This window comes from Burkholderia sp. LMU1-1-1.1 (assembly GCF_040675865.1).
GTDB lineage: Bacteria > Pseudomonadota > Gammaproteobacteria > Burkholderiales > Burkholderiaceae_D > Rugamonas.
This window is the reverse complement of record NZ_JBEGHG010000006.1, coordinates 57672-169147: the sequence shown is the minus strand read 5'-3', so window position 1 is coordinate 169147 and position 111476 is coordinate 57672. Positions and strand designations below refer to the sequence as shown.

Annotated in this window: 105 protein-coding genes and 2 tRNA genes (2 of these 107 cut by a window edge); 45 read left to right on the top strand and 62 right to left on the bottom strand. The window is 64.2% G+C overall.

All coding sequences use genetic code 11. The annotated features are described in order from the left end of the window. The 5 genes from MRBLMU1_RS07605 to MRBLMU1_RS07585 form a co-directional block, all read left to right on the top strand. On the top strand, window positions 1–1179 hold the 3' portion of the coding sequence (locus MRBLMU1_RS07605; RefSeq protein WP_363499345.1) for a cytochrome b. 234 nt of this gene lie to the left of the window's left edge; 1179 of the gene's 1413 nt are visible here — the last part of the coding sequence; the start codon falls outside the window, past its left edge; its stop codon occupies window positions 1177–1179. Window positions 1180–1213: 34 nt separating this feature from the next. Beyond that, the gene (locus tag MRBLMU1_RS07600) at window positions 1214–1978 is read left to right on the top strand and encodes a cytochrome c1 (RefSeq protein ID WP_363499343.1); all 765 of its coding nucleotides are present in this window, start codon (window positions 1214–1216) and stop codon (window positions 1976–1978) included. A 115-nt stretch (window positions 1979–2093) separates the two neighbouring features. After that, window positions 2094–2705: a glutathione S-transferase N-terminal domain-containing protein gene (locus tag MRBLMU1_RS07595; RefSeq protein WP_017877976.1), complete on the top strand. Its 612-nt coding sequence runs from the start codon at window positions 2094–2096 to the stop codon at window positions 2703–2705. A 100-nt stretch (window positions 2706–2805) separates the two neighbouring features. Next, the gene (locus tag MRBLMU1_RS07590; protein WP_363499340.1) at window positions 2806–3288 is read left to right on the top strand and encodes a ClpXP protease specificity-enhancing factor; all 483 of its coding nucleotides are present in this window, start codon (window positions 2806–2808) and stop codon (window positions 3286–3288) included. A 26-nt stretch (window positions 3289–3314) separates the two neighbouring features. Beyond that, a tRNA-Thr gene (locus MRBLMU1_RS07585) sits at window positions 3315–3390 on the top strand. A 159-nt stretch (window positions 3391–3549) separates the two neighbouring features. On the opposite strand, the gene MRBLMU1_RS07580 is transcribed toward MRBLMU1_RS07585, so the two are convergent. The 3 genes from MRBLMU1_RS07580 to MRBLMU1_RS07570 form a co-directional block, all read right to left on the bottom strand. Further along, the gene (locus MRBLMU1_RS07580; RefSeq protein WP_363499430.1) at window positions 3550–3861 is read right to left on the bottom strand and encodes a HigA family addiction module antitoxin; all 312 of its coding nucleotides are present in this window, start codon (window positions 3859–3861) and stop codon (window positions 3550–3552) included. A 77-nt stretch (window positions 3862–3938) separates the two neighbouring features. Next, entirely contained in the window at window positions 3939–5405 is a 1467-nt protein-coding gene (locus tag MRBLMU1_RS07575) for a PLP-dependent aminotransferase family protein (protein ID WP_363499338.1), read from the bottom strand. 9 nt (window positions 5406–5414) lie between these two features. Continuing rightward, window positions 5415–5999 (bottom strand): LysE family translocator, encoded by a 585-nt coding sequence (locus MRBLMU1_RS07570; RefSeq protein ID WP_363499336.1) that lies wholly within the window; start codon window positions 5997–5999, stop codon window positions 5415–5417. A gap of 85 nt (window positions 6000–6084) precedes the next feature. Here MRBLMU1_RS07570 and MRBLMU1_RS07565 point away from each other — a divergent pair, with 85 nt between their 5' ends. After that, the gene (locus MRBLMU1_RS07565; protein ID WP_363499334.1) at window positions 6085–6519 is read left to right on the top strand and encodes a hypothetical protein; all 435 of its coding nucleotides are present in this window, start codon (window positions 6085–6087) and stop codon (window positions 6517–6519) included. 54 nt (window positions 6520–6573) lie between these two features. Continuing rightward, a complete protein-coding gene (locus tag MRBLMU1_RS07560; RefSeq protein WP_363499331.1) occupies window positions 6574–6708 on the top strand; it encodes a hypothetical protein in 135 nt (44 codons plus the stop codon). Between the two features lie 74 nt (window positions 6709–6782). Here the strand turns inward: MRBLMU1_RS07560 and MRBLMU1_RS07555 are convergent, their stop codons facing one another. The 4 genes from MRBLMU1_RS07555 to MRBLMU1_RS07540 are packed head-to-tail and all read right to left on the bottom strand — an operon-like array spanning window position 6783 to window position 10759. Continuing rightward, a complete protein-coding gene (locus MRBLMU1_RS07555) occupies window positions 6783–7313 on the bottom strand; it encodes a hypothetical protein (protein ID WP_363499329.1) in 531 nt (176 codons plus the stop codon). 38 nt (window positions 7314–7351) lie between these two features. Beyond that, a complete protein-coding gene (locus MRBLMU1_RS07550) occupies window positions 7352–7807 on the bottom strand; it encodes a (2Fe-2S)-binding protein (protein WP_363499327.1) in 456 nt (151 codons plus the stop codon). Next, window positions 7804–9954: a xanthine dehydrogenase family protein molybdopterin-binding subunit gene (locus MRBLMU1_RS07545; RefSeq protein WP_363499325.1), complete on the bottom strand. Its 2151-nt coding sequence runs from the start codon at window positions 9952–9954 to the stop codon at window positions 7804–7806. The genes MRBLMU1_RS07550 and MRBLMU1_RS07545 overlap by 4 nt, the downstream gene beginning before the upstream one ends. A 40-nt stretch (window positions 9955–9994) precedes the next feature. Then, a complete protein-coding gene (locus tag MRBLMU1_RS07540) occupies window positions 9995–10759 on the bottom strand; it encodes an SDR family oxidoreductase (RefSeq protein ID WP_363499323.1) in 765 nt (254 codons plus the stop codon). Between the two features lie 185 nt (window positions 10760–10944). Here MRBLMU1_RS07540 and MRBLMU1_RS07535 point away from each other — a divergent pair, with 185 nt between their 5' ends. The 4 genes from MRBLMU1_RS07535 (at window position 10945) to MRBLMU1_RS07520 (ending at window position 14314) form a co-directional block, all read left to right on the top strand. Then, window positions 10945–11661: a hypothetical protein gene (locus MRBLMU1_RS07535; RefSeq protein ID WP_363499321.1), complete on the top strand. Its 717-nt coding sequence runs from the start codon at window positions 10945–10947 to the stop codon at window positions 11659–11661. Continuing rightward, window positions 11636–12292 (top strand): response regulator transcription factor, encoded by a 657-nt coding sequence (locus tag MRBLMU1_RS07530; RefSeq protein WP_363499319.1) that lies wholly within the window; start codon window positions 11636–11638, stop codon window positions 12290–12292. The genes MRBLMU1_RS07535 and MRBLMU1_RS07530 overlap by 26 nt, the downstream gene beginning before the upstream one ends. Window positions 12293–12348: 56 nt before the next feature. Further along, the gene (locus tag MRBLMU1_RS07525) at window positions 12349–13302 is read left to right on the top strand and encodes a GlxA family transcriptional regulator (RefSeq protein WP_363499317.1); all 954 of its coding nucleotides are present in this window, start codon (window positions 12349–12351) and stop codon (window positions 13300–13302) included. Between the two features lie 262 nt (window positions 13303–13564). After that, window positions 13565–14314: an MlaA family lipoprotein gene (locus MRBLMU1_RS07520; protein WP_363499315.1), complete on the top strand. Its 750-nt coding sequence runs from the start codon at window positions 13565–13567 to the stop codon at window positions 14312–14314. Here MRBLMU1_RS07520 and MRBLMU1_RS07515 read toward each other — a convergent pair. The 4 genes from MRBLMU1_RS07515 to MRBLMU1_RS07500 all read right to left on the bottom strand — a co-directional run bounded on the left by MRBLMU1_RS07515 (window position 14302) and on the right by MRBLMU1_RS07500 (window position 19797). Then, a complete protein-coding gene (locus MRBLMU1_RS07515; protein ID WP_363499313.1) occupies window positions 14302–16626 on the bottom strand; it encodes an ATP-binding protein in 2325 nt (774 codons plus the stop codon). The genes MRBLMU1_RS07520 and MRBLMU1_RS07515 overlap by 13 nt on opposite strands. Window positions 16627–16743: 117 nt before the next feature. Continuing rightward, window positions 16744–17529, bottom strand: a complete 786-nt coding sequence (locus MRBLMU1_RS07510; protein WP_363499311.1) for a hypothetical protein — start codon at window positions 17527–17529, stop codon at window positions 16744–16746. Window positions 17530–17617: 88 nt separating this feature from the next. Beyond that, window positions 17618–18610 carry an alpha/beta fold hydrolase gene (locus tag MRBLMU1_RS07505; RefSeq protein WP_363499309.1) on the bottom strand — a complete coding sequence of 331 codons (993 nt, stop codon included), beginning with the start codon at window positions 18608–18610 and terminating at the stop codon, window positions 17618–17620. Between the two features lie 185 nt (window positions 18611–18795). Next, window positions 18796–19797 carry an alpha/beta fold hydrolase gene (locus MRBLMU1_RS07500; RefSeq protein WP_363499307.1) on the bottom strand — a complete coding sequence of 334 codons (1002 nt, stop codon included), beginning with the start codon at window positions 19795–19797 and terminating at the stop codon, window positions 18796–18798. 178 nt (window positions 19798–19975) lie between these two features. Between MRBLMU1_RS07500 and MRBLMU1_RS07495 the strand changes: the two genes are divergently transcribed. The 3 genes from MRBLMU1_RS07495 to MRBLMU1_RS07485 all read left to right on the top strand — a co-directional run bounded on the left by MRBLMU1_RS07495 (window position 19976) and on the right by MRBLMU1_RS07485 (window position 22047). Next, entirely contained in the window at window positions 19976–20878 is a 903-nt protein-coding gene (locus MRBLMU1_RS07495) for a LysR family transcriptional regulator (RefSeq protein WP_363499305.1), read from the top strand. 147 nt (window positions 20879–21025) lie between these two features. Further along, window positions 21026–21241, top strand: a complete 216-nt coding sequence (locus tag MRBLMU1_RS07490) for a hypothetical protein (protein ID WP_363499303.1) — start codon at window positions 21026–21028, stop codon at window positions 21239–21241. Window positions 21242–21279: 38 nt separating this feature from the next. Then, window positions 21280–22047 (top strand): GIN domain-containing protein, encoded by a 768-nt coding sequence (locus MRBLMU1_RS07485; protein WP_363499301.1) that lies wholly within the window; start codon window positions 21280–21282, stop codon window positions 22045–22047. Between the two features lie 100 nt (window positions 22048–22147). On the opposite strand, the gene MRBLMU1_RS07480 is transcribed toward MRBLMU1_RS07485, so the two are convergent. The 11 genes from MRBLMU1_RS07480 to MRBLMU1_RS07430 all read right to left on the bottom strand — a co-directional run bounded on the left by MRBLMU1_RS07480 (window position 22148) and on the right by MRBLMU1_RS07430 (window position 32344). Beyond that, window positions 22148–22924 carry a LytR C-terminal domain-containing protein gene (locus tag MRBLMU1_RS07480; RefSeq protein WP_363499299.1) on the bottom strand — a complete coding sequence of 259 codons (777 nt, stop codon included), beginning with the start codon at window positions 22922–22924 and terminating at the stop codon, window positions 22148–22150. 13 nt (window positions 22925–22937) lie between these two features. Next, window positions 22938–23873, bottom strand: a complete 936-nt coding sequence (locus tag MRBLMU1_RS07475; protein WP_363499297.1) for a type II secretion system F family protein — start codon at window positions 23871–23873, stop codon at window positions 22938–22940. Window positions 23874–23885: 12 nt separating this feature from the next. After that, window positions 23886–24863, bottom strand: coding sequence for a type II secretion system F family protein (locus MRBLMU1_RS07470; RefSeq protein ID WP_363499295.1), 978 nt, complete (start codon window positions 24861–24863; stop codon window positions 23886–23888). Between the two features lie 4 nt (window positions 24864–24867). Next, window positions 24868–26214 (bottom strand): CpaF family protein, encoded by a 1347-nt coding sequence (locus MRBLMU1_RS07465; protein WP_315222002.1) that lies wholly within the window; start codon window positions 26212–26214, stop codon window positions 24868–24870. Between the two features lie 15 nt (window positions 26215–26229). Continuing rightward, a complete protein-coding gene (locus MRBLMU1_RS07460) occupies window positions 26230–27402 on the bottom strand; it encodes an AAA family ATPase (RefSeq protein WP_363499292.1) in 1173 nt (390 codons plus the stop codon). 9 nt (window positions 27403–27411) lie between these two features. Next, window positions 27412–27690: a hypothetical protein gene (locus tag MRBLMU1_RS07455; protein ID WP_363499290.1), complete on the bottom strand. Its 279-nt coding sequence runs from the start codon at window positions 27688–27690 to the stop codon at window positions 27412–27414. Between the two features lie 19 nt (window positions 27691–27709). After that, window positions 27710–29245, bottom strand: coding sequence for a type II and III secretion system protein family protein (locus MRBLMU1_RS07450; RefSeq protein ID WP_363499288.1), 1536 nt, complete (start codon window positions 29243–29245; stop codon window positions 27710–27712). A gap of 7 nt (window positions 29246–29252) precedes the next feature. Then, window positions 29253–30089, bottom strand: coding sequence for a Flp pilus assembly protein CpaB (gene cpaB / locus MRBLMU1_RS07445; RefSeq protein WP_363499285.1), 837 nt, complete (start codon window positions 30087–30089; stop codon window positions 29253–29255). Further along, entirely contained in the window at window positions 30086–31468 is a 1383-nt protein-coding gene (locus tag MRBLMU1_RS07440) for an ATP-binding protein (RefSeq protein ID WP_363499282.1), read from the bottom strand. The genes cpaB and MRBLMU1_RS07440 overlap by 4 nt, the downstream gene beginning before the upstream one ends. A gap of 100 nt (window positions 31469–31568) precedes the next feature. Continuing rightward, window positions 31569–32099 (bottom strand): A24 family peptidase, encoded by a 531-nt coding sequence (locus MRBLMU1_RS07435; RefSeq protein ID WP_363499279.1) that lies wholly within the window; start codon window positions 32097–32099, stop codon window positions 31569–31571. Window positions 32100–32158: 59 nt separating this feature from the next. Further along, window positions 32159–32344 (bottom strand): Flp family type IVb pilin, encoded by a 186-nt coding sequence (locus MRBLMU1_RS07430; protein WP_363499276.1) that lies wholly within the window; start codon window positions 32342–32344, stop codon window positions 32159–32161. A 501-nt stretch (window positions 32345–32845) separates the two neighbouring features. On the opposite strand from MRBLMU1_RS07430, the gene MRBLMU1_RS07425 reads away from it, so the two are divergent. After that, the gene (locus tag MRBLMU1_RS07425; protein WP_363499428.1) at window positions 32846–33868 is read left to right on the top strand and encodes a GGDEF domain-containing protein; all 1023 of its coding nucleotides are present in this window, start codon (window positions 32846–32848) and stop codon (window positions 33866–33868) included. A 17-nt stretch (window positions 33869–33885) separates the two neighbouring features. On the opposite strand, the gene MRBLMU1_RS07420 is transcribed toward MRBLMU1_RS07425, so the two are convergent. Beyond that, a complete protein-coding gene (locus MRBLMU1_RS07420) occupies window positions 33886–35106 on the bottom strand; it encodes an HD-GYP domain-containing protein (protein WP_363499273.1) in 1221 nt (406 codons plus the stop codon). Window positions 35107–35243: 137 nt separating this feature from the next. Between MRBLMU1_RS07420 and MRBLMU1_RS07415 the strand changes: the two genes are divergently transcribed. The 3 genes from MRBLMU1_RS07415 to icmF all read left to right on the top strand — a co-directional run bounded on the left by MRBLMU1_RS07415 (window position 35244) and on the right by icmF (window position 43294). Beyond that, a complete protein-coding gene (locus MRBLMU1_RS07415) occupies window positions 35244–36176 on the top strand; it encodes a LysR substrate-binding domain-containing protein (RefSeq protein ID WP_363499270.1) in 933 nt (310 codons plus the stop codon). Between the two features lie 188 nt (window positions 36177–36364). Beyond that, window positions 36365–39928 carry an indolepyruvate ferredoxin oxidoreductase family protein gene (locus MRBLMU1_RS07410; protein WP_363499267.1) on the top strand — a complete coding sequence of 1188 codons (3564 nt, stop codon included), beginning with the start codon at window positions 36365–36367 and terminating at the stop codon, window positions 39926–39928. 78 nt (window positions 39929–40006) lie between these two features. Then, entirely contained in the window at window positions 40007–43294 is a 3288-nt protein-coding gene (gene icmF, locus MRBLMU1_RS07405; protein WP_363499264.1) for a fused isobutyryl-CoA mutase/GTPase IcmF, read from the top strand. Between the two features lie 80 nt (window positions 43295–43374). Here the strand turns inward: icmF and soxR are convergent, their stop codons facing one another. Further along, the gene (gene soxR, locus MRBLMU1_RS07400; RefSeq protein WP_363499261.1) at window positions 43375–43821 is read right to left on the bottom strand and encodes a redox-sensitive transcriptional activator SoxR; all 447 of its coding nucleotides are present in this window, start codon (window positions 43819–43821) and stop codon (window positions 43375–43377) included. Between the two features lie 70 nt (window positions 43822–43891). Between soxR and MRBLMU1_RS07395 the strand changes: the two genes are divergently transcribed. Next, the gene (locus tag MRBLMU1_RS07395) at window positions 43892–44293 is read left to right on the top strand and encodes a RidA family protein (RefSeq protein WP_363499258.1); all 402 of its coding nucleotides are present in this window, start codon (window positions 43892–43894) and stop codon (window positions 44291–44293) included. A gap of 205 nt (window positions 44294–44498) precedes the next feature. Here the strand turns inward: MRBLMU1_RS07395 and MRBLMU1_RS07390 are convergent, their stop codons facing one another. Beyond that, entirely contained in the window at window positions 44499–45512 is a 1014-nt protein-coding gene (locus MRBLMU1_RS07390) for a substrate-binding domain-containing protein (RefSeq protein WP_363499255.1), read from the bottom strand. Between the two features lie 13 nt (window positions 45513–45525). Here MRBLMU1_RS07390 and MRBLMU1_RS07385 point away from each other — a divergent pair, with 13 nt between their 5' ends. Both MRBLMU1_RS07385 and MRBLMU1_RS07380 read left to right on the top strand, forming a co-directional pair. Beyond that, a complete protein-coding gene (locus MRBLMU1_RS07385) occupies window positions 45526–45648 on the top strand; it encodes a hypothetical protein (protein ID WP_363499252.1) in 123 nt (40 codons plus the stop codon). Between the two features lie 62 nt (window positions 45649–45710). Further along, window positions 45711–46064, top strand: coding sequence for a hypothetical protein (locus MRBLMU1_RS07380; RefSeq protein ID WP_363499249.1), 354 nt, complete (start codon window positions 45711–45713; stop codon window positions 46062–46064). Between the two features lie 9 nt (window positions 46065–46073). Here MRBLMU1_RS07380 and MRBLMU1_RS07375 read toward each other — a convergent pair whose 3' ends face one another. Then, window positions 46074–47168: an MBL fold metallo-hydrolase gene (locus MRBLMU1_RS07375; protein WP_363499246.1), complete on the bottom strand. Its 1095-nt coding sequence runs from the start codon at window positions 47166–47168 to the stop codon at window positions 46074–46076. Between the two features lie 85 nt (window positions 47169–47253). Between MRBLMU1_RS07375 and MRBLMU1_RS07370 the strand changes: the two genes are divergently transcribed. Further along, on the top strand, window positions 47254–47871 hold the full coding sequence (locus MRBLMU1_RS07370; protein WP_363499243.1) for a TetR/AcrR family transcriptional regulator: 618 nt from the start codon (window positions 47254–47256) through the stop codon (window positions 47869–47871). Between the two features lie 3 nt (window positions 47872–47874). Here the strand turns inward: MRBLMU1_RS07370 and MRBLMU1_RS07365 are convergent, their stop codons facing one another. Both MRBLMU1_RS07365 and MRBLMU1_RS07360 read right to left on the bottom strand, forming a co-directional pair. Continuing rightward, the gene (locus MRBLMU1_RS07365; RefSeq protein WP_363499240.1) at window positions 47875–48963 is read right to left on the bottom strand and encodes a WD40/YVTN/BNR-like repeat-containing protein; all 1089 of its coding nucleotides are present in this window, start codon (window positions 48961–48963) and stop codon (window positions 47875–47877) included. 1 nt (window position 48964) lies between these two features. Further along, window positions 48965–49234: a MoaD/ThiS family protein gene (locus tag MRBLMU1_RS07360; RefSeq protein ID WP_363499237.1), complete on the bottom strand. Its 270-nt coding sequence runs from the start codon at window positions 49232–49234 to the stop codon at window positions 48965–48967. A 99-nt stretch (window positions 49235–49333) separates the two neighbouring features. Between MRBLMU1_RS07360 and MRBLMU1_RS07355 the strand changes: the two genes are divergently transcribed. Then, window positions 49334–49645: a hypothetical protein gene (locus MRBLMU1_RS07355; RefSeq protein WP_363499234.1), complete on the top strand. Its 312-nt coding sequence runs from the start codon at window positions 49334–49336 to the stop codon at window positions 49643–49645. 3 nt (window positions 49646–49648) lie between these two features. Here the strand turns inward: MRBLMU1_RS07355 and MRBLMU1_RS07350 are convergent, their stop codons facing one another. The 5 genes from MRBLMU1_RS07350 to MRBLMU1_RS07330 all read right to left on the bottom strand — a co-directional run bounded on the left by MRBLMU1_RS07350 (window position 49649) and on the right by MRBLMU1_RS07330 (window position 55399). After that, window positions 49649–49936, bottom strand: coding sequence for a 2Fe-2S iron-sulfur cluster-binding protein (locus MRBLMU1_RS07350; RefSeq protein WP_363499231.1), 288 nt, complete (start codon window positions 49934–49936; stop codon window positions 49649–49651). Between the two features lie 49 nt (window positions 49937–49985). Beyond that, entirely contained in the window at window positions 49986–51647 is a 1662-nt protein-coding gene (locus tag MRBLMU1_RS07345; RefSeq protein ID WP_363499228.1) for a methyl-accepting chemotaxis protein, read from the bottom strand. Between the two features lie 200 nt (window positions 51648–51847). Further along, a complete protein-coding gene (locus MRBLMU1_RS07340) occupies window positions 51848–52774 on the bottom strand; it encodes an ABC transporter permease (RefSeq protein WP_363499225.1) in 927 nt (308 codons plus the stop codon). Continuing rightward, complete coding sequence (locus MRBLMU1_RS07335; RefSeq protein ID WP_363499222.1) at window positions 52771–53868, bottom strand: ABC transporter permease; 1098 nt, start codon at window positions 53866–53868, stop codon at window positions 52771–52773. The genes MRBLMU1_RS07340 and MRBLMU1_RS07335 overlap by 4 nt, the downstream gene beginning before the upstream one ends. Further along, window positions 53855–55399: an ABC transporter ATP-binding protein gene (locus MRBLMU1_RS07330; protein ID WP_363499219.1), complete on the bottom strand. Its 1545-nt coding sequence runs from the start codon at window positions 55397–55399 to the stop codon at window positions 53855–53857. Before MRBLMU1_RS07330 ends, MRBLMU1_RS07335 begins: the two co-directional genes overlap by 14 nt. 223 nt (window positions 55400–55622) lie before the next feature. Here MRBLMU1_RS07330 and MRBLMU1_RS07325 point away from each other — a divergent pair, with 223 nt between their 5' ends. From MRBLMU1_RS07325 to MRBLMU1_RS07295, 7 genes are all read left to right on the top strand, one after another. Further along, window positions 55623–56396: a GntR family transcriptional regulator gene (locus MRBLMU1_RS07325; protein WP_363499216.1), complete on the top strand. Its 774-nt coding sequence runs from the start codon at window positions 55623–55625 to the stop codon at window positions 56394–56396. A 179-nt stretch (window positions 56397–56575) separates the two neighbouring features. Further along, window positions 56576–57433: an outer envelope protein gene (locus tag MRBLMU1_RS07320; RefSeq protein WP_363499213.1), complete on the top strand. Its 858-nt coding sequence runs from the start codon at window positions 56576–56578 to the stop codon at window positions 57431–57433. A gap of 30 nt (window positions 57434–57463) precedes the next feature. After that, entirely contained in the window at window positions 57464–58546 is a 1083-nt protein-coding gene (locus tag MRBLMU1_RS07315; RefSeq protein ID WP_363499210.1) for a BMP family ABC transporter substrate-binding protein, read from the top strand. Between the two features lie 49 nt (window positions 58547–58595). Beyond that, window positions 58596–59600 carry an aromatic ring-hydroxylating dioxygenase subunit alpha gene (locus tag MRBLMU1_RS07310; RefSeq protein ID WP_363499207.1) on the top strand — a complete coding sequence of 335 codons (1005 nt, stop codon included), beginning with the start codon at window positions 58596–58598 and terminating at the stop codon, window positions 59598–59600. A gap of 13 nt (window positions 59601–59613) precedes the next feature. Then, complete coding sequence (locus MRBLMU1_RS07305; RefSeq protein WP_363499204.1) at window positions 59614–60093, top strand: nucleoside deaminase; 480 nt, start codon at window positions 59614–59616, stop codon at window positions 60091–60093. A gap of 157 nt (window positions 60094–60250) precedes the next feature. Next, window positions 60251–60835, top strand: coding sequence for a hypothetical protein (locus tag MRBLMU1_RS07300; RefSeq protein ID WP_363499201.1), 585 nt, complete (start codon window positions 60251–60253; stop codon window positions 60833–60835). A 259-nt stretch (window positions 60836–61094) separates the two neighbouring features. Then, a complete protein-coding gene (locus MRBLMU1_RS07295) occupies window positions 61095–61508 on the top strand; it encodes an EF-hand domain-containing protein (protein WP_363499198.1) in 414 nt (137 codons plus the stop codon). A gap of 23 nt (window positions 61509–61531) precedes the next feature. Here the strand turns inward: MRBLMU1_RS07295 and MRBLMU1_RS07290 are convergent, their stop codons facing one another. The 5 genes from MRBLMU1_RS07290 to MRBLMU1_RS07270 form a co-directional block, all read right to left on the bottom strand. Beyond that, window positions 61532–62731, bottom strand: coding sequence for a hybrid sensor histidine kinase/response regulator (locus MRBLMU1_RS07290; RefSeq protein ID WP_363499196.1), 1200 nt, complete (start codon window positions 62729–62731; stop codon window positions 61532–61534). Next, window positions 62731–63354 (bottom strand): chemotaxis protein CheB, encoded by a 624-nt coding sequence (locus MRBLMU1_RS07285; protein ID WP_363499193.1) that lies wholly within the window; start codon window positions 63352–63354, stop codon window positions 62731–62733. The genes MRBLMU1_RS07290 and MRBLMU1_RS07285 overlap by 1 nt, the downstream gene beginning before the upstream one ends. A gap of 2 nt (window positions 63355–63356) precedes the next feature. After that, window positions 63357–64175, bottom strand: coding sequence for a CheR family methyltransferase (locus MRBLMU1_RS07280; protein WP_363499190.1), 819 nt, complete (start codon window positions 64173–64175; stop codon window positions 63357–63359). Between the two features lie 15 nt (window positions 64176–64190). Next, window positions 64191–67736 carry a response regulator gene (locus tag MRBLMU1_RS07275; protein ID WP_363499187.1) on the bottom strand — a complete coding sequence of 1182 codons (3546 nt, stop codon included), beginning with the start codon at window positions 67734–67736 and terminating at the stop codon, window positions 64191–64193. A 112-nt stretch (window positions 67737–67848) separates the two neighbouring features. Further along, the gene (locus MRBLMU1_RS07270) at window positions 67849–68655 is read right to left on the bottom strand and encodes a TauD/TfdA dioxygenase family protein (protein ID WP_363499184.1); all 807 of its coding nucleotides are present in this window, start codon (window positions 68653–68655) and stop codon (window positions 67849–67851) included. 105 nt (window positions 68656–68760) lie between these two features. Between MRBLMU1_RS07270 and MRBLMU1_RS07265 the strand changes: the two genes are divergently transcribed. Then, a complete protein-coding gene (locus MRBLMU1_RS07265) occupies window positions 68761–69666 on the top strand; it encodes a LysR family transcriptional regulator (protein ID WP_363499181.1) in 906 nt (301 codons plus the stop codon). Here the strand turns inward: MRBLMU1_RS07265 and MRBLMU1_RS07260 are convergent. From MRBLMU1_RS07260 to MRBLMU1_RS07250, 3 genes are read right to left on the bottom strand one after another with little or no spacing between them, the layout of a single operon-like run. Beyond that, window positions 69663–70664, bottom strand: coding sequence for a hypothetical protein (locus MRBLMU1_RS07260; protein ID WP_363499178.1), 1002 nt, complete (start codon window positions 70662–70664; stop codon window positions 69663–69665). The two genes, MRBLMU1_RS07265 and MRBLMU1_RS07260, sit on opposite strands and share 4 nt — an antisense overlap. Further along, window positions 70661–71188 (bottom strand): (2Fe-2S)-binding protein, encoded by a 528-nt coding sequence (locus tag MRBLMU1_RS07255; protein ID WP_363499175.1) that lies wholly within the window; start codon window positions 71186–71188, stop codon window positions 70661–70663. The genes MRBLMU1_RS07260 and MRBLMU1_RS07255 overlap by 4 nt, the downstream gene beginning before the upstream one ends. Further along, window positions 71185–73830 (bottom strand): xanthine dehydrogenase family protein molybdopterin-binding subunit, encoded by a 2646-nt coding sequence (locus tag MRBLMU1_RS07250; protein WP_363499172.1) that lies wholly within the window; start codon window positions 73828–73830, stop codon window positions 71185–71187. Before MRBLMU1_RS07250 ends, MRBLMU1_RS07255 begins: the two co-directional genes overlap by 4 nt. Before the next feature lie 149 nt (window positions 73831–73979). Here MRBLMU1_RS07250 and MRBLMU1_RS07245 point away from each other — a divergent pair, with 149 nt between their 5' ends. Beyond that, window positions 73980–74750: a substrate-binding periplasmic protein gene (locus MRBLMU1_RS07245; RefSeq protein WP_363499169.1), complete on the top strand. Its 771-nt coding sequence runs from the start codon at window positions 73980–73982 to the stop codon at window positions 74748–74750. Between the two features lie 25 nt (window positions 74751–74775). Here the strand turns inward: MRBLMU1_RS07245 and MRBLMU1_RS07240 are convergent, their stop codons facing one another. Continuing rightward, on the bottom strand, window positions 74776–75147 hold the full coding sequence (locus MRBLMU1_RS07240) for a DUF4148 domain-containing protein (protein WP_363499166.1): 372 nt from the start codon (window positions 75145–75147) through the stop codon (window positions 74776–74778). A gap of 613 nt (window positions 75148–75760) precedes the next feature. Between MRBLMU1_RS07240 and MRBLMU1_RS07235 the strand changes: the two genes are divergently transcribed. The 4 genes from MRBLMU1_RS07235 (at window position 75761) to MRBLMU1_RS07220 (ending at window position 78757) form a co-directional block, all read left to right on the top strand. Next, window positions 75761–77530 (top strand): DUF262 domain-containing protein, encoded by a 1770-nt coding sequence (locus MRBLMU1_RS07235; RefSeq protein ID WP_363499163.1) that lies wholly within the window; start codon window positions 75761–75763, stop codon window positions 77528–77530. Window positions 77531–77619: 89 nt separating this feature from the next. Next, on the top strand, window positions 77620–77934 hold the full coding sequence (locus MRBLMU1_RS07230; protein ID WP_363499160.1) for a DUF1153 domain-containing protein: 315 nt from the start codon (window positions 77620–77622) through the stop codon (window positions 77932–77934). A gap of 35 nt (window positions 77935–77969) precedes the next feature. Continuing rightward, window positions 77970–78146, top strand: coding sequence for a hypothetical protein (locus MRBLMU1_RS07225; RefSeq protein ID WP_363499157.1), 177 nt, complete (start codon window positions 77970–77972; stop codon window positions 78144–78146). Between the two features lie 2 nt (window positions 78147–78148). Further along, a complete protein-coding gene (locus tag MRBLMU1_RS07220; RefSeq protein WP_363499154.1) occupies window positions 78149–78757 on the top strand; it encodes an IS3 family transposase in 609 nt (202 codons plus the stop codon). 57 nt (window positions 78758–78814) lie between these two features. On the opposite strand, the gene MRBLMU1_RS07215 is transcribed toward MRBLMU1_RS07220, so the two are convergent. Next, window positions 78815–80344: an FAD-dependent monooxygenase gene (locus tag MRBLMU1_RS07215; RefSeq protein ID WP_363499151.1), complete on the bottom strand. Its 1530-nt coding sequence runs from the start codon at window positions 80342–80344 to the stop codon at window positions 78815–78817. A gap of 330 nt (window positions 80345–80674) precedes the next feature. Further along, a tRNA-Arg gene (locus tag MRBLMU1_RS07210) sits at window positions 80675–80750 on the bottom strand. 203 nt (window positions 80751–80953) lie between these two features. Here MRBLMU1_RS07210 and MRBLMU1_RS07205 point away from each other — a divergent pair. Then, a complete protein-coding gene (locus MRBLMU1_RS07205; RefSeq protein WP_363499148.1) occupies window positions 80954–81520 on the top strand; it encodes a c-type cytochrome in 567 nt (188 codons plus the stop codon). A 58-nt stretch (window positions 81521–81578) separates the two neighbouring features. On the opposite strand, the gene MRBLMU1_RS07200 is transcribed toward MRBLMU1_RS07205, so the two are convergent. The 6 genes from MRBLMU1_RS07200 to MRBLMU1_RS07175 all read right to left on the bottom strand — a co-directional run bounded on the left by MRBLMU1_RS07200 (window position 81579) and on the right by MRBLMU1_RS07175 (window position 88459). Further along, a complete protein-coding gene (locus MRBLMU1_RS07200) occupies window positions 81579–82901 on the bottom strand; it encodes a sigma-54-dependent transcriptional regulator (RefSeq protein ID WP_363499145.1) in 1323 nt (440 codons plus the stop codon). Between the two features lie 100 nt (window positions 82902–83001). Then, on the bottom strand, window positions 83002–84792 hold the full coding sequence (locus MRBLMU1_RS07195) for a sensor histidine kinase (protein WP_363499142.1): 1791 nt from the start codon (window positions 84790–84792) through the stop codon (window positions 83002–83004). A gap of 146 nt (window positions 84793–84938) precedes the next feature. Beyond that, window positions 84939–85736: an ABC transporter ATP-binding protein gene (locus MRBLMU1_RS07190; protein ID WP_363499426.1), complete on the bottom strand. Its 798-nt coding sequence runs from the start codon at window positions 85734–85736 to the stop codon at window positions 84939–84941. A 16-nt stretch (window positions 85737–85752) separates the two neighbouring features. Beyond that, entirely contained in the window at window positions 85753–86574 is an 822-nt protein-coding gene (locus MRBLMU1_RS07185; RefSeq protein ID WP_363499139.1) for an ABC transporter permease, read from the bottom strand. Window positions 86575–86598: 24 nt separating this feature from the next. Continuing rightward, entirely contained in the window at window positions 86599–87567 is a 969-nt protein-coding gene (locus MRBLMU1_RS07180) for an ABC transporter substrate-binding protein (RefSeq protein ID WP_363499136.1), read from the bottom strand. 334 nt (window positions 87568–87901) lie between these two features. After that, complete coding sequence (locus tag MRBLMU1_RS07175) at window positions 87902–88459, bottom strand: hypothetical protein (protein WP_363499133.1); 558 nt, start codon at window positions 88457–88459, stop codon at window positions 87902–87904. 200 nt (window positions 88460–88659) lie between these two features. Between MRBLMU1_RS07175 and MRBLMU1_RS07170 the strand changes: the two genes are divergently transcribed. Continuing rightward, a complete protein-coding gene (locus MRBLMU1_RS07170; RefSeq protein ID WP_363499130.1) occupies window positions 88660–89805 on the top strand; it encodes an ABC transporter substrate-binding protein in 1146 nt (381 codons plus the stop codon). A gap of 52 nt (window positions 89806–89857) precedes the next feature. Here the strand turns inward: MRBLMU1_RS07170 and MRBLMU1_RS07165 are convergent, their stop codons facing one another. The 3 genes from MRBLMU1_RS07165 to MRBLMU1_RS07155 form a co-directional block, all read right to left on the bottom strand. Continuing rightward, window positions 89858–91927 (bottom strand): M13 family metallopeptidase, encoded by a 2070-nt coding sequence (locus tag MRBLMU1_RS07165; protein WP_363499424.1) that lies wholly within the window; start codon window positions 91925–91927, stop codon window positions 89858–89860. A gap of 111 nt (window positions 91928–92038) precedes the next feature. Beyond that, window positions 92039–94072, bottom strand: a complete 2034-nt coding sequence (locus MRBLMU1_RS07160) for a M13 family metallopeptidase (protein WP_363499127.1) — start codon at window positions 94070–94072, stop codon at window positions 92039–92041. A gap of 144 nt (window positions 94073–94216) precedes the next feature. Beyond that, window positions 94217–94825, bottom strand: coding sequence for a hypothetical protein (locus MRBLMU1_RS07155; protein ID WP_363499124.1), 609 nt, complete (start codon window positions 94823–94825; stop codon window positions 94217–94219). A gap of 355 nt (window positions 94826–95180) precedes the next feature. Between MRBLMU1_RS07155 and MRBLMU1_RS07150 the strand changes: the two genes are divergently transcribed. Together MRBLMU1_RS07150 and MRBLMU1_RS07145 are read left to right on the top strand one after the other, a co-directional pair. Then, entirely contained in the window at window positions 95181–96605 is a 1425-nt protein-coding gene (locus MRBLMU1_RS07150) for a S41 family peptidase (RefSeq protein ID WP_363499121.1), read from the top strand. Between the two features lie 181 nt (window positions 96606–96786). Next, window positions 96787–97908 carry a beta-ketoacyl-ACP synthase III gene (locus MRBLMU1_RS07145; protein ID WP_363499118.1) on the top strand — a complete coding sequence of 374 codons (1122 nt, stop codon included), beginning with the start codon at window positions 96787–96789 and terminating at the stop codon, window positions 97906–97908. Here MRBLMU1_RS07145 and MRBLMU1_RS07140 read toward each other — a convergent pair. Together MRBLMU1_RS07140 and MRBLMU1_RS07135 are read right to left on the bottom strand one after the other, a co-directional pair. Then, complete coding sequence (locus tag MRBLMU1_RS07140; RefSeq protein ID WP_363499115.1) at window positions 97872–98516, bottom strand: FMN-dependent NADH-azoreductase; 645 nt, start codon at window positions 98514–98516, stop codon at window positions 97872–97874. The two genes, MRBLMU1_RS07145 and MRBLMU1_RS07140, sit on opposite strands and share 37 nt — an antisense overlap. After that, window positions 98513–98956 (bottom strand): GNAT family N-acetyltransferase, encoded by a 444-nt coding sequence (locus MRBLMU1_RS07135; protein ID WP_363499112.1) that lies wholly within the window; start codon window positions 98954–98956, stop codon window positions 98513–98515. Before MRBLMU1_RS07135 ends, MRBLMU1_RS07140 begins: the two co-directional genes overlap by 4 nt. An 88-nt stretch (window positions 98957–99044) precedes the next feature. Here MRBLMU1_RS07135 and MRBLMU1_RS07130 point away from each other — a divergent pair, with 88 nt between their 5' ends. The 3 genes from MRBLMU1_RS07130 to ybaL all read left to right on the top strand — a co-directional run bounded on the left by MRBLMU1_RS07130 (window position 99045) and on the right by ybaL (window position 102817). Continuing rightward, window positions 99045–100466 (top strand): PLP-dependent aminotransferase family protein, encoded by a 1422-nt coding sequence (locus tag MRBLMU1_RS07130; protein WP_363499109.1) that lies wholly within the window; start codon window positions 99045–99047, stop codon window positions 100464–100466. A 73-nt stretch (window positions 100467–100539) separates the two neighbouring features. Beyond that, window positions 100540–100992, top strand: coding sequence for a carboxymuconolactone decarboxylase family protein (locus tag MRBLMU1_RS07125; RefSeq protein WP_363499106.1), 453 nt, complete (start codon window positions 100540–100542; stop codon window positions 100990–100992). A 100-nt stretch (window positions 100993–101092) separates the two neighbouring features. Continuing rightward, on the top strand, window positions 101093–102817 hold the full coding sequence (gene ybaL / locus MRBLMU1_RS07120) for a YbaL family putative K(+) efflux transporter (protein WP_363499103.1): 1725 nt from the start codon (window positions 101093–101095) through the stop codon (window positions 102815–102817). 172 nt (window positions 102818–102989) lie between these two features. On the opposite strand, the gene MRBLMU1_RS07115 is transcribed toward ybaL, so the two are convergent. After that, window positions 102990–105035, bottom strand: coding sequence for an NADPH-dependent 2,4-dienoyl-CoA reductase (locus MRBLMU1_RS07115; protein WP_363499100.1), 2046 nt, complete (start codon window positions 105033–105035; stop codon window positions 102990–102992). 191 nt (window positions 105036–105226) lie between these two features. Here MRBLMU1_RS07115 and MRBLMU1_RS07110 point away from each other — a divergent pair, with 191 nt between their 5' ends. Then, complete coding sequence (locus tag MRBLMU1_RS07110; RefSeq protein ID WP_363499097.1) at window positions 105227–105856, top strand: SRPBCC family protein; 630 nt, start codon at window positions 105227–105229, stop codon at window positions 105854–105856. On the opposite strand, the gene MRBLMU1_RS07105 is transcribed toward MRBLMU1_RS07110, so the two are convergent. The 6 genes from MRBLMU1_RS07105 to MRBLMU1_RS07080 all read right to left on the bottom strand — a co-directional run bounded on the left by MRBLMU1_RS07105 (window position 105844) and on the right by MRBLMU1_RS07080 (window position 111167). After that, window positions 105844–106296, bottom strand: coding sequence for a hypothetical protein (locus tag MRBLMU1_RS07105; protein ID WP_363499094.1), 453 nt, complete (start codon window positions 106294–106296; stop codon window positions 105844–105846). The two genes, MRBLMU1_RS07110 and MRBLMU1_RS07105, sit on opposite strands and share 13 nt — an antisense overlap. Before the next feature lie 23 nt (window positions 106297–106319). Then, window positions 106320–106766 (bottom strand): DUF2721 domain-containing protein, encoded by a 447-nt coding sequence (locus MRBLMU1_RS07100; RefSeq protein ID WP_090323960.1) that lies wholly within the window; start codon window positions 106764–106766, stop codon window positions 106320–106322. 131 nt (window positions 106767–106897) lie between these two features. Beyond that, window positions 106898–107863: a prolyl aminopeptidase gene (gene pip, locus MRBLMU1_RS07095; protein ID WP_363499091.1), complete on the bottom strand. Its 966-nt coding sequence runs from the start codon at window positions 107861–107863 to the stop codon at window positions 106898–106900. A gap of 101 nt (window positions 107864–107964) precedes the next feature. Continuing rightward, a complete protein-coding gene (gene phbB, locus MRBLMU1_RS07090) occupies window positions 107965–108705 on the bottom strand; it encodes an acetoacetyl-CoA reductase (RefSeq protein WP_209721275.1) in 741 nt (246 codons plus the stop codon). A 95-nt stretch (window positions 108706–108800) separates the two neighbouring features. After that, complete coding sequence (locus MRBLMU1_RS07085) at window positions 108801–109979, bottom strand: acetyl-CoA C-acetyltransferase (RefSeq protein ID WP_363499088.1); 1179 nt, start codon at window positions 109977–109979, stop codon at window positions 108801–108803. A gap of 279 nt (window positions 109980–110258) precedes the next feature. Further along, window positions 110259–111167 (bottom strand): LysR family transcriptional regulator, encoded by a 909-nt coding sequence (locus tag MRBLMU1_RS07080; RefSeq protein WP_363499085.1) that lies wholly within the window; start codon window positions 111165–111167, stop codon window positions 110259–110261. 107 nt (window positions 111168–111274) lie between these two features. Here MRBLMU1_RS07080 and metE point away from each other — a divergent pair, with 107 nt between their 5' ends. After that, window positions 111275–111476, top strand: partial view of a 5-methyltetrahydropteroyltriglutamate--homocysteine S-methyltransferase gene (gene metE / locus MRBLMU1_RS07075; protein WP_363499082.1) — the 5' portion only. It continues 2195 nt past the right edge of the window; the window shows 202 of its 2397 coding nt (coding positions 1–202); it begins with the start codon at window positions 111275–111277; the stop codon falls past the right edge of the window.

Here is a 111476-nt window from a genome sequence, read left to right as displayed (position 1 = left end):
AACCTGGCCTTCGGCTCGGTCGAATACATCATGCGCGAAGTACCGTGGGGCTGGCTGGTGCGCTACATGCACTCGACCGGCGCCTCCGCCTTCTTCATCATCATCTACCTGCACATGACGCGCGGCCTGCTGTACGGCTCGTACCGCAAGCCACGTGAACTGATCTGGCTGTTCGGCTTCGCCATCTTCCTGTGCCTGATGGCCGAGGCCTTCTTCGGCTACCTGCTGCCATGGGGCCAGATGTCGTACTGGGGCGCCCAGGTGATCGTCAACCTGTTCGGCGCCATCCCGCTGATCGGACCGGACCTGTCGCTGTGGATCCGCGGCGACTACGTCGTCTCCGACGCCACCCTGAACCGCTTCTTCGCCTTCCACGTGATCGCCATCCCGCTGGTGCTGCTGGGCCTGGTGGCCGCGCACTTGATCGCGCTGCACGAAGTCGGCTCGAGCAACCCGGACGGCATCGAAGTCAAAGAGAACCTGGGCCCGGACGGCCACCCGGTCGACTCGATCCCGTCGCACCCGTACTACACGGTGCACGACCTGTTCGGCGTGTCGGTGTTCCTGCTAATCTTCAGCACCGTCGTGTTCTTCGCGCCGGAAATGGGCGGCTACTTCCTCGAGTACAACAACTTCCTGCCGGGCGACTCGCTCAAGACCCCGCTGCACATCGCCCCGACCTGGTACTTCACCGCGTTCTACTCGGTGCTGCGCGCCACCACCGCCGACTTCATGTGGGTGCTGATGTTCTTCGTGGCCGCCTACGTGGTGTTCGTCTGGCTCAAGTCCAACCTGCCGCGCCTGGTGAAGATCGCCATCGCCGTCATCGCGCTGGTGGCCATCATCGGCATGCTGCCGCAGATCCTCGACGCCAAGTTCTGGGGCGTGGTGTTCTTCGGCGGCTCGGTCGTGATCCTGGCCTTCCTGCCGTGGCTGGACAAGTCGCCGGTCAAGTCGATCCGCTACCGTCCGACCTGGCACAAGTATGTGTACGCCGTGTTCTTCCTGTCGTTCCTGACCTTGGGCTACCTCGGCACCCTGGCGCCGACCGACGGCCGCACCCTGGTGTCGCAAGTGTGCACCCTGCTGTACTTTAGCTTCTTCCTGTTCATGCCATGGTGGAGCGCCATGGGCACGTTCAAAAAAGTGCCCGACCGCGTCGTCTTCCACGCGCACTGATCGTACCTTGGCTAAAGTATATAAAGGACATGACATGAATTTTGCAAAGAAACTGCTCGCCGCGCTGGCCCTGCTGCCGGCACTGGCGTTCGCCAACGAAGGCGGCGTCGCGCTCGACAAGGCACCGGACCGGTCGAACAACATGGCCGCGTTGCAACATGGCGCCAAGCTGTTCGTCAACTATTGCCTGAACTGCCACAACGCCTCGTCGATGCGCTACAACCGCCTCAAGGACCTGGGCCTGAGCGAGGAGCAAATCAAGGGCAACCTGCTGTTCACCGGCGAGAAGGTCGGCGAGATGATGACCACCAACATGCACGCGAAGGATGCCAAGGTCTGGTTCGGCGTGGTGCCGCCGGATCTGTCGGTCATTTCGCGGGCCAAATCGTCGGGCGCCGGCACCGGCGGCGACTATCTGTATACTTACCTGCGTAATTTCTACAAGGACGACACCCGTCCGACCGGCTGGAACAACCGGGTGCTGGAAAACGTGGCCATGCCGCACGTGCTGTGGGAATTGCAGGGTATCCAGAAGATCAAGACGGTCGAGGTGGAAGATCCCCACGAACACGGCAAGATGGTGCAGCAGTTCGCCGGCTTCGAGCAGGTCAAGGCCGGCAGCATGAACAAGTTGGAATTCGACACCGCGGTGGCCGACCTGGTCGGCTACATGGAGTGGATGGCGGAGCCTGCGGCGCAGACCCGCAAAAAATTGGGCGTGGCGGTGGTATTGTTCATGTCCCTGTTCGTCTTGCTGGCATGGCGCCTGAACGCGTCGTTCTGGAAAGAAGTTAAATAATCGAGAGCGCCGGCTGGCCCGGCGCTTGTTTTGCGATGCCCGCCGTTGGCGGGCGATCGATCCGGGGTGATCCGTTCGCGGGCTCACCCCCTTAGTTTTTAAGGAACTACAAAAAATGATGGTTCTCTACTCGGGTACAACCTGCCCATTTTCGCAGCGCTGCCGTCTGGTCCTGTTCGAAAAGGGCATGGACTTTGAAGTGCGCGACGTCGACTTGTTCAACAAGCCGGAAGATATCTCGACCATGAATCCGTATGGTCAGGTGCCGATTCTGGTCGAGCGTGAATTGATTCTGTACGAATCGAATATCATCAACGAATACATCGACGAGCGCTTCCCGCATCCGCAACTGATGCCGGCCGACCCGCTGATGCGCGCGCGCGCGCGCCTGATGCTGTTCAATTTCGAGAAGGAATTGTTCGTCCATGTGCACGTGCTCGAGAGCGAGCGCGCCAAGGGCAACGACAAGAGCCACGACAAGGCGCGCGCGGAAATCCGCGACCGCCTGACGACCCTGGCGCCGCTGTTCCTGAAGAACAAGTACATGCTCGGCGACGAATTCTCGATGCTCGACGTGGCCGTCGCGCCGCTGCTGTGGCGTCTGGACCACTACGGCATCGAACTGTCGAAGACCGCCGCCCCGCTGATGAAGTACGCCGAGCGCATCTTCTCGCGCCCGGCCTACATCGAAGCGCTGACGCCGTCGGAAAAGGTCATGCGCCGCTGATCGGTTCGATCGCGGAAACGCCGATGTTTAGTTGAAATTATCGGCGCGCCCACCGTGTTGAACCGGGGGCGTGCCGTGTTTTACCGTAGTCTGGAATACCATGTCCGAAATCTCTACCAAGCCCTACATGCTGCGCGCCATTTATGAGTGGTGCACCGACAGCGGCTACACGCCCTACCTGGCCGTCAAGGTCGACGCCTCGACCACCGTGCCGATGGAATATGTGAAGAAAGGCGAAATCGTCCTCAACATCAGTTTCGGCGCCACGTCGGGGTTGAAGATGGACAACGACAGCATCCGCTTCCACGCCCGCTTCGGCGGCGTCTCGCGCGAAATCTACGTCCCGGTCAACAACGTCATGGCGATCTACGCCAACGAAAACGGCCAGGGCATGGCGTTCGAGCCGCAGACCGGCGGGACCGAAGCGCCGCCGCAGACCGAGGAAACCAGCGTGCCGGGACCGTCCTTGGCGGCCGTGCCGACGCCGGCGCCGGAGGGCAAAAGCGAGGCAGCAGGCGCACCGCAGGACGACAACGACCCACCCAAAAAGGGCGGGCGCCCCACCCTCACGCGGATCAAATAGCGTATAATTTGCCGCGTACAAGTTTCGCCGACTTAGCTCATTTGGTAGAGCAGTTGATTTGTAATCATCAGGTGGCCAGTTCGAAACCGGCAGTCGGCACCAATAAAATCAGACACTTAGCCCAGCCCTTACCGGCTGGGCTTTTTGTTCTGAAATCCGATGTATGCATCATCCAGCTTTTTTAGCACGCCGGCCTCGATTGCGCTGGATGTGAGCAAACCAGCGTGTTCAGCGCGCGCGTAACAGTAGGATCCGGCAGGCTCAAGCCGCCAAAGGCGCAGGTTGGACTTGCAACGGAGTTTTCGCGAAGCGCTGTTCAGCTTGCCACAAATCATATGCGCTCTGCTCCGCCAGCCACAGCCGCGCTTCGCCGCCCCGCTTTATGCCCAGCCATGCCTCGATACACAAAGCCATCTCCGGCGAAATAGCGGCGTGCCCGTTTAGGACACGAGAAAGCGTGACACGATTGACGTCCAGCTGCTGCGCGGCTTCAGTCACTGACAGACCCAGCGCTGGTAGCACGTCATCACGTAAAGTCAGTCCCGGATGTGGTGGGTTAAACATGCGTGCCATGATATTCCTAATGATAATCTTGATAGTCGACAAGGATGGCATCCGTTCCCTCGAATCTGAAGGTCAACCGCCAGGAATTAGCGCTTGCCACCCGAACTAACCGCGCCGCCGACACGCGCCAAACTTGCGCGCGCTCCGGCCACGGCTTGCAATCGCTCTTGCAGGTAGGTGCTCAGGCGTGGATGCTGGCTAAAAGCGACGTTGAAACGGATGTGCCGGTCCGGTGTGTCATTCACCGAGAAGGCGGCGCCACGCATGAGCAGGATCTTGTTGCGGTAGGCGTCTTGCACCAACAGATCAACGTCCAGACCTTCCGGCATCGTGCCCCACAAGAAAATGCCGGCGTCGCCAGGCTGCTCGAAAAGCACGCCCGCCGCGCTCAATTGGCGCGCGCTAGCGTTGCGTGCCACCATGATCTTGCGTTGTAGACGATCCAGATGTTTGCGCAAGTTGCCGGCTCTGAGCACTTCCAGCAGCACATATTCATTCAGCGCCGGCATCGTCATGATGGAATGGATCTTGGTCCGCATCAGCACTCTGAGCAAGGCGGGGGCGGCGGCGAGATAGCCCATGCGCAAGGCAGGGCTCAGCGCCTTGCAAAAGCTGGAATAATAAATCACACCATCAAGCCCGGAGAGGGATGCCAGCCGCGTACTATGGCCTTGCTGAAAATGGCCGTGCACGTCGTCTTCGGCGATCAAGAAACCGTATTGCTGCGCCAACATCAAGACCTTGTGCAAATTGGCGGCGCTGCTGCTCCAGCCTGTGGGATTATGCAAGGCCGTTTGCATGAAGAGTAGGCGTGGGCGGTGCTCGCGGCAGGCGGCCTCCAATTCGTCCAGATCGAGTCCATCGGGGCACCGCTTGATTGACACCAAACGTATGCCGTCCTGGCGCAGCCTGCCGAACATCAGAAAATAACCCGGGTCTTCCACTAGCACCGTGTCGCCAGGTTGCAAAAAACTACGGCAGATCAAGTCGATCGCATGGGTGCCGCCAAAGGTCGTGAGTATGTGGCCGGCGTCAAAGGCGGCGCCGATGCCGCGCAGCAGCAGCGCGATGTGCTCACGTAATTCCGGCAGCCCCTGGGGCGGACAGCGCGAGGCCATGCCGGCGGCGCTACGCGCCAAGGCCCTCTGCACGGCGGTGGCCGGTACCGCGTCTTGCAGCCAGGTCGGCGGCAATGCGCCACTGCTGGCCAGCAATATACCAGCGCGTTGGTCGTTTCCTTGCTGCGCCAACCAGACCGGCTCTTGCTCCTCGCCCGCTTCCAACGCGACCTCATCGGGAAGCGATTTGCTGGTGTCGTTCCTTGTGGAGACAAAAAATCCCGCCGTGCCATGGGAATCAATGACGCCTGCCGCGACCAACCTATCATAGGCCACCACGACGGTATTCGTGCTGACCGCCAACTGGGCGGCCAGCTGGCGTATCGACAACAGTTTGGCGCCTCCAGCCAGGGCCCGGCTCTCGACCATGTGGCGCAACTTTGCCTCAATCTGCTTGGACAGGGCGATGGGAGAGGAGCGGTCGATGGCGAACATGACGAAAGTCTAGCGTAAAAACATGATGGCCAACACGAGCAAAGTTGCGCCCATCGTTAAATTGAAGACGCGCTGCTTGCGCGGATCTTTTAGCAAGCGACGAATCGAGACGCCAAACAAGGCCCACATGACATTGCAAGGCATTCCCACCAGGGTGCCAATCACCGCCACCAGGAGCGCGCTACCGACCGTGTTGTGCCCCGCGGGCATGAAAACCGATGCCACGGTTATGGCCTTCACCCAGCTCTTGGGGTTAAGCGCTTGAAATGCCGTCGCCTGGGCGAACGACACCGCCTTGGGCGCATGTGCTCCCCCCACCGATGCGCCGCTGAGCTTCCATGCCAAAAACACCAGGTACAACGATCCCGCGATACGCAGCGCTTGTTGCGCCAACGGGTAGGCGATAAAAACACTTCCCAGCCCCACGCACATCAGCATGGTTTGCACGAACATGCCGGCCTGGATGCCCAGAATGGCCGGCAGCGCGCCGCGCGCACCAAAATTGGCGCCAGTGGTGGCGAGCATGACGTTGTTCGGTCCGGGGGAGGCCGACATTACGAGGCAATAGCTCATCAAGGGCAACAGTTCGATCATGGTGTGCAATTCGCGGCATGGAAATGGCACAAGTCTAGGAGTGCGGCGCGGCGGGGACAAGGCACAAGACAGAAGGGACAGACCCATGCTGTATCAATCGATGTACAGCTACAGTTGCCTCCTTGATGGATGCCCCATCACACCAAACATTTCCTTCGCGGCCCGGCCACGGACGATTGGCGACCGCCTGATCAGCATCTGCCAATTAATACTGATCCAGCCTCACCTCCCGCAATCTTGCTACAATCGTCCCATGCGACAATTCCTTGCACTCGTCATCGCGCTGGTCTTCGTGCTGCACAGCTCCCTGCTGGCGGCCGCGCCCGCTCGCATGTGCTGCAAGAGCGCCGATTGCCCCATGACGCAATGCGTGGCGACGGATTGCCTGCCGACCGCCATGCCCGCGATCGCCACCGATATCGCACTGCCCGCGCCGACGCTGACGCGCCTGCCAGGCCACTGCCCCGCCCCGACCATCTCTCCGGCACCGGTGAGAGATGTGTGGTGCCCGCCCGATTAGCACGCCGAGGTGATGTTACGACCAACTCAACTTCTAGCTAATAAAGGAAACACCATGAAATCAATCATCATCAAAGCAAGCGCCGTGACGGCCATCCTGCTGGCTTCGGCTGGCGCCTATGCGGCGACCACCATGGACTGCTGCGGCAGCCTGGAATGCTGCCTGAAGATGCTCGCCTGCTGCTTCTAACAGGTAGCAATTAAAAGGCCCGCCGGCGAGGGATCGCCGGCGGGCCTTTCGCCAATCTGCAAACACCTCGTGGGTTACTTGGCGCCGTCATCCGGGCATGGCATTCCCGCATCCGCCCATTTCTCCAATACCTGCACAAACTCCTCGTGCGACATCGGCGGTTGCGTGCGGTTGGCGCCCGGATTCCAGGCCCACAACACCAACGGATCGGTTTTCATATGTTCGATGACCTGCTCGCCGGTCTTGCGGTTGCCGTTGCGGACCGGATCGCGCATCTGCCGGCAGACTGCTTTCTTGTCCAACCCCTGCCAGCGCATGCTGAGCGGCGCCAGATGCCAGTTCGGCGCGCCAGGCACCTTGCCCTGCGCGGTGTTGGTAGCCTGGTGACAGGCAGCGCATTGCAGCACCGCCGAACCATGGCCGTCTTTTCCCCGCACCACCTGCTGCGCGTGGAGCACCGCGAAATCCTTCTGGCGCGGGGCGTCGGCCTGATGGCAATTCACGCAGCGCGGCGTCATCACCACGCTGGCGACCGGGTCGAACAGCGCGCCGGAAGCCTTCTCCGGCGCGGCATGAGCCACGCCCGCCGACCCAAGCAGACCCATTCCCAAGGCCAGAAACCGCGCCAACCCCGCACGCCGCATCATGCCTGCCCCGCCGCCTTGTGGATCGCCGCGCGGATGCGCGGGTAGGTGCCACAGCGGCAGATGTTGCCCGACATCGCCTGGTCGATATCCTTGTCGCTGGGTTTGGGGATCGCGCGCAACAGCGCGGTCGCCGCCATGATCTGGCCGGACTGGCAATAGCCACATTGCGGCACGTCGATCTCGGCCCAGGCGAGCGCCACGCGCTTGCCCACCGGCGTGGCGCCGATCGCCTCGATGGTCGTCACCTTCTTGCCCGCCGCCGCCGACACCGGCAGCACGCACGCGCGCGTCGGCTGGCCGTCGATGTGGACGGTGCAGGCACCGCACAGCGCCATGCCGCAGCCGAACTTGGTGCCGGACAGGTGCAGCTCGTCGCGCAGCACCCACAACAGCGGCGTGTCGGGTTCGGCGTGCACGGGGACGACCTTGCCGTTGATGTTCAGTGAAATCATATCTGCTCCTGTGGGGTTGCCTGTAACGCCGTGGCGATCGGCAGTTTGCGGATACGTCGGCCGGTGGCGGCGTAGACGGCGTTGGCCAGCGCCGGCATCAGCGCCGAGGTGCCCGGTTCGCCCATGCCGCCGGGCGCTTCGTCGCTGGCGACGATGTGGGTTTCGATGACCGGCGTTTCGTACATGCGCAGCACGCGGTAATCGTGGAAGTTGCTTTGTTCGACGCGGCCGTTCCGGAACGTGATGTCGCCCCACAGCGCGCCGGAGATGCCGAAGACGACGGCGCTTTCGACCTGCGCCCGCACGGTGTCTGGATTGACCACGATGCCGCAGTCGAGCGCGCAGACGACGCGCTGGACGCGCACCTCGCCATCGACGATACGCGCGTCGACAACCATCGCCATGTAGGTGCCAAAGGCGAATTGAACCGACAGGCCACGGCCAATGTCGCCGTCGCGCGGCCCCCGCCAGTTGGCCTTTTCCGCCGCCAGCTTCAACACCCTTTCCGCGCGCGGATTCTTCTCCAGCAACGCCAGCCGGTAGCGCAGCGGATCGGCCTTGGCGGCAGCCGCCAGTTCGTCGATGAAGCTCTCGACCACGAACACGTTGTGGCTCGGCCCGACGCCGCGCCAGAACGCGGTCGGTATCATCGGCGGTTCGTGCCGCGTGTACGCCACCTTGATGGCCTTGAAGGCGTAGGGTGGCGCCTCGGCGCCGTCGACGGTTTCCGTGTCGAAGCCGTTGTTGAAGGCCGGCGGCAGGAAGCGCGCCAGGATCGACGAACCCGTCACGTGATGCGACCACGCCACCGGCATGCCCTGCTCGTCGAGGCCGGCGCGCATGTGGTCGTAGAAGTACGGGCGGTACATATCGTGCTGGATATCCTCCTCGCGGCTCCAGATCACCTTGACCGGATGCCGGACCGCGCGCGCGATGCGCACGGCGCGCTCGACGCCGTCGATTTCCAGCCGACGCCCGAAGCCTCCGCCGAGCAGAAAGTTATGGACGGTGACGTTCGCTTCCGGCAGGCCTGTGACCTTGGCGGCCACGGCCACGGCACGGGTGACGACCTGGGTGCCGGTCCAGACGTCGCAGCGGTCCGCCTGCACGTGCACGGTGCAGTTCATCGGTTCCATCGGCGCGTGCGCCAGGAAGGGCAGCTCGTAGACCGCTTCCACCACGTGCGCCGCTTTGGCAAAGGCCTGTTCCGGTTCGCCGTCGCTGCGCACCTTGGCCGCGCCCTGGCCGGCGGCACGGGCCATGTCGGCAACGATGCCGGCGGTGGACAGATGCGCGTTCGGGCCATCGTCCCAGCGCAACGCCAGCAGCGACAGACCCTTCTGCGCCGCGCCGTAGTTGTCCGCGACCACGGCGGCGCAGTCTTCCAGGCGCACCACCTGGCGTACGCCGGGCACCTTGAGCGCTGCCGCCTCGTCCAGGTCCAGCAAGCGGCCGCCATAGGCCGGCGTGATGGCCAGCGCCGCCACCTTCATGCCCGGCAGCTGTACGTCGATGCCGTACCGTGCCGAGCCATCGAGCTTGCCCGGCGTGTCGAGGCGGCGCGCGGCCTTGCCGATCAGGCGGAAGTCCTTCGGCTGCTTCAATACGATCGCCTCGGGCGCGGGCAACGGTAGTTTGGCCGCCGCCGCCGTCAGCGCACCATAGCGCAGCCTGCGGCCGCTGGCCGCGTGGATCACCGCGCCCTTCTGCGCGCGACAGCTTGCGGGATCGACGCGCCACGCCTCGGCCGCCGCCCGCACCAGCAGCATGCGCGCGGCGGCGCCGGCCTGGCGCATCGGCAGCCAGGCGGCGCGGATCGTGGTCGAACCGCCCGTCACCTGGAAGCCCAGCGCCGGATTGATGTAACGCTTATCGTCGGCGCCGGCGTGTTCGAGTACGACGTCGCGCAAATCGACCTCAAGCTCCTCGGCAATCAACATCGGGATCGAGGTGTACGTGCCCTGTCCCATCTCGACATAGGGCATCGTCATGTGGACCTTGCCGTCGGCGGCGATGCGCACCACCGCGTTGGCTTCCCAGTCCGCAGTGGCGGCGCTGTCGCGCGCGCGGACGGACGGGATGGCGACCTGCAGCAGCAGGCCGCTCCCCGCCGCCACGGCTTTGAGAAATAAACGGCGATCGGTCATGCAAACTCCTTGCGCGGCGCGCTCATACTTTGGTGGGTGCTCAATGGCCAACGGGGATCGGATTGTCTTTGAGCGACTGGTTGAAGGCGTTGACGAACGCGTGTTCACCGGAGCCCGGGTTGTCGCGCAGCGCCCGCACCTGCTCGACGTAGACCTCATCCTTGCCGCTGGCCAGGCCCGCCATAGTGGCGGCGACGAAGTCCGGCAGCGGCATGGCGCGCGCATCGCCGCTCTTGTAGACCAGGTCGGTATCGACCCACGGCGGCGAAATCTCCACCACGCGCACACCGCTGTCGGCCAGCATGAAGCGCTGCGACAGCGCATACGAATGCATCGCGGCCTTGGTGGCGGAGTAAACGGCCGTGCTGGCCAGCGGCACGAAGGCGAGCACCGACGAGTTGTGGATCACCAAGGCGTCCTTCTGCCGCTTGAGGTGCGGCAGCAGCGCCGATGTCATGCGCACCGGACCGAGCAGGTTGGTGGTGACCGTCTGCACGGCGGCGGCGTCGTCGATCTCGCCGGCGGCGTCGTCGAAGGGCATGATGCCGGCGTTATTGAACAACACGTTCAGTGCGGGGAAGTCCTTGACCAATTGGGCGGCCACCGCCTTGATCTGTTGCGGATTCTGGATGTCCAGTTGCACGCCGTGCATGCCAGGGTTGGCCTTGGTCACTTCGTCGAGCAGCGCCGCGCGGCGGCCGCTGATGATGACCTGGTTGCCGAGGCGATGGAATGCTTCGGCGATGCCGCGTCCGATGCCCGACGTGCCGCCGGTGATGAAGATCGTATTGCCGCTCGGTTTCATGATGCCTGCCTTCGTTCGGTTGGTTGGGTGCTTGCAATTCTGAACGCACTTCACCGCCCGCAGCGGACGTACTTCCCGCAATAAAGGACATCTTGGGATCAATGTCCGAAAGCGAGGGTTTCCTGTCCGTTTCGGTGGCGCGGGCGCTCCTATAATCGGTGGCACTATCGATTCGAAAGGAAATCATGCACACGCTGCTCGACAAAGTCATCGAAGCACACGGCGGCACGGCGCGCTGGAACGGATTTAGCACCTTGTCGGCGCATCTGTCGCAGGGGGGTGTCATCTGGCCGCTCAAAGGCAAGCCGGGCATGCTCGACGAAGTGGACGTCCAAATCAAGCTGCATCAACCGTGGACGTCGCACAGCCCGTTCGGCGCTGCGGCGCGCACCGAAGTGACGCCGCAGCGTGTCGCGCTGGTCGGCGCGGACGGCGCGCTTATCGAGGAAGCCCTGGCGCCACGCTCCAGCTTTGCCGGCCACCAGCTCGACACGCCGTGGAGCAATACGCAGTTGGCCTATTTTGTTGGCTATGCGATCTGGAACTATTTCACGATGCCTTTCATGCTCGCTGGTCCCGGTTTTTCACTCTCCGATCTGTCTTCCTGGGAAGAAAACGGCCAAGTGTGGCGCCGGTTGCAGGCCACCTTTCCAACCGACCTGGCGACCCACAGCCCGGTGCAGACCTTCTATTTTTCCGACGACGGCTTGCTGCGCAGGCATGACTACGACGTCGACATCAGCGGCGGCGCGCCGGCGGTGCACTATCTGTCCGAACATGTGGTGGTGCAAGGCATCACGGTGCCGACGCGACACATGATTTACGTGCGCGACGCCGACGGCGGCCATCAACCCGAGCCCCTGGTGGTATCGATCAGTGCCAGCGACATCCGGTTTGCCTGAATCGGCGGCGCGGCTGGTCCACGTCCACATCCGTCATCCGGAGGCCATCGTCAGCGCCGGCCTGGCCGCGCTGCTGGCGGATTGCCAGCATGCCCGGATTGCGGACCAGCCGCCCGGCCGGCGCGGCGGTGTGGACGTGGTCGTCACCGATTACGCCGATGCCATGAACCGCTTGCCCGGCGCGATCGAGCGCGGCGAGCGCATCATGATCATCAGCCAGCGCGAGCGCGAATGGGATGTGCGCGCCGCGATGGCGGCCGGTGTCCATGGCTATGTTCCCCAGCGCTGCGATGTGGCCGAGCTGCATGCCGCCTTGCGCGCGCTCGGCGAGGGACAACGGTATTTCAACAAGGAGCTGCTGGCGCGCGCGACGCAGAATCTCTCCGCCGGCGCGCTGACGTCGCGCGAGGGCGAAGTGTTGGAGCTGCTCGCCCTGGGATCGTCCAACAAGCGCATCGCCATCACGCTCGACATCGGCGTCGGCACGGTCAAGAGCCACATCAAATCACTGTTTTGCAAGCTAGGCGCCACGGCGCGGACCCATGCGGTCGTGCTGGCAACGCAGCGCGGGTTGGTGTCCTACCGGAGCGGTCTTTCCCTGCAAGCGTCGGTGGTCAGACTGCCGGATTGAAGCGCGTAGAATATGGCGTTCATCTTATCAACTTACCGGTTTCCAGCGAGGCATCCGTGGCAGCAAAAGTGGCATTGGTGGTGTTCCCCGATTTTCACATACTCGACTTGTCGATCCTGTCGGTGCTTGGCATCGCCAATCATTTCGTTCCGGACAGCTACGACGTCGAAATTGTGTCGATGACGGGCGGGCTGATCCCCAGCAAGACCGGCCTGAGCATCGATACCAAGGTCTTCGCCGACCAGGTGTACGACACGGTGATCGTGGGCAGCTCGCCCGGCATACCGGCGGCGTACCCGCTCATGGTGGAGCGGCTGAAAGCCGCCGCAGCCACGTCGCGCCGGATCGCCAGCATTTGCACCGGTGCCTTCATTCTGGCCGAGGCCGGCGTGTTTAACGGCCGCTCGGTGACCACCCACTGGTACTTCGCGGACGCCTTGAAGACCCAGTTTCCCCACACCAAGGTCGATCCCGACAAAATATTCATCCGCGATGGGAACGTCTGGAGCTCGGCCGGCATGACCGCCTGCATCGACCTGGTGCTGGGGTTGGTGGAGGCCGACCTCGGACACGATGTCACCAAGCAGATTTGCAAGACGATGGTCCTCTACCATCGCCGCTCCGGCGGGCAGAGCCAGTTCTCCTTGCTTGCCGAGATCGACCCCAAACAGGAGCGCATTCGCCGCATACTGTCCTTCATCAAGGATAATTTGAGCGAACCGCTGAGCATCCAGCAGCTGGCCGACCAGGTCAACTGGAGTCCACGCCATTTCAGCCGCGCCTTCCAGGCCGAAACCGGGATGTCGCCCGCCAAGGCGATCGAGAAGCTGCGTGTGGAGGCGGCGCAGGCGCTGATCGAGAGCGGCCACACGTCGGCGGCGCGCATCGCGGCGCAAACGGGGTTTGGCGACGACGAGCGAATGCGCCGCGCCTTCGCACGCGTGCTGGGCGCGTCGCCCCGCGACCTCGTGCGGGAGTCACGTTCGAGCAAGATCGCGGTCGGCCGCTGACGACGGCCTTTGCACGCGAGCTCCCTTTCTACGATCCGCCATCGATGATCGTCCCGATTCATCCGGCCGCCACAGCGCAGCCAGCATGCGCCCGCCTGCGTCGCGTTGATTAACGAGTTCTTAAAAACTCGAATAATTCATTAATCCCACCTCGGCAATATCCGTCTGGTAGGCGTGTCGTCCCGACCAACGCCTATGGCTTCGACACGCCCGCTAACCTCATTCGCCATGGGTACCCTGCCTATGGCAAAGGATCTTTCAGATGAAAATTATCCAATCCCTCGTGCTTGCGGCGATCGTGCTGGGCACCAGCGCATGCGCCAGCACTGCCACCAAGCAGCAACCGACGGCTTCCCCATCCGTCATGGAATCCGCCGCCGTGACGCCCGCCGCCACCCCGGCCGACGCCACCCAAGCCAACGATCCGTGGGAAGGCTACAACCGCAGCATGTACAGCTTTAACACCAAGGTGGACAAGTACGTCATGCGTCCCATTGGGGTGGCCTACGACAAGGTGATGCCGGACGTGGTGCAGCGCCGGATCACGTCCTTCTTCGCCAACCTGCAGGAACCGCGCACGATGGTCAACCAGGTCCTCCAGGGACGCCCCGTCGGCGCCGCCAAAACGCTGGGCCGCTTCGTGGTCAACACCACCGCCGGCGTCGGCGGCATTTTCGACCCGGCCAGCGGCCTGAAACTCGACCGCGCCAACGAGGATCTCGGCCAGACGCTGGCGGTGTGGGGGTGGGAAGACTCGCGCTACTTTGTCGTGCCGCTCCAGGGGCCCAAGACGGTGCGGGACTTCGTCAGCGGATTCGGCGACAAGCCATTGGATCCGACCGGATACATCGACGATAGCGGCGTGAGCATGGGCGTCACGCTGCTCAAGATCGGCAGCATGCGGGCCGCCGCCCTACCGCTGGACCAGATGCGCGCCGGGGCGCTTGACGAGTACGCGTTCGTCCGCGACATGTGGATGAAAAAGCGCAAATCCCAGATTCAAGCGCACTGACGGTTCGGCGCTACCGCTGCCGCGGCGACGCCGTCCCCGGACGCCATGTCCGCCAACGTTTGCGTCAGCTCCAGAGTGAGCGTCGCCAGCTGCGGCCTCACGGCATCGAGCTCGCCGGCGTCGGCCAGCTGCTCGATCCGCGCGCAACGCGCGTGCAGGGTGTCCGCGCCGAGGAACGCCGCCCCGCCCATCAGGCTGTGCGCGGCCAGCGCGACCGCCAGGGCGTCGCCTTCGTCCAGCCCCTGCCACGCCGCAGTCAGCAAGCGCGGCCCTTCGATCACGAAAGCCGACCGCATGGCGCGGTGCAACTTGGCGTCCACCTCCGGCGAGCGCGCGGCGGCGGGCAGCTGCGCCACGCCGAACATGTCGTCGAGCTCGCTCAACGCCGGCGCGCCCGCCGCCATGGCGCGCTGCTCGCCGATCAATGGCCTGCCGTTCGCCAGCAGCGCTTCCAGCTGGCGCGCGATCTCGGTGTGCAACGCGATTTCATCGATGGGCTTGGCGAGGAAGCCGCTGGCGCCGGCCGCCATGAAGCGTTGCCGCTCCTCGGCCGTGGCATTGGCCGTCAGCGCGATCACCGGCACGGCGGCGTCGCGCACGCCGTCCAGCCCGGCGCGCAGGCGCTGCAGGGCGGCCATGCCATCCATGCGCGGCATGCGGCCGTCCATGATCACCAGGTCGTAGTCGCGCGCCGCCAACTCCTCCAGCGCCGCCAGGCCGTCCTCGACGATGGTCAAGGTGTGGCCCATGTTGCTCAACAGCTCGGTCAAGATAACCTGGTTGGTGCTGCCGTCCTCCGCGCACAGCACGGCCAGGCGGGCGGCGTGCGGACGGCGCGCTTCCTCCACCTGCACGGCAACCGGCGCGCCGTGCTCCAGCGGCAGACGCACACGGAACACGCTGCCGAAGCCGGGTTCGCTAGTCGCCTCGATGCGTCCGCCCATGGCGGTGACGATGTTCTTGCAAATGGCCAGGCCCAATCCGGCGCCGCCGTATTTGCGGGACGTGGCGGCGTCGGCCTGCTCGAACTTCTGGAACAGCCTGCCGAGCGCCTCGGCCTCGATGCCGATGCCAGTGTCGCGCACGGTCAGGACGATGCCGTGCGCGCCGTCTTCCGCCACGCTTACGCGCACTTCGCCGCGCTCGGTGAACTTGACGCCGTTGCCGACCAGGTTCACGACCACCTGCCGAAGCCGCGTCGGATCGCCGCGCCACCAGGCCGGCATCCCGGGGGCGAACTCGGCGATGAGCGACACGCCCTTGGCCTCGGCGCGGTCCGCCAACAGGCCCACCACGTCGTTGAGCAAGCTCGCGAGGTCGAAGTCCAGCACCTCCAGCGGCATCTTGCCGGCCTCCAGGCGGGAGAAGTCGAGGATGTCGTTGATGATTTGCAGTAGCACCTCGGCGTTGCTCAGACTGAGGCGCAGCTTGTCGCGGGTATTGGGCGCCACGCCGGCGTCCTTCATGGCCGAGCGCAGCATGCCGATGACGCCGCCCAGCGGAGTGCGCACTTCGTGGCTGATCATCGCCAGGAAGTCGCTCTTGAGCTGGTTCGACACTTCCGCCGCCCGCTGCGCCGCCAGCGATTCAGCCTGGCGCGCTTGCGAGGCATGCAGATCCGCCTCGCGCGCGCGCAAGGTGGCGATCTGCGCCTCCAGCGTTTGCCGGTAGCGGATTTCATTGTCGTGGCTGCGGGCGTGGATGACGCGCTGACGCGCCAGGGCGCCGTCGAGCCCGTGCAGCAGATAGGTGCACGACACCGTCAACACGGACGAGACCAGCAGGAAATTCACGCTCAGGATGAACCAGTGCGCCAACATGCCGACCTCCACCACGGCCAGGCCGGGCTCTATCCCGCCCAGATAGCCGGCCAGGAACAAGGTGGCGCCACACCACAGCAGCGCCAGGATGGCGGCCCTGCTGCCGATCAGCACCGTGCACAGTACCGGGACCGCCATCAGATAAATCTGCGACAACGGCCCGAGGGAAAACAGCAGCACCACGGCGATCATGTAGGCGATGCCGAGAAGCAGGCCCGCGCGCCACTGATAAGCGATGCCGCGCTGATAGTGCAGCCAGCCTATGCCGGTCAGGGCGATGACATCCGTCGCCACCATGGGCAAGCGGCCTTGTCGCAAGCCGGCCCACATGCTGGGCACGAAGGCCATCAGGCCCAGCCAGAAGGCGACGGCGCACAAGCCGTTCAACAGCCGGTTGCGCCAGCCCTGCAGATCCTGGTCGCCGTGCTCCGGCCGTTCCATGCGCCGGTACAGGGCGGCGCGCAGGGCGCGTACCGGTTGGCTGTCTATCAAGGGGGCTCTCGCGGAAGTGGGAATTGGGGCGATTCTACTACTTTCCGTCACATATTAATATTTCGACATGAAAGCTGTGCCACCCCGATGACCTCCCTTTTACGCCAGCCGGCGTGTTCACTTCGGCGGCGGGTAATTCTTGAGTAGCTCGACCAGCTTGCGGGTCGAGTTTTCACCCCACCAGTTCCACAAAGCCTCCATTTGCTCGCCGTTCCGCTCGAAGTAGGCGTTGCTGGCCGACAGCCACAACGTCGAGGTCCGCACCGGAATCGCCAGCCGGGTCAGGCCACCACCGTAGCGCGCCGCGATGACGGCGTCCATCGCCTCGATGTTGGCGATCGAAAAGGCGAAGCCGTCGGCGCGCCGCAACGCCACCTTGTCCATATTGCTGTAAGTGTCGAGCGAGCCGTCGTCGACTTTGAAGCCTTCATCCCTGAGCTGCTCGCCCAGCGGCGATCCCTGGTTGGTCACCAGCGTGCGGCCCTTGAAATAGTTGCGTGGATCGATGTTGGGCGGCAAGCCGTCGGCCGTGCGCACATACACGACGGCCCTCATCCGCATGCCGCGCCGCGCGTCCAGCTGGCCCGCCTTCATCGGCAGGGCGGAGTATGGCTGCTCGCCGTCGCGCAGGTCGACCGGGGCCAAATCGGCGCTGCCATTGATCAGCGCCAGCTTGATCCTCGCGTTCGGCAAACGGATCATTTCAGGCGTGCAACCAACGCTGCGGACCGCCAAGCGCAGCAGATCGACGCCGGCGCCGGCGGGCTCCGGTACCACGGAGCCGTTGCCGAAATAATACGGCGGCCGCTCGCGGTCGGGATAAGCCACCCGGATCACGCATTCGCGCGCGGAAGCCTGTCCACAGATCAGCAGCAAGCATGCGGCAAACGCCATGACGTTCATGCGAAAACTCCGGTTGACTTGCTGGAGTATAACGTCACACAGGCGGGCCTCGATCATCGTCGGCCCGCCTTGCTCACTTTTGCAACAATCAGGATTTGGCGAACGCCAGGAAGTCGGCGTTGAACTTCTCTTTATGCGTGTCGGTCAGGCCGTGCGGCGCGCCCGGGTAGACGATCAGCTTGGCGTGCTTGACGATGGCGGCCGAGGCTTTGCCGGCGGCGTCGATCGGCACGATCTGGTCGTCGTCGCCGTGGATGATCAGGGTCGGCTTGTCGAACTTTTTCAGGTCGTCACGGAAATCGGTCTCCGAGAACGCCTTGATCGAGTCGTAGGTGTTCTTGTGGCCACCCTGCATGCCCTGGGCGTACCAGGCGTTGATGATGCCTTGCGACGGTTTGGCGCCAGGGCGGTTGTAGCCGTAGAACGGACCCGAGGCGATGTCCAGATACAACTGGGCGCGGTTGGCGACCGAGCCGGCGCGGATGCCGTCGAACACTTCGATCGGCAGGCCGCCGGGGTTGGTGGCGGTCTTGAGCATCAGCGGCGGCACCGCCGAGATCAGGCCCAGCTTGGCGATGCGCTTGGTGCCGTGGCGGCCGACGTAGCGCGCCACCTCGCCGCCGCCGGTCGAGAATCCGGCCAGGATGATGTTTTTCAGGTCCAGCTTTTCGATCAGCTGCGCCAGGTCGTCGGCGTAGTGGTCCATGTCGTTGCCGTCCCAAGGCTGGCTCGAGCGGCCGTGGCCGCGGCGGTCGTGGGTGATGACGCGGAAACCGTTGTTGGCCAGGTGGAAGGCGGCCGATTCCCAGCTGTCGGCGTTCAGCGGCCAGCCGTGGCTGAGCACGACCGGTTGGCCGGTGCGCGGACCCCAATCCTTGTAGTAGATCTCGACGCCGTCGCGGGTGGTGATGGTGCTGACCGAGTGGGCCACCGGGCCGCCTTTGACGACCGGCGCGGCTTCGGCGGCGGTGCTCAGCGCGGCCAATGGCACGGCAACGGCTGCGGCGGCAGCGCCGACGCTGCTGAACAGGGCGGTACGACGGGAGAGGCTGACTGCTTGGTTTTGGGTGTCTTTGCTCATGATTGGCTCCTGGTTTAATTAGATAACTGACGATTTAGTAGCTCGCTATGCGATTCCTGCTTGTTTCGCTGTTGAGCCGCCGATGTGAGAACTATATATCGCTCGCTATTCAATAGCAAGCGATTTCTATAAATATTTTTGCTTGGTCGGAGACCGCCACCGGCGGCCCCTCCGCCCCGCCGCGATCAGGATTTGGCGAACGCCAGGAAGTCGGCGTTGAACTTCTCTTTATGCGTGTCGGTCAGGCCGTGCGGCGCGCCCGGATAGACGATCAGCTTGGCGTGCTTGACGATGGCGGCCGAGGCTTTGCCGGCGGCGTCGATCGGCACGATCTGGTCGTCGTCGCCGTGGATGATCAGGGTCGGCTTGTCGAACTTTTTCAGGTCGTCACGGAAGTCGGTCTCCGAGAACGCCTTGATCGAGTCGTAGGTGTTCTTGTGGCCACCCTGCATGCCCTGGGCGTACCAGGCGTTGATAATGCCTTGCGACGGTTTGGCGCCAGGGCGGTTGTAGCCGTAGAACGGACCCGAGGCGATGTCCAGATACAACTGGGCGCGGTTGGCGACCGAGCCGGCGCGGATGCCGTCGAACACTTCGATCGGCAGGCCGCCGGGGTTGGTGGCGGTCTTGAGCATCAGTGGCGGCACCGCCGAGATCAGGCCCAGCTTGGCGATGCGCTTGGTGCCGTGGCGGCCGACGTAGCGCGCCACCTCGCCGCCGCCGGTCGAGAAGCCGGCCAGGATGATGTTTTTCAGGTCCAGCTTTTCGATCAGCTGCGCCAGGTCGTCGGCGTAGTGGTCCATGTCGTTGCCATCCCAAGGCTGGCTCGAGCGGCCGTGGCCGCGGCGGTCGTGGGTGATGACGCGGAAACCGTTGTTGGCCAGGTGGAAGGCTGCCGATTCCCAGCTGTCGGCGTTCAGCGGCCAGCCGTGGCTGAGCACGACCGGTTGGCCGGTGCGCGGACCCCAGTCCTTGTAGTAAATCTCGACGCCGTCGCGGGTGGTGATGGTGCTGACCGAGTGGGCCACCGGGCCGCCCTTGACGACCGGGGCGGCTTCGGCGGCGCCGCTGATCGTCGCCAATGGCACGGCGACTGCCGCGACGGCTGCTGCGGCGGCGCCGGCGCTGCTGAACAGGGCGGTGCGGCGGGAGAGGTTGACGGTGGTGTCTTGAGCGGCGTTATTCATGATGGTCTTCCTTTTAGTTGATGTTTGGATATAAGGGTCTGTGCTACGATTCTTTGCAAGTTTGGCCTTGCGATGGGTTGAATCTTAGGCCCGTCACCGCGTTTGTGGAACAGACAGCCATGCAAGCCCACTTTGCAGAAATGCACAGCCCCCCACTTCATCCCCTACGCCGACAAAGATGCCAAGCAGTAACGACTTCGACTGGAACGATATTCCGCTGATCCTGGCGCTGGCCCGCAGCGGCAGCATGAGCGCCACCGGGCGCCAGTTGGGCGTGGACGCGTCGACCATCAGCCGCCGCATCGCCGCCGCCGAGAAAGCGCTGAAACTGCGCCTGTTCATCCGCGACAACACCGGCTACCAGCTGACCGACGCCGGCCGGGTCTTCGTCGCGCACGGCGAGACCGTCTACGGCAATGTGGAGAGCATGCTGCAAGCGTCGTCGCAGGAGGCGGACGCCACCGCCGGACCGGTCAACATCACCTCGATCGATTTCCTGTTCGACTACTGGCTGCTGGACCACGTGCCCGAACTGCACGCGCAGCATCCGCACCTGCAACTGACCTTGCAGGCGGAAAACCAGAACCTGTCGTTCACGCGGCGCGAGGCCGACTTCGCCCTGCGCATGGGCAAGCCGGGCGAGGACGCGGCGCTGGTGATGCGCAAGCTGGGCGATCTCGGCTTCGCCGTCTATGGCCACCCCCGCTACGCCGGCACGCCGCGCGCCTGCTGGGGCACCCAGCCGTGGATCGCCTACGACGACACCCTGGCCGGCACCGGTGAAATGCAGTGGCTGGCGGCGATGGAGCCGCAGCCGCGTCGCGTGCTCAAGGTCAACAGCCTGAGCACGATGGTGCGCGCCTGCCGCGCCGGGGTCGGCATGGCGCTGCTGCCGTGCATCATGGGCGAGCCGGAAGGCTTGCGGCGCATCGGCGCCGGCGTGGAGGTGCAGCGCGACATCTGGCTGCTGAGCCATCGCGACGCCGGGTCGATCGCCCGCTTCAAGGCCGTCTCCGCCTGGCTGACGCAGCTCTACGCCAGCCACCAGGACCTGCTGTGCGGCGCAGGGCTCAACCACTGATCCCGCCGCCCGATCGCGGCGTATAAGCCGCCAAATCGCAGTCTGCCCCCTCCTTTTTGCAGTTCGTCACATCCCGGTGGCTGGCCGGATGGCCCTTGTCTATAGTTCACTCAACGCAACGAACTATTCAACCCCAAGGAGCTCAAAATGAACATCGCAAAAAACATGGAAGCCATCTTCGTCGCCGCCATCGTCGTCGCCAGCGCCACCACCTTCGCCACCGCCGCAGTGCCGGCAACGCGCGCCGCCACGCCGGCCGCCGCGCCAACGGCGGCAGTCATCGCCAAGGCCGACACCGGGGCCATGCCAGTGGTGACGGTCACCGCCAAGCGCCTGACCGCCGCCGAAAAAGCCGCACTGTGATTTCACAGTAACCCCCACCGACGAAGATGGAGCGCATCATGAAAAAATATCTGAAGGCCGCGATGCTGGCCACGGTGTTGTGCAGCGGCGCCAGCGCCGCGCTGGCCGCGGACATCATCAGCGAGAGCCGCAGTGTCGATGCGCGCGCCGTCAACGTCGATCTCGATGGCGTCATCAGCCTGAAGATCAAACAGGGCGCCGTGGCTTCGCTGACCTTGTACGGCGAACCGGACGCGCTGAAAAAAGTGACGGTGCAGCAGACCGGCGACACGCTGCGCATCGGCACCGTCAAGACCAACACCATCAACTTCGGCGGCAAAAAGGATTTGCGCGCCGAACTGACCCTGCCGAATCTGCGCGCGCTGGTATCGGGTGGCGTGGGCGCCACCGAAGTCACGGGATTCAGCGGCGACAACCTGCGCCTGGCATTGGAAGGCGCAGGCGCGGTGAAGGTCAACGCGCAATACCGCAATGTCGACGTGAAGCTGGGCGGGGTGGGCGGCATGACCGTCAACACCGGCAGCAGCGACAACGTCGAACTGCATCTTAACGGTGCTGGCCGCATAGAGATGATCGGCCAGACCAAGCAATTGAACGCCAGCCTCGGTGGCGTCGGCAGTCTGGACGCGCAGCAGCTGCGCGCCGAAGCGGTCGACGTCAACATGACGGGCCTGGGCAGCGCGTCGGTCTATGCGAGGAGTACCGCCAACCTCAAACTGACAGGTCTCGGTTCGGCCACCGTGTACGGCAACCCGACCAATCGCAAGTCCGTCGCCAATGGCTTGGGCAGCGTGAGCTGGCAGTAAGGAATGCGCCGGAACGCTCGTTGCGCGCCGGCGGCAACAGGAAACACATGGGTGTGTTTTTTTCCGTCCGGGAGGATGATCTCCACCCGGACGGTTTTTTTTATTTGAAGCGGCCGCCCAGGGCGGCGTCGTGTCCCAGGACGATGCGCATATCAACGTTGGGCGAGTTCCCGCTTTGCGCTTTCAGCGGCAGGCCCAAACGCTCCGACAGCGATTCCGCCATCGCTTGCTGCTCCCGCTGGTATTCGATGCGGCTGATCGGCACATCGAAGTTCTTCATATTCGTCAGCCGCACGGTTTTCAATCCTTCCACGCGCAGCGAGCGCGCCAGCCGCGCGGCTGCGCCGTTGATGCCGTTGCCGTTGCTGATTTCCAGACGCACCGGCGCGGGCAAGGCCGGTGCCGCCGCCGTGGGACCGGCCGGCTTTGCCGGAACCGGCGCCGTTCCCGGCATCGCGGCCGATTTCACCGTGGCCGCCGGCGCGATGCGCAGCACCTCCACCAGCGCCGCGCCGAGCTGCCGCACCTCGGTGCGCGGCATCGACGCCAGCGGGTCCGGCGCGGATGCTTGCGTGCCGGCGGCCTTCTCCCGCAGCAGCGCATAGTCGCGCCGCACATCGTGGGCGCGCAAGGTGGCCGCCTGCTCGTACATCCTGAACGCCCGCTCGCGCTGGCCGTCCGCTTCCAGCGCCGCCGCCAGCGCCTCCCATTTGGCCGCGTCCATCGGATCGGACAGGCAGGCACGCTCCAGTGCCGCGATGACCTGGCCGCCCGGCGCCACGGCGGGTGGCGGCGCGATCGGCGGTGTCTGGTTCCGCATGCCGCCGCATGCGACCAGCAGCAAGCCGGCGGCTGTCGCCAGTAGTGATTTTTTCATCGCGGACCTCCTGTCAACGCACCATGCCTGGCAACACCGAACGATAAATCTGTATCCCGGCAGGGCCGATCAACACCAGCATCAACGTCGGGAAGATGCAGAAGATCAGCGGGAACAGCAGCTTCAACGCGATCTTCGCCGCCGCCTCCTCGGCCTGCACGCTGCGCTTGCCGCGCAGATTATCCGAATGCACGCGCAGCGAATCGCCCATGCTGGTGCCGAACCGCTCCGACTGGATCAGCATCGCCACCAGCGTGTCGACATCTTCGACGCCGCTGCGCAGGGCCAGGTTGCGCAACGCGCGCTCCTTGCTGAAGCCCGCCCGCATCTCCATCAGCACCAGCTGCAACTCCTGCGCCAGCGCCACGCTCTTGATGTGGATCTCGCCGGCCACCTTGGCCAGCGCGCGCTCCAGACTCAGGCCGGCCTCCACGCACACCGTCAGCAGATCCAGCGCATCGGGAAAGGTCTCGAAGATCTCGCGGCAACGGCCGGCCGCCCTGCGCGACAAAACAAAGTTGGGCAGGTAGTAGCCGATGCTGGCCGACAGCAGAAGCAGGAACATGAAGCCCTTCTGCGGCACGGCGCTCAGCATCGTCATCGACAACAACGCGGTTATACCCGGCAGTCCCAGCGCCAGCACGGTTTTGGCGGCGAAGTACAATGACGGCGCCGACGGGCTGCGCCACCCGGCGTTCATGAAGCGGGTGCGCAATGGCGAGCGCTCCCACCCCTCCTCCGGCAACGACAGGCGCGAAAACGGCTGCGCCACGTGCGCCACCTTCTCGACCCAGCCGCCGGTCACCTCCGGCATGGTGAGCTCCGGCTCGACCACCTCGGTCAAGCGCTCGCGCACCTGCACCGGCGAAAAGACTTTCAACGCCAGCATCACGATGCCGACGACGACGATGAACACTATCGCCAGAAAGAGTATGTGCTGTCCGTCCATGCCGTGCTCCTTTTATATCCGGATGCGTATCAGTTTGCGCATCCAGAAAATGCCGCCCACGGCGACCGCGCCCGAGTACCACATCAGCCGAACGCCGATTGGATCGGTCCATAGAACCCGGATGTAGGCCGGATTCGATATCGACATCAACAGCAGCACCGCGAGCGGCAGGATGCCCAATATCCAGGCCGACATCCGGCCCTCGGCGGACATCACGCGCACTTGTCCCAGCAGCTTCAGACGGGCGCGTATCAGGCGGCTGATATTGCCCAGCACCTCTGCCAGGTTGCCGCCGGACTCGCGCTGTATGAGCACCGCGATGACCAGGTAGCGCAGGTCGGTCAGCGGCACGCGCACCGCCAGGTTGTGCAGCGCCTCGTTCATCGGCACGCCGTAATTGATCTCCTCGTAGGCGAACTTGAACTCGCCGGCGATCGGCTCCGGCATCTCCTCGCCCACCATCTGCATGACGTTGGCGAAGGAATGGCCGGCGCGCAAAGCGCGGCCGAGAAAGTCCGCCGCCTCCGGCAATTGCTCCTCCAGCTTGGACAGGCGCTCGCGCCGCGTGCGCATCAACAGTATCCACGGCACCGCCATCGCCATCGCCACCACGCCGCACGCCGCCAGCACCGGCATGTCCAGCGCGCGCGCGGCCACCAGGCCGACCACCAGCATCACCAGCGAGCAGCCAAGAAATTGCGCCACCGACCACTGGACACCGGCCTGTAGCAACAGATTGTCGAGCGCTGCCAGACGGGCGATGCGGCGCAGCTGCTTTTCCAGCGCCGGCGAGCGGCTGTAGGTGCGCCGTTTGAGGATGTCGACCCGTTCGACGCCGCCCTCGCCCCTTTCGGCCATCAACCGCAGGCGTTTGGCGATGCGCCGCGCGCCGCTGCCGTGGGCGCCGGACCACCATAGCCACGCGCCCTCGACCATCAGGATCACGGCCGCGAACAGCAGCACCACGAAGGAGGAGAAGATGGCGTCCATGCGGCTACTCGTAGATCCGGTCGGGATCGAAGACCGAATCGGGCACCGGCACGCCGAACATGCGCAGGCGCTCGGCAAAGCGCGGCCGCACGCCCGTGGCGGAAAAGGCGCCCTGCACCTTGCCGTTGGCGTCAACGCCCTTTTGCTCGTAGCGGAAGATCTCGTGCATGGCGATCACCTCCCCCTCCATGCCGGTCACCTCCTGCAGGCTGACCAGTTTGCGCGTGCCGTCCGTCAGGCGCGAGACCTGCATCACTACCGTCACGGCGGCGCAAATCTGCTGGCGCGTGGCGCGCGACGTCAGGTTGACGCCGGCCATGCTGACCATGTTCTCCAGCCGCGCCAGGGCGTCGCGCGGGGTGTTCGAGTGGACGGTGGCGAGCGAACCCTCGTGGCCGGTGTTCATCGCCTGCAGCATGTCGAGCGCCTCGGCGCCACGCACCTCGCCCAGGATGATGCGGTCCGGCCGCATCCGCAGCGCGTTGCGCACCAGCGAGCGTTGATTGACCTCGCCCTTGCCCTCGATATTGGGCGGGCGCGTCTCCAGCCGCACCACGTGCGGCTGGCGCATCTGCAGCTCGGCCGCGTCCTCGATGGTGACGATGCGCTCGGACGCGGGAATGAAGCCGGACAGCACGTTGAGCATGGTGGTCTTGCCGCTGCCGGTGCCGCCCGAGATCAGGATGTTGATCTTGGCGTGGCCCAGCGCCTTGAGCACCTGCACCATGGGCGGCGTCAGGCTGCGGTTGTCGAGCAGGTTTTCGATCGTCAGCGGATTAACGGAAAAGCGCCGGATCGACAGGATGGGGCCATCGATCGCCAGCGGCGGGATGATGGCGTTCACGCGCGAGCCGTCCGGCAGGCGGGCATCGACCATCGGACTCGATTCGTCCACCCGCCGGCCCACGCGCGAGACGATCTTCTCGATGATCTTCATCAGGTGGGCGTTGTCGTTGAAGGTGACGCTGGTCAGCTCCAGCCGGCCGGAGCGCTCGACATACACCTTGGCGTGGGTGTTGACCAGGATGTCCGACACGCCGGGATCGGCCAGCAGCGGCTCCAGCGGACCGAAGCCGAGCATCTCGTGCTGGATGTCGAGCACCAGGTTGTGCCGCTCGTGCTGGTTCAGCACGATGCGCTCCTCCTCGATGATGCGCTGGACCAGCAGCGCCAGCTCGTGCTTGAACTGCTCCGGCGTGAGCCGCTGCAGCCGTTCCAGATCGATCCGGTCCATGATCGTCTGGTGCATGCTTTTCTTCAGTTCCTGGTAGGCCGCGGCGGCCAGGCCGGGCGGACCGTTGCTGCCCTGCCGGCCGTCCTCGCCGCTGGCCAAACGCTCGCGTAAGCTCATTTTCTACTCCAGAAATCAATCGTTATCGGTGCGCCCGAACAGTCGGTCGAACAGGCCCTTGCTTTCGGAAACGCGGCGCGCCGTCACCAGTTCCACCAGGTCGGCCAGGCTGCGCGCCACCGCGCTGCTGCGCGACAGCTGCAGCACCGGTATGCCCTGGTTGACCGAGTCCGTGGCCGACATGTAATCGTTGGGCACCGTGTGCATCACTTCCGCGCCCAGCGCCTGCTCCAGGTCCATCAGCCGCAGCTTGCCGCCCTTTTCGTAGCGGTTGACGATCAGGCGGGTGCGGTCGCTCGGATAGCCCAGCGAACGGAAGATGTCCAGCAGGCGGCGGCCGTCGCGGATGTCCGGCAGCGCCAGTTGCAGCACCGGATAGATGGCGTCCGCCTGGTCGACCGCGCGCAGCGAGATGGCGTCGATCTGGCGGCCGACATCGAGCACGATGTAGTCGTAGTGCTGGCGCGCCACGCGCAGGATGGTGTCCATGTGCTCGGGCTTCATGTCGACCAGGTGGTTGGGATCGTCGGCGGCCGCCAGCACGCCGAAGTTCGAGGCCACGTGCACCAGGCAGGAATCGAGGAAGGAACCGTCCATCCGGCTGATCTGGCCGCAAATGTCGGACAGCGTCATCGCCGGCTTCTGGTCCGACACGTACAACGTGGCGTCGCCGAACTGGCCGTGCAGGTCGATCAGCAGCACCTTCTTGTCGGCCAGCGCGGCCAGCGCGTAGCCGAAATTGGTCGACAAGAACGTGGCGCCGCTGCCGCCCTTGCAGGAGATGAAGGCCAGTACCTTCCCGTCGCGCATCTGGCTCACGCCGGCCGCCACCTCGATGCGGTCCATCGACTCGTGGAAGGCCTTGTGCACCAGCGGCAGCTGCAGCACTTCGCGCATGCCGGCCCGCATCGCGCGGATCAGCAAATCCTGCTGCGGCTCGCGCGTCAGCAGCATGAACGACGCCGAAGGGTAGGTCTTGCCCAGGCGTTCGACCAGGTCGGCCTCGGCGGGTTCGACATCGCTGGCGTCGAAGATCACCAGCTCCGGCGACTCCGGCAGCAGTCGTTCGACGGCGTCGCGCAGGCCGTTGCGCGACGCCACCAGCTGCACCGCCGGCATGCGCGCCGAACCCTGGGCGGCAATTTCCGCGTGTAGCAGGCTATCCCTGCTGATCATCAGTGCTTTCATGATCGGCCCTTACTTGGCGTCGCCGCTGATCATGAACGTCGGCGCCTGCGGGGCGGTGCCGCTGAAGGTGCGCTGATAACGTTCGTAGGCGCCGTGCGCGGCCTTGCCGTTCATGCCGGCGACCGGATCGGCGTTGCGGCGCGCTTTCGGATCGATGACCTGCTGCGCCAGCGCGGTGCGGGTGCTGCTGCCGAATTGGCCGTCCCATTGCGGCGTGGTCTTGCCCAGGGGCGTGTTGACGCAGGCGGCCAACGCGCATACCGCCAGCATGCTGAATAAAATTCGCATAGTGATTCCCAAGAGATGGTTAACGTTTTTCAGTAGCCGACAAAGGCGCCGGCACCGGCGGCAGTCCTTCCATTTTCCCGCCGAGGAAAAGCCGTGCGCGGCTTGGCGCCGTGGCGCCATCGGTCGGCAGCTTGTAGTCGGCCGGCAGCGGCTTCACCAGATGCGGGGTGACCACAAACAGCAATTCGGTGCGGTCCTGCTGGAAGTCGGTGCTGCGGAACAGCGCACCGAGCACCGGTATCTCGCCCAGTATCGGCAAGCCATGGATATTGGTGGTGCGGTTGTTCTTGATCAGTCCACCGATGGCGAAGCTCTGGCCGTCGAACAGTTCCACCGTGGTGGAGGCGCGCCGCGTCGTGATCAGCGGCAGGACGGCGCCGCCGGAGAACCCGACCGCCGTGATGCCGATGCCCTCGCGCGATATCTCCGACACTTCCGGCGCCACCCTCAGGTTGATGCGGCCGCCGGCCAGCACCGTCGGCGTAAAGCGCAGGCCGACGCCGAACTCCTTCTCCTCCAGGGTCACCTTGTTGTTGTCCTGCGCGACCGGGACGAAGATCTTGCCGCCGGCGAGGAAGCTGCCTTCCTGGCCGCTGATCGCCATCACCGTCGGTTCGGCCAGGATGCGTACCATGCCTTCCTTCCGGTCCGCCTCGACGCCCACGTGGTTGCCGTCCGGGCGCCCCATGCCCAGCATCCCTTTGAGCGTGCCGCTGACGAAGTTCGCCGCCAACGTGGTTTGCCAGCCACCACCGCCGATGCTCAACAGCAGCCCGGCCTCCAGCTTGTCGAGCAGCGTCTTGGAGACTTCGGCGATCTTCACCTCCAGCATGACCTGCTGCGGCGCGCTGACGTTGAGGAAATTGACGATGCGCGCGCCGCCGGCCGCGTTGGCGCCCTTGGCCGAGGTGGACGGCGCGGGCGCGTCCTTCTCGCCGGTCGAGGCGGCGGCCGGCAAAGGATGTATCGGCCGCCGCACGAAAGCCGAGGCCAGATCCAGCACTCGCGCCGCGGTCTGCGCGTCGTCGACCATGCCGCTGATGACCAGCGTGTCGCCGGCGCCGCTGATGTGGATGTTTTTCTCCTCCGGCATCAGCGCGGCGATCGAGGCCTGCAGCGCCGACGGATCGATGCCGACCACCACTTCGACCACGTTGCACATGCCGCTGCGGCCCTGCACGATCATATTGCTGGTGCCGATATCGACGCCGACCACGTACAAGGTATCCGGCGCCACCAGCATCGTCTGCAGCACGGCCGGGTTGCCGACGCTGCGCGCCTGCACCGCCTCGGGCATGCGCATCAACGTCGACTTCCCCAACTGTAGCGCCATGCCGCCCGGCGCGGCGGCCTGGCCGCTGCAACGCAAACCCTTGGCTTCGACCGGGGGCACGGGGGCGGGTTTGGCGGCGCTCGCGGCGGCGGTTTTCGGCGCGGACGCGGGCGCCGAAGCAGGCGCGTTCGCCGGCTCCAGGGCGGCCGGCGTCACCGCCTGCAGCGGGAGCGTTGCCGCCGCCAGTATCAGCAAGGTCGAAGTGCGGAGTGGATTCTTCATGGCGTCCTCACAGACATTCCTGCGTGCGCTGCGTGCCGACGATGACGCCGACGCAAGCGCGCGCGCGCGGGGCGGCCGCCACCTGGGGGCGGAGCTTGGCCACGACCGCCGGTTCGGGCGCCGGCTCGGCAGGCTTGGCGGCGACGCCGAGCAACGAGGACTTGGTGGCGCCGTCCGTGACACCCGGGCGCGGATCGACCTGGTTGCGCAGCACCAGCGACAAGGTGCCGACACTGCGCGCCAGATCCAGGTTCTCCGCCTGTGACGGCGTCACTTCCAGGGTGACGGCGTTGACCACGCGCGGCTTGGTCTCGTCGCGGCCCACGTCCTGGGCGACGGCCAGCACCAATATCCGTTCCAGCACGATTTTCGAGATCGCGTTCTCGTTGCCATTGCCGTTACCCGCCGACTGCGTATTGACCAGGATATCGACGAAATTGCCCGGCAACGCGAAACCGGCGACGCCCACCACGTCGTTGACGCGCACCGTGATGGCGCGCTTGCCTTCGGTGATCAGCGCCGACAGCCCGCCGACCGTGCCGGCCGGCGCCAGCTTCACTTCGCTCAATGGTTCGTCGCGCAGCACGCTGGTTTTCAGCACGCGGCCCACCAGCTTGGACGCGTCGTGCAGCGCGCCGCGCGGCAGGTTGTCGGCAGGCCAGTCCAGCGATTTCATCATCTCCGGCGTCAGCCGCTGACCGAGGCTGACATCGGCGGCGGCCACCACGATGCGGTTGGCCGTCGTCGGCGTCTGCCGCAGCAGCCAGCGCGACGCCATCAGCACGGCCCCCAGTCCGAATATGACGGCCAGCGCCATCATCCACAGTGCGCGTCGGTTTTTCATAGGATGTGTTGGGCCAGTTGGTCAAGGGTGTCGCCGCCGCCAATGGTGGCGATGGCGGCCGGCTGTCCGCCGCCGGCGAACATGCTGCTCCAGGCCTGGTCGATGGTGGCGATGGTCAGGCGCGGCGACTCGCCGTTGAAGCCGGCGAAATCGACGACGCGGCCGATGATCTCCTGCGGGCAGCTGGCCAGCAGCGGCAAGCCGCTGCCCGCGTGCAGTTCGTCGATCAGATAGCGCAGCGAGGGCTCGTCGTACACCACCCCGGCGCTCAGGCAGCGCTGGCGGAACAGCGTGCGGTAGTTGGCCGCGCTGAGCGCGCCGACCGCGATCTTGTAGCCGACGCGGCGCAGCGCCGAGGCGTCGAGCAGCGCGTCCGGCGCCTGGCTGGTGGCGAACAGGAGGCGCATCCGGCACGGTGCGCTGAAATGGTAGCCGCCCGCCAGCGACAACTGGCTGCGCTGCAGCTCCTGCGCCTGCGAGAAACGGTTGAACAAGTCGGTCGACGACATGCGCTGGCGGCCCAGGTCATCGACGATCAGCAGGCCGTTGTTGGCCATCAGCTGGGGGGGCGCCCGGTAGCAGCCGTTGGGCATGTCCGGCTGCGGGTCGAGCATGTCCTCGCTCAAGTCGCCGTCGAGCGCCACCACGGGCCGCTGGCACAGCACCCAGCGCGGATCGCTGCTGCGCCGCTCGGGCGCCTGGCGCACCTGGCGCGGCAGCGGCGCGCGGTGCAGCGCCGGATCGTAGACCTGGATGATGTCCTGCCCCACCATCAGCGCGTGCGGCAAGGCGACCAATCCCTGCTGCAGGGCGCCGAGGCGGCGCGCCAGGGTCGACTTGCCGCCGCCCGACGGTCCATACAGCAGCATGGTGCGGCCCGAGTACATCGCCGCGCCGAGCATCTGCTGCACCGACGGCGGCAGAAAATCGTCGGAGAACTCGGCGGCCAGATCGTCCGCGCACAGCTGCGGCGCCTGGCCGGCCTGGCGTTCGACCATGGCGCGGTAGGCCTCCAGCGTGACGGGCGCGGGGCCGACGTAGCGGCAGCGCTCCATCCAGCCGCTGGCGCGCTGCTTGCCGGCGGCCGTCAACTGGTACTGGACGTCGATGTCGGACTCGCCGCGCCACGCCACCTCGGCCACGTGCTCGGCGACCAGGAAGTCGAGCGCCTCGCGCAGCACGTTGATCGACAGGTGCATCTTGGTGGTGAGCACCGGCAAATGGGTCCTGCCGCCGACGTAGATAGCCTTGGCGATCAGCTCGACAATCAGCTGTTGCGGCAGGCCGGTGTCGCGCAAGGTTTTGGGCTGCGGCGGCAGCGCGTGACCCGGCTCCGTCTCCGCAGTGGATGCATAGGGTGAGGGATCGAGGCTGAGCATGGAGGTCTCCGCGGACTGAATTGTTTCATTGAGGAATTAAGTTTATCGGGCGGTGCCCGGCGGGCATTGATTCGCAGCAAATGCGGACCAAGCGTGCCGCTCAGCGATGCGCCCACGCCACAAAGCCGCCGGTGCCCAGCGCGATGGCCACGCCATACGGAATCCCGCCGACGCTGCGGATCGAGGCCAGCGGCACGGGCGCCAGCGGCAGGCCGAGCAGACGCCACATCAGCGGTTTGCAAATCAGCACGACATTGCGCCAGCTCTCGCGCCAGCGGCCGCTAAAGAACAGCATCAGCAACGCCATGACGCCGCCGATCAGGTAGGCCAGCACGCCGATCTGCAGCGCCGCCTGCGGCCCGACAAAGGCGCCGACCATGGCCATCAGCTTGACGTCGCCGGCGGCCATGCCACGCAGCAAGTACAACGGGAGGAATAAAAAAAAGCCGGCCAACATGCCGGCCAGCCATTGCGATACCGGTGCCCAGTGCTGTCCGCCGAGCAGATGCAGTATCATCGCCAACAGCAGACCGCTTAATATGAGGACGTTGGGAATCTTGCGCATGGCCAAATCGGTCACCGCCGCCTGGGCGACCAGGCAGATCAGAATGACTTCGATGGCGTTCAACATGGGAGGCTTTCGACGAAAAAAGGCTTTCCAGCCGGGGGGCGACTGGAAAGCCAAGCGGTTTAAGTCGTTGCGTCGGTGATCTCGGCGGCAATGCTGTTAAACGCCTGCGTCAGCACCGGCGTCAGGAAGGCGAACGCGGCGACGACCGCGGCGACCATGGTCGCCGCGATCAGGCCATACTCGATGGCCGTGATCCCCTGTTCGTCCGACGCAAACGCCTTTGCTGCTGCGATAAGTGAGTTCATGATGTACTCCCTAGTTGAGTCGATTAAAGAAAAAAACCCCTCTGAGGCGGACGGCCGGCCTGCAGACCGCCGTTTCCGCGCCATTGGGATCACTATACGACTAGCAGCTTTATAGGGATTGACTTGACGCAAGTTTTCCGTATGGAACTATTTTGGTCATTTTGATCATCCAAGCGGCGCGCCGCGCACCGCGCACTGGCCTATGTCAAACCGGCGGCTGTTGCCCGCTAGTAAGATGAAAGCGGCCCGGGAGTCGGCTGAGCTGTCGGAAAATGGTTGCAACAAGCTTCGAGGACATTTTTTTTCGCACACAAGAATTGCCTTGATTGCAAAAAGCTATTATCCTGCTTAGCTGTTCTTTGGAAAGGCCCCGTATTGCTTCTTTACCGTGCGCCTGACTATCAGAGAAATCGTGCTTGATAGGCGTGAACAAAAGCGTGGCTGACCGTAAGGTTGTGTGTTAATTTTCCAGAGAAGAAAATGGATTCCCTACTGAAACACATGGTGGACATGACTGGCCACCGAGATCACACGATGCTCGACATCTCCGTGATTTCGGCGGTGCAGGAACTTGCCCGCGCCAGTCAGGCCCGCGTGCTGACCCTGGCCACCGTGCGGGGCAAGGTATTCGTGCGGCCGCGCGCCATCGTCGTCGCCGGCGAGCCGGCCTGCATGGTCGATACCACCGACCTGCACAACCCCGGCGAGCCGATCGAGAACTTCCCGGCGCTGGCGCACTGCATCGCCCACCACGAGTCGGGCGCCGACGTCGCCAACGAGGCCGGCGAGCATACCTTGTGGCTGCCGATCTGGCTGGGCGACAAGGCCGACACCTGCCTGGAGATCGTCAACCCGACGCCGTACACCAGCGACACCATCCATATCATCGGCGGCATCGTCAGCGTCTACCGCAACTTCCAGAACCTGCTCGACTACAGCGAGCGCGATTCGCTCACCGGCTTACTCAACCGCAAGACCTTCGACGACCAGCTCTCCAAGATGCTGGCCGCCAGCATCGAGCAGGACTCGGTCACCCTGCCCGGCGAGCCGGAGCGCCGCCACCACGGCGACGAGGAAAAGCAATGGCTGGCGGTGGTCGATGTCGACCATTTCAAGCACGTTAACGACCGTTTCGGCCATTTGTACGGCGATGAGGTGCTGATCCTGATCGCCAACCTGCTCACCTCGTCGTTCCGCGCGCAAGACCGCGTGTTCCGCTTCGGCGGCGAGGAATTCGTCGTGCTGCTGCGCTCGACCACGCTCGACAACGCCAAAAAGATCATCGAACGCTTCCGCCTGAACGTGGCGTCGCATGATTTCCCGCAGGTGGGCAAGGTGACGGTGAGCGTGGGCTTTGTCAGCATCAGCGCGCTGGAGGCGCCGGTGATCATCCTGGGACACGCCGATCAGGCGCTGTATTACGCGAAGAGCCACGGCCGCAACCTGGTGTGCCATTACGACGAGCTGCTCAGCGGCGGCCTGCTGCAGACGACCGCTTCGAACGATACCGCCGAATTCTTCTAATTCGGCGCTAAACGGCACTAAGCCAGCGTCAAAAACCGCATCGGATCGACGTTCCACTTGGCCGCCGACTCGTGGCCGACGATCTTGTCGCCGCCGCCGAAGCCCAGACCTCGCGACAAATCGACCGTTTCCGGCTTGATATACCGATTCTGCTTGGTGTTGAAAAAGACGTTGACCTTGGGCGCCAGCAGATTGGTTTCGTGTGGCTCGATCACCACGCCGAGCCGGCCCGATTCCAGCATCACCATCGTCCCCACCGGATAAATGCCGACGCAGCGCATGAACTCCTGCGCGTACTGCGGGTTGAAGTGGAACTTGCTCCACTCATAGATCTTGCGCAGCGCCGCCGCCGCCGACATGCCCTTGTGATAACAACGATCGGCGGTGATGGCGTCATAGACATCGACGATGGCCGCCATTTGCGCCAGTTCGCTGATCTGTTCGTTGGCCTGCTTGCCGGGATAGCCGCTGCCGTCGCGCCGCTCGTGGTGGTGCAAGGTGATGTCGAGCGGAATCGGACCGACCTCCGGGGTTTTGCGCAGGATGTCATAGCCGTCGCGCGGATGGAGCTTGATGATGGCGAACTCCTCGTCGGTCAGCGGTCCCGGCTTGTTGAGGATGGAATCGGGCACCAGCGCCTTGCCGGTATCGTGCAACAAACCGCCCAGGCCGGCCTGATGGGTCACGTCGGCGGCGATGTTACGCGATCGGCAAAACGCAACCAGCAGCGTACAGACGCTAACGGAGTGCAAAAAAGTGTAATCGTCCTTGGTTTTGATGCGCAACAGGCCCACCAGCGCGCCCGGATTGCGCAGGATGGACTCGGTGATGTTCTGCACCACGGGCTCCACCTGGTCGAGTTCGATCGCCTTGCCCAGACGGGCGTCCTGCATCACGGCGCGCACCAGGGTCGAGGCCTGATGGCGGATCTGCACCGCGCGCCGCATCTCGTCGCCCAGCGACACGCGGGTGATGACGGGCGTCTTGGCGGCGATTTCAACGATTTCGCGCTCGGTCGCCGCTTGCGCCTCGGCCAGCGACGGCGCATCCTCCACGTCCAGGCCCTTGCCGCTGTCTATGACAACGTCATGGATGCCCGCGTGGAGGATCTTGCGGATTTCGTCTTCGCTGGTCAGCAAAAACCGGTTGCGGACAAACGGGTGCGTCATCCAGTCGCAACTCAGGTCATGTATATACATGCCCACTTTTAATTGGGATGAGTCGACTTTCTTTAACATACATGCACCCGCGAAAAGTCTGGAGGGAGGAAGTTTTGATTTGAGTATAACAAATAGTTTCCTGTCAGGATCATATTTGCAAGTGTTACCATGTATTTTGTCCATGACTATCCCGGGTCAGTCGCCGCGCCGCCACTATGGAACTACGCCAACTTCGCTATTTTGTCGCCATCGTCGATCATGGGTCGCTATCGCGGGCGGCGCTGGTCTTGCACGTGGCGCAACCGGCGCTGACACAGCAGCTGCGCCAGCTCGAGGAGGAACTGGGCGTGCAACTGCTGCACCGCTCGGCGCAGGGCGTGCTCAGCACCGACGCCGGCAAGATCTTCTACGAACACGCACAAGCCATCCTCAAGCAGGTGGCCGACGCCCGCTCGGCGGTCACGCAATCGGCGGAGCGGCCCAGCGGCGGCGTCACGCTCGGGCTGCCGCACAGCATCTCGGGCGCGCTGGCGCTGCCGCTGCTGACGGCCGCGCGCGCCACCTACCCGGAAATCACGCTGCAATTGACGGAGGAACTGACCGGCAACCTGAGCGAACAGCTCAAATCGGGGCGCGTCAACCTGGCCGTGCTGTTTGATGACGGCCAACTGGCGCAATTCGCCACCACCCCGCTGGTGGAGGAGGAGTTGCGCTTCATCTGCCGCGCCGACGCCGCCTTCGCGCTCGGCCAGGAAACGCTCACGCTGGAGCAGACGCTGGGCACCACCCTGATCCTGCCGGGCCTGCAGCACGGCGTACGTCCGCGCATCGAAAGCATGGTGCGCGCGGCCGGGCTCAAGCTGTCGAACGTCATCGAAATCAATTCCATCGCCATCCTCAAATCGGCGCTGCTGGCAGACATGGGCGCCACCTTGCTGCCGGCGGCGCCGGTGCTGGACGAGCTGCAACGCGGCACGCTGCGCGCCCATCCGATCCGGCAGCCGGCCATCTCGCGCACGGTGGTGCTGTGCGCCTCGAAGAACATCCCCCTGACCAACGCCGCCAGCGCCATCAGCCGGCTCGTGCAGCAAGTCAGCGTCCAACTCTGCCAGTCCGGCACCTGGCCCGGCGCCACCCCGCTCCCCTAAAGTTGCTTGCTTTGGAGGGGTATCACTTTTTCTTATGCCCCGATTGGCAAACACTATTTCCGTATACGTCAACTCGCGCCCATACTAGGCCCAATTCCGCTCACCATGCGGCCCTGGCCCGATCCTGGCGCGCCTACCCGGCGTGACCAAGTTCAGGTGCGATCTGATACCAAAAACGGAGACCTTCCATGCCAGATACCACGGCACCCGGCCCTGCAACGTCCGCCAGAGACGACAGCGCCCGGCTGACCACCGTCAGCCTCGACGACAAATACACAGCAACCCATGGCGACATCTTCCTGTCCGGCATCCAGGCGCTGGTGCGGCTGCCGATGATGCAGCGCGTGCGCGACCAGGCGGCAGGCTTGAACACGGCCGGCTTCATCTCCGGCTACCGCGGTTCGCCGCTGGGCGGCCTCGATGAGAATCTGTGGAAGGCCAAGCCGCACCTGGAGGCGCACCACGTGCAGTTCGTGCCGGGCGTGAACGAGGACCTGGCGGCGACCGCCGTCTGGGGCTCGCAGCAGGTCGACCTGATCGGCGAAGCGAAGTATGACGGCGTGTTCGCCATGTGGTACGGCAAAGGCCCGGGCGTGGACCGCTGCGGCGACGTCTTCAAACACATGAACCACGCCGGCACTTCCAAGCACGGCGGCGTGCTGCTGGTGGCGGGCGACGACCATGGCGCCTATTCGTCGACGTTGCCGCACCAGTCGGACCATCTGTTTTCGGCGTCGATGATCCCGGTGCTGTATCCCTGTAACGTCCAGGAGTATCTGGACCTCGGGATCCACGGCTGGGCGATGTCGCGCTTTTCCGGCTGCACGGTGGCCTTCAAGGCGCTGGCCGACACGGTCGAATCGTCGGCCTCCGTCGATGCCGATCCGTTCCGCGTCGATGTCAAAATCCCGCTCGATTTCGTCATGCCCGAAGGCGGCCTGAATGCCCGCCTGTCGAGCATCCCCCTCGGCCAGCAGGCGCGCAATCAGGAAGCGCTGATGCAGGACTATAAAATCTACGCGGCGCTGGCCTACGCGCGCGAGAACAAACTCAATCACACCACCATCACCAGCCCGGACGCGAAGCTGGGCATCATCGCCTCCGGCAAATCCTACCTGGACGTGCTCGAGGCGCTCGAGGAACTGGGCATCGACGAGAAGATGGCGGCCGACGTCGGCCTGCGCCTGTTCAAGGTGGCGATGCCTTGGCCGCTGGAGCCGGACAGCGTGCGCGAATTCGCCCAGGGCCTCGACGAGATCCTGGTGGTCGAGGAAAAGCGCCAGATCGTCGAGTACCAGCTGAAGGAACAGTTGTACAACTGGCGCGACGACGTGCGCCCGCGCGTGATCGGCAAGTTCGACGAAAAAGGCGAATGGGTGGCGCCGCGCGGCGAATGGCTGCTGACCTCCAAGGCCGACTTCTCGGTCTCGCAGGTGGCGCGCGTGATCGCCTCGCGCGTCAAGCGCCTGATCTCCGACCCGGTCACCTGCGACCATATCAAGGCGCGCCTGGCCTTCCTCGACGCCAAGGATGCGGTGCTGAAGAAGGCCATCAGCACGCCATTCCGTCCCGCCTTCTACTGCTCCGGGTGCCCGCACAACACCTCGACCAAGGTCCCGGAGGGCAGCCTGGCGCTGGCCGGCATCGGCTGCCACGTGATGGCGACGTCGATCTACCCGGAGTTCAACAAGCTGACCACGCACATGGGCGGCGAAGGCGCGCCGTGGATCGGCCAGGCCGCGTTCTCGAAGATCCCTCACGTGTTCCAGAACCTCGGCGACGGCACCTATTTCCACTCCGGTTATCTGGCTATCCGCGCGGCGGTGGCGGCCAGGGTCAACATGACCTACAAGATCCTGTACAACGACGCGGTGGCGATGACGGGCGGCCAGCCGGTCGACGGCATCACGTCGGTGCCGATGATCGCGCAGCAGATGGCCGCCGAGGGGGTGAAACGCATCGCGCTGGTGACCGAGGATCTTGGCCGCTACACCGATCGCGGCGCCCTGCCGTCGCTGGTCAGCCTGCACGACCGCAAGGACATGGACGCCGTCCAGCGCGAGCTGCGCGAAGTCGAGGGCGTGTCGGTGCTGATCTACGACCAGACCTGCGCGGCCGAGAAGCGCCGCCGCCGCAAGAAAGGCGAATACCCCGACCCGGCCAAGCGCATGGTCATCAACGAAGCCGTATGCGAAGGCTGCGGCGATTGCGGCGTGCAGTCGAACTGCACCTCCATTCTGCCGAAGGAGACGGAGTTCGGCCGCAAGCGCACCATCGATCAATCGTCGTGCAACAAGGACTACTCGTGCGTGAAGGGCTTCTGCCCGAGCTTTGTCACCGTCGAAGGCGGAACGCTGAAGAAAACCAAGACCGGCGTCAGCAAGCCGGACACCGACGACGGCTTCGGCGCGCTGCCGGAACCCGAGCTGCCATCGTGCGAACAGCCCTACAACATCCTGATCAACGGCATCGGCGGCACCGGCGTGATCACCGTCGGCGCCCTGATGGGCATGGCCGCGCATCTGGAAGGCAAAGGCGCGTCGGTGCTGGACATGACCGGCATGTCGCAGAAAAACGGCTCCGTCACGTCGCACGTCAAAGTGGCGAAAACGCCGGCGCACCTGCGCGCGCAGCGCATCGCCACCGGCGAGGCCGACGTCATCCTCGGCTGCGACATGCTGACCGCCGGCGCCGCCGACGCGGTATCCAAGATGCGTCCCGGCCGCACGCTGGCCGTCATCAACCTGCACGAGCAGCCGCCCGGCACCTTCGCGCAGAACGCCGACTGGCAGTATCCGGTGGCCGAGGTGCGCGCGCTGATCGAGGAATCGGTCGGCGGCCCAGGCGCCGCCGATTTCATCGACGCGACCAAGCTGGCCACGGCGCTGATGGGCGACTCCATCGCCGCCAACCTGTTCATGCTCGGTTACGCGTGGCAGCGGGGCCGGATTCCGCTGACCGAGGCCTCGCTGCTACGCGCGATCGAGCTCAATGGCGTCGGCATCGCGTCCAATAAAAAGAGCTTCCTGTGGGGCCGCCGCGCCGCCGTGGATCTGAAGCGCGTCGAGCGTGTTGCGACGCCCACGCAGGCGATCGTCGTGCAGATGCCGCAAAGCCTGGAGAACGTCGTCGCCAAGCGCGTGCAATTCCTGACCGAATATCAGAACGCCGCGTACGCCGCCGTCTACGAGCAGCTGGTGTCGCAGGTGCGCGCCAAGGAGACCGCGTTGGGATTGGGGAACAAGCTTTCCACCGCCGTGGCCAAGTACTATTTCAAGCTGATGGCGTACAAGGACGAATACGAGGTGGCGCGCCTGTACACCGACGGACGCTTCGTCGAGCAGCTCAAACAGCAGTTCGAGGGCGACTTCTCGATCAAGTTCAATCTGGCGCCGCCGCTGTTCGCCAAGAAGGACGCCAAGGGCCACCTGGTCAAGGCGGAATTCGGCTCGTGGATGTGGAGCGCCTTCAAGCTGCTGGCCAAGTTCAAAGGCCTGCGCGGCGGCGCGTTCGATATCTTCGGCCGCAGCGCCGAGCGCAAGATGGAGCGCGCGCTGATCGTCGAATATCGCGGGATGGTCACCGCTTTGATCGGGCAGCTTACCGTGGAAAACCATGCGCTGGCCGTCGAACTGGCGGGGCTGCCGGAAAAAGTGCGCGGCTACGGTCACGTGAAGGAGAAGGCAGTGGCGGTCTTCCACGCCGAGAAGGCACGCTTGATGGCGCAATTCGGCCAGCAGCGCGCCGCTTGACTTTACGGACTTACGTTTACGTAAACGTCATATAATAAACGCACGACACAGATCGACGCACAGAATAGAAGGGACACCATGAACGACCTCTCCGCTCCGACCATCGCAGCAGTGCCGGACCAGCCGCGCCTGAACAACAAAATCCGTTTCGTCACCGCCGCCTCGCTGTTCGACGGCCACGACGCCTCGATCAACATCATGCGCCGCATCCTGCAATCGAACGGCGTGGAGGTGGTCCACCTGGGCCACAACCGCTCGGTCGACGAGGTGGTCACCGCCGCCCTGGCCGAGGACGTGCAGGGCATCGCCATCTCCAGCTACCAGGGCGGCCATGTCGAATACTTCAAGTACATGATCGACCTGCTGCGCCAGCGCGGCGGCGCCCACATCAAGGTGTTCGGCGGCGGCGGTGGCGTCATTGTCCCCGACGAAATCGCCGACCTGCACGCCTACGGCGTCACCCGGATTTTCAGTCCGGAGGACGGCCAGCGCATGGGCCTCGTCGGCATGATCCAATGGATGGTGCGGCAGTGCGACATCGACCTGTCGCAGTATTCCCCGACGTCGCTGGCGCCGCTGCGCGAAGGCGATGTGGCCTCGCGCCACCGCCCATTGGCCCAGTTGATCACCGCGCTGGAAAACGACAAGGCCGCGCCGTCGCTGCGCACCGACATCCTGGCCGCCGCCGAGGACCTGCCGGTGCCGACGTTGGGCATCACCGGCACCGGCGGCGCCGGCAAATCGTCATTGACCGACGAACTGATACGCCGTATCCGCCTCGACCAGGCCGACGCGCTCAACATCGCCGTCATCTCGATCGACCCGTCGCGCCGCAAATCGGGCGGCGCGCTGCTGGGCGACCGTATCCGCATGAACGCGATCAATCCGTGGGCAGGCCAGACGCGCGTGTTCATGCGGTCGCTGGCCACGCGCGAGGCAGGCTCCGAGATCTCGGAGGCGCTGCCGGACGTCATCGCAGCCTGCAAGGTGGCCGGCTTCGATCTGGTCATCGTCGAAACCTCCGGCATCGGCCAGGGCGACGCCGCCATCGTGCCGCACGTGGACGTGTCGATGTATGTGATGACACCGGAATTCGGCGCCGCCTCGCAGTTGGAAAAGATCGACATGCTCGATTTCGCCGACTTCATTGCGATTAACAAGTTCGATCGCAAGGGATCGCAGGACGCACTGCGCGACGTCGCCAAGCAGTATCAGCGCAACCGCGAGCTGTGGAGCCAGCGCCCGGAGGAAATGCCGGTCTACGGCACGCAGGCGTCGCGCTTCAACGACGACGGCGTCACCGCGCTGTATCAGGGCCTGTTGCCGAAGCTGGCGCAATTCGGCCTGCCGACGAAACCGGGCAAGCTGCCGGCGGTCGCGCTGCGCCACTCCAGCGGTAAAAACGTGATCGTGCCGCCGGCGCGCGCCCGCTACCTTGCGGAGATCGCCGACACCGTGCGCGGCTACCATCGTTTCACCCGCAAGCAGGTGACGCTGGCGCGCGAACGCCAGCAACTGACGGAATCCAAGCGCATGCTGGCCCTGGCGCATAAAACCGCGGATTTCGACGATGTCATCGCCGACCGCGACGCGGCGATGGACGCCGGCGCGAAGAAGCTGCTGGCCGGATGGCCGGAGATGCAAGCCGCCTACGCCGGCGACGATTACGTCGTCAAAATCCGCGACAAGGAAATCCGTACGCGTCTGGTGCAGCACACGCTGTCCGGCACCAAGATCCGCAAGGTCGCCCTGCCCCGGTATGAGGACCACGGCGAGATCCTGCGCTTCCTGATGCTGGAGAACGTCCCCGGCTCGTTCCCGTTCACGGCCGGTGTGTTCCCGTTCAAGCGCGAGGGCGAAGACCCGACGCGCATGTTCGCCGGCGAAGGCGACGCTTTCCGCACCAACCGCCGTTTCAAGCTGGTCTCCACCGGCATGGACGCCAAGCGCCTGTCGACCGCGTTCGACTCGGTCACCTTGTACGGCGCCGATCCGGCGCCGCGTCCCGACATCTACGGCAAGGTTGGCAACTCCGGCGTCTCGATCGCCACGCTGGACGACATGAAGGTGCTGTACGACGGCTTCAACCTGTGCAGCCCGAGCACCTCGGTATCGATGACCATCAACGGCCCGGCGCCGACCATCCTGGCGATGTTCATGAACACCGCCGTCGACCAGCAAATCGACCGTTTCGTCGAAGAGCACAAGCGCCAGCCCGACGCCGGTGAAGCGGCCAAGCTGCGCGAATGGGTGCTGCAAAACGTGCGCGGCACCGTGCAGGCCGACATCCTGAAGGAAGACCAGGGCCAGAACACCTGCATCTTCTCGACCGAATTCTCGCTGAAGGTGATGGGCGACATCCAGCAGTACTTCGTCGAGCACCAAGTGCGCAATTTCTACTCGGTGTCGATCTCCGGCTACCACATCGCCGAAGCGGGCGCGAACCCGATCTCGCAACTGGCGTTCACCTTGTCGAACGGCTTCACGTTCGTCGAAGCCTACCTGGCGCGCGGCATGCACATCGACGACTTCGCGCCCAACCTGTCGTTCTTCTTCTCCAACGGCATGGACCCGGAATACACGGTGCTGGGCCGCGTCGCCCGCCGCCTGTGGGCGGTGGCGATGCGCGACAAATACGGCGCCAACGACCGCTCGCAAAAGCTCAAATACCACGTGCAAACGTCGGGCCGCTCGCTGCACGCGCAGGAGATCGACTTCAACGACATCCGCACCACCTTGCAGGCGCTGATCGCCATTTACGACAACTGCAACTCGCTGCACACCAACGCCTACGACGAAGCGATCACCACACCCACCGACGAATCGGTGCGCAGGGCATTGGCGATACAGCTGATCATCAACCGTGAATGGGGCCTGGCCAAGAACGAGAATCCGAACCAGGGCTCGTTCATCATGGAGGAGTTGACCGACCTGGTCGAGGAAGCGGTGTTGCAGGAGTTCGAGCGCATCGCCGAGCGTGGCGGCGTGCTGGGCGCGATGGAGACCGGCTACCAGCGCGGCAAGATCCAGGAAGAGTCGATGCTGTACGAGCACCAGAAGCACGACGGCACCCTGCCCATCATCGGCGTCAACACCTTCCGCAACCCGAAGGCGACCGGCGAACCGCAGAAGATCGAACTGGCCCGCTCCACCGACGACGAAAAGCAATCGCAGCTCAAGCGGCTCGAGGAGTTCCACAGCCGTCACGCGGCACACGCGCCGCGGGCGCTGGCGGCCTTGCAGCAAGCCGCGATCGACAACGAGAACGTATTCGAAAAGCTGATGGAAGCGGTACGCGTATGCTCGCTGGGGCAGATCACCACCGCGCTGTTCGAAGTCGGCGGCCAATACCGCCGCAACATGTAAAGATCCAACCCGCACGGCGGCGAATGGAGTCGTACCCGTACGGGTACGACTCCGCATGGCCTCACGGGTTGAATGAACCTCTAATCGGTCGCCGAAAAATGCGGCCCCGCCCCCTCCCGCGCCAAGGCATCCTGCGCATTACGAAGCGGACAAGCCTTCAACGACAAACATCCGCAACCGATGCACCCATCCAGCTGATCGCGCAACTGCGTCAGCGTGCGAATGCGTTCCTCCAACTCCAGTTTCCACGCGGCCGACAACCGGCGCCAATCCGCCACGGTCGGCGTGCGTCCGGACGGCAGCGCATTCAACGCCTCGGCGATGGCCGCCAGCGGCATACCGACCCGCTGCGCCACCTTGATCACGGCCAGCCGGCGCAGCACCGAGCGCGCATAGCGCCGCTGGTTGCCGCCGGAGCGCACGGAATGGATCAAGCCCTTGGCCTCATAAAAGTGCAGTGCCGATACCGCCACGCCGGCCCGCTCGGCGAGTTCGCCGACGCCCAGCTCCTTCGGTGGAGACGCCATATAAAATCCTTGACCTCAAGTTAAGTTGAGATTTTATAGTGTGCGCACATTTATCACACGAAAGGCCGCCATGACCCAGCTTTCCTTCATCAACCCACCCGGCTTGTACGACCCGCGTCCCAACGGCTACAGCCACGTGGTCGTCGCCCAAGCGCCGGCAAGCATCATCTACATCGCCGGCCAGGGCGGCGAAAACGCCGATGGCGTACTGTCGGGAGATTTCGAAACACAGGTGAAGCAGGCGTTGAGCAACCTGCAAACCGCGCTGAACGCGGCCGGCGCAGGGGTGGTCAACGTCGCCAAGCTCACGGTGCTGATCGTGGACCATAGCGAGCAAAAGCTGCAAATCTTCGGCAGCGCGCTGGCCGCCATGTGGGAAGACAATCCCGCCCCCGCCTGCACATTAATTCCGGTCCCGCGCCTGGCGCTGGACGGCATGCTATTCGAGATCGAAGCCACCGCGATCAGATAAACATCAGATGGGGGTCAAGTCTGGCAATCGGACACGAGATCAGCAGTATCGACCTAAGGCAGTTGAGTTCGTGTCCGAATGTCAGACTTGACCCCAATGCGCGAGATCAGCAGTATCGACCTAAGGCAGTTGAGTTCGTGTCCGAATGTCAGACTTGACCCCAATGCGAGATGCGCGATGCGCGATGCGACATCCTGGGCACGCTTTAATTGGGCAGACAAGGTCCGACCGTCGTGCCGGCCAAAAACACAGGCTGCCACAGTTCGTGCAATTCGCCCGCCGGTGTGCCGTCGATCAGCGCCAGCAGCATCTGGATCATGCGCGCGCCGGCCTTGGTCGGCTCCGGCTGGTCGATGGTGGTGACGTTGGCGCCGGCCAAGGTGTCGGCCATGCTGCCCCAGACGATGATGGACATTTCCTTGCCCATTTCCACGCTGGCGTCGCGCAACGCGCGCACCGCGCCGATGCCGGCGATGTTGTTGTCGACGATGACGGCGCTCGGGCGCGGCGAGCACGCCAGCAATTGCTGCATCGCCTGGTATCCGCTGCGCCGGTCCAGCTTGCTATCGACCAGGTAGCGCGGATCGACCGCCAGCCCCGCCGCCGCCATCGAGGAGACAAAACTGTCCCGGCGCTGGCGCGCGAAGTTCATTTCCAGCGGCGCGCTGATCAGCGCCACGCGCTTGTGCCCCCAGGCCAGCAAGCGCTCCATCGCCATGCTGGTGCCGGAGGCGTTGTCATAATCGAACCACGCGTACGGCGCGTCGAGCTCGGTGCGGCCGTAGGCGATGAACGGGAATTTGGACTTGCTGAGAAAGGCGACGCGCTCGTCACGCACCAGGGTGCGGGCCACCACCAACCCGTCGACGCGGCGTCCCAGCACGGTCTGCTGATAGGAGCGTTGCTCGGCGTTCGGTGACACCGGCGCGATGATCAGGTTCTTGCCGACATCCTCGAGCGCGGCCGACATGCCGGACACCACGTCCAGGAACATCGGATCGCCCAGGTCGGACGGCAGCAGCGGATAAATGATGCCGAACACATTGGTGCGGCCCAGTGCGAGGCTGCGCGCGAGCGGATTGGGCTGGTAGCCGGCCTCCTTGGCGGCCTTCAAAACACGCTCGCGCGTGCGGACATTGACCTCAGGGTAACCGTTTAACGCCCGGCTCACAGTAGTCTTCGACATGCCGAGAAACTTTGCGAGGAGCTGAAGATTCATAGAGAAACGCTCAATGTTGATCATTGATTATAGCGGCGCGGATGAGGCTGCCGCCACAGTGATCGCTTACACCATTGAGAAATACAACACTCGCCCGGGCGCGTCGGACCTTGCCTTTTTGCCCTCCATCACCTAATCTTCAGGGATTGATGTCAATTCTGCATCATCGCGTCCAGCTTTTTTAACCAGGGGAATATCGTGGCCACCGTAACGTCCGTCAATGCACTGCAAGCCTCGGTCGCACAAGCTGAACGGCAAGTGCAGCAGGGTCAGTCACGCGTGGATCAGGACGCCAGCCGCCTGGAACAGAGCCGCAGCCAGCTGACGAAAGACCGGCAAACCCTGGCCGACACCCAGCGGCAAAGCACCCAGGCCCAGCAACAGCAGGCCCCGGCGAGGTCGTCGGCCATCCAGCTGGGCGCCGTGCTGAGCGGCGCGATCGAACGCCCCAACCGCGCCGAGCAAATCCTGGCGGCCAATCCCACCACCGCCCGGCCTCAGCTGAACGCGCAGGGGCAAACCATCGGCAAGCTGATCAACATTACCGCCTAAGCACCCGATTTAGGCGCTGGCCACGGCCGCTTCGGCCGCCGCCATTTCCCGCTCCACCAGCGGCACCCACCATTTGCTATCCAGCGCTGGCCGCGTGATATCGAGCGCGAGGCCGATCTCCGGCGTCGCCAGCGGCAAACGGCGCTCGCCCGCCAGTTCCGCGATGCGGTTGAACGGGTCGTGCCACGCGTGCATCGACAAATCGAAGGTGCCGTTATGGATCGGCATCATGACTTTGCCCTGCAAGTCGATATGCGCCTGCAGCGACTCCTCCGGCTGCATATGGACGTCCGGCCATTGCGGATCGTAGGCGCCGGTCTCCACCATGGTCAGATCGAACGGACCGTATTGACGGCCGATCTCCTTAAATCCGTCGAAATAACCGCTATCGCCGCTGAAAAACACACGAACATCGCGGTCCTCGATGACAAACGACGCCCACAGCGTCTTGTTGCGATCGTTCAGGCCGCGACCTGAAAAATGCTGGGCCGGCGTGGCGACCAGCTTCAGGCCGGCGACCTGGGTGCTCTGCCACCAGCTCAACTGCCGCACCTTGGCGCGCGGGATGCCCCAGGCGATCAGGCGGTCGCCCACGCCCAGCGGCGTGATGAAGTGCTCGGTCTTGGCGGCCAGCTTGATCACCGCCGCCTTGTCCAGATGGTCGTAGTGGTCGTGCGACAGGATGATGCCCTTGATCGGCGGCAGTTCGTCGATGCTGATCGGCGGCTTGTGGAAGCGCTTCGGACCGGCCCATTGCACCGGCGAGGCGCGCTCGGCGAACACCGGATCGGTCAGCCAGAAGTTGCCGTTGAGCTTGAGCAGCACCGTCGAGTGGCCGAGGCGGAACAGAGTGCGATCCGGAGCATCCAATAACTGGCGCTGCGTGATCGCGTGAACGGGAATGGCCTGGCGCGGCACGGTGTCGGCCGGCTTGTCGAACAGCACGCGCAACATCAGGCTCAGGCCTTGCATCAGGCCCATCGCGTGCATCTTGACCGGATTGCGGAACTTGCCGGTGCGCGTGCGCGGGGCGGTGGGCACGGACAGGCCGTCAAGGCCGTCGAGACCGTTGGGGGACTTGGCGATAGCGGTTTGATAAGTCATCGGAACGCTCCAGGACAGATAATGTACACTACACAGTGTAGTTCCATTTTTTGAGAAAGTAAACCAGACGGTGTAAAATAAAGTCATGAACCTGCCCCTCAAACTCACCGACCGTAAGCGCCAGGCCGTCGTCGACGCCGCCATTGCCGAGTTCCGCGCCAGCGGTTTCGAGGCGACCAGCATGGACAAGATCGCCGCCACGGCCGGCGTATCGAAGCGCACCGTCTACAACCACTTCCCCAGTAAAGACGAACTGTTCGCGCAAATATTGCATCAATTGTGGGCCAGCACGGCGGCCCTGATGGAAACGCCCTACGTGCCGGAGTTGCCGTTGCGGCAACAGCTGATGGAGATCCTGGGCAAAAAGATGGCGATGCTGCAGGACGCGTACTTCCTGGATCTGGCGCGCGTGGCGATCGCCGAGACGATCCACTCGCCGGCGCGCGCGCACGAGATGGTGGCGCGGCTCAGCGCCAAGGAGGAAGCCGTCACGCAGTGGCTGCGCGCGGCGCAGGCCGACGGCAAGCTGTGCGACGCCGACCCGGTGCTGGCCTCACAGATGCTGCAGGGACAGCTCAAAACCTTCGCCTTCTGGCCGCAGGTCACGCTGAACCAGCCGCCGCTGGACCCGGCCACGCAGCAGAAGGTGCTCGACGCAACCGTCGACATGTTCCTGGCCTACTACGGCCGCGGGGCCGCCTGACCGTCAGGCGAAGCTGACCGCGTAAATCGGCGGCAGGGTGGTGGAGATGGTCTGCCACTGGCCGCCGCCGTCCTCCGACAGCCAGGCGCCGCCGGTAGTCGAACCCATCAGCAACAGCTGGCCGTCGTCGCTGACGGCCAGCCCGTGCCGGTAGACCAGGTCGTAGCAATGCTGCTGCGGCAGGCCGCCGCGCCAGGCGGTGAAACTCTCGCCGCCGTCGACGGTGCGGGTGACGGCCAGCGCCGCGCGCGGCGGCACCCGCTTGCTGTCGGCCTCGGCCGGCACGAACCAGGCGGTCTCGCCGTCGGCCGGGTGGACCGCCACCGCGAAACCGAAATTCGACAGCGGCGCCGCGCGCACCTCGGTCCAGTGGGCGCCGTTGTCGACGCTGCGCCAGATGCCGTTGTGATGCTGGCACCACAGCTTGTCCGGCTCGCCCGCGCAGCGCACGATGCGGTGCGGGTCCTGCACCGCCTCCACCTCGGCCAGCTCGGGCGGCATATAGGTCGCCACCATGCCCTTGGCGCGCGGCGCCCAGCTCTCGCCGCCGTCGCTGGTCAGCCAGGCGCCGCCGCACGACACGCCCACCAGCACCGAGCGGCTGTCGCGCGGATCGACGCAAATGCTGTGGATGCCCGGCACGTCGTAGCCGCCCCCCATCCATTGCGCGCGCTCGGGGAGGTTCCACAGCGGCTCCACCAGATGCCAGCTGTCGCCCCGGTCGTTGGAGCGAAACAAGCCGCCCGGCAGGGTCCCCGCCCACAGCACGCCCGGCTGGTCCGGCCCGCCGGCCGCCAGCGACCAGATTTGCTTGACGGCCCACTCGACCTTGTCGTCGCTGTCTTCCGGCTTGGGCGGAAACGCCGGCGCCGCGATCTCGGTCCACTCGGCCGCGCCCGGGTCGAGCCGGTGCAGCTTGCTGCCGAAATGGCCCAGGCTCAGCGCCGCGTACAGCGTGCCGTCGCGCCGGTCCGGCAGCACCATCGACACCGGATCGCCGAGGAAATGCTGCCGGTCCAGATGCCACGCCTCGTGCGTGCGGTAGATTTCGAACAAGCCCTTGCGGGTCGCGAGATAGGCGCGGTCGGACATATCAGCCTCCTGATAGAGCTTGCAAGATATAGACTTTGGACAGGGGCGCGAGCGCGTCGTTCAAGCGCTCGCGCTCGCGGGTGCGCTGGCCGTCGATGAAGATGACGACGTTTTCGCGCAGGCGGCCCTGCTCGTCGAGCACGTAGCCGCGCAGCCTCGGATGGGCGTCGAAAGCCTGGTCCAGGGCACCGCGTAGATCGGCCGCGTCGGTCTCCACCTGCGGCACGGTCATGAATCGACCCAGTTGCTGGGTAAAAATCAGTTGCGCCATGTTTATTTTCTCATTGGTCGACTGGATTCAACACGGATTCTAACGCGGATTGGCGCCGGTTTCGCTAAAATGAAAACGCGTCAACTACCGGAGCGCCGCATGACGATTACGCCGCAAGAGCTGGAACTGCTGATGCAAGAGGTGGAGAAGGAGGATCCGATCGATTTCGCCGACCTGCCGTTCGACGAGCATGACCTGCGGGGGCTGATTTCGAACCACCTGTGCGAGATGGCCGACGCCATGGAGAATTTCAGCGACGAGGACAAGCATTTGACCTTGCTGGCCGTCGCGGCCAAGCTGGTGCTGGAGAACATGGTGCTCAACATCCAACTGTTGCGGCGCCACGGCGTGCCGCTCAGCGAATCGGCCGACGCGCTGCTGAGCCGCCTGCGCAAAGGGCCCGGGTCGTAGAAATCACGGCACGCGCCTGGCCGCCGGCGCCACGATGACCAGATCTGTTTCCGCCACGGCCACGCACGGCAAGATATACCCTTCGCGCTTCTCGTCCAGGCTCAGTCCCGGCCATTCGATCTTGTAGCGCACCGTGCCGCTCGTGCCCAGGCAGATGCAGGTGCGGCAGGTGCCGTTGCGGCACGAACTGGGCAAACGCACGCCGGCCCGCTCGGCCGCCTCCAGCACCGTCGCCGGCGCCGCCGCGTCGAAACTCCACCCCTGCCCCGCCAATGTCACCGTGCCGCCCATGCCGTCGATTCCAGATCGTCAAAACAGCATGATAAGCGCTATCGGCCCGTCACCCGTGCACGACCAGCTTGAGCTTGGCCTTGGCGGCCGGCTTGACCGGCGGCGGTGCCATCGGCGCGCGCACCGTCCGCTTGGCGTTTTGCAGCTTGAACACCGCGATCGCCTGCGCCACGCAACGGGTCTGCTGCGCCAGGTTGCCCGCCGCGGCGGCGGCCTGCTCCACCAGCGCCGCGTTCTGCTGCGTGATGTCGTCGATCTGGATCACCGCCTCGTTGACCTGGCCGATGCCGGTGCTCTGCTCGCGCGTGGAATTGGAGATCTCCCCCATCACCGCCGACACCTTGCTGACCGACTCGATCACCTCGCCCATGGTCACGCCGGCGCTGTTGGTCAGCAGCGTGCCCGCCTGCACCTTGGAGATCGACATGTCGATCAGCGTCTTGATCTCCTTGGCGGCCGTGGCCGAACGCTGCGCCAGCCCGCGCACCTCGCTGGCGACGACGGCGAAGCCGCGCCCCTGCTCGCCGGCGCGGGCCGCCTCCACCGCTGCGTTCAGCGCCAGGATATTGGTCTGGAAGGCGATGCCATCGATCAGGCCGATGATGTCGAGGATCTTGTTCGACGAGGCGCTGATGTCGCCCATCGTCGACACCACCTGCGAGACGATGCTGCCGCCTTGCGCCGCCACCTGTTTCGCGTGGTCGGCCAGGTCGTTGGCGCTGGCCACGTTGGTGGCGCTCTGCTGCACGGTGGAGGTCAGTTGCTCCATGCTGGCGGCGGTCTGCTGCAGGCTCGACGCCTGCGACTCGGTGCGGCCCGACAGGTCCAGGTTGCCGTTGGCGATTTCGCCGGTCGCCTGCGAGATCTCGTCGAAATTGGCGCGGACGTCGCCGATGATGCTATGCAGGTTGATATTGGTCTGGCGCAGCGCCGCGAGCAGGCGCCCCACCTCGTCGTCGCGGCGCACCTCGATGGTCGCCGTCAGATCGCCGCCGGCCATCATGCGCGCCGCCTTGGTCGCGTGCCCCAGCGGCAGCGCCACATGCAGATACAGGCTGCGGCCGAACACCGCCATGCCCAGCATCGCCAGCGCCGCCAGCCCGCCCAGCCAGCCGCGCGCCTGGTTGATGCCGGCGTCGCCCATGCCCAGCAGGCAGGCCGCCAGCAACGCCAAGGTCGCGCCCATCAGCGCGCAGGCCATGCCGATCTGCGTCCCCAGCGACATGCGCGTCAATCCCGCCACGCGCGCCCACACGCCGGTGGACACGCCACGGCCGTTGACGATGCGCAGGCGGCGCGGATTGCCCGCCTTGAACTGCCGGTACAGGTCGTCCGCCGCGCGCACTTGCTCGCGCGTGGGCTTGGTGCGCACCGACAGGTAGCCGACCGGCTTGCCGTGCTCGATCACCGGCGTGACGTTGGCCAGCACCCAGTAGTAGTCGCCGTTCTTGCAGCGGTTCTTCACCAGGCCGGTCCATGGCATGCCCCCCTTGATGGTCGCCCACAGGTCGGCGAACGCCTCGACCGGCATGTCCGGATGGCGCACGATGTTCTGCGGCGCGCCCATCAGCTCTTCCTCGGTGAAGCCGCTCACTTCGATGAAATAGGGGTTGGCGTAGTTGATATTGCCCTGTAAGTCCGTGCTGGAGACGATGGTCTTGCCATCCTCCATGACGTATTCGTTTTGGGTGATTGGAGTATTGGTGCGCATGGCCCATCCCTCATAGGTTTTATGGATAAAACTTGGAAGTGGACGAACCGGGGGCTGGGGGCCGTCGCGGAACGGCGGCGAAGCCGCCGCCGCTCGATAACGGCAGGATAGATTGAAACCGTTGGTCAAAATCTCTCGAATTGTCGCAATGCTTGTTTATGACAAACAAGAACGGGTATTTGCTGCGTCGAAACAACAGATCAATCCGCTTTGAAGTTCTGCCCCAACGACATTGGTTTGTTGAGCAAGATTGTCTGCGGATTACGGCAGATAATCACCAGCACCACAATGGTGGCCAGATAAGGCAGCATCGACAGGAACTCCGACGGGATCGCCAGTCCCAGCCCTTGGCCGTGGAACTGCAGCACCGTCACGCCACCGAACAGGTAGGCGCCCACCAGCACGCCGCGCGGCTTCCACGTCGCGAACACCACCTGGGCCAGCGCGATCCAGCCGCGTCCCGCCGTCATGCCCTCAACCCACATCGGCGTCAGCGCCAGCGACAAATAGGCGCCACCCAGGCCGGCCATGGCGCCGCCGAACAGCACCGTGCCATAACGCAGCGCGATGACCGGAAAGCCGATCGCGTGGGCGCTGTGCGGCGACTCGCCGACGGCGCGTATCACCAGCCCCAGGCGGGTGCGCGCCAGCATCCAGCCGATCGACACCACCAGCACCACCGACGCGTAGACCATGCCGTCGAAGCGGAACAGCAGCGGGCCGACGAACGGAATCTCCGACAACAGCGGGAAGGTCAGCTGCGGCATGCGCTCCACCGTCTGTCCGACGAAACCGCGCCCCATGAACGCGGAGACGCCGATGCCGAACAAGGTCAGCGCCAGGCCGGTGGCCACCTGGTTGGTTTGCAGGGTCAACACCAGGAAACCGAAGATCAGCGACATCAGCATCCCCGCCGCCATCGCCGCGACAAGCCCGAGCCACATCTGGCCGGTGGCCAGGGTGACGCCGAAGCCTGTCACGGCGCCGACCAGCATCATGCCCTCCATGCCCAGATTGAGCACGCCGGAACGTTCGGTCACCAGCTCGCCCATCGAGGCCACCACCAGCGGCGTGGCGGCGCCCGCCGTGCTGGCGAGGAAAGCGATTAACAGCGCGGTATCGATCATGCGGATTCTCCAACGGCGGCGGTGGTTGCCGGGACGGGGCGCTTGCGCGGTTTGAACCGGTAGTGGATGAACAGGTCGGCCGCCAGCAGGTAAAACAGCAGCAGCCCCTGGAACATGCCGGTGATCGCCGACGGCACCTGCAGCTCGATCTGCGCGGTCTCGCCGCCGATGTACAGCAGCGACATCAGCAACGCCGACAGCACCACGCCCAGCGGATGCAGGCGGCCGACATAGGCGACGATGATCGCCGCGAAGCCGTAGCCGGCCGACACCGATGGCTGCATCTGCCCCAGCGGGCCGGCCACCTCGCCGACGCCGGCCACGCCGGCCAGCGCGCCGCTGACCATGAACGCCAGCCACACGTTGCGCGGTTCGCTGAAGCCAGCGTACAGCGCGGCCGCCGGCGCCATGCCGCTGACCTGCATACGGTAACCGGCGAAGGTGTGCTTGCAGAAGAACCAGGCCGCCGCCGCCGCAAGCAGCGACAGGATGAAGGCGGCGTTGACCCGCAAGCCCTCCACCAGCAGCGGCAGGGTGGCCGACTCGCCGAACATCTTCGACTGCGGAAAATTGAAACCGGCCGGATCGCGCATCGGTCCGTGCACCAGATAACTGAGTAAGTGATAAGCCACGTACACCAGCATCAGGCTGACCAGGATTTCGCTGGTGTTGAAACGGGTGCGCAGCAGCGCCGGTATCGCCGCCCACAGCATGCCGCCCAGCGCGCCGGCGGCCAGCATCAGCGGCAGCACCCACCAGGCCTCGACCTGGTCGAAATACAGCGCCACGGCGCCGGCGGCGATCGCGCCGACGGTCAGCTGGCCGTCGGCGCCGATGTTGGCGACGTTGGCGCGAAAGCCGATCGCCAGGCCCACGCCGCACAGGATCAACGGCGTCGCCTTCAGCAGCAGCTCGCCAACGCCGTACATGGTGGTCCACGGCTTGATGAAATACACGTGGAAGGCGTGCAGCGGTTCCTGTCCGAGGAAAAAGAACAGCACGGAGCCGGTCAGCAGCATGGCCGCCGCCGCGATCAGCGGCGACGCCAGCATCATGCGGCGCGAAGGTTCCGGACGTTTTTCAAGCCTGGACATGGTCCGCTCCCTCGTATGCGAAATCGCCGCTCATCCACACGCCGATCTGGTTGATGCTGGTGCCGGCGGCCGGCACGGCGCGCGACAGGCGGCCGTCGGCCAGCACCGCGATGCGGTCGCTCAGCATGAATAATTCGTCGAGCTCCTCGGACAGAACCAGTACCGCCACGCCCTGGTCGCGCATATCGAGGATGGCCTGGCGTATCAGCATGGCGGCGCCGACGTCCACGCCCCATGTCGGCTGCGCGAACACCATCACCTTCGGCGCCAGCGCGATCTCGCGGCCGACGATGAACTTCTGCAGATTGCCGCCGGAAAGGCTGGAGGCGGCCGACTGCTCGCCGCCGCACTTGACCTTGAAACGGTCGATGACCTTGCGCGCGAAGTCGCGCACCGCGCCGCGCTGTATCAGGCCGTTCCTGACCATGCCGGTGTTGGCCGCCGGCAGATAGCCGGTCAGCAGCGCGTTGTCGGCCAGCGACAGCTCCGGCGCGGCGCCGCGTCCCAGGCGCTCCTCCGGCACGAAGCCCAGCCCCAATTGCCGGCGCCGGGCCGCATCGAGCGCGCCCACATCCAGCGTGCCAAGGCGAATGGCGCCGGCACCTGCCCGGAGCGGACGCTCGCCGGAGATCGCCTTCAACAGCTCCTGCTGGCCGTTGCCGGAGATGCCGGCGATGCCGACGATCTCGCCGCCGCGCAGCTCAAGGTTGATGTCCTTGAGGCGCGTGCCGAAGGGGTCTTCGCTGTCGACGCTCAGGCCGTCGATGGAAAGCATCACCTCCCCCGGCGCGCGCGGCGTGTTGACGCACACCGGCAGCTCGCGCCCGATCATCAACTCGGCCAGCGAGCGCGCGCTTTCCTGTTTCGGGTTGGCGGTGCCGGACACGCGCCCGCCGCGCAGCACCGTCGCCTTGTCGCACAGCGACTGGATTTCGTCGAGTTTGTGGCTGATATACAGGATGCTCACCCCTTCGGAGGCCAGGCGTCGCAGCGATTCGAACAATTTAAGCACGGCGTCGGGCGTCAGCACGGAGGTCGGCTCGTCCATGATCAGCAGCCGTGGCGATTGCAACAGGCAGCGCACGATCTCCACCCGCTGCCGCTCGCCCACCGACATGCTGTGCACCAGCCGCTGCGGATCGAGCGGCAGGCCGTATTGTTCCGAGACGGTTCGGATGCGCGGCGCCAGTTCGGCCGGCGTCACCTTCTCGTCCAGCGCCAGCGCGATGTTCTCGGCCACCGTCAATGTCTCGAACACCGCGAAGTGCTGGAACACCATGCCGATGCCCAGCTTGCGCGCATCGTGCGGCGAATTGATATGGACCTGGCGTCCCTCCCAGATCACCTGGCCGTCATCGGGCTTGGTCACGCCGTAAATGATCTTCATCAGCGTGCTTTTGCCGGCGCCGTTCTCGCCCAGCACCGCATGGATCTCGCCCGGCATCACGGTCAGGTCGACGTCGGCGTTGGCCACCACGGACGGGTAGATCTTCGAGATGCCGAGCATCTGCAGGCGGGGTGCTTCCTTCATCCGCTGTCCTTATCGTATACAAAGTAGTCACGTCGTAAGACGCAAGTAACATGCCACGCGCGGCCCGGGGCGGCGCGCCCTTTTGGACGGAAGGACGCACTAAAGATGACCTGAACATCACCAAAAACGTGCGCCGCATGTTCAGGGTTGTACACAACCCGCATGCCAGTGTGAGCACACTTCCTGCTTATACATGCGTATGTATTCAACGGAGATTCAACAGATGTCATCCACCAGTTCCGCACGCCCACAAGGCAAACGCACCAGCGCAGGCAAGGCCGAACCGGCCGTACCGGCCACGGGCAAAGGCGCGCCGCTCAAGCGCGGCACCACCGGCGTCGACATGCGCATCTACCGCGCCGTCGTCAACGCCGTCATGAGCCACCGCCTGCCGCCCGGCACCCATCTGGGCGAAGCCGATTTCTGCGAGCTGTATCAAGTCAGCCGCACCACCGTGCGCAAGGCGCTGCAAAGGCTGGCGCACGACCACATCATCGAACTGCGTCCCAATCGCGGCGCCGTCATCGCCTCGCCCACGCCGGAGGAGGCGCGCGACATTTTCGCCGCGCGCCGCGCCATCGAACGCGAGATCATGCCGCTGGTGATACGCAACGCCACGCCGGCCTCGCTGCGGCAGATACGCGCCGCGCTCGAAGCGGAGGACCAGGCGCGCCTGACGGGCGACCGCGCCGGCTGGATACGACTGGGCGGCGAATTCCACATCCTGCTGGCCGAACTGGCCGGCAACCACGTACTGCAGCGCTTCATGGGCGAACTGGTATCGCGCTGTTCGCTGATCATCGCGCTCTACGAAAAGCCCGGCGCGCCGATGTGCGGCAACCACGAACACCAGGATCTGGCGACGCTGATCGAACAAGGAAAAGTCAGCGAAGCCACCCACCTGATCGAGCACCACCTGTTGGAGATAGAGGCACGCCTGCGCCTCGACACCACCCACAAAAAGGTCAACCTGGCCGAAGCCCTATCAGGCCTTTAAAAGCAAAGCCAGGCCAGAAAATCAAGCTCCGCCAACGAGCCGCCAACAGCGTATGGGAAAACAACTGGCCCGCAACTTGCTAGAAAAAGAAACCAAGATTGCATCCAATCCCAAAGCGAGATTGGATACAAAAATAGTTCGTTCATACCGCCCTTCACCCACTGACTGGAGTTCGCACGATGTCCCAACTCGCAACCCGCACCGCCGCTGTACTAGTACTTCTCGCCACCTGCGCCTGCGCAGCCCAAGCCGCGGACTGGAGCGACACCTCAATCGGCTACCGTTACGGCACCCGGTTCGCCGAGCCGTTCAACAACACCGACATCACCAAGAACATCGTCAACTTCAGCCACGTATCGGGCTACAAATACGGCAAGAACTTCTTCAACGTCGACTTCCTGATGTCTTCGCACGACGACCCCTCGTCGGCCGGAGCGGCCAGCGGTGCGCACGAAGCCTACGCGGTGTACCGCCACACGCTCGACCTGGGCAAGGTCACGGGAAGCAACTGGGCCTTCGGCCCGGTGCGCGGCGTCGGCGCCACCCTTGGCTTCGACTACAACAGCAAAACCGACGCCGGCTACAACTCCAAGAAACGCATGGTCGTCGCCGGCCCGACCCTGATGATGGACGTACCGGGCTTCCTCGATATCAGTCTGCTCGCGCTATGGGAGAGCAACGCGCCGTTCAACACCTACACCAATGTCGCCACGCCGCGCTACCGCTACGACACGCACGCCATGCTCACCGCCGCGTGGGGCATCCCGTTCAACATCGGCATTCCGCTGTCGTTCGAAGGCTACGCCAACTTCATCGACAAGAAAGGCAAGGACGAATTCGGCGGCGACACCGCGCGCGAAACCAACATCGACATGCAGATCATGTACGACGCCAGCGCCGTCGTCAGCGCGCCGAAGAACACCTTCAAGATCGGCGTCGAATACCAGTACTGGAAAAACAAATTCGGCAACTCCGACAAGAACAACCCCGGCGCCACGGCCAGAACGCCGATGGTCCGCGCGGAATACCACTTCTAATCCACACACTTCACCGCTAAAGGAAACCGCATGATGAATCGTCGCACACTGATCGCGCTGGCCACGCTGGCCGCCACCCTCGGCGCCGCCGCCCTCCCCGCGCTGGCGGCCGAACCGCTGAAGATCGGCTTCGTCTACGTCGGCCCAGTCGGCGACGCCGGCTGGACCTACGCCCACGACCAGGGCCGCCTGGCGATGGAAAAAGCGCTGGCCGGCAAAGTCAAATCCACCTACGTGGAAAACGTGCCGGAAGGCGCCGACGCCGAGCGCGTGATCCGCAAGCTGGTCGCCGAAGGGAACAAGCTGATTTTCACCACCTCGTTCGGCTACATGAACCCGACCGAGAAAGTGGCCAAGTCGGCTCCCGGCGTGGTGTTCCTGCACGCCACCGGCTTCAAGACCGGCAAGAACCTGGGCACCTACGAATCGCGCCTGTACGAGGGCGCGTACCTGAACGGCATCCTGGCCGGCAAAATGACCAAGTCCAAGACGCTGGGCTTCATCGCCTCGTTCCCGGTGCCTGAAGTCATCCGCAACATCAACGCCTTCACCTTGGGCGCGCAAAGCGTCAATCCCGGCATCAAGACCAAGGTGATCTGGGTGAACTCGTGGTACGACCCGGCCAAGGAACGCCAGGCGGCGGAAACCCTGGTGGCGCAGGGCGCCGACGTCATGGCGCAAAACACCGACTCGCCGGCCACCTTGCAGGTCGCGCAGGAAAAAGGCGTGTACGCCTTCGGCTGGGACTCGGACATGTCGCGCTTCGCACCGAAGGCCCACCTGACCGCCGCCACCAACGACTGGTCGGGCTACTACATCGATACCGCCAAGGCGGTCCTCGCCGGCACCTGGAAAACCGGCGACTACCGCGGCGGCATGAAGGAAGGCATGGTCAAGATGTCGAAGCTGAACGCGGTCGTACCGGCCGACGCGGCCAAGATCTTCGAGGAGAAGAAGGCCGCGCTGACGGCGGGCACCTTCAACCCGTTCACAGGTCCGATCAAGGACCAGTCGGGCGCGGTCAAATACGCGGCCGGCGTCGCCGTGCCGCTGAAGGACCTGCTGTCGATGAACTTCTACGTGCAGGGCGTGGACGGCGCGATTCCAAAATAGGGCGCAGGCCAAGGCGGAGCCCATCACGGCTCCGTCCAGCGGAACAACCATGATGATCGATCCCGTTCTATTTAACGACTGGCATCCGGTTGCGCTGTCCGCGCGGATCGTGGCCGGCGCCATCACCGCCACCGACCTGCTGGACACGCGCCTCGCCTTGTGGCGCGACAGCGGCGGCACCGTACACGCATGGGAAGACCGCTGCCCGCATCGCGGCACGCGCCTGTCGCTGGGCGGGATAGCCGACGACACGCTGCGCTGCGCCTATCACGGCTGGCGCTTCGACGGCGAAGGCCGCTGCCGGCACATCCCCGCGCTGCCGGACCTGGAACCCGACAAGCTGAAAGCGCGGGTCGGCACCTTCCACACGCAGGAAAAATACGGGATGGTATGGGTTTGCATCGGTACGCCTTCCATATCCGGGCCGCCGCGCTTTCCCGAATTCGCGGACGAACGTCTGCGCAAGGTCTGGTGCGGCCCGTATGACGTGCAAAGCAGCGGGCCGCGCATCGTCGAGAATTTCCTCGACATGGCGCACTTCGCCTTTGTGCACGACGGCATACTGGGCGTGCCGGAACAAGCGGCGATTCCCGACTACACGGTCGAGACCTTCGACGACGCCGACCACGGCAGCGGCGTGTGGGCCAAACAGTGCCGCGCATGGCAGCCGCAAGCCAGCAAGGCCGCCACCGGCGGCAGCGACATCGAATACACCTACCGCGTGGTGCGGCCGCTGACGGCGATACTGACCAAGCATCCGCCGGGCGGCATCGCCGAGGCGATCGCGCTGCTACCGCAGCCGCTGACCGAGACCACCACACGCGTGTGGATCATCATGGCGCTGGACGATTTCACCTCCGACGACGAGGCCCTACGCGCCTTCCAGGACACCATCTTCCTGCAGGACCTGCCGATTCTGGAAAGCCAGAGCCCCGCGCGGCTGCCGCTGATCCCCGGCGCGGAAGTGTCGGTGGCATGCGACCGCATGTCGCTGGCCTATCGCAATTACCTGAAGCGGCAGAACGTGCGCTACGGCGTGCTGCGCGAGGACTAAACAAAGGAACGATATGACGACACCAACCGCGCAAGACCACGAATTTCTCACCCGCGTACTGGCGCTGGCGCAGCGCTCGCGCGACGAGGGCCACCACCCGTTCGCGGCCATGGTGGTCGCCGCCGACGGCAGCGTCATCGCCGAGGCGATGAACGCCTCCAGCAGCGACCGCACCGCGCACGCCGAGATGAACGCGCTGCGCATGGCGTCGCAGCGTTACAGCCCCGCGCAGTTGGCCGGCGCCACCCTGTACGCCAACGCCGAACCGTGCGCGATGTGCGCCGGCGGCACCTACTGGAGTGGCGTCGGCCGCGTCGTTTATGCGATGTCGGAAGCGAGCCTGCTGGAACTGACCGGTAGCGATCCCGAAAATCCGACCTTGTCGCTGCCGTGCCGCGACGTCTTCGCGCGGGGCCAGCGTCCGACCGAGGTCATCGGTCCGCTGCGCGAAGAGGAGGCGCGTGTCGCCCACGCCGGTTTCTGGCGCAAATAGCAGGGCACAAAAACGAGATGTGAGGGCAAGTTTCTCAGCGCGTCCTGCCTATTTTTAAGGTAGTGACTTCGTTGATGCACCTTAAAGCTGAGCGTGCGCGACGGTCTAGTCTTGAAGCCATGCAGGCCGGTCCGGTCTGCCTTTTCAAGGAGTCGCCATGTTCTCACTTAACCTTCCCAAACTCTTAGCGTCGCGCGTCATGCGCCCCCTGGCCCTGCTGGCCATCGCCGCGCTGGCCGCACCTGGCGCCGCGCTGGCCAACAGCAACTGGACGTCGGTCGGCTCGACCGGTATCGTCGATGAATCGTGCTACTTCGCCGTACAGATGGAAAACTTCGAGGCGAGGTTGATGCCCGGCCTGCTGGTCCCCTGCAAGGTACGCTACCAGGTCACCGACACCTATGGCACCCCCGGGGGCCTGGTGCCGGCGCGCGCCCTGTTCGCGCACATCCGTGACACCAACATCAGTCCGGGGCGGGTCACGGCGCGCCTGCTCGCCTATCCCATCGCGGGCGGCGCGCCGGTCTCGGTGGCATTCATCGACAGCGACGCGCCCGGCCCCATCCCCGCCCCTCTGCCGAACGGGTTCAGGGAGTACCGCAACCCCACCACCTGCATCGGCGCTTTCAACCTCAATTTCTCGTTGAACAGCTATTGGATCGAGGTCGATCTGATTCCCGCGGTGCTCCCCGCCTTACCGGGGCCGCTGGCGATCGGCATGCTCCAGATACGCAATTGCTAATCCAGTAGGTCGCCGCCGAAGGCGGCGCCGCAATGGCGCCGCCCCTCCCCGTTCGACACCGCCAATTAATGCCTTCTGGCATACATTGCACACTTACCGATTAAACAAAATTTCCCTTCAAAACAAAGACTTACGTCCTCGAAATGATGTTTCCTGGCGACAAAATCGCACCGCACAATAGAAGGTGTTTGATTAATCCGCGCATTCGGATCAAAGTGTCAACCTGAGCCGTGCATCGATCGATGGCGGGGAGACAACCATGAACCTTTTGCATCCAATCCTACTGACAGCCCTGCTGGCCACGGCCAGCGCCGGCGCCCAAACCCCGCAAGCGGAAACGCCGGCGCCCGCCGTCCGGGCGGCGTCCGCCGCAGGCATGTCCACGCCCTATTCGGATTCGTACGTGCCGCGCTCGATGCGCCAGCCGCAGCGCGACATCGCGCCGGGGCCGGTGCTGCTGCGCTACACCGCGGTGCAAAAGCTGAAGAAACGTTTCGAGGACGCCGACACCGACCACAGCGGCACGTTGAGCCGCGAAGAGGCGCGCCAGGCGGGCCTGGGCGTGGTCGACAAGAACTTCGACAGCATCGACACCGCGCAGCGCGGCAACGTCAGCTTCGACGACCTGAACGCCTATCTGATCCAGCGCCGCGAGGAGTCCGGCTCGCGCTGAACCGCGCCGCCGCCAACGGTCCTTTACGCCGGCGGCGCGTCCCTGCGCGGCAACGTCAGGCTGAACACCGCGCCCTCGCCCGGCACGCTGGCCACCGTCAGCGTGCCCTCGTGCACCTCGGCCAGCTCGCGCGAGATATACAAGCCCAGCCCCAGGCCCGACGGCACCTCGTTGCCGACGCCGCGCTCGTACGGTTCAAAGATTTTCTGCTGCTGATCGGGCGCGATGCCCGGCCCCTGGTCGCGCACCTCGACCCGCACCGCATCCTGCCCGACCACCAGCGACACCGCCACCGGCTGCTGCGCGCCGTAGCGCAGCGCGTTGGTCAGCAGGTTGACGACGATCTGCTCGATGCGGAACTCGTCCCACCAGCCGCTGACCGGCGTGTCGGCGTCCAGGCTGATCGTGCAGCCGGCCGTGGTGGCCTGCGGCGTCAGGTCGTGCACCACCCGCCGCAGCAGGCCCGACAGCTCGACCCAGCCCGGCCGCAGCGACAGCTTGCCGCTGCGGATGCGCGAGACGTCGAGCATGTCGTCGATCAGGCGGATGATGCTCTGGATCTGGCGGTCGTCGCGCGCCACCATGCGCTGCAGCTGCTCGGCGCCGAAGGCGGCCATGTTGCCGCGCTCGAGCTGCATCTTGCGCAGCTGCGTCTCCAGATACAAGGTGTTGAGCGGCGTGCGCATCTCGTGCGACACCATCGACATGAACTCGTCGCGCATCGACAGCGCCCGCTGCAGCTGCGTCTGCGCCGCGTTCAGTTCGGCCAGCGTGGCCTCCTGCTTCTGCCGCGCCAGCTCCAGCGCCTGCACCTGGCGCCGCGTGGCCTCGCGCTGCTCGTACAGCGCGACGAAGACCTCGACCTTGCTGCGCACGGCGCGCGAGTCGAGCGGCTTGTACAGCACGTCGACGGCGCCGGCCTCGTAACCCTTGAACGAGTAATTGAGTTCCTTGCCGGCGGCGGTGACGAAGACGATGGGGATTTGCCGGGTGCGCTCGGTGCCGCGCATCAGCTCGGCCAGTTCGAAGCCGTCCATGCCGGGCATCTGCACGTCGAGGAAGGCCATCGCGAAGTCGTGCTGCAGCAGCAAGGCGAGCGCCTCCTCGCCGGAGCCGGCCTGGAAGATCTCGCGCCCGGCGCCGCGGATGACGGCGTTGAGCGCCTGCAGGTTTTCCGGCAGATCGTCGACGATCAGCAGTTTGGTCGGGTGCTCGGCTTGCATTAATTATTCTCCAGCATCAACAGCATTGTGTGTATCGCGTCCAGGGGCAGGATCAGGTCCGGCGCCCGAAGACGGATTGCTTCTTTCGGCATCGTGGCCACCTCGGCCTCGTCCGGGTCCTGCACCACGGTCAGGCCGCCGGCGCGGCCGATGGCGGCCAGGCCGGCGGCGCCGTCCTGATTGGCGCCGGTCAATAAAATGCCCAGCAAAGCCGGGCCGTAGGCGTCCGCCGCCGATTCCATGAGGAAATCAATCGCGGGGCGCGCGAAGTGCAGCGGCGCCTCGCAGCTGAGCGAAAAGCTGCGGTCCGACTCAACCGACAAATGGTAGCCGGAACCGCCGAAATACAGCGTCCCGGATGACAGCGGCTCCTTGTCGCCGGCCTCGCATACGCGCAGCGCCATGCGCTGGCGGAACACCTCGGCCAGCTGGCTTTGGCGGTTCTCCGGCAGGTGCAGCAGCGCCACCAGCGGCCGGCCGTAACCGGCGGGCAGGCCGGGCAGCAGCTTGAGCAGCGCGCCCACGCCGCCGGCCGAAGCGCCGATCACCACCGCCTCGATCTTGCGGCCGGCCAGCGCGGCGGCGATCGCCCGCGTGGCCGGCGAACTCTGTGGCGCATTCATCTCTAACGCTTCCTGAACAGCCGCTCACGCTTTTGCACCGGTTCGAAACTGGGCGCGTAGGCGGAAAAATCGATGCTTTCCTTGCTGCCGAGGCCGAGAAAACCGCGATGGCACAACGATTCGTGGAACAGCCCGAAGGCGCGCTCCTGTAGCCTCTTCTTAAAGTAGATCATCACGTTGCGGCAGCTGATCAAGTGGGTCTCGGCGAACACGGCGTCGGTTGCCAGGCTGTGGTCGGCGTAGGTGACGTTCTCGCACAGCGAACTGTCGAACAAGGCCGCATTATAGGCCGCCGTGTAGTAGTCGGAAAAGCTGCGCGTGCCGCCGGCGGCCTGGTAGTTGGCCGTGTATTCGCGCATGGCGTCGAGCGGGAACACGCCCTTGCGCGCCTTCTCCAGCGACTGCGGATTGATGTCGGTGGCGTAGATCATGCTGCGCTCGAGCAAGCCCTCCTCCTTGAGCAGGATCGCCATCGACACCACCTCCTCGCCGGTGCTGCAACCGGCGATCCAGATCTTCAGCGACGGATAGGTGCTCAGCACCGGCATGACCTGCTCGCGCAGCGCCTTGAAATAGCTGGGGTCGCGGAACATCGACGTCACCGGGATCGTCAGGTATTGCAGCAGCTGGCTGAACGCGGCCGGCTCGTGCATGATGCGCGCCTGCAGCGCCGAGATGCTGGCGCAATCCATTTCCTTGAGCGCATGCAGCACGCGGCGCTTCTGCGAGGCGCCGGTGTAGTCGCGGAAATCGTAGCTGTACTTCATGTAGATGGCTTCCATCAACACTTTGAGCTCGATGTCGGTGTCGCTATGTTGCATGCGCTCTCCTTCCCATCATGCGCCGCGCTCGCCGTTGGGCATCCACACCCGCAGCAGGGAATACAGGCGCGACAGGTCGATCGGCTTGGCCAGGTAATCGCTGGCGCCGGCCGCCAGGCACTGCTCCTGGTCGTCCTTCATCGCCTTGGCGGTGATGGCGATGATCGGCAGGCGGGCGAAGCGGGCGTCGGCGCGGATGTGGCGCGTCGCCTCCAGGCCGTCCATGCCCGGCATCATCACATCCATCAGCACCAGGTCGATGTCGGGATTCTGGTCGAGTTTTTCGATCGCCTCGAAGCCGTTGCGGCCCACCTCGACCAGCACGCCCTTCTGCTCCAGCGCGCTGGTCAGCGCGAAGATGTTGCGCACGTCGTCGTCGACCAGCAGGATGCGGCGGCCTTCGAACACGCGGTCGCGCGAGCGCACGGTGCGCAGCATGGTCTGGCGCTCGGACGACAGGTCGGCCTCGACCTTGTGCAGGAACAGCGTCACCTCGTCGAGCAGGCGCTCCGGCGAACGGGCGCCCTTGATGATGATCGAGCGCGAATACTTGTGCAGGTCGGCCTCCTCGGCGCGCGACAGGTTGCGGCCGGTGTAGACGATCACCGGCGGGAACGCCGCCAGCTGCTCGCCGGCCATGCGCTGCAACAGCTCGTTGCCCTGCATGTCGGGCAGCTTCAGGTCGATGATCATGCAATCGAACACGGTGGTGCGCAGCAGCGCCAGCGCCTCCTCGCCGCTGCCGACGTCGACGATGTCGACATCGTCGTCGGAGATCAGCCGCACCACGCTGTCGCGCTGGCGGTCGTCGTCCTCGACCAGCAGCACGCGCTTGATCTTTTGCGTCAGCTTGGTTTCGATGCGGCGGAACACTTCCATCAACTGCTCGCGCGTGGTCGGCTTGAGCGCGAAACCGATCGCGCCCAGGTGCAGCGCGGCCTCGCCGGCGTCCGTGCCGGACACCACGTGCACCGGGATGTGACGGGTCTGCGCGTCGTCCTTGAGCAGCTGCAGCACCGACAGGCCGGAACGGTCGGGCAGGCGGATGTCGAGCAGCACCGCGTTGGGGCGGTGCAGACGGGCCAGTTCCAGGCCCTCGTCGGCGTCGAACGCGACCAGGCAGCGGTATTGTTTTTCGTGGGCGAGATCGTAGAGGATGCGGGCGAAGGCGGGATCGTCCTCGATCACCAGCACCGAGCGGGCGTTGTCCACGCCCGGCGGCAATTGGTCGCGGTCATCGTCGAAGGCACGCACGCGCGGCGGCGCTTCTTCTTTATCGGCGCCGTGGCCTTGGGACGCGGGCGGCGACGTCGCGGCGATGGCCAGGCCGAGCGACGTGGCCGCGTAGGCGCCGACGCCGCCATTGTCATCCATGGCGGCCGGCGCGCTGGCGCTGCCGACGCGCGGCCCCGGCTCCGGCGCGGTCCAGCGCAGCGGCATGGTCAGGGTGAAGCAGCTGCCCTTGCCCGGCTCGCTGACCAGGCTGATCGCCCCGCCCAGCAGATGCGCCAGGTCGCGCGAGATCGACAGACCCAGGCCGGTGCCGCCGTACTTGCGGCTGGTGGTGCCGTCGGCCTGCTGGAAGGCGTTGAAAATGCCTTGCTGGTCTTCCTGGCGGATGCCGATGCCGGTGTCCTGCACCGAGAAGCCGACCGCGCCGTCGCCGGCGCCGTGCACGGCCAGCGTGATCTGGCCGCTGCTGGTGAACTTGAGCGCGTTCGACAGCAGGTTCTTGAGGATCTGCTCCAGGCGCTGGCGGTCGGTGACCATGTGCGTGGCGAGGTCGTCGGCCACCTGCACGTGGAAGGCCAGTTTCTTTTGCTGGGCCAGCGGTTCGAACACCATCGCCATGCCTTCGACCACGTGGCGCAGCGACAACTGCTCCGGCACCAGCTCCAGCTTGCCCGCCTCGACCTTGGAGATGTCGAGGATATCGTTGATCAGGTTCAGCAGGTCGTTGCCGGCCGAGTAAATCGTGTTGGCGAAGCGCACCTGCTCGTCGTTGAGGTTGCCGGCGGCGTTCTCCGACAGCAGCTTGGCCAGGATCAGCGAGCTGTTCAAAGGCGTGCGCAGCTCGTGCGACATGTTCGCCAGGAATTGCGACTTGTACTGGCTGGCGCGCTCCAGTTCGCGGGCGCGCTCCTCCAGGTCCAGCTGCGCCTTGACCAGCGCGGCGTTTTTCTGGTCCAGCGCGGTGCCCTGCTCGGCCAGTTGCTCGTTGGTCTGTTCCAGCTCAGCCTTCTGGTTCTCCAGGCTGGCCTGCGATTCCTCCAGCACGCGCGACTGTTCCTCCAGCTCCTCGTTGGCGGTGCGCAGTTCCTCCTGCTGCACCTGCAATTCCTCGTTGAGCTGCTGGGTTTCCTCCAGCACTTCCTGCAGGCGCTGGCGCGACTGGCTGGCCTCGATGGCGTTGCCGATGTTGCCCTTGACCAAGGTCAGGAAATCCATGTCGCGCACGGTGATCGGACGCAGCAGGCCGATTTCGATCACGCCGTTGATCTGGCCATCGTTGTCCAGCGGCGCCAGCAGCACGCTGGCCGGCGTCCCCGCGCCCAGGCCGGAGCTGACCTGGATGTAATCGGCCGGCACCCGGTCGAGGCGGATCAGGCGGCGTTCCAGCGCGGCCTGCGCCACCAGGCTCTCGCCGGATTTGAGCTGCTGGTCGCGCTGTTCCCATTCGGCGCTGAAGCCGTAAGATGCCACGCGGCGGAAACTGCCGTCCGGCCCGCGCAAATACAGCGCGCCGACCACCGCGTTCATGTAGCGCGCCAGGAACTGCAGCAAGGTCGACGACAGTTGCGGCAAGGCCAGCTGGCCGATGCCCTGCTGCGCCAGCTCGCTCTGGCCGGTGCGCAGCCAGGCCTGCTGCTGCAACAGATCGGCATGCTCGGTGTGCTGGCGCAGCACATCGTTATAGGTCTTCGACAGGCCGAGCAGCTCGCGCCGCCCGAACCAGGCCAGCGCGCCGCCCACGCCCAGGGTCAGCACCAGATACACCACCGCCACCAGCGAGGTCACGCTGCGCGCCGAGGCGTTGCGATCCTGGCGCATGCGCATCTCGACCTCGAGGAAGGCGTCGAGCTGGCGGCGGATCTCGTCGAACTGGTTCTTGCCGCGTCCGGTCTTGACCGGTCCGGTCACGTCGCCATTGGCGGCGCGCAGCCGTATCATTTCCTGCGCGTATAAATCCCATTGCTTGTGCTGGGCCTCGATCAGGCGCAGGCGGTCGAGCTGGGCGGGGTTGTCCTCCACCAGCTTCGCCAGGCTGGCGAGGCTGGAGACCACCTTCGGCTTGGCCAGCACGTACGGTTGCAGGAAGGATTCCTCGCCGGCCAGCATGTAGCCGCGCAGACCGGTCTCCATATCGACCATTTCCTTGCTGATCTCGCTGGCGTTGCCGATCACGCGCTCGCTGTGCTCGACCCAGTTCATGGTCGTGACCAGATACACCAGCAGCACAACGAACACGCCGGCACTGACGACGCCGGCCGCCAGCGGCAAGGTGATGTTTCGGGCGAGAATGCGACGAAAAGCGACGTCGTCGAGCGTTTTAGTAGGCATGACGCGGACCAAGATAACCGGGGAAGCAAGAGTTTATCTCAAATACAAGCTTAACCGGAGCGCCACTCCAACCGTGCGTGGGGGAAATAACATAGTCCCCACGCACATGTTGCTATGCCGCCGGGACCGCCGCCGCCATCGGCGCAGGCGCCGGTGTGGGATCGTGCCAGATCACGCCGTCGGCGCGCACCGTGGTGCGGTTGAGGATGCGGCGCGACTGCGGACCGATCGGCGTCGCCTTGTGCGCCACGTGCAGGTTGTCGGCCACCACCACGTCGCCCGGCAGCCAATGGTGGCGGTAGGTGGCGCCGTCGCGGGAATAGTGGCGGTCGACCGCCTGCATCAACGCTTGCGAACGGTCCGGACCATATCCCAGCACGCCGCCCGTCAATCCCACATTCAGGTACAGCGCGGGAATGCCGGTTTTCGGATGCTTGAGCACCAAAGGATGGACCACGCCGTTGCGATGCGCGGTGTCGAGGCCGTCGAACTCTTGCTTGATCTCGTCCTGCAACTCGGCGTAGGCGCGCTGCAGGTCCGTGAACAGCGTATCGCCGCCCTCGCTGGCCTGCGCCACCGAGTACCAGAAGCTGATCGGCGTCGGGTCGGCGCGGAACGAGCCGTCCGAGTGCCAGTAGCGGCCCACCTCGACATGGCCGTCCTCGGGCCGGCTGGCGACCCGGAAAATTTCCTCGAAGCCGTTCAGCTGGCCGCGCATGGTCGGGAAGGTCTCCAAGGTGCCGAACAAGCCGGTCGCGGCGATTTGTTCCTGCGGCGTCAAGGTCTGGTCGCGGATGACCAGCAGGCCGTGCTCGAGCAACGCCGAACGCAGCAGCCGGGCCGTGCCGGGACCGACGTTGCGCAAATCCAAACCTTCGATGGTGGCGCCAAAGCCGACCGGGAGCGGGGTGATATTCATATGGCCTCCTAAGCCTGAGATGTATGAAATCAATATATAGGCGCCACCCGCTGATGATAATATGACCGAGTTCGCATACACCTTTGCGCAGGACGCAACGCCGCCATGGACAGATTCGCCGAACTGAAAGCTTTTTGCCTGGTCGCCAGCAATGGCGGTTTTTCGGCCGCCGCGCGCCAGCTAGGCGTGGCCACCTCGTCGGTGACACGGCTGGTGGACGCGCTGGAGCGGCGCTTGGGCGCGCCGCTGCTGAACCGCTCGACCCGCAACATCAGCTTGACCGACAGCGGCCGCGCCTACGTCGAACATGCCACGCAAATCCTGGCCGCGCTGGATGAGGCCGACGACGCCGCCGCCGGCCGCGACGCCGAGCCCAGCGGCATGCTGCGCATCGCCGCGCCGGTCACGTTAGCGGTGCGCTATATCGCCCCGCTGCTGCCCGAGTTCGCGCGCCGCCATCCCAAGGTCGCGCTGGATGTGCGGCTCAGCGACAACTTCATCAACCTGGCCGAGGAGGCGGTCGACGTCGCCATCCGCATCGGCAGTCCGCAGCAGCAACCGAACCTGATCGCGCGCGAACTGGCGACGCACAAGCGGCATATTTGCGCCAGTCCCGCCTATCTCGCCACGCACGGCGCGCCGCGAACGCCGGCCGAGCTGGCGCAACACAATTGCCTGCAGTTTTCCTACGGCGCCAACCGCCACAGCTGGCGCTTGCGGCGCGACGGCCGGCAGGTGGACATCGACGTGCACGGCAGCCTGAACGTGAACAACTCGGAAATGCTGCGCCAGGCGGCGCTGGGAGGCATGGGCCTGGTACTGCTGGCCGACTGGCTGATCCGCGGCGACCTGGCCGCGGGCACCTTGGTGCCGGTGCTGCCGGAGTACGACGCCAACCCCGGCGACATGGATGTGGTGATCCACGCGGTGTATCCGGCCAGCCGGCGCGGCTCGGCCAAGATCCGCATCTTCACCGACATGCTGGCGGCGGCCCTGGAAGGCGCGGATTAACGCTTGGGTGGCGTGACGATCGGCTTGATCGTGCAAATCGGATTCTTCGGATCGGCGCAGCACGTCAACAGCTGGTTCAGCGATTCCAGGTTAGCCTGCTCCCAGAACTCCTTGCTTTGATCGTTATTGACCGGCATCCAGTGGCTCAACGGATAACTGTTGGCCCGCGCGTTGCCGTCCTTGGCCGGTATCCTGCCGGCCGCCATCGGCACGAACTGCGAGCAGCTGGCCTGGTCGCCGATGCGGTGGCAACCGACACAGGTGTTGTCGCGCGTGCTGATGCTGTTCGAATGCCACTGCGCGAACTCCTTGCCGATGTTGCTGTAGCGGCCCAGCGGATCGGCCGGCAACAGATACTTGAGCTGGCCGATCCACGGGCTGTACATGAAGGGATCGGCGTCATGGCAACTCAGGCAGTTCTTCGACGCGGTGGCCGCTGGCGCCCACCAGAACTGGCCGGCGGAGATGCGTTGCGGCGGCGGCGCCTTTTCGTTGGGCGGCGGCACGCGCGAGGCGTCGAGGCCGGTCTTCTGGCCCGGCTTGCCCTCGGCGTGGAACCAGCAGGTGTCGCCGGTGTCGACATTGTGGGCGACGATGTCGACCTCGTCGAAGAACTTGCTGTTCGGATCACGCAACTGCTCGCGCCGGCACATGGCCGAGATCTGCGTCTTGCCGTAGGACAGATTCAGCAACCGGGAATACGGCGTGCACTGGCCGAACGAATCGCCGCCATACGGCAGCAGCGCCGGGCGGTCGCACGTCATGCCCGGCTTGTACTCCGCCGGGGTCTTGCCGTCGACGGTGATCGGCACGATGGTGCCGTCCAAACAGTTGAAGGCCGGAATCTGGCCGATCATGTCGGCGCAGACCTGGCCGTACTCGACGGCGCTTTGCTTGCTGTATTTGCCGACGGCGGCCTTGGGCGCGGCCTGCGCCATACCCACCGTGGCGGCCAGCAACAGCGCCGGAATCAGCGACACCATTGTGGACAGGCTCATGATTTCACCCCGCCACCTTGCGTGTAGGGCAGCGCCACCTTGCGGATCGCCTCCATATAGCGCACGTAGCCGGTGCAACGGCACAGATTGCCACCGACCCAAGTCTCGATCACCTCGTCGAGCTGCGATGCCGGCACCGGCGCGCGCTTCAGGTGCGACAGCATGGCCGTGGCCGCCATCAGGAATCCGGGCGCACAGTAGCCGCACTGGAAGGAGAAATTCTCCAGGAAGGCTTGCTGCAACGGCGCCAGCGCCTGTTCCGAACCCAGGCTTTCGACCGTGTAGATCGACATGTTCTCGACCGCGCTGACGGACGTGGAGCAGGACAGTGTTTTTTCCAGTACCTCGTCGCCGCCCTCGCGGGTGGCGACGGTGCAGGCGCGGCAGACGCCGATACCGCAACAGAATTTGGTGCCGGTCAGGTCCTGGCGCTCATGCAGAAAATCGATCAGCGCCATGTCGGCATCGCCGGCGTCGGCCTGCACGGGTTTGTCGTTGATGTGGAAACGGATCGGTTGTGTCATTTCAGGGACTCCAGGACGGCGCGCGCGGTCACCGGCGTCGTCGTATAGCGTTTGCCGCCGGTGGCCATCGCCAGCGCGTTCAGGATGGAAGGACCGATCGGGCACATCACCGCCTCGGCGATGCCGCGCGCGGTGGTTTCGCCCGGCGCCGGCGGCAACACGATCAATTCCTGTTGCGGAATATCGGTCGAACGCGCGATGGCGTAGCGGTTCAGGTTCCAGGTGCCGTTGCCCGGCCCGGTGCGGTCGTTCGGACAATGCTCGAGCAACACGTTCCCCAGCGCCATCGCGATCGCCCCCTGCGACTGGCCGGACACCATCTGCGGGCAATGCTGGACGCCGGCGCTGAGCACCGAGACCACCGACTCGACCGCGATCACGCCGGTGCGCGGCTCGATCGTGGCCGCCACCAGCGAACCGCAAGGCGCGTAGGTGGTGCGGCCGAACCGGAAGTTGATGGACGGCGGATTGGCCACCTGGCCGCGCGGGACCGGCTGCAAGGTGTCGACCGTCAGGCCCATGGCGATATAGTCGAGCGGCAAAGTCGCCGCGCCGCTGCGGAAGGTGAACGGGGCCGTGGCGAAGCCGCCGACATAGCTGGCATGCACCACCGCCACCATCGGCAGCCGCATGCGCGTGGCCTGCTTGACCAGCGCCGACCACGGCAGCGACTTCACGCCCTCCGCGTGCAGCCGGTTGTCCTTCCAGCGCAACGCGGCGGCGGGCACCTCCCTGCCCCAAATGGCGTTGGCCGCCGGCAGCAATGTCTGCAAAACCAGCGCCAGTCCGGCCTGCTCCACCACGTGGTATTGGTAGAAGGCGCCCAGGCAGGCGCTGGCCGAGCCGGACGCCTTGAGCACGTAGTTCTGCGGCACGGGCGCGGGCGGTTTTGGCAAGGTGGTGGTCAGGTTGAGTGTATCGAACAATTGGGTCTCGCCCATGTTGATGCTGTTGGCGTTGCGTCCGAGGTATGACGCCGGCGCCAGCCCGAGCGCGGTGGCCGCGCCGTTGCCCATGTCGATGTAGGGCGTGTAGATGGTGATGGTGCCGGTGGGCTCGATCTGCACGGCGCCGAACATGCCGTCGCCGGAGGTGCCGTAGGCCTCGTTCGATAGCGCGAAACCGACGCCGTACAACAGTCCCTGGCGCTGTTTGGCCTGCTGCGTCAGCTTGCGGTTTTGCCACAGCGGATGCCGCTCCAGACGCTGCAGCATCTCTTCCAGTTGCAGGTCCTGCAGGATCGGCGCGCCCGTCACGGTAGCGCCACGGCCCTTGCCCAGCAGGTTGCGCCGGCGCAGCTCGAAGGGATCGATGTTGAGCGCCTGCGACGCTTCGTCGAGCAGGGTCTCGATCGCCATGAAGGCTTGCGGGCCGCCGAAGCCGCGCTGCGAACCGCCCATCAGTTGCGGCGTTTGCATCGACCTGGCGTTGGCGATCGCGCGCGGGATGTTGTAGCAGCTCATGGAACTGAGCGCGGCCAGTTGCGCCACGAACGGCGTCAGGTTCATCTGGTCGCCGCCATTGAGCGTGAAATCGCAGCGCAGCGCCTGGATCTTGCCGTTGGCGTCCACCGCCAGGGTCTCGCTGAAATCCGTCTCGCACCGCTTCAGGCCGACCTGGAACTGCTCGAAGCGGCTTTGCGCCCAGCGCAGCGGCCCGCTCGAGAACGGCGCGGCCAGGGCCAGGTACATCGAGAACAGCGACGAATCGCGCCCGCCGAAACCGCCGCCGGGGTAGCACGACAGCAAATCGATGTCCTTCACCGGGTAGGCGCTGCCGTCGAAGATGTCGGCCGCGTTGCGCAGGTCGCCGCTGGGCGACTGCGTGCCCAGCACCAGGTTCAGCTGCTGGGTGGCCGGGTCGTACCACGCCATGCCCGACTCCGGCTCCATGAACATCGGATCGATGGTCTGCGTGTAGAACCGGCGCGTGAAGGTCGGCCAGGTCTTGCCGTCGATCGCCGCCGAGATGCCGGCGGACACGGCGTCCTTGTTCGCCGCGTAGTTCGGCGTGTAGACGTAGTTGAAATTCTTGGCGTCGTCCCGGATATAACTGGTGACCGGCGTGTAGGTGCCGGTCGCGATGGAGGCCGGCGCGCCGTACTTGATCACGTCCGGATTGAACTGCAGGATTTTGACGGCGCGGCGGTAGGCGTCGAAATTGGCGAAAATCAGCATCGCCACCGGCTGTCCGAAAAAGTCCGCCGGCTTGCCGATGGTGGCCAGGAACGGACTGTTCATGCCGTCGGCCAGTTTCAGCTTTTTGTCGACCAGTGCCTGGGCGTCAATCACCGCCACCGGACGCAGGCCGGCGGGCAGCATGCCCAGGTCGTATCCCGTCACCACCTGGTCGTAGCGGTCGCAGCGCACCGCATACAGGAACTGCTCGTTCTGCGGCCAGTCCTTGAAATCGCGCGCCTTGAAATCTCGCGCGTAGATTTTTTGTCCCAGCACCTTGGGCAGTCCATCGATGCGCCATCGGGCCCGGCCCGGTTCGGGCGCCCAGGCGGGGACTTCAGTCAATCGCGGCCGGGACGCGTTCATCGCCATGCCCGGCAGGCTGGTCACCGACAAACCGACGGTCGCGCCGCTGGCCAATATTTTTAAAAAGGTACGACGTGTCACTTCTGGAGTAATACTCATGATTCCGTTCTCTAGAAACTTACTTCCGCACGCGGAAAGGTCGGGACAGCGACGATATCGGAATTGCCAGTAGGAATTATCGTACCATTAGGGTCAGGCGTGAAAAATCTCGAATTGTCACAACACAAAATTGCAACACCGAGCGGACTATGAAAAGACTGGCAGCGCTGTGCACCCTCGCCTTCGTGAGCTTGACCGCCTTGGCGCGGCCGGACGATCTCGTCGCGGTCTACCAAGGCAGCCGGCCACCTTTCTCGTTCAGTGACGCGCATGGCAAGGCCGAGGGTATCGAAGTGGACGTGGTCACCGAAGCGCTGCGGCGCGCCGGAAGCGGCGTGACGTTTCGCGAGACGCCCAACGTGCGGCTGCTGCCGTTCAGGGAGGGCGACGGCGTCGACCTGGCGGTGAGCGTGCGCGGCAGCGACGGCCGTGGCGTATATTTCTCGGACGAGTTCATCACGTTCCACAACATCGCGATCTCGCGGCGCGACCGGCACATCGTGCTCAAGACGATCGCCGATCTGGACCGCTACACCTTCGCCATCTGGCAAAACGGCTGGCGCGACCTGGGCCCCGCCTTCGAAGCGCGCTACCGGCCGGGCGCTGACGGCCGCTTCCCGTCCAACTATTTCCAGCCCTCCAACCAGCAGGCGCAAAACAAGATGTTCTGGTTCGGCCGGGTCGACGTGATCGTCGTCGACAAGCAAGTCTTCGAGTGGTATCGCAAGCAGTTCAGCACCGAGTTCAACACGCAGGTGGCACTCGACTACCATGCCATTTTCGACGCGACCACCGGCTTCAAGGTAGGCTTCCGCGACCGCGCCCTGCGCGACGCCTTCAACCGCGCGCTGATCGACATGCGCAAGGACCAAACCTACTCGCGCATATTGGCGCGGTACGCGCTGCCTTCGCGGCAATGAACTGCCCGCAGTTGGAAGGGCTCGATCAGAGGCTGGCTTCGCCGGCGAGATGCGGGTTCGCCTGGCGGTAGGCGGCCAACTCGGCACGAACTTGCGCGCGGGTTACCGCCGGCACGGCGGCTTCGGTCTGGAACTGCGGGTATTGTTCACCGCTCGCAAGTTCGCCGCGTTGCTGGGCGAGGCGCAGTTCGGCTCGGACTTCGTCACGGGTTTTAGACGAGACGGCCTCTGGGTTGCCCCCTGCGTAAAGTTCGCCGGAATTCGACGCTTGGCCCGCCGCGACGGCGGCTTTGTATTCGGCGATAACTTGGGCGCGGGTAACTTGAGGAGCTTCCTGGGCGTACACGACAGTGGATGCCAGCAGGGCGATGGAGAGGACGATGGCGACGTTTTTCATGGTATGGCTCCTTAAAGTGTTGGGATGGTGGCTGACTGCGGCATCGTCATATAACTTACGATTGAATCGCTAGCGATCTTTGTGTGGCTTGTTTCGTCCGCAGCGCGCCGATGCATGCACTTTACATAGTGCACGATCTAATAGCAAACAATTTAAACCTATCGGCCCGATAGAAGGAACCTAACCGTAAAGTCTCACTATGATGCTCTGGGCTCGAGACGGATAGAGCCAAGCACTGCTCACTCATTTTTGTGGGAGCTCATTGGGGGAACGCCAAAACTTTCAAGGTTTAATTCTGAGGAGGAAATTCGAAATTCCGGTAGCACTAGCTCGAGCATATAAATACTGACGATGCTAACTCCACGAATGTTTCTGGCGGGAGCACTTGCGCCACTTTCGTTGGCCGAGAAGATTGACATGCCGGCATGTCTATATGGATCGCTCGCGCGGATGGGATCATTTGTTGCTGATAGGTGTGAGATTTAGCGTATTTTGCAGGCCGGCAAGATGCTATCCTTATTTCTGTATGACAAGTAAGTACGCGTTGCTTGCTTGTTCGTTTGAAGAAAATAAAATTTTCCGATCGAGAGCTGAATGGAAGAGGGAAGAATAAATGAATTTTAAGTCAATTAGCGTGCATGAAGCCATGACCATGATATCGAGCGGAAAATTGTTTCTGCCACCGATTCAACGTTCTTTTGTATGGGACCGGGACCGTATTGAAAATCTATTCGACTCACTTTATCGCGACTATCCCATTGGGAACTGCATCTTTTGGAACATGCTGCCTCCAGCGACGAAAAAATATCCCTTGTACGTTTTTACCAAAGAATTCACAGAAAACAAGAAAACCAAAATTCCTAACGAACATGCACCGAAGAACCTGCTGCAGTCAGGAGCATTTTCGGTCGTCGATGGCCAGCAGCGGCTCAGCAGTCTCTATATCGGCCTTCTTGGTAAGTATAAATATAAAATCAGCGGAAAAGGGCGTCAAAATATTGACGCGAATTTTCCCGAATCGCGGCTCTACTTCAATCTGTTCGCTCGCGAGTCCGCTGAATTTGACGAATCCTTTTTCAAGTTCCTCGACGATCATGATTCTGCGCTCTTGACGGACAAAAGCCTGTGGTTCGAGGTTGGCGAGGCGATGAGCTGGAAAACCGAGCGCTACGTTCTCAAGTTTTTCGAAAATAGTCTGCTTCCGCAGGTCGCAGCAACGCGAAAGATGACGCTGATCACCAAAGTTGAAGCAAACAGGGACAAGATCCTGAGTATGTTGGCCGGCATAAGAGACATGCTCCATAAGGAACGTGTCTTCTACTTTGATATCGACAATCAGCAACTAGATGAGGTGGTCGACATCTTCACCAGGATCAATAGCGGTGGGATGACGTTAAAGAAATCGGATTTGCTGTTCTCACTGCTCGTATCGCAATGGCAAGAAGGGCGCGACGAGATTCGAAACCTGGTTCAGTCTATGCAGGATGCTGAAATCAATGTTACTCAGGATTTCGTAATGCGCTGCTGCCTGGTCCTATCAGGGTTGAAGGTCAAGCTTAACCTCGATTCGTTCAAGGCTGACAACATCAAAAAAATCCGGGAGAACTGGCCCCGCATAAAGGAAAGCATGCTGGTCATGTGCAATTTGCTTCCCGACATCGGCTACAACCCCCACCCTAGCTTATCGGAGAACGCACTGGTGCCGATTGCGTACTACATTATGTGCGGCGTGAATTGGAAGAGCGATACCACCAAGAGGCATCTGCGACGATATTACGCGGTGGCGCAGGTTCATGGCGTCTTTGGCGGCCGGAGCGACGAAGTACTGGAGAAGTTCATCGCTGAGGTGAATCGCCAGATGAGTGAAGGCAAGGCGATCGACATCGGCGCACTGATCGGGCTGAAGCTTCCCGGTGGAAAATCAATGAAACTTTCGCTGGAAGAGTTAGGTGACCTGGTCGATGACGCACCTTATGGCAGTCCACGCGCGCGATTTCTTTTGTCGCTCATTTTCCCAGAAATTAAACTGAAAGACGGGAGGTATGAAGTAGATCACATCCATCCGAGAAGAGGTTTTAGCGACAGGAATTTGCGTTCAATCAACGTGAAAGACCAAGCGCGCGTTATTGAGTGGCAGGAGTGGATGCACGACGCTTTGCCCAACCTTCAGCTGCTTGACTATTACGACAACGCCGCAAAGCGTTCGAAGACGATCGTCGAATACATACAGGCAAAGCCAGCGAAGGATCGTAAGGCCTTCGTTAAAGACAATTTGCTACCTGACCTCAACGATTCACTGCTCGAACTGGTAAATTTTGACGCGTTCTACGAGTGGCGAAAAAAGACGTTGGTGAAGAAGCTGAAGCCACACTTTGGCCTGTGAGCTGATCTGTACTAGCCCAAGCCTGACCTGACGAAAACTTGTAACGACCCACTAAATTCCTGCTCACGTCATAGTTGAGGAAATTGACAGTGAGTACAAAGATGGACGAAGAAGTAAAACGCTGGACGGCCAAGCGCAAGAGCGCGCTGGTGCTGGAGATCATCCAAGGTAAAACGACGATCGCGGAAGCGAGCCGCGCGTACAACCTGGCGCCGTCGGAAGTTGAAGCCTGGGTCGACGATAGCAAGCGTGGGATGGAGAACGCGCTGCGCGCCAACCCGCTCGATGTGAGGGAGCAGTACGAACGCCAGATTAAGGAGTTGCAGGAGGCCTATGGCGAAGCGATGTTGGAGCTGCGCGTACGAAAAAAGCTGCAGTCCCTGTTGGGCGAGGACGAGAAGTGATCGAAACGATCCGCCAGGGACTAAAAGAAGATGGGGTGCTCGTATCGGTGAGCAAGCTGTGCAAGTGGCTGGAGGTGCCGCGTCGCACGGCCTACTACAAGCCGACCAAAGCAACGCCGAAGGTCAAGCCAGAGCTCGCCGCGTCCATCAAGGCCATGATCGAGGAATCGCCGTCCTTCGGCTACCGCACGGTGGCCTACCTGTTATGTTAGGCATGAACAAAAACACCGTCCAACGCATTTTCCAGCTCAAGGGATGGCAGGTGCGCAAACGGGCCATCGGCTTTCGTCCGCGCATTCAGTCCCTGCCATCGGTGGCGCAGGCGCCCAACGAGCGTTGGTCAACGGGCATGTGCCGGATCTGGGCGGGCAAGGATGGCTGGGCGACCTTGGCCTTGGTGATCGACTGCCACACCCGAGAACTGCTGGGCTGGCAACTGTCGCGCAGCGGCAAGGCCTGCACGGCCTCAAGCGCGCTGGAACACGCTCTGATTGCCCGCTTTGGCACGCTGGGCCGTGTGCCGGCGCCGTTCCTGCTGCGCAGTGACAACGGTCTGGTCTTCACCAGCCGCAGCTTCACGGCCCTGGTGCGTGGCTATGGCCTCAAGCAGGAACTCATCACGCCGCACTGTCCGCAGCAAAACGGCATGGTGGAACGGGTAATCCGAACTTTGAAGGAACAATGCACGCACCGGCATCGTTTCGAGACTTTGCAGCACGCCAGCCGCGTGATCGGCGACTGGATTCAGTTTTACAACCACAAGCGCCCACATCAGGCGCTGCGGATGCAAACCCCGGCGGCTACTTTTGCATTAGCCGCGTAAGTTGAGCAGATTTCACTGGGTCATTACATCTCGGCACTATGTCGATGCGGGTAAGTTTTAAGCGAGTAGGAGAGAGGCCGCTAGGGCTTCGATGCAGCCCTCATCCGGCCCGGCGAAGCTACGCCAGCCGATAACGCCATCCGGCCGAACCAATGTCGCGCCGCACGCGGGAACGCCAAACACCTCAGCGAACGGTTGCGACGGCGGGAAAAGGACGTCGTTGCCGACCTCAATGAACCGGAGCCGCAGGCGCTCTGCCGCCGCCCGCCAGTCGGCGTTTGCGGTGAGCAGGACATACTCGCTGCCGAACAAGTCCAGCGAGGATATCGGCTGACCCGCCTGGTCTACCCACACGTGGGGCGCCCGCGTGCCGGGCTGGCCGGCCCATTGCTGGGGCGCGGCCGCAGCCGGCAACGCCGGCCCGGCGCCGGCCACCGCCGGGGACCGGACCAGCTGTCCAAATTCCATGGCATCATTGCTGAACAGCGCCTCCGGCACGAAAGCGGCGCCGGCGCGCGCCGCATAATCGGGGCGTGAAAACGTCTGCTGATGCCGCAGCCAGCCGATCGGACGCCGTTCCGCGTCGTAGGTGTCGAGCAAGGCCGGCGCGGCGTCGCCCTGGATCACACGCCGCAATTTCCAGGCGAGATTCCACGCATCGTCGATACCGGTGTTGGCGCCAAAGCCGCCCCGGGTGGGCGGCAGCTGGTGGGCCGCGTCGCCGGCCAGGAACACGCGGCCCTGACGGTAGGTATCGGCGATGCGGCCCGCCATCTCCCATCGCCCCGTCGTGATGATGTCGAAGGCCATGTCGGCGCCGAGCGCGCGGCGGATCGCCGCCCGCAGCGCGGCTTCGTCGCGCTCTTCGTCGCCGTCGAGCATCAGCACCCAGCGGCTGTCCCCGTACGTGGTGAGGAAGCTGCGGAAGCCCTCTTGTTCGATGGAGAATTGCTGCGCGCCGCGCCGCAGGTAGACATCCGCATCCGGGCAACGGAACAGCACGCTGCGAAGGACGCCGAGATGGCCGACCCCACTTCGCGTGATGCCAAGCGCCTCCCTTACCGGGCTATTGGCGCCGTCGGCGGCGATCATGTAATCCGCGCTGATCTCGTACCGACGTCCGCTGATGCGGTCGAGGACTTGGGCCAGCACGCCGCCTCCGGTCATCTGAATACCGGTGAGCTCGGTACTGGCGCGCAGCTCCGCGCCACGCGCGATCGCAGCACCCCGCAATATCGGCTCCAGCCTGTCCTGCGCGATGGCCGCGCCGGTGCAAGGGGATAGCTCGAGTGGGCGCACCGGCGCTTCGCCCGGCGTCCAGGCTTGCTCGCCGCGCCAGTCGCCGACCAGGCTGTCGACGGTCACGCGCCGCAGACGAGTGCCGGCGGACACTTGCGGAATTTGATCGGCAATACCGACCGCCCGGTAATGCTCCAACGTTGTTTCCGTAAAGCCCATGGCGCGGGGATGGGGCGAACTGCCCGGGTGTTTATCGATGAGAATGTGGGGTACGCCGTGCCAGCCGAGGAACAACGAAGTTGAAAGTCCAACGAGGGACCCACCGACAACGAGAATGGGAGTATGCATAAGAAACGTCCTTTTTTTGCCAAATGGCTCATCAAAGGACGTGTGTCGATCGCGCGGGAACGCTGACGCGGCTGGGAATCAGCAGTGCCAAGTCAAAAAAGTCCACGAGAAATCGGCGCACGTCCGCTCTCGTCGTGGTCCCCGGCCTCGGTGGCCGGGAAAATTTTGCTCCATGGTTGGAGTTGGCCGGGGCTCACCACGCCGGCCCACCTTTTTCGACCCGGGAAGTCTACCACGATCCCGCTTGCCTCATTGGTTGACTGGAGGTGAATTAGTCGCACACCAACCGCTAGCGTCGGAGCTAAGCAATTGATCTGGTGGAGGAAAACTTGGTGCGGCTGGCGGGGATCGAACCCACGACCCTTGGCTTCGGAGGCCAATACTCTATCCACTGAGCTACAGCCGCGTAGGGGGATTTCTTGAAGTGAGCCGTAGGATACCGTTTTTATCGCTTCCCGTCCACGGAAAGTGTCGTTTTGAGCACCTTTGCGTTTCCATACAGGGATTTTTGAGTCTATAATCGCCCGTTTGGTGAAGGTTTTGCAAGGCAGCTGCTTGATCAGTTTTTCGCACGCCACCCCGGCTCGACAATAGTCTGTTAAGGAAATCATGAGCGACGCACATAACGAACACGAATCCGCAATCAGAACACCTAAACAGCTTGTAGCTGCTGTGATCGGCTTTTTTGTAGTCACCGTCTTCGGCATCATCCTGCTGGTCAAGTACGTCACGGAAGACAAATTGACCGGCGCCGGCTCCAACAGCCAGGCCCCGGAAGAAATCGCCGCCCGCCTCTCCCCCGTCGCCGATGCCGGCTTCACCTTCAAGGATGTGAACGCGCCGAAGGTGCTGCAATCGGGCGAAGCCATCTACACCTCCACTTGCGCGGCCTGCCACGGCGCCGGCGTCGCCGGTGCGCCGAAGTTCGGCGATGCCGGCGGTTGGGCCGCCCGGATCGCCCAAGGTTACGATACCGTCGTCAAACACGCGGTCGAAGGTTTGCGCGCGATGCCCGCCAAAGGCGGCAACCCGGACCTGGACGATGTGGAAGTGGCGCGCGCCGTGGTCTACATGGCCAACAAGTCCGGCGCCAAGTTCAAGGAACCTGAAGTGCCGGCCGCTCCCGCAGCCGCCCCCGCAGCGGACAAAGCCGCCGATCCGGCCCAGCCGAAGTAAGCCGCAAGCGGTAACATTAAAACCGGCCTGGATGGCCGGTTTTTTTACGCCCGAACATTCATTTGCGGCCGGTGCCGATCTGGTACTTCTTGAGCTTGTCGTACAGCGTCTTGCGCGGCACAAGGAGGTTGTCGGCCGCCAGGCCGACGTTGCCATCGACGGCGGCCAGCGCCTGGACGATCAATTCGCGCTCGTGATGGTCGACCCGTTGCGGCAGCGACATGGCGTCGCCCGCCTCGGGCACCGGCACATTCCCGGGCGCTGCGACGATGCCCAGCACCAGCCGCTCGGCGAAATTGCGCAGTTCGCGGACGTTGCCCGGCCAGTCCTCCGCCTGCCATTGCGCCATCTGCTGCGCGCTCCAGGCCGGCACAGGACGCCGGTAGCGCACGGCGGCGTCGGCGGCGAAGTGGGCCAGCAGCAGCGGAATGTCCTCGCGCCGGTCGCGCAGGCGCGGCAGGTCGATGCAGACCACGCCGATGCGGTAGTACAAATCCTCTCGGAAATGGCCCTGCGCGCTCAGTTGCAGCAGATCGACCTTGGTGGCGGCGACGATCGTGCACTCCAACGCAACCGAGTCATTGCCGCCCAGGCGTTCGAGCTTGCGCTCCTGCAGCACGCGCAGCAGCTTGACCTGCAGCGCCATCGGCATGCTTTCGATTTCATCGAGGAAGACGGTGCCGCCTTGCGCGAACTCGAGCTTGCCCACGCGGCGCTTTTGCGCGCCGGTGAAAGCGCCCGCTTCGTGACCGAAGATCTCGCTTTCGAACACCGATTCGGGCAAGGCGCCGCAGTTGATGGCGACGAAGTTGCCCTTGCGTCCGCTGGCCGCGTGCAGCAGGCGGGCGACGACTTCCTTGCCGGTGCCGGTCTGGCCGTTGATCAGCACGTCCACGCCGGCCGGGGCGACATTGCGCACCAGGATTTTCAATTGTTCGATGGCGGCCGAACGTCCGATCAGGTCGGGCAGGTCGGGATGCTGGGCGCGGTCGGTGCGCAGCTGTCGGTTCTCCAGCACCAGCCGGCGCCGCTCCTGCGCGCGCCGCACGGCGTCCAGCAGGCGGCCGCTGGCGAAGGGCTTTTCGATGAAGTCGTAGGCGCCGCCGCGCATGGCGGCCACCGCCATCTCGACGTCGCCGTGGCCGGTGACGACGATGACCGGCAGTTCGGCGTCGAGCGCGGCGATCTGCGCCAGCAGGTCGAGGCCGGAGCGGCCCGGCAGGCGCACGTCGGTGACGATGACGCCGGCATAGTCGGCCCGCAATAGCGCCTGCGCCTCTTCCGCGCTGGCGCAGGCCTGCACGCTGAAGCCGCCCAGTTCCAGCGTCTGGCTGGTGGCCAGGCGCAGCGCGGCTTCGTCTTCGATCAAGATGGCCTGCACGTCATGCTCCTTGTTGTAGTACGTAGGGCGGATTAGGCGAAACGCCGTAATCGGCCATCGATGCGCCGTTCGCGGCTCAACCATGGCCGATTACGCTTCGCTAATCCGCCCTACGTGTTTCAGATGATTCGTGTTGTAGCGGCAGCCGCAGCTCGAAGCGCGCGCCGCCATCGGTCTGATTATGCGCCGTCAACTGGCCGTTCATCGCCTGCACGATCGACGACGAGATCGCCAGCCCCAAGCCCAGGCCCTTGCCGGAGGGCTTGGTGGTGAAGAACGGTTCGAACAGATGCGCCACCACCTGCTCCGGGATGCCCTCGCCGCTGTCGCTGATGCTGACCAGCGCGCTGTCGCCGTCGCGCGCGAGGCGGATGGCGACCAGACGGCGCTCGGCGTTCTCGACCGCGTCGAGCGCGTTGCGCAGCAGGTTGATCAGCACTTGCTCGATGCGCACGCTGTCGCCGGTCACTTTCAGATTCTCCACGCCGGCGTCGATATCCAGCGTGACCGCGTGGCGCCGGAACTCGCTCTCAAGCAGGAAGGCCGACGCCCGCACCGATGCCGCCAGCTCGACCGTGCCCAGGGTCTCGTCCTTGCGCGCGAAGCCCTTGAGCTGGCCGATGATGGCGCCCATGCGCGCGCTCGCTTCGCTGATGTGGCCCAGATTGCCTGCGACCTGCTCGCCCTGCCCCCGTTCGAGGAAGATGCGGGCGTTGTCGGCGAAGGCCCGGATTGCGGCAAGCGGCTGGTTCAGTTCATGGGTGATCCCTGTCGCCATCTGTCCCAGCATCGCCAGTTTGCCCGCTTGCACCAGTTCGTTTTGCGTCGAGCGCAGCAGGTGTTCGGTTTCCTGCAATTTGGCGTACTTGCTTTCCAGGTGCTGGTTGGTGGTTCGCAGCTGCTGCGTGCGTTCGACGATTTTATCGTTCAGCTCCAGCTCGGCTTTTTGCAGCGCCGCGCGCGAAGCTAGACGTTCCTCCAGCCGCCGCCGGCGCTGGTGCGAAGCCCAGCCCGCCAGCGCGGCGCAAGCGAGCAGCAAGATCGCCGCCAGCGCCCACTGCAAGCCGGCGCGCAGCACACGCGACTGCCCGGGGAACAGCATCAGTTGCCAGCCCAGCTGGCCGACCGATTGCGTGACGAACAGGTCGGGCTGGCCGTTCAGCGGCGTCACCGTCTTGCCCATGTATTGCTGGGTGTGGGCCAGCTGGCGCTCGGTGGCCGCGTCCAGCGGGGTCAGGCTGCGGTAGATCCAGTCGGGACGGTTGCTGAGGAAGATGACGCCGCTGCGGTCGGCCAGCACGATGGCGTCGTCGCTGCTGCGCCAGGTACGTTCGAAATCGGCCAGGCTGATCTTGACCGCGACCACGCCGGTGACCGGTCCGCCGGCGCTGCCGTTACCGTAGACCGGCTGGGCGATGAAGTAGCCGGCCTCGGAGGTGCTGGTGCCGATGCCGTAGAAGCGCCCCGCCCTGCCCTTGAGCGCGGCGTCGAAGTAGGGGCGGTAGGAAAAGTTTTTGCCGACAAAGCCCAGCGGCTGGTCCCAGTTGCTGGCGCCGATGGTCAGGCCGTCGCGGTCCATCACATAGATAGCGCCCACGTTGGCCTGCTGCTGGATGGTTTTCAAGGTGCTGTTGAGGCGGCTGATGGCGCGGGCGTCGGACGGGTTCGCCAGCGCCTCGATCAGGTCGGGCTGGAAGCCGAGCACGAACGGCAGCGTCTCGTATTTTTGCAGCAGCGATTGCAGGTCCGGCGCCATCAGCTGCAATTGACGCTGGCCTTGCAGGCGCAGGTCGGCGCGGGCGCGCGAGGTGCCGGCCAGATACGAACCGGCGATGACGCCCGCCGCGCAGATCAACGCGAACAGAAGGAGCAGGGATTTTTTGGCGCGCATCAACGGATTCTACTTCACGCGAGCTCTTCTAAAACACGTAGGGCGGATTAGCGCAGCGTAATCGGCCATGCATGCGTCTCGGCGGCGCACACATTGGCCGATTACGGCGTCCCGCCAAATCCGCCCCACGCGGAACAGAGGTGGCTTTAATCGACCGCGGCCATGCGCATCTCGTCATTGTGGTGGCGCTGCTGCTCTTCCATCACCAGTTGTCCCAGTTCGCGCTTCAACGCGTTGAACTCGACGGCGGCCGGATCGCGCAGGCGCGGCAGATCGACAATCATGTCGCGCTTGACGGTGCCGGGACGGTAAGTCATCACAACGATGCGGTCGGCCAGATAGATCGCCTCCTCGATGCTGTGGGTGACGAAGATGATGGTCTTCTTCAGCTCGGCCCAGATGCGCAGCAGTTCGTCCTGCAGGTTGCGGCGCGTCAGCGCGTCGAGCGCGCCGAACGGCTCGTCCATCAACATGATCGGCGAATCCAGCGCCAGCACGCGGGCGATGGCGACGCGCTGGCGCATGCCGCCCGACAGGTCTTTCGGGAAACGGTGACGGAAATCGCTCAACGACAGCATCGCCAGCAACTCATCGACCTTGGCCGTGATCGCGGACTGGTCCATGCCCTTGATCTCCAGGCCGAAGGCGATGTTCTTTTCCACCGTCATCCACGGGAACAGCGCGTATTCCTGGAACACCATGCCGCGCTCCGGTCCCGGACCGGTGACCAGCTTGCCGTCGGCGGTGATGGTGCCGGACGACGGCAGTGAGAAGCCGGCGACCGCGTTCAGCAAAGTCGACTTGCCGCAGCCGGACGGCCCCAGCAGGCAGACGAACTGGCCCTGTGGAATGTCGAGGTTGATTTCCTTCAGCGCGACGACTTCGCGGCTGTCGGTCTTGAAGACCTTGTGGACGCCGCTGACTTGGATGTGGGTCGGATTCATATCGTTAACCTTCATCTTAGTTCTCCAGCCCACGGTGCCACCGCAGCAAATGATTGTTCAGTTTGTTCATGCCCACGTCGATGATCAGGCCCAGCAGGCCGATGCTGATCATGCCGGCGATAATCTTGTCCGACCAGAAGTACTCGCGCGCCTCGAGGATGCGGAAGCCCAGGCCGTTGTTCACGGCAATCATCTCCGAGACGATCACAACAATGAAAGCGGTGCCGATGCCGATCCGCACGCCCGACAGGATGTACGGCACGGCGGCCGGCAGCATCACGCGGATGAACATCGTGCGCTGGTTAACGCCCAGGTTGCGGGCGGCGCGGATGTAGATGCCGTCGACCTGGCGCACGCCGGCGATGGTGTTGACCAGCACCGGGAAGAAGGCGCCGAGCGCGATCAGGAACACGGCCGGCGCGTTGCCCAGGCCGAACCACAGGATGGCCAGCGGGATATACGCGATCGGCGGAATCGGCCGCAGCACCTGCATCAGCGGATTGAGCCAGGCATACATGCGCTGGCTCGCGCCCATCATCAGTCCCAGCGGCAAGGCCAGGCCGGCGCCGACGGCGAAGCCGACCACCACGCGGTACAGGCTGCTCAAGGTGTCGCCCAGCAGTTCGCCGGAGAACGCCCAACCGAGCCACGAGCCGACGGCCGGATCGTAGGCGGTCAGCGGCAACAGATACTCGATCCATTTGCTGACCACCGCCACCGGCGACGGCAGCACTTGCGGATTGACCCAGCCGAGCATGGCGCTGGCCTGCCACAGCACGACGATCAGAATCGGGACCACCGCCCCGGTGGCGCTCTGGCGCCAGTCTTGTTTGTTCATGGTGTCTCCTGCGTTATGGTGGGGTTACTTGATGCCCAGGCTTTTCTTCGACGCGTCCAGCAAATCGGTCTTGACCCAGTCCTTGGCCACCGGCGGCTTGCTCATGCGGCCGACCCCGGTCTTGAGCATGATGTCGGTGGTGATCTGGATGTGCTCGGCGGTGACGTCGTAGCTGTACGGCGAATTGCTGATCGCGTCCTCGAAGTCGTCCTTGGTGATCTGGTTCTTGAACATCGACTCGCGCACGTATTTCTCGGCCACGGCCTGGTTGTCGATGAACGTCTTGGTCGCCTGGACGAAGCAGTTCATGAACTTTTGCGCCAACGGACGCTTCTCGTTGTAGAACTTCTCGCTCATCACCAGCGTGCGCACGGGCTCGCCGATGGCGGTATCGTACGGCTTCATCACCTCGACGCCGTAGCCCTTGTTGATCGCCTGCGACGATTGCGGCTCGCTCTGCATGATGGCGTCGAGGTTCTTGCCCATCAGCGCCTGGTTCAGGTCGGCGAAGGCGAGGAACACCAGTTGCACGTCCTTGCCCGGCCGGTCGGAAGAGGTCAGGCCGGCTTGCGCCAGTTCGGCGATCAGCAGCACCTCGTGGATGCCGCCGCGCGTGACGCCGACTTTCTTCCCTTTCAAGTCCTTGATGGCCTTGATGCCTTCGTTGGGACGGGCCACCAGGCGGGCGCCGCCTTTGGCGAAGCCGGCCACCACGTAGATCGGCGCGCCGTTGGCGCGGCCGGAAATGGCGGCTTCGGAGGCGGTGGCGCCGACGTCGAGCTCGCCCGCGAGAATGGCTTGCATGACGTCCGGGCCTTTGGCGAAGACGTGTTCTTCGACTTTCAGGCCGCACTTGGGCGCGATTTCCTTGATGTACGAGACGGCGCCGTAGTGGGCGAATTTGAGGTTGCCGAGGCGGACGACTTCCTGTGCTTGCGCGGTGGATGCGAAGGCGACGGCGGCGGTCAGGGCTAACAGGCGGAATTTGGGCATTGCTGGTCTCCATTGTGGTTGTTGTTGGTGGAGACATTGCAGCTTCTGTGCCAGCGCCGGCGCGGATGGCAAGTGCTTGATTCTTAAGGGACGGGGGGATGGACGGGTCGGAGGATACTGCGGCAAACCGCAATCGGCGAAGGCGGTTTTGCGGAAATCCGCGCAAGAAAGCTGCACCGGACACGTAGGGCGGATTAGGCGGAACGCCGTAATCGGCCAATGTCTGCGTCATCGACGGCTTATACATGGCCGATTACGCTTCGCTAATCCGCCCTACGTGCCTCCGCGTTATGCGGACGTCGCCGACACATGGGGCGTGTTTCCCCGTCGCTGCCTAGCTGCACAGCCCGAACGCCTTGCGTTCCGGGAAATAGCGGTAGGTGAACGTGCGCACCGGATATTCCTTCAACCCGATCTCGAACGCCGGCGGAACGACGTCGAAGCGCTCCGGCAGCTTCGCCTTGACCCGCACCCGCACGCGCCACAACGTTTCCTCGCCGGCCGCGCTGGCGACGAACATATCCGGCACCTTCGGAATCGAGTCGACAATCTCCGGCCGCGAGTTGGTCGTGCGCTGGTACAACGTCACCAGCTCAGCCTTGTGCAGCACTGCCCCCTTCGGCGCAGTGACGTTGTAGTCACGCGTGAGGAAACGCGCACGCTCGCCGCGCGGCAGGATGTAGACAAAAGTGAACTCCGCGCCGCCCTCCGGCAACGTCACCGGTGGCGTGGTCGCCACGCTCATGCCGCGCGGCAGTTCGAAGCGCGAACCTTCCTGCCAGGTCTTGCATTCCGGCGTGGTCGCCATGTAAAGATTGCCGGGCGTATAGGACTCGCCGCAGCCGCTGAACAACAGTGGGAAAAATATCGGTGCCAGGTAACGAAGACGCATGAAGACGGCTTTCCTATGGAGTAGAGCCCCCAGTTTACCAGTACCCGGCCACCCCGGGCGACTCGCATACGGCAAGCCATGCGTTGCAAAACCGGCCTTGTCACGCGACACACAAAGGACTAATGTGAGCTAACAGTTTTTGTCGGGCAATTATTCGATTTCGGAACGCCGGCCTGCCGGCATACTATGGAAGCAATAATATGAAAAACAAATTGTTTACCGCTGCGCTGGGATTGCTGTTGTCATCGCTGGTGTCGACCGCCTCGGCCGAAACCGGCGTCACCGCCACCGAGATTAAGATCGGCATGGCCAACGCCCAATCGGGACCGACCGCCGGGCTGGGATTGGGCATCAAGGCCGGCAGCGAGGCCTACTTCAAAAAGGTCAACGCCGCCGGCGGCGTCAACGGCCGCAAGATCACGCTGGTCAGCGAGGACGACGGCTACGATCCGCCACGCACCGCCGCCGCCACCGACAAACTGATCAAGAAGGACGGCGTGTTCGCGCTGTTCGGCTATGTCGGCACGCCGACCAGCAAGGCCGCGATGTCGCTGGTCAACGAGGCCAATATCCCGTTCTTCGCGCCGTTCACCGGCGCCGAATTCCTGCGCACGCCGTTGAACAAACACGTCTTCAACATCCGCTCCTCGTACTTCAATGAGATCGAGTTGCAGGTCGAGCGCCTGGTCACCGATGCCGGCGTCACCAAGATCGGCCTGTTCTATCAGGAAGACACCTACGGCAAGGTCGGCAAGGAAGGGCTGCAGATCTCGCTGCAAAAACGCAAGATGACGATGGCCGGCGAGGGCTTCTACCAGCGCAACACCGAGGACGTCGACGCCGGCCTGGCCGCGCTGATGGCCGCCAAGCCGGAGGCGGTGCTGATGGTCGGCACCTACAAGGCATGCGCCGCGTTCGTGCAAAAGGCGGCTGCGGCCGGCTTCAAGCCGAAGTTCTTCAACCTGTCGTTCGTCGGCACCGCCAACTTCATCAAGGCGGCCGGCGACGCGGCCGAGGGCGTCTACATCACGCAGGTGGTGCCGTCGCCGTTCGACGAATCGATTCCCATCGTCAAGCAATACCGCGCCGACATGAAGGCCGCCGGCGTCAACGACGGCGACTACACGTCGCTGGAAGGCTACATCAACGCCGTGGCGCTGGTCGAGGCGCTGAAGAAAACCGGCCCGGATCTGACGCGTGCCAGCTTCATGGCGGCGATGGAAAAACTGAACGTCAATCTCGGCGGACTCGACATCGCTTTCAGCCCCACCGACCACCAGGGCTTGAACACGGTCTATCTGACCAAGGTACAAAAAGGAAAACCGGTCCCTGTCAGCAAGCTCTGATCCGGCCGCGCCAACGAAAAAAAACCCTCGCCACGGCGAGGGTTTTTCTTTTTTACCACATGATGACGCGGTCCTTGGGCGGCAGGTACATCTTGTCGCCCGGCTTGACGCCGAAGGCGTCGTAGAAGCCCGGCTGGTTGCGCATCGTGCCGTTGGCGCGGTACTGGCCCGGCGAGTGCGGATCGGTCTTGATCTGCTGGATCTGCGCCGCTTCGCGCATCTTCATGCGCCACACCTGCGCAAAGCCCATGTAGAAGCGCTGGTCGCCGGTCAGGCCGTCGATCACCGGCGCCGGCTTGCCGTTCAAGGACAGCTTGTACGCCTTGTAAGCGATCGCCACGCCGCTGTTGTCGGCGATGTTCTCGCCCAGGGTCAGCTCGCCGTTGACGTTGTAGCCCGGCAGCGGGCTGAACTCGCTGTACTGCTTGACCAGCATCTTGGTCTTGGCCGCGAAGTTCTTGTGGTCGGCCTTGGTCCACCAGTCGCGCAGGTTGCCGTCGCCGTCGTACTGGGCGCCCTGGTCGTCGAAGCCGTGGCTGATCTCGTGGCCGATCACGCCGCCGATGGCGCCGTAGTTGACCGCGTCGTCGGCGTCGGCGTTAAAGAACGGCGCCTGCAGGATGGCCGCCGGGAACACGATCTCGTTCATCTCCGGGTTGTAGTAGGCGTTGACGGTTTGCGGCGTCATGCCCCACTCGTCGCGGTCGATCGGCTTGCCCAGCTTGTTCAATTCCTTGTCGTACTCGAACTGGGTCGAACGGATCACGTTGCCGACCAGGTCGTCCTTCGACACTTCCAGCTTCGAGTAATCGCGCCACTTGTTCGGATAGCCGATCTTGGTGGTGAACTTGGCCAACTTGATTTGCGCCTGCTTCTTAGTGACCGGGCTCATCCAGTCCAGCTTGTCGATACTGGTCTTGTACGATGCCAGCAGGTTCTTGACCAGCGCTTCCATGCGCGCCTTGCGGTCGGCCGGGAAGTGCTCCGCGACGTACAGCTTGCCAACCGCCTCGCCCAGCGCGCCCTCGGTCACCGAGACGCCACGCTTCCAGCGCGGACGCTGCTCGGTCACGCCGCTCAGCACCGTGCCGTAGAAGGAGAAATTCTCATCCACATAGGCTTTGCTCAGGTAGGGCGCGAAGGCGCGCACCGTCTGCCAGTGGAAGTAGGCTTTCAAGGTTTCCAGCGGGGTCTTGTCCAGCAGGGCCGCCATGCCTTTCAGATAGCTCGGCTGGCTGACGATCACATAGCTGGCCTTGCCGGCGATGCCGGCGCCGGTCAGATAGGCGTTCCAGTCGTAGCCCGGCGCCATCGCGCCCAGCTTGGCGACCTCGACCTTGTTGTAGGCCTTGATCGGATCGCGCAGCTCGACCTTGGTCCATTGCAGCTTGGCCAGTTCCTTCTCGAACTCGACGATGCCGTGCGCGGTGACGGCGCCGTGCGGGTCGCCCGCCAGGGTCAGCATCTTGCCGACGTGCAGCTCGTACTTGGCCAGCGCGTCGGCCAGCTTGGCGTCGTCGGCTTTCAGGTAGTAGTCGCGGTCCGGCAAGCCCAGGCCGCTCTGGTACAGGTCGGCCACGTACTTGGTCGAATCCTTGTTGTCCTGGTGAATGCCGAAGGTGTACGGCGCGCTCACGCCGATCTGGTTCAGGTGCGCGATCAGCGCCGGCAACTGCTTTTTGTCGCCGACGGCGGCGATGCGGTCGAGCTCGGCCTTGAGCGGCGTCACGCCCAATTGCTCGAGCTTGGCCTCGTCCATGAAGCTGGCGTAGAAGTCGCCGATGCGCTGGGCGTCGGAACCGGCCGCCTTGTTCGGCTGGTTGGCGGCGCCTTCGATGATGGCGCGCAGTTGCGGCTGGATATCGTCGCGCAGCTTGGCGAAGCTGCCCCAGCTCGGCTTGTCGGCCGGAATTTCCGTCGTGGCCAGCCACTTGCCGTTCATGTGTGTGAACAGGTCGTCCTGCACGCGCACGGCCGGGTCGATGTATTCGGTGGCGATGCCGGAGGTCATTTTGCTGCTGGCTGCGCTGGCGGTGGCCGCGGCATTGGCTGAGGAATTAGCTGGACCCGCACTTTTGGTGGTGTCCGCGGCGCCGGCCAAACCTGCGATCAGGCTCAGCATCAATGCACTTACGAGATGACGTTTCACAGAAAATCCTTCAAATGTAAAAAGGCAAAAAGGCCACCGCACGATGCATGGCCTGTATGGGTTTATATCACAGGGTTGCCATTGTTACCAGATGATGACACGCTGTTCCGGCGCCACATACATCTTGTCGCCCGGCTTGACGCCGAAGGCGTCGTAGAAGCCCGGCTGGTTGACCATGGTGCCGTTGGCGCGGAACTGGCCCGGCGAGTGCGGATCGGTTTTCACCTGCAAAATCTGCTGCTCGTCGCGCATGCGCACGCGCCACACCTGGCCGAAGCCCATGAAGAAGCGCTGGTCGCCGCTCAGGCCGTCGATCACCGGCGCCGGCTGGTCGCCCAGCGACAGCTTGTAGGCCTTGTAGGCGATCGCCACGCCGCTGTTGTCGGCGATGTTCTCGCCCAGGGTCAGCTCGCCGTTGACGTTGTAGCCCTTGATCGGGCTGTAGGCGCCGTACTGCTTGACCAGCGCGTCGGTCTTGGCCTTGAAGTTGGCGCGGTCCTCCTTGGTCCACCAGTCGCGCAGGTTGCCGTCGCCGTCGGCCTGGCTGCCGCCGTCGTCGAAGCCGTGGCTGATCTCGTGGCCGATGACCGCGCCGATGGCGCCGTAGTTGACCGCGTCGTCGGCCTTGACGTCGAAGAACGGCGGCTGCAGGATGGCGGCCGGGAACACGATCTCGTTCATCGTCGAGCTGTAGTAGGCGTTGACGGTCTGCGGCGTCATGCCCCACTCCTCGCGGTCGATCGGCTTGCCCAGCTTGTTGATCATGCGCTGGTTGGCGAAGTTGGCCGCGCGCAGCACGTTGCCGATCAGGTCGGACTTGACGATCGCCAGCGACGAGTAGTCGCGCCACTTGGTCGGATAGCCGATCTTGGGCGTGAACTTGGCCAGCTTGGCCTGCGCCTCCTTCTTGGTCTCCGGCCCCATCCAGTCGAGCGCGTCGATGCTGGTCTTGTACGACGCCAGCAGGTTTTTCACCAGCTGGTCCATGCGCGCCTTGCGCTCCGGCGGGAAATACTCGGCCACGTACAGCTGGCCCAGTCCCTCGCCGATCGAGCGCTCGACCAGCGCCACGCCGCGTTTCCAGCGCGGCTCCTGCACGGCGACGCCGGTCAGCACGGTGCTGTAGAAGTCGAAACTGGCGTCGGCGAAATCCTTCGACAGGTAGGGCGAGGCGCTGCGCAGCAGCTGCCATTCGAAATAGGCCTTCCACGTCGCCAGGTCGGTCTGCTCCAGCGCCGCGTTGAAGCCGGCCAGGTAGCTCGGCTGGCTGACGATCACGTAGTCGACCTTGTTGGCCACGCCGGCCGACGCCAGCGCGTGGCCCCAGTCGTAGGCGGGCGCCAGCTCGGGCAGCTTGCCAATGGGAGTCTTGTTGTAGCGTTTGACGGGATCGCGGTTTTGCACCTTGGTCCACTGCGCCTCGGCCAGCGCGGTTTCCAGCGCGACGATGGCCTTGGCGTTGGCTTCCGGATTCTTGTCGCCGCCCAGCTTCAGGGTCTTGGCGATGTGCGCCTCGTACTTGACCAGGATGGCGGCCAGCTTGGCGTCGTCCTTTTTCAGGTAGTAGTCGCGGTCCGGCAGGCCCAGGCCGCTTTGCGAAATGCTCACCGCGTATTTGGTCGATTCGCGCGCGTCCTGGCGCACGTTCAGGCCGTAGGGGGTGGCGACGCCGATCTTGTCCAGATGCGCGATCAGCATCGGGAAGGCTTTCTTGTCCTTGATCGCGCGAATGCGGTTAAGTTCGCCTGTGAGCGGGCGGATGCCCAGCGTGTCCAACTTTTTCTCGTCCATGAAACTGGCGTAGAGGTCGCCGATTTTCTGCGCCTCGCTGCCGGCCTTCTTGCCTTTTTGCGCCTCTGTCTTCTCGACGATGCCGCGCAATTCGGACAGGGTGTCGTCGCGCAACTTGGCAAAGGTGCCCCAGCTCGACTTGTCGGGCGGGATCGCCGTGGTCTTCAGCCACTGGCCGTTGAGGTGGGTGTAGAAGTCGTCCTGCACGCGCACGCCCGGATCGATATTTTTCACTTCGATGCCGGAAGTCAGCGGCGCATCATCGGCGGCGGTGGCGAAGGCGGCGACCAGGCTCAGGGTCAAGGTACTCAGCAGAAAGCGGTTCACGGTGGTCCTTAATTAGAACTTCAACTCATCATTGTCGGCCGCTTGTGACGGCCGCGCAAATATTCTACCGCTTGAGTCCGTATCGAAATGCCACCGTTCCGCTTTTTTACTTTACGATACACGCCCGCCCGATGGCGGGGCCGCTCAACCGCCGCCTGGCAGATTGATACTGGCGCCACCGGCGCCGACGCCGACACCCACGCCACCCGCGCCGCCACCGCCCCTGCGGCCGCCGCCGCGACGCTCGCCGCCCTCCTCCTTGCGCTCGCCCCCGCCGCGCGGGCCGCCGCCGTTGTCCTGCACCCGCAGCAGATGCTCGCCGACCTGCTGCGCGACGATCTGTCGCTGGCTTTCATTTAACGCATCGTTGACGGTCAGCCACCATTCGCGCAGCAGCTTCTCCTCGGCGGCGGCGGTGTTGGTTTCCTCGTCGATCGCCTTGGTCAGGTCGCGCAGTTCCACGTTGGCGCCCTGCGTGCCGGCCTGCGTCGCCAGCTGCAGGCGGTCGCGGCGGATTTTACGCTCGCGCAGCAGGTTGCGTGTCTTGGCCTCGGTCTGTTGCCACAGGATCTGCTGGTTGGGATTCAGGTTCAGCGCCTTCCTCAAGTCGTCCGCCATCGGCAGGAAATCCTCGGCATGCATGTCGAAGACGGGAACCGCGAACGCCGGCGACGGCATGGCCCCGGCCAGCAACAGCGCGCCGGCCAAAGCCAGGGCGCGCCCGGCGGCGGAAGGGAAGAACGATGAACGCATGTGAGCTCCGTAGGTAAAAAAAAGCCTGCGCTTGGGGCGCAGGCGAAAACCACTTCAGGGTAGAGAGAAATACGAGTTCAGTGTAGGCCGCGTCCCAGGCCATGGCGGCACTTCTTACAAATGCTTACCGACGTGAACGTAAGGGAAACACTGCGTAAAAATATGCAAACTTGATGTAACGCCAAGCGGGCGCTGGTGTGGATGCAAAGTCAACGCCGACCGTTGTAAAATCTCGTAAAGGTATAAATCATTTCGTGAGGGCTACTACGATTGCCCGAAATCAGGTTTATACTCAGCTCATGCGCACCGCGTTAGTCGACGGTGGCTGTCTGTACATTGTTCCAACAGGTGAAACATGGGCAAGAAACTCAAGAATTCCGGTCTGGTCGGCCTCGGCGTCGTCGCCGGCATCGCCGTCTCCCTTCAATTTTCCGCCATGGCGCAAAAGCCGGTCGAGCCGACGCTGCCGCTCGAGGAGCTGCGCCAGCTGGCCGACGTGTTCGGGCTGATCAAGTCCGACTACGTCGAACCGGTCGAGGACAAGAAGCTGCTGACCGAAGCCATCTCCGGCATGGTCGCCTCGCTCGATCCCCATTCCGCCTACCTGGACAAGAAAGCCTACGCCGAGCTGCGCGAAGGCTCCCAGGGCAAGTTCGTCGGCCTCGGCATCGAGATCGGCCAAAGCGAGGACGGCTACATCAAGATCGTCGCCCCGATCGAGGATTCGCCGGCCTGGCGCGCCGGCATCAAGGCGGGCGACCTGATCAGCCGCCTCGACAGCACCGCCGTCAAGGGGCTCAGCCTGGACGAGTCGGTCAAGAAGATGCGCGGCGAGCCGCACTCCAAGGTCAGCCTGACGATCCTGCGCAAGGGCGAGACCGATCCGCTGGTGTTCAACATCACCCGCGAAGAGATCCACCAAAAGAGCGTCAAGGGCAAGATCGTCGAACCGGGTTACGCCTGGTTGCGCATTTCGCAATTCCAGGAACCGACCATCGACGACATGGCCGCCAAGATTGTCGACCTGTACAAACAAGACCCGAACATCAAGGGCCTGGTGCTGGACCTGCGCAACGACCCGGGTGGCGTGCTGCAAGGCGCCATCGGCGTGGCCGCCGCCTTCCTGCCCAAGGACGCGGCGATCGTCTCGACCAACGGCCAGTTGCCGGACCAGAAGCAGATCTTCTACGGCCGTCCCGAGTACTACACCTTGCGCAGCGAGGGCGACGCGCTGGCCAAGCTGCCGGCCGCCATCAAGCAAGTGCCGATGGTGGTGCTGGTCAACACCGGCTCGGCGTCGGCGTCGGAGATCGTCGCCGGCGCGCTGCAGGACTACAAGCGGGCCGACATCATCGGCACGCAAACGTTCGGCAAGGGCTCGGTGCAAACGATACGCCAGCTCACCGCCGACACCGCCGTCAAACTGACCACGGCGCGCTACTACACGCCGCACGGCCGCTCGATCCAGGCCAAGGGCATCACGCCGGACCTGGCGGTGGACGAGAACGCCGACGGCGACGGCCTGAACGCGCTGCGCACGCGCGAGGCCGATCTGGACAAGCACCTGAGCAACGATAAAGAAAAGGAAATCGCCAGGACCAAGCGCGACGAGCTGGAGGAGCAGCTGCGCATCGTCGCGCTGGAAAAGACCCGCAAGCCGCTCGAATACGGCAGCGGCGACGACTTCCAGCTGGCGCAGGCGCTGAACCACCTCAAGGGCCTGCCGGTGCAGCTGGCCAAACAGGAAACCCAGGTCGTGCAGACCGACGTCAAAAAATAAACCGGCTAAACCGGGGGTCAAGTCTGACATTCGGACACGAGCCCATCACTAACGGCGCCTTCACGGCGCCGTTTTTGGTTGCGTCCTCTATTTCCTCTCTTTATTGCGCGGATCGTGCGGTCATTGTGTAGAATTTGGCTCATTATTGGCGCAAGCCATTGCCAAATTCGAAAGTTTAATCATGAAACAAGCCGTCATCAGCGGTACCGGCCTTTTTACGCCGGCGCAATCGATCTCCAATGAAGAGCTGGTCGAGTGCTTCAACGCCTACGCCGAGCAGTTCAACGCCGACAACGCCGCAGCCATCGCGGCAGGCACCGTCACGCCGCTGGAAATGTCGAGCGTGGCCTTCATCGAAAAAGCGTCCGGCATCAAGTCGCGCTATGTGATGGAAAAATCCGGCATCCTGGACCCCAAGCGCATGGTCTCGCGCATCCCCGAGCGCGCCGACGAGGAGCTGTCGCTGCAGGCCGAAATCTGCGTGGCCGCCGCCCACCAGGCGCTCGACCGCGCCGGCCGCGTGCCGGCCGACATCGACATGGTGCTGGTCGCCTGCTCGAACATGCAGCGCGGCTACCCGGCGATGGCGGTCGAGGTGCAGGGCGCGCTCGGCATCGACGGCTACGGCTTCGACATGAACGTGGCCTGCTCGTCGGCCACCTTCGGCATCCAGCAGGCGGTGGCGGCGGTGCAAAGCGGCCAGGCGCGCGCGGTGCTGGTGCTCAATCCGGAAATCACCAGCGGCCACCTGAACTGGCGCGACCGCGACAGCCACTTCATCTTCGGCGACGCCTGCACGGCGATGGTGATCGAGGCGGCCGACACGGCCAAGGGTTCGCAGCGCTGGGAAATCCTCGACACCAAGCTCAAGACGAGCTTCTCGAACAACATCCGCAACAATTTCGGCTTCCTCAACCGTTTCGACGAGTCGGGCATCGGCCAGCCGGACAAGCTGTTCCGCCAGCAGGGCAGGAAAGTGTTCAAGGACGTGTGCCCGATGGCCGCCGAAATGATCAAGACCACCATCGCCGGCGCCGGCCTGGAAGTGCCGCAGGTGAGCCGCTACTGGCTGCACCAGGCCAACCTGAACATGAACCTACTGATCAGCCGCCTGGTGCTGGGCCGCGACGCCGAGCCGGGCGAGGCGCCGGTGATCCTGGACGAATACGCCAACACCTCGTCGGCCGGCTCCATCATCGCCTTCCACAAGCACTCCGACGACATGGCCCCGGGCCAGCTGGGCGTGATCTGCTCGTTCGGCGCCGGCTACTCGATCGGCTGCGTGGTGGTGCGCAAGGTCTGAGGCCAGCCCTCGCTCAAGTCTTTGTCGAATGCCGTCCACGCGGCCGTTGCCGCGTCCGGGCCGGCGGCCGTCGCCTCCAGGGAAAAGAAACGCAAGTCCTTGAGGCCGATGGTCGGCAGAATGGCGCGCAGGTACGGCTCGAGGAAGTCGGGCTGGCGCGCGCGCTCTCCGTTGCGGTGGCCTCCCGAACTGACCGCGATATATACCGGGCGGTCGGCCAGCGTGCCGATTTTCCCCTGCGGCGTCGAATGGAACGTGACGCCGATCCGCACCACGTGGTCAAGCCAGGCCTTCAGCACGGACGGCACCGTGAAGTTGTGCATCGGCGTGGCGATCACCACGCAATCGGCCTGCTTCAGTTCTTCGATCAATAGATCGGACCATGCCACCGACGAGCGGCCCTGATCCGTCGCGGCGCCGCCCTGGAAGCCGCCCAGCGCCGCAGCGTACCGTCCATCGATGTGCGGCAGGGGGGCGCTCGCCAAATCGCGCGCGACGATCCTCGCCGCCGGATGGCGTTCCAGAAGACTTTCCATGATGCGCTGGCTCATACGATAGCTGGACGAGGCGCCGCCACGCGCGCTGCAAGTGATGTGAAGGATCTTCATGCCGCAGCCTCCGACAGCGGCTTTCCGAAGCGCATGGCGCCCGGCAGCAGGCCGGCGCGGAAGTAAAAACGCTGTGCCAGCACGTTCGACAAGCCGGTGTCGAGCACCAGCTTGTCGCAGCCTTCGCGCCGCGCATAGACGCTCAACTGCTCCAACAGGCGAGCGCCCCAGCGCTGGCCACGGCGCGCCTCGGACGATACCAGGTCGTCCACGTACAGGAAGCGCCCGTACACAAGATTCTCCTGCAAACGATAGCCGGCTAGCGCCACCACCGCCTCCCCGTCCCATGCAGCCAGGATGCGATACCCCTGCTGCTCCATGCGCGTCGCCCGCGCCAGGAAGTCCTGCTCAGACGCCACGTGCGGACGCAACTCCTTCATCACCGGATAACAGGCGCGCAACGACCGTTCGTCGTCAACATCCCTCAGTTGTTCATTCATGCCGCTCTCCCTTTCAAAATGGATGGCGCTATCTTAGAAGCGCAATGGCATAATCCCTAGAGCCATAGATTGACAACACGGGTAGGCCATGACGACAAGCATTCCGACATTCCTCCAGCTGGACCACGGCGCGACCGAACCGCTGTACCGCCAGATCTACACACGCTTTCGGGCCGCCATCGCGAACGGCATGCTGCGGCCGGGCGCCCGCGTGCCTTCGGCGCGGGCGCTGGCACTGGACCTGGGACTTGCGCGCGGCACGGTGGAAGCGGCCTACTCGCTGCTTGGCGCAGAGGGCTACTTGCAAACACGCGGCCAGGCCGGCACCGTCGTCACGCCGGCATTGATGCGCCACGCGCCAGTGACGTTGCCCGCCCGGCCGAACGACGCCGCCGCCGACCTGCGCGGGTCACCAACGGCGTTTCACAAGCCGTTTCAAATGGGCCTGCCGGCGCTCGACGCGTTTCCGCGCAAGGTGTGGGCCGCGCTGGCGGCGCGCGCGATCCGCGCCACGCAAGCTGCCGACATGGCCTATCCGCCCTATTTCGGCACGCCGGCGCTGCGCACGGCCATCGCCACCTACCTGCAACTCTCGCGCGGCATCGACTGCGCGCCGTCGCAGGTGTTTGTCACCTCGGGTTACCGCAACTCGCTGGAGCTGGCCACGCGCGCGCTGCTGCATCCCGGCGACCAGGTGTGGATAGAAGATCCCGGCTATGCGCCAACCGGCGAGCTGCTGGCGCAGGCGGGCATGCGCCCGGCGCCCGTGCCGGTCGACGACGAAGGGCTGCAAGTGGCACACGGCGTCGCCAGCGCACCCGGCGCCAGGGCGGCCGTCGTCACGCCCGCCCACCAAAGCCCGCTGTGCGTGTCGCTGTCGCTGACGCGCCGCCTGGCGTTGCTGGACTGGGCGGCGCAAAGCGACGCCTGGATCATCGAGGACGACTACGACGGCGAGTATCGCTACGTGGGCCGCCCGCTTCCGGCGCTCAAAAGCCTGGACCGCGTGGGCCGCGTGCTGTACGCCGGCACCTTCAGCAAGGTGCTGTTTCCGGCGATCCGGCTGGCTTACCTGGTGGTGCCGCCGGCGCAGGTGGAGCGCTTCGAGGCGGTCTGCGAAACCTTCGCCGCCGGCGGTCCGGCGCTGACCCAGGACATCGTCGCCAGCTTCATGAATGAAGGACACTTCGCCCGCCACATCCAGCGCATGCGGCGCCTGTATGGCGAGCGCCGGGAGATGGTGGCGGCCGAACTGGCCAAGGTACTGGGCAAGCGCCTGCGCATCGATCCGCAGCCGGGCGGCATGCACCTGGTGCTGCGCATGCCGGGCCGTCACACCGACCGCGCGCTGGCGGCCCGCCTGCGCCAGGACGGCATGTTCGCCCTGGCGCTGTCCGAGTGCAGCGCGCTGCCGCACGCGTCCTCGGCCCTGCTGCTGAGCTTTACCAATATCGAGACGCCGCGACGCGCGCGCGAACTGGCCCTGCGAATCATGGCCCAACTAAGTTGACCGATCTTGGCACTTCATGGCTAAGCCATGAAATCGCACAATACGGCTATCCGCAATCAACCAAGGAAACGCCATGACCGCACGTCTCGACATCTTCAATCTCTCCCCGCAGGCCTACAAGGGTCTCGGCGCCGCTAAAAACGCCTTGCAGGAATCCAGCCTGCCGCGCGAATTGCTGGAGCTGGTCTATCTGCGCGTGTCGCAGATCAACGGCTGTGCCTTTTGCATCGATATGCACTCGCGCGATCTGCTGAACCACGGCGTCGGCTTCGACAAGATCGTTCTGGTGCCTGTGTGGCAGGAGGCCGAAGCGCTGTTCTCCGACAAGGAACGCGCCGCGCTGGCGTGGGCCGAAACGCTCACCCGCGTGGCCGACACCAACGCGCCGGACGCCGACTACGAAAGGGTCGCCGCCGTGCTGGGTGAAAAAGAACTGGCCGACCTGACGATGGCCGTGGCGCTGATGAACGCCTTCAACCGCATCGGCGTCGGCATGCGGCTAGTGCCCGCCGCACTGACCAAATAGGCGACGCGCGCGGCTTTACATCCAACGTCGGGGTGTCGGCGGCGGTCCCTCGTGTGCTACCCTCTGGGCTGTCCCCCATCTCTAGAGGAGCCCCCCGCGCATGCCCCACAATATCAGTCTGATCACCACAATCGCAGCGGCACTGGGCTTCGGCCTGGTGTTCGGCTACCTTGCAACGCGCCTCAAGCTACCGGCGCTGGTTGGTTATCTGGCTGCGGGTATCATGTTGGGACCCGCGACGCCCGGCTTCGTCGCCGACGCCGCGCTGGCGTCGCAGCTGGCCGAAATCGGCGTGATGCTGATGATGTTCGGCGTCGGCCTGCACTTCTCGCTCGACGACCTGTGGGCGGTACGCAAGGTGGCGCTGCCCGGCGCGGTGCTGCAAATCGCCGTCGCCACGGCGCTCGGCATGGCGCTGGCCCACTTCTGGGGCTGGAGCATCGGCGGCGGTTTGGTGTTCGGCCTGGCGCTCTCGGTGGCCAGCACGGTGGTGCTGCTGCGCGCCCTGGAGGAACGCGGCATCCTCGATACGTTCAACGGCCGCATCGCGGTCGGCTGGCTGGTGGTGGAAGACCTGGTCACCGTCATGGTGCTGGTGCTGCTGCCGGCGCTGGCCGGCTCGCTCGGCGGCGTGTCGACCGACGCCCACGGCGTCGCCATCCCCGCCGGCGAAGTCGATCTGTGGGGCACCCTGGCCGTCACGCTGGGCAAGGTCGGCGCCTTCATCGCGCTGATGCTGGTGGTCGGCCGCAAGCTGTTCCCGTGGCTGTTGTGGCAGGTGGCGCGCACCGGTTCGCGCGAGCTGTTCACCTTGTGCGTGATCGCCGCCGCCGTCGGCATCGCCTACGGCTCGACGCACTACTTCGGCGTCTCGTTCGCGCTGGGCGCGTTCTTCGCCGGCATGGTGCTGCGCGAGTCCGAACTGGCGCACCGCGCGGCGCAGGAATCGCTGCCGCTGCGCGACGCGTTCGCGGTGCTGTTCTTCGTTTCGGTGGGCATGCTGTTCGAACCGACCATCGTGACGGAGCAGCCGCTTAAACTGCTGGCGGTGGTGGCCATCATCGTGTTCGGAAAATCGCTGGCCGCCTTCGTGCTGGTGGTGTTGCTGCGCTATCCGGCCAAGACGGCGCTGATGGTGTCGGCCAGCCTGGCGCAGATCGGCGAGTTCTCCTTCATCCTGGCGGCGCTTGGATTATCGCTCAAGCTGATGCCGATTGAGGGTCAGAGCCTGATCCTGGCCGGCGCGATTATCTCGATCGCGTTGAATCCGGTGGTGTTCCGCCTCTCCAAGCCGCTGGAACGGTGGATGAGCAAGGACGGTTCGATCGTGTCGAAGTTCGAGCGCACCGCCGATCCGCTGGCGGAGTTGCCGATGTCGGTGCCGCACGAGCATCTGGACGGGCAGGTCGTGCTGGTCGGATATGGCCGGGTGGGGCGCCGCATCGCCGAGGTGCTGGCCAAGCACAGCATCCCGTTCGTGGTGGCGGAGCAGAACCGCGAGATCGTCGACCAGCTGCGCAAGGACGGCATCCACGCGGTGGCCGGCAACGCGGGCGAGCCGGCGGTGCTGATCCAGGCGCACATCGCGCGCGCCGGCATGCTGGTGATCGCGACGCCGGATACCTTCCATGTGCGGGCGATGGTGGAGACGGCGCGTTTGCTCAACCCGCACATCAAGACCGTGGTGCGCACGCATAACGAAGAGGAAGCGGAGCTGCTGCGCAGCGAATTGGCCGGCAAGATCTTCATCGGCGAGGAGGAGCTGGCCAACGGCATGACCGCGTTCGTCGTCACCAATTTCGAGCGGAAAAGTGATGGGCATTAAGCCGGTGGCGGCTCGGTGGCGGATTACGCCGTTCCGGCTAATCCGCCCTACGTGTCTCCGTGGCTACTCGACGTCACTGATCGAAGCCGAGGCTGGGCGATCCGCGTGTGATCCACGTAGGGCGGATTAGCGCAGCGTAATCCGCCAAGCTCCGCCAGCGGCACAAAATAAACTAAAGGCTTGCCGCCAACTGCGCGCCTTCCTTGATCGCTCGCTTGGCGTCCAGCTCCGCCGCCAGCGCCGCGCCGCCGATCTTGCGGAAGCGCGGCCACGACGGATTCGCCTTCACCTCCTCCTCCGACGGCATCAACTCGGTCAGGCTGTCCTGTCCCGCGCACACCACCACGTTATCCACCGACAGCAAGCGCTGCTCGCCGCCGACCGTGATATGCAAGCCCTGATCGTCGATCCGATCGTACTGCACACCCGCGATCATCACCACGCCATTGCGCGCGAGGACCGCCCGGTGCACCCAGCCCGAGGTCTTGCCCAGCCCCGCCCCCAGCTTGGACGTCTTGCGCTGCAGCAGATACAACTGCCGCACCGGCTGCGGCGCCTCCGGCGCGACCAGTCCACCCGGCGTATCGCCCTTCAAACCCACACCCCACTCCTTCGCCCAGACATCCAGCGCCAGCGGCAGCGGATGCCTCGGATCGTGCAGCAGATATTCGCCGACATCGAAGCCGATGCCGCCCGCGCCGATGATGGCCACGCGCTTGCCCACCGGCGCCTTGTTCTGCAACACGTCGATATACGACAGCACCTTCGGATGATCGATGCCGTCGATCGGCGGGCGGCGCACCTTGATACCGGTGGCGACCACCACCTCGTCGTATCCCTCGGCGACCAACTGCCCGCGCGTGACGCGTACGCCCAGCTTGAGCTTCACGCCGGTCAAATCGATCTGGCGGCGGAAGTAGCGTATGGTCTCGGCGAATTCCTCCTTGCCCGGAATCTGCATGGCGATCTTGAACTGGCCGCCGACGCTGTCGCTGGAATCGAACAGGGTCACATCGTGGCCGCATTCGGCCGCCACCGTCGCCGCCGACAATCCCGCCGGCCCGGCGCCGACCACCGCCACGCGGCGCGGCCTGGCCGTCTTGGCGTACACCAGTTCCGTCTCGTGGCAGGCGCGCGGATTGACCAGGCAGCTGGCGCGCTTGTTGGAGAAGGTGTGATCGAGGCAGGCCTGGTTGCAGCCGATGCAGGTGTTGATCTCGTCGGCCTTGCCCTGCGCGGCCTTGGCGACAAAGTGCGAGTCGGCCAGGAAGGGACGCGCCATCGATATCATGTCGGCCTCGCCGCGCTGCAAAATACCTTCCGCCTCGGCCGGCATGTTGATGCGGTTCGACGCCACCACCGGTATCGTCACCTCCAGCCGCAGGCGGCCGGCGATGCCGGCGAAGGCCGCGCGCGGCACCGATGTGACGATGGTCGGCACCCGCGCCTCGTGCCAGCCGTAGCCGCTGTTGAGGATGGTGACGCCGGCGTGTTGCAGCGCCTTGGCCACCGCCACCACATCCTCCCAGGTGTTGCCGCCGTCGACCAGGTCGAGCAGCGAGTGGCGGTACATGATGATGAAATCGTGGCCGACTTCGGCGCGGATGCGCTTGACGATTTCCACCGGCAGCCGCATGCGGTTTTCGATGCTGCCGCCCCAACGGTCGGTGCGCAGGTTGGTGCGCGCGCACAGGAACTGGTTGAGCAAATAGCCTTCGCTGCCCATCACCTCGATGCCATCGTAGCCGGCCTCGCGCGCCAGCCTGGCGCAGCGGGCGTAGTCGCGTATCGTCCCCTCGATGCCGGCTTCCGTCAGCGCGCGCGGCTTAAACGGCGAGATCGGCGATTTTTTATCCGACGCCGACACCACGAACGGCTGATACCCATAGCGGCCCGCGTGCAGTATCTGCATCAGGATCTTGCCGCCCTCCTCGTGCACCGCGCTGGTGACGCGGCGGTGATTGTGCACATCGCCCTTGAAGTTGAGCGTACCTCCAAAGGGGAGCAGCCACCCCGACCGGTTGGGGGAGATGCCGCCCGTGACGATCAAGCCCACGCCACCGCGCGCGCGCTCCCGATAGAACGCCGCGAGCTTGCCGTAGTTGTAGAAGCGGTCTTCGAGACCGGTGTGCATCGATCCCATGACGACGCGGTTGCGCAGCGTCGTGAAGCCCAAATCGAGGGGCGCCAGCAGGTGGGGGTATGGTGTATTTGTCATTATGGTTATATGGTCCAGACGTGATGCCCGCATTAAAACCGAATTCCCTAGACCCGGGCTTCTAAAGGCCCGGCACCGCGTGTATTTTGTAACGTGACGGCGCTTCGCTTGTATTCTGCCACCCTTTCCCTTACGCTGGAAAGATGATGCGATTCCTTCTGTTTTTGTTGTTAGGTGTGACTGCCCCGGTGGTGACGGCACAAGCACCGAAGCTTGAACTACCCAAGCTGGAGGTCTCGGTCAATCGCGTGGACGCCGAAGCGCAGCACATGTACGAAGTGGACGCCACGGCGACGGTGGCGGCGCCACTGCCGAAGGTATGGCGCATCCTGACCGGCTACGAGCGCATGTCGGAATTCGTGCCGGACCTGGAATCATGCAAGGTCCTGTCACGCAACGGTAATGAAGTGATCATCGAACAATTCGGCGTGGCGCGTTTTCTGTTCATGTCCAAGGCCATCCACCTGATCGTGCGGGCCACCGAGCAGCCGATGTCGTCGATCGATATCTCGCTGATATCGGGCGACATGAAGCACTACGAATCGAAGTGGGAATTGATACCGGTGCCCGAAACCGGCGGCACCAAAATCGTCTACAGCGGCCGGCTGGTGCCGAACTTCTATGTGCCCGGCATCCTGGGCGCGAAGATGATACGCAACGATATCGAACACATGATGAGCGCCGTGGTGGCGCGCATCGAACGGCGCGACGATACCGCCAAGCGCGGCGCGCCGTCGGTGCAAGCCACGCCGGCCGTTCCCGTCACGCCGCCGGCGCCAGCGCCCGTACAGACGCCAACGCCGGCCAATCAGGCCAGGTAGGTATCGCGCGAGCGCAGCTCGGCGAAGTTTTCCAGGCTGCCGATCTTCACCAGCACCGGATTCAAACTCAGTTTGCTCTGCATCGAGCGCCAGGCGAACTGCCACTCCTGCTCCTGCGCTTCGGCCGCCGTCTTGGTGAAGGCGGCGCCCAGCGCGGCGCGCGTGCCGTATTCGATGGCGCCGTCGATGCCCGCCCAGCTGGGCAGCGTGCGCTGCACCGCGCGGTGCAGGCGCTCGCCGAATTCCTCGGTGTTGTGGATGATCAGGCAGGCGTCGGACGAGAACAGCTCGAACAGCTTGCGGTCCCACGCCTTCGAGAAGCTCAGGGTCAGGCAGTTGGAGGCCGGGACGAGGATGAACTGGCCCTGGGTCAGCGCCAGTTCCAGGTCTTCGCGCACGCCGTAGCGGTGCAGGGTCGGAGGGCGTTGGTAGTCGTGCATGTTGGTACTCTATTCTTTACAGGTTATTTGACCGGGGCGCGGCGCACGTGCCGGTGCGAACGCATCGCCGCCGAGGCGATGAAAATCTCGCGCAACAGGTAGCAGAAGCTGCCGATCAGCGCCAGCATCGCCACCACGAACATGCCGGCGATGTACTTATCCAGCGGGGTGTTGGTGATGTCGCCCAAAAACAGCATCGCGATGACCAGGCAAATCAGCAGGCCGCAGGCGGTCGACAAGGTGATCGAGGCGTTGATCAGGTGCGATCTTCGGTATAGCACATCGAGTTCGTTGAGATAGACGTCGCTGTAACCGATGTCGAGCCGGTCCTCCAGCACCCGCGAACGATCGATGATGCGCGCCAGACGGTTGGTCAGCACCATCAGGTTGGTGCACACGCCCGTCAGCAGGAACACCGGCGCAATGGCCAGTTGGATAATGTGGCCGATATCGCCGATCTGAATATTCATGATTGCATATAAGCTGGTTTTAATGCGCGCCTCTCTGGGCTGTCGATATTGCTACTCAAGCCATAGTGTAGCAGCCCGGGGCGTGCGCGGGCCGATTCTCGGCGCCGCGCGCGCGCGAATGTGCAGCGTCGTCAGGCAAATGCTGCAAATGCGCGACTGCGCTTGAACTGTTCGGTCGCACCCACCAGCGCGTGCGCGATGCCCTTTTCCATCGCGCCGTGGCCGGCGTCGGGAATCATGTGCAGCACCGCGCCCGGCCACGCCTCGCGCAGGCGCCACGCCGACGACGGCGGGCAGATCACGTCGTAGCGGCCCTGCACGATCACCGCCGGCAGGTGGGCGATGCGGCCCATGTCGCGGATCAGCTGATCGTCTTCGAAGAAGCCCAGGTTGGCCATGTAGTGCGATTCCAGCCGGCCCACGCCCAGATCCAGCGCGTCCGACGGCGGCTCCTCCGGCTGCGGCAGCAGGAACACGCGGCGGCCCTCGAAACGGCTCCACGCGCGCACCGCCGGCCAGTAGACTTCGGGGTCGTCGCTCATGATGCGGTCCACATAGGCTTTGAGCAGGTTGCCGCGCTCCGCCAGCGGAATCGGCGCGACGAATTCCTCGTACACCTCGGGGTGGAACCACTGCGCGCCGTACAGGAACCAGTCGATTTCCGCCTGCGTGCACAGGAAGATCCCGCGCAGCACGAAGCCGAGGCAGCGCTCGGGATGCGCCTGGCCGTAGGCCAGCGCCAGGGTCGAACCCCACGAGCCGCCGAACACCAGCCATTGCTCGATGCCGAACAGCGCGCGCAGGCGTTCGATGTCGCCGATCAGCAGCTGCGTGGTGTTGTCGCGGCACTCGCCCAGCGGCAGCGATTTGCCGGCGCCGCGCTGGTCGAACAGGATCACGCGGTACTGTTCCGGGTCGAAGAAGCGGCGGTGCTGCGGCGACAGGCCGGCGCCCGGACCGCCATGCAGGAAAATGACCGGAATGCCGTTCGGATTGCCGACCTCCTCCCAATAGATGGTGTGCAGGTCGTCGACCGCCAGCATGCCGTGCCGGGTCGGCAGGATGGGCGGGAACAGGGGGGTGGCGGGGTCGAACATGGCTATCCTTTGGGCATCGATAGCTGATTGTACGAAAAAAAAGCCAGGATCGCGAACGAACCTGGCTTCGATTGCCGTGGCGGCAAGCTTGAAAGCTCGGCTTAGGACATGTGCTGGCCGCCGTTGATGGCGATGTTGGCGCCGGTGACGAAGGCCGCCTCGTCCGACGACAGATAAGCGACCAGGCCGGCCACTTCTTCCGGCTTGCCCAGGCGCGCCATCGGAATTTGCGGAATGATCTTGGTATCGAGCACTTCCTGCGGAATCTCCATGACCATCTTGGTGCCGATGTAGCCCGGCGAGATGGTGTTGACGGTCACGCCCTTGCGTGCCACTTCCAGCGCCAGCGCCTTGGTGAAGCCGTGCATGCCGGCCTTGGCCGCGGAGTAGTTGGTCTGGCCGAAGGCGCCCTTCTGGCCGTTGACCGACGAGATGTTGATGATGCGGCCCCAGCCGCGATCGACCATGCCGTCGCAGACCGGCTTGGTCATGTTGAACACGGAGTCCAGATTGGTGGCCATGACGGCGTCCCAGTTCGGCTTGTCCATCTTCTTGAACGTCATGTCGCGGGTGATGCCGGCGTTGTTGACCAGCACATCGATCGGACCGATGTCCTTTTCGATGGCGGCCACGCAGGCTTGCGCCGAGTCGTAGTCCGCCACGTCGCAAGGATAGGCGCGGAAGTTGAAACCCTGGTCGCGCGTCGTGGCGAGCCACTGCTCGACCTTGGGATTGCCAGGGGAATACGTCGTGACCACGTTATAGCCGAGCGCCGACAGTTTGAAACACACTGCTTCGCCCAGACCGCCCATACCGCCAGTTACCAATGCAACTCTTGCCATAATTGTCCCCTCTTCTTAGTTGATACCAAACTTCGCTGACACCAAAGTTCGCGGGCCGCCCCGCGACCGCGGAGGCGGCATGTTTATCTTTATCCTTACGGACGCTCGATCGCCAGCGCCACGCCCATGCCGCCGCCGATGCACAGCGAGGCCAGGCCCTTCTTGGCGTCGCGGCGGATCATTTCGTGGATCAAGGTGACCAGGATGCGGGCGCCGGACGCGCCGATCGGGTGGCCGATCGCGATGGCGCCGCCGTTGACGTTGATCTTGCTGGTGTCCCAGCCCATTTCCTTGTTGACGGCGACGGCCTGCGCGGCGAAGGCTTCGTTGATTTCCATCAGGTCCAGGTCGTCCGGGGTCCAGCCGGCCTTTTTCAGGCACAGGCGGCTGGCCGAGACCGGGCCCATGCCCATCAGGGCCGGGTCCAGGCCGGACGAAGCGTAGGCCTTGACCTTGGCCAGCACCGGCAGGCCCAGTTCCTTGGCCTTGGTGGCGGACATCATGATGACGGCGGCGGCGCCGTCGTTCAGGCCGGACGCGTTGCCGGCGGTGACGCTGCCTTCCTTGTTGAACGCCGGACGCAGGCCGGCCAGGCCTTCGAGGGTCGAACCGGGCTTGATGTATTCGTCGCTGTCGAAGACCACGGTGCCTTTTTTATTGGCGATCTCCAGCGGCAGGATCTCGTCCTTGAACTTGCCTTCTTTTTGAGCGGCTTCGGCCTTCAGCTGCGATTGCAGCGCGAACTCGTCCTGCTCGGCGCGCGAGATGTCGTGTTTTTTCGCGACGTTCTCGGCGGTGATGCCCATGTGGTACTGGTTGAACGCGTCCCACAGGCCGTCGACGATCATGGTGTCGACCATCTTGATCTCGCCCATGCGGAAGCCGTCGCGCGAACCCGGCATCGCGTGCGGCGAGGCGCTCATGTTTTCCTGGCCGCCGGCGATGACGATTTGTGCGTCGCCACATTTAATCGCCTGCGCCGCCAGATGGGTGGCTTTCAAACCGCTGCCGCACACGTGGTTGATGGTGAAACCGGGAATGGAATTCGGCAGGCCGGACTTGATGACCGCCTGGCGGGCCGGATTCTGGCCGACGCCGGCGGTCAGCACCTGGCCCAGGATCGCTTCGCTGATCTGGCTTGGATCGATGCCGGTCTTGGCCAACAGGCCCTTGATCACGTGCGCGCCCAGGTCCGAGGCCGCGATCTTGGCGAGGCTGCCGCCGAATTTGCCGACACCGGTACGGCCAGCGGCCACGATAACTACATCATCCATATGACTCTCCAATACGCCGGCCAAGACCGGCTTAGTTTAGCAACAACATTGAGCAACTACACGAACGTCGATAATACGCCTACGACGGCAGGATCGTGGGGGTTTCGATTGTGCGTCGCCGCGAGGATCTGGCAGGTGTTTCTCTAGCAGCATCCATGCCAGCGAGACTGACCAAAGTCGCGGACCCATCGTAAGCGCCCGGATTTGGCGACACCTTGATTTATGTCAATCTTTGCTTCGACCTGCCGCAAGACATTTTGAAGAAACCATGCAAATTTGTCACGACAATAATCTGATACCGTCGAGCGTGGCGGCGCACTGCTCGCGTATCACTTTGACGAAATCGAGCACGTAGGCCTTTTGTCTTTGCGACTCCGGCACCGAGACGAACAGGTCGCTCCACAGGCCGTGGTCGCCCACCGGCTTGGCGATGACGTAGTCGTAGTCGACATAGTTCTTGATGGCCCAGTTGGGCAAGGCGGCGATGCCGCGGCGGCTGGCGACCAGTTGCAGCACGGCCACGGTCAGCTCGGCGGTGCGGCGCTGGACCTCGATGCCGGCCGGTTGCAGTACTTCGCGGATGAGGTCGATGCGGGTTTCCGGCACCGGATAGGTGATCAGGGTCTCGCCCTCGAAGTCGGCCGCCTGCAAGCGGCGCTGCGTCGCCAGCCGGTGTTTTTGCGCCATGACGACCAGGATTTCATAACGGAACAGCGGGAACGTAACGAAATCCGGGCCATACGGCGAACCGATGACGAGGTCGGCGGCACCGGCGCGCAGTAGCTCGGCGGGCTCGCTGTGGAAGCCGGAGACCAGGTCGATTTCCACGTCCGGCCAGCGCTTGCGGAACTCGTCCATGACCGGCATCAGCCAATCGAAGCAGGTGTGGCATTCAAGCGCGACGCGCAGTTGGCCGGTGTCGCCCTGGGTTAAACGGGCCACTTCGCGCTCGGCCGCCTCGATTTCCGGCAGCAGCATATCGGCCAGTTTGAGCAGCCGCGCGCCGGTGGCGGTAAAGCCGATCGGCACGGATTTGCGCTCAAAAAGCGGCCCGCCGTAGCGATCTTCCAGCAACTTGATCTGATGGGACAACGCCGACTGGGTCAGGTTGAGCAGTTGGGCGGCGCGCACCAGGCTGCCGGCCGAACGAAGCGCGCTCAGGGTGCGGAGGTGGCGTATCTCTAGCATGGTCTATTAAAAATTTTCATGTGAAACTACAAAATCTTTCGTTTTGATTATAGACCGGAATGCCGCAAACTTTATCGCATCAATATTAAATGCGGATGACACCGATCATGACACCATCAAATAAAGCGGGCGCGAGCCACATCCACACCCATATTCCGGGTTTTCCACGCATCGGCGCGGCACGTGAACTGAAATTCGCGCTCGAAGCGCACTGGCGCGGCGAGCTGTCGGAAGCCGGACTGGAAGCGGTCGGACGCGATCTGCGCGCCCGCCACTGGGCGTTGCAGGAGCGGGCCGGGCTGGACTTCG

What these genes read in the sequence shown, in the direction of transcription:
- MRBLMU1_RS07600 (WP_363499343.1), top strand. Translation starts at nt 1,214, where the DNA reads ATGAATTTTGCAAAGAAACTGCTCGCCGCGCTGGCCCTGCTGCCGGCA.
- MRBLMU1_RS07595 (WP_017877976.1), top strand. Translation starts at nt 2,094, where the DNA reads ATGATGGTTCTCTACTCGGGTACAACCTGCCCATTTTCGCAGCGCTGC.
- MRBLMU1_RS07590 (WP_363499340.1), top strand. Translation starts at nt 2,806, where the DNA reads ATGTCCGAAATCTCTACCAAGCCCTACATGCTGCGCGCCATTTATGAG.
- MRBLMU1_RS07580 (WP_363499430.1), bottom strand. Translation starts at nt 3,861, where the DNA reads ATGGCACGCATGTTTAACCCACCACATCCGGGACTGACTTTACGTGAT.
- MRBLMU1_RS07575 (WP_363499338.1), bottom strand. Translation starts at nt 5,405, where the DNA reads ATGTTCGCCATCGACCGCTCCTCTCCCATCGCCCTGTCCAAGCAGATT.
- MRBLMU1_RS07570 (WP_363499336.1), bottom strand. Translation starts at nt 5,999, where the DNA reads ATGATCGAACTGTTGCCCTTGATGAGCTATTGCCTCGTAATGTCGGCC.
- MRBLMU1_RS07565 (WP_363499334.1), top strand. Translation starts at nt 6,085, where the DNA reads ATGCTGTATCAATCGATGTACAGCTACAGTTGCCTCCTTGATGGATGC.
- MRBLMU1_RS07560 (WP_363499331.1), top strand. Translation starts at nt 6,574, where the DNA reads ATGAAATCAATCATCATCAAAGCAAGCGCCGTGACGGCCATCCTGCTG.
- MRBLMU1_RS07555 (WP_363499329.1), bottom strand. Translation starts at nt 7,313, where the DNA reads ATGGGTCTGCTTGGGTCGGCGGGCGTGGCTCATGCCGCGCCGGAGAAG.
- MRBLMU1_RS07550 (WP_363499327.1), bottom strand. Translation starts at nt 7,807, where the DNA reads ATGATTTCACTGAACATCAACGGCAAGGTCGTCCCCGTGCACGCCGAA.
- MRBLMU1_RS07545 (WP_363499325.1), bottom strand. Translation starts at nt 9,954, where the DNA reads ATGACCGATCGCCGTTTATTTCTCAAAGCCGTGGCGGCGGGGAGCGGC.
- MRBLMU1_RS07540 (WP_363499323.1), bottom strand. Translation starts at nt 10,759, where the DNA reads ATGAAACCGAGCGGCAATACGATCTTCATCACCGGCGGCACGTCGGGC.
- MRBLMU1_RS07535 (WP_363499321.1), top strand. Translation starts at nt 10,945, where the DNA reads ATGCACACGCTGCTCGACAAAGTCATCGAAGCACACGGCGGCACGGCG.
- MRBLMU1_RS07520 (WP_363499315.1), top strand. Translation starts at nt 13,565, where the DNA reads ATGAAAATTATCCAATCCCTCGTGCTTGCGGCGATCGTGCTGGGCACC.
- MRBLMU1_RS07510 (WP_363499311.1), bottom strand. Translation starts at nt 17,529, where the DNA reads ATGAACGTCATGGCGTTTGCCGCATGCTTGCTGCTGATCTGTGGACAG.
- MRBLMU1_RS07505 (WP_363499309.1), bottom strand. Translation starts at nt 18,610, where the DNA reads ATGAGCAAAGACACCCAAAACCAAGCAGTCAGCCTCTCCCGTCGTACC.
- MRBLMU1_RS07500 (WP_363499307.1), bottom strand. Translation starts at nt 19,797, where the DNA reads ATGAATAACGCCGCTCAAGACACCACCGTCAACCTCTCCCGCCGCACC.
- MRBLMU1_RS07495 (WP_363499305.1), top strand. Translation starts at nt 19,976, where the DNA reads ATGCCAAGCAGTAACGACTTCGACTGGAACGATATTCCGCTGATCCTG.
- MRBLMU1_RS07490 (WP_363499303.1), top strand. Translation starts at nt 21,026, where the DNA reads ATGAACATCGCAAAAAACATGGAAGCCATCTTCGTCGCCGCCATCGTC.
- MRBLMU1_RS07485 (WP_363499301.1), top strand. Translation starts at nt 21,280, where the DNA reads ATGAAAAAATATCTGAAGGCCGCGATGCTGGCCACGGTGTTGTGCAGC.
- MRBLMU1_RS07480 (WP_363499299.1), bottom strand. Translation starts at nt 22,924, where the DNA reads ATGAAAAAATCACTACTGGCGACAGCCGCCGGCTTGCTGCTGGTCGCA.
- MRBLMU1_RS07475 (WP_363499297.1), bottom strand. Translation starts at nt 23,873, where the DNA reads ATGGACGGACAGCACATACTCTTTCTGGCGATAGTGTTCATCGTCGTC.
- MRBLMU1_RS07470 (WP_363499295.1), bottom strand. Translation starts at nt 24,863, where the DNA reads ATGGACGCCATCTTCTCCTCCTTCGTGGTGCTGCTGTTCGCGGCCGTG.
- MRBLMU1_RS07465 (WP_315222002.1), bottom strand. Translation starts at nt 26,214, where the DNA reads ATGAGCTTACGCGAGCGTTTGGCCAGCGGCGAGGACGGCCGGCAGGGC.
- MRBLMU1_RS07460 (WP_363499292.1), bottom strand. Translation starts at nt 27,402, where the DNA reads ATGAAAGCACTGATGATCAGCAGGGATAGCCTGCTACACGCGGAAATT.
- MRBLMU1_RS07455 (WP_363499290.1), bottom strand. Translation starts at nt 27,690, where the DNA reads ATGCGAATTTTATTCAGCATGCTGGCGGTATGCGCGTTGGCCGCCTGC.
- MRBLMU1_RS07450 (WP_363499288.1), bottom strand. Translation starts at nt 29,245, where the DNA reads ATGAAGAATCCACTCCGCACTTCGACCTTGCTGATACTGGCGGCGGCA.
- cpaB (WP_363499285.1), bottom strand. Translation starts at nt 30,089, where the DNA reads ATGAAAAACCGACGCGCACTGTGGATGATGGCGCTGGCCGTCATATTC.
- MRBLMU1_RS07440 (WP_363499282.1), bottom strand. Translation starts at nt 31,468, where the DNA reads ATGCTCAGCCTCGATCCCTCACCCTATGCATCCACTGCGGAGACGGAG.
- MRBLMU1_RS07435 (WP_363499279.1), bottom strand. Translation starts at nt 32,099, where the DNA reads ATGTTGAACGCCATCGAAGTCATTCTGATCTGCCTGGTCGCCCAGGCG.
- MRBLMU1_RS07430 (WP_363499276.1), bottom strand. Translation starts at nt 32,344, where the DNA reads ATGAACTCACTTATCGCAGCAGCAAAGGCGTTTGCGTCGGACGAACAG.
- MRBLMU1_RS07425 (WP_363499428.1), top strand. Translation starts at nt 32,846, where the DNA reads ATGGTGGACATGACTGGCCACCGAGATCACACGATGCTCGACATCTCC.
- MRBLMU1_RS07420 (WP_363499273.1), bottom strand. Translation starts at nt 35,106, where the DNA reads ATGTTAAAGAAAGTCGACTCATCCCAATTAAAAGTGGGCATGTATATA.
- MRBLMU1_RS07415 (WP_363499270.1), top strand. Translation starts at nt 35,244, where the DNA reads ATGGAACTACGCCAACTTCGCTATTTTGTCGCCATCGTCGATCATGGG.
- MRBLMU1_RS07410 (WP_363499267.1), top strand. Translation starts at nt 36,365, where the DNA reads ATGCCAGATACCACGGCACCCGGCCCTGCAACGTCCGCCAGAGACGAC.
- icmF (WP_363499264.1), top strand. Translation starts at nt 40,007, where the DNA reads ATGAACGACCTCTCCGCTCCGACCATCGCAGCAGTGCCGGACCAGCCG.
- soxR (WP_363499261.1), bottom strand. Translation starts at nt 43,821, where the DNA reads ATGGCGTCTCCACCGAAGGAGCTGGGCGTCGGCGAACTCGCCGAGCGG.
- MRBLMU1_RS07395 (WP_363499258.1), top strand. Translation starts at nt 43,892, where the DNA reads ATGACCCAGCTTTCCTTCATCAACCCACCCGGCTTGTACGACCCGCGT.
- MRBLMU1_RS07390 (WP_363499255.1), bottom strand. Translation starts at nt 45,512, where the DNA reads ATGAATCTTCAGCTCCTCGCAAAGTTTCTCGGCATGTCGAAGACTACT.
- MRBLMU1_RS07385 (WP_363499252.1), top strand. Translation starts at nt 45,526, where the DNA reads ATGTTGATCATTGATTATAGCGGCGCGGATGAGGCTGCCGCCACAGTG.
- MRBLMU1_RS07375 (WP_363499246.1), bottom strand. Translation starts at nt 47,168, where the DNA reads ATGACTTATCAAACCGCTATCGCCAAGTCCCCCAACGGTCTCGACGGC.
- MRBLMU1_RS07370 (WP_363499243.1), top strand. Translation starts at nt 47,254, where the DNA reads ATGAACCTGCCCCTCAAACTCACCGACCGTAAGCGCCAGGCCGTCGTC.
- MRBLMU1_RS07365 (WP_363499240.1), bottom strand. Translation starts at nt 48,963, where the DNA reads ATGTCCGACCGCGCCTATCTCGCGACCCGCAAGGGCTTGTTCGAAATC.
- MRBLMU1_RS07360 (WP_363499237.1), bottom strand. Translation starts at nt 49,234, where the DNA reads ATGGCGCAACTGATTTTTACCCAGCAACTGGGTCGATTCATGACCGTG.
- MRBLMU1_RS07355 (WP_363499234.1), top strand. Translation starts at nt 49,334, where the DNA reads ATGACGATTACGCCGCAAGAGCTGGAACTGCTGATGCAAGAGGTGGAG.
- MRBLMU1_RS07350 (WP_363499231.1), bottom strand. Translation starts at nt 49,936, where the DNA reads ATGGGCGGCACGGTGACATTGGCGGGGCAGGGGTGGAGTTTCGACGCG.
- MRBLMU1_RS07345 (WP_363499228.1), bottom strand. Translation starts at nt 51,647, where the DNA reads ATGCGCACCAATACTCCAATCACCCAAAACGAATACGTCATGGAGGAT.
- MRBLMU1_RS07340 (WP_363499225.1), bottom strand. Translation starts at nt 52,774, where the DNA reads ATGATCGATACCGCGCTGTTAATCGCTTTCCTCGCCAGCACGGCGGGC.
- MRBLMU1_RS07335 (WP_363499222.1), bottom strand. Translation starts at nt 53,868, where the DNA reads ATGTCCAGGCTTGAAAAACGTCCGGAACCTTCGCGCCGCATGATGCTG.
- MRBLMU1_RS07330 (WP_363499219.1), bottom strand. Translation starts at nt 55,399, where the DNA reads ATGAAGGAAGCACCCCGCCTGCAGATGCTCGGCATCTCGAAGATCTAC.
- MRBLMU1_RS07325 (WP_363499216.1), top strand. Translation starts at nt 55,623, where the DNA reads ATGTCATCCACCAGTTCCGCACGCCCACAAGGCAAACGCACCAGCGCA.
- MRBLMU1_RS07320 (WP_363499213.1), top strand. Translation starts at nt 56,576, where the DNA reads ATGTCCCAACTCGCAACCCGCACCGCCGCTGTACTAGTACTTCTCGCC.
- MRBLMU1_RS07315 (WP_363499210.1), top strand. Translation starts at nt 57,464, where the DNA reads ATGATGAATCGTCGCACACTGATCGCGCTGGCCACGCTGGCCGCCACC.
- MRBLMU1_RS07310 (WP_363499207.1), top strand. Translation starts at nt 58,596, where the DNA reads ATGATGATCGATCCCGTTCTATTTAACGACTGGCATCCGGTTGCGCTG.
- MRBLMU1_RS07305 (WP_363499204.1), top strand. Translation starts at nt 59,614, where the DNA reads ATGACGACACCAACCGCGCAAGACCACGAATTTCTCACCCGCGTACTG.
- MRBLMU1_RS07300 (WP_363499201.1), top strand. Translation starts at nt 60,251, where the DNA reads ATGTTCTCACTTAACCTTCCCAAACTCTTAGCGTCGCGCGTCATGCGC.
- MRBLMU1_RS07295 (WP_363499198.1), top strand. Translation starts at nt 61,095, where the DNA reads ATGAACCTTTTGCATCCAATCCTACTGACAGCCCTGCTGGCCACGGCC.
- MRBLMU1_RS07290 (WP_363499196.1), bottom strand. Translation starts at nt 62,731, where the DNA reads ATGCAAGCCGAGCACCCGACCAAACTGCTGATCGTCGACGATCTGCCG.
- MRBLMU1_RS07285 (WP_363499193.1), bottom strand. Translation starts at nt 63,354, where the DNA reads ATGAATGCGCCACAGAGTTCGCCGGCCACGCGGGCGATCGCCGCCGCG.
- MRBLMU1_RS07280 (WP_363499190.1), bottom strand. Translation starts at nt 64,175, where the DNA reads ATGCAACATAGCGACACCGACATCGAGCTCAAAGTGTTGATGGAAGCC.
- MRBLMU1_RS07275 (WP_363499187.1), bottom strand. Translation starts at nt 67,736, where the DNA reads ATGCCTACTAAAACGCTCGACGACGTCGCTTTTCGTCGCATTCTCGCC.
- MRBLMU1_RS07270 (WP_363499184.1), bottom strand. Translation starts at nt 68,655, where the DNA reads ATGAATATCACCCCGCTCCCGGTCGGCTTTGGCGCCACCATCGAAGGT.
- MRBLMU1_RS07265 (WP_363499181.1), top strand. Translation starts at nt 68,761, where the DNA reads ATGGACAGATTCGCCGAACTGAAAGCTTTTTGCCTGGTCGCCAGCAAT.
- MRBLMU1_RS07260 (WP_363499178.1), bottom strand. Translation starts at nt 70,664, where the DNA reads ATGAGCCTGTCCACAATGGTGTCGCTGATTCCGGCGCTGTTGCTGGCC.
- MRBLMU1_RS07255 (WP_363499175.1), bottom strand. Translation starts at nt 71,188, where the DNA reads ATGACACAACCGATCCGTTTCCACATCAACGACAAACCCGTGCAGGCC.
- MRBLMU1_RS07250 (WP_363499172.1), bottom strand. Translation starts at nt 73,830, where the DNA reads ATGAGTATTACTCCAGAAGTGACACGTCGTACCTTTTTAAAAATATTG.
- MRBLMU1_RS07245 (WP_363499169.1), top strand. Translation starts at nt 73,980, where the DNA reads ATGAAAAGACTGGCAGCGCTGTGCACCCTCGCCTTCGTGAGCTTGACC.
- MRBLMU1_RS07240 (WP_363499166.1), bottom strand. Translation starts at nt 75,147, where the DNA reads ATGAAAAACGTCGCCATCGTCCTCTCCATCGCCCTGCTGGCATCCACT.
- MRBLMU1_RS07235 (WP_363499163.1), top strand. Translation starts at nt 75,761, where the DNA reads ATGAATTTTAAGTCAATTAGCGTGCATGAAGCCATGACCATGATATCG.
- MRBLMU1_RS07220 (WP_363499154.1), top strand. Translation starts at nt 78,149, where the DNA reads ATGAACAAAAACACCGTCCAACGCATTTTCCAGCTCAAGGGATGGCAG.
- MRBLMU1_RS07215 (WP_363499151.1), bottom strand. Translation starts at nt 80,344, where the DNA reads ATGCATACTCCCATTCTCGTTGTCGGTGGGTCCCTCGTTGGACTTTCA.
- MRBLMU1_RS07205 (WP_363499148.1), top strand. Translation starts at nt 80,954, where the DNA reads ATGAGCGACGCACATAACGAACACGAATCCGCAATCAGAACACCTAAA.
- MRBLMU1_RS07195 (WP_363499142.1), bottom strand. Translation starts at nt 84,792, where the DNA reads ATGCGCGCCAAAAAATCCCTGCTCCTTCTGTTCGCGTTGATCTGCGCG.
- MRBLMU1_RS07190 (WP_363499426.1), bottom strand. Translation starts at nt 85,736, where the DNA reads ATGAATCCGACCCACATCCAAGTCAGCGGCGTCCACAAGGTCTTCAAG.
- MRBLMU1_RS07185 (WP_363499139.1), bottom strand. Translation starts at nt 86,574, where the DNA reads ATGAACAAACAAGACTGGCGCCAGAGCGCCACCGGGGCGGTGGTCCCG.
- MRBLMU1_RS07180 (WP_363499136.1), bottom strand. Translation starts at nt 87,567, where the DNA reads ATGCCCAAATTCCGCCTGTTAGCCCTGACCGCCGCCGTCGCCTTCGCA.
- MRBLMU1_RS07175 (WP_363499133.1), bottom strand. Translation starts at nt 88,459, where the DNA reads ATGCGTCTTCGTTACCTGGCACCGATATTTTTCCCACTGTTGTTCAGC.
- MRBLMU1_RS07170 (WP_363499130.1), top strand. Translation starts at nt 88,660, where the DNA reads ATGAAAAACAAATTGTTTACCGCTGCGCTGGGATTGCTGTTGTCATCG.
- MRBLMU1_RS07165 (WP_363499424.1), bottom strand. Translation starts at nt 91,927, where the DNA reads ATGCTGAGCCTGATCGCAGGTTTGGCCGGCGCCGCGGACACCACCAAA.
- MRBLMU1_RS07155 (WP_363499124.1), bottom strand. Translation starts at nt 94,825, where the DNA reads ATGCGTTCATCGTTCTTCCCTTCCGCCGCCGGGCGCGCCCTGGCTTTG.
- MRBLMU1_RS07150 (WP_363499121.1), top strand. Translation starts at nt 95,181, where the DNA reads ATGGGCAAGAAACTCAAGAATTCCGGTCTGGTCGGCCTCGGCGTCGTC.
- MRBLMU1_RS07145 (WP_363499118.1), top strand. Translation starts at nt 96,787, where the DNA reads ATGAAACAAGCCGTCATCAGCGGTACCGGCCTTTTTACGCCGGCGCAA.
- MRBLMU1_RS07140 (WP_363499115.1), bottom strand. Translation starts at nt 98,516, where the DNA reads ATGAAGATCCTTCACATCACTTGCAGCGCGCGTGGCGGCGCCTCGTCC.
- MRBLMU1_RS07135 (WP_363499112.1), bottom strand. Translation starts at nt 98,956, where the DNA reads ATGAATGAACAACTGAGGGATGTTGACGACGAACGGTCGTTGCGCGCC.
- MRBLMU1_RS07130 (WP_363499109.1), top strand. Translation starts at nt 99,045, where the DNA reads ATGACGACAAGCATTCCGACATTCCTCCAGCTGGACCACGGCGCGACC.
- MRBLMU1_RS07125 (WP_363499106.1), top strand. Translation starts at nt 100,540, where the DNA reads ATGACCGCACGTCTCGACATCTTCAATCTCTCCCCGCAGGCCTACAAG.
- ybaL (WP_363499103.1), top strand. Translation starts at nt 101,093, where the DNA reads ATGCCCCACAATATCAGTCTGATCACCACAATCGCAGCGGCACTGGGC.
- MRBLMU1_RS07115 (WP_363499100.1), bottom strand. Translation starts at nt 105,035, where the DNA reads ATGACAAATACACCATACCCCCACCTGCTGGCGCCCCTCGATTTGGGC.
- MRBLMU1_RS07105 (WP_363499094.1), bottom strand. Translation starts at nt 106,296, where the DNA reads ATGCACGACTACCAACGCCCTCCGACCCTGCACCGCTACGGCGTGCGC.
- MRBLMU1_RS07100 (WP_090323960.1), bottom strand. Translation starts at nt 106,766, where the DNA reads ATGAATATTCAGATCGGCGATATCGGCCACATTATCCAACTGGCCATT.
- pip (WP_363499091.1), bottom strand. Translation starts at nt 107,863, where the DNA reads ATGTTCGACCCCGCCACCCCCCTGTTCCCGCCCATCCTGCCGACCCGG.
- phbB (WP_209721275.1), bottom strand. Translation starts at nt 108,705, where the DNA reads ATGGCAAGAGTTGCATTGGTAACTGGCGGTATGGGCGGTCTGGGCGAA.
- MRBLMU1_RS07085 (WP_363499088.1), bottom strand. Translation starts at nt 109,979, where the DNA reads ATGGATGATGTAGTTATCGTGGCCGCTGGCCGTACCGGTGTCGGCAAA.
- MRBLMU1_RS07080 (WP_363499085.1), bottom strand. Translation starts at nt 111,167, where the DNA reads ATGCTAGAGATACGCCACCTCCGCACCCTGAGCGCGCTTCGTTCGGCC.